This is a genomic window from Desulfobaccales bacterium (genome assembly GCA_041648175.1).
Lineage (GTDB): Bacteria > Desulfobacterota > Desulfobaccia > Desulfobaccales > 0-14-0-80-60-11 > 0-14-0-80-60-11.
In genome coordinates this window covers 113,695-228,793 of sequence record JBAZPO010000001.1, presented here as the reverse complement: position 1 = coordinate 228,793, position 115,099 = coordinate 113,695, and the positions used below count along the sequence as shown (strand labels likewise).

At 55.6% G+C, this 115,099-nt stretch carries 110 protein-coding genes, 2 tRNA genes, 1 pseudogene and 2 riboswitches (2 of these 115 running past the window's edge); of the genes and pseudogenes, 56 read left to right on the top strand and 57 right to left on the bottom strand.

Features of this window, described 5'->3' with window-relative positions:
• Positions 1 to 668 carry the 5' portion of a glucoamylase family protein gene (locus WC600_01105; protein MFA4901320.1) on the bottom strand. It extends 8,059 nt beyond the left edge of the window, so only the first 668 of its 8,727 coding nucleotides appear in the window; its start codon is at positions 666 to 668; its stop codon lies off the left edge, out of view.
• Between the two features lie 272 nt (positions 669 to 940).
• Positions 941 to 1,321, bottom strand: coding sequence for a hypothetical protein (locus WC600_01100; GenBank protein ID MFA4901319.1), 381 nt, complete (start codon positions 1,319 to 1,321; stop codon positions 941 to 943).
• Positions 1,322 to 2,744: 1,423 nt separating this feature from the next.
• Between WC600_01100 and WC600_01095 the strand changes: the two genes are divergently transcribed.
• The 13 genes from WC600_01095 to WC600_01035 all read left to right on the top strand — a co-directional run bounded on the left by WC600_01095 (position 2,745) and on the right by WC600_01035 (position 15,119).
• On the top strand, positions 2,745 to 3,110 hold the full coding sequence (locus WC600_01095) for a hypothetical protein (protein MFA4901318.1): 366 nt from the start codon (positions 2,745 to 2,747) through the stop codon (positions 3,108 to 3,110).
• Between the two features lie 195 nt (positions 3,111 to 3,305).
• Positions 3,306 to 3,617 (top strand): hypothetical protein, encoded by a 312-nt coding sequence (locus tag WC600_01090; protein ID MFA4901317.1) that lies wholly within the window; start codon positions 3,306 to 3,308, stop codon positions 3,615 to 3,617.
• A gap of 849 nt (positions 3,618 to 4,466) precedes the next feature.
• Positions 4,467 to 4,925, top strand: coding sequence for a hypothetical protein (locus WC600_01085; GenBank protein MFA4901316.1), 459 nt, complete (start codon positions 4,467 to 4,469; stop codon positions 4,923 to 4,925).
• Between the two features lie 504 nt (positions 4,926 to 5,429).
• A complete protein-coding gene (locus WC600_01080; GenBank protein ID MFA4901315.1) occupies positions 5,430 to 5,564 on the top strand; it encodes a hypothetical protein in 135 nt (44 codons plus the stop codon).
• Positions 5,561 to 5,905, top strand: coding sequence for a type I restriction endonuclease (locus WC600_01075; protein ID MFA4901314.1), 345 nt, complete (start codon positions 5,561 to 5,563; stop codon positions 5,903 to 5,905). Before WC600_01080 ends, WC600_01075 begins: the two co-directional genes overlap by 4 nt.
• Positions 5,847 to 8,645, top strand: a complete 2,799-nt coding sequence (locus tag WC600_01070) for an HsdR family type I site-specific deoxyribonuclease (protein ID MFA4901313.1) — start codon at positions 5,847 to 5,849, stop codon at positions 8,643 to 8,645. The genes WC600_01075 and WC600_01070 overlap by 59 nt, the downstream gene beginning before the upstream one ends.
• Positions 8,635 to 9,363: a SprT family zinc-dependent metalloprotease gene (locus WC600_01065; GenBank protein ID MFA4901312.1), complete on the top strand. Its 729-nt coding sequence runs from the start codon at positions 8,635 to 8,637 to the stop codon at positions 9,361 to 9,363. The genes WC600_01070 and WC600_01065 overlap by 11 nt, the downstream gene beginning before the upstream one ends.
• 406 nt (positions 9,364 to 9,769) lie before the next feature.
• Positions 9,770 to 9,940 carry a hypothetical protein gene (locus WC600_01060; protein ID MFA4901311.1) on the top strand — a complete coding sequence of 57 codons (171 nt, stop codon included), beginning with the start codon at positions 9,770 to 9,772 and terminating at the stop codon, positions 9,938 to 9,940.
• A gap of 1,113 nt (positions 9,941 to 11,053) precedes the next feature.
• On the top strand, positions 11,054 to 12,037 hold the full coding sequence (locus tag WC600_01055) for a hypothetical protein (GenBank protein ID MFA4901310.1): 984 nt from the start codon (positions 11,054 to 11,056) through the stop codon (positions 12,035 to 12,037).
• 322 nt (positions 12,038 to 12,359) lie between these two features.
• Positions 12,360 to 13,355: a hypothetical protein gene (locus WC600_01050; GenBank protein MFA4901309.1), complete on the top strand. Its 996-nt coding sequence runs from the start codon at positions 12,360 to 12,362 to the stop codon at positions 13,353 to 13,355.
• 314 nt (positions 13,356 to 13,669) lie between these two features.
• Positions 13,670 to 13,870 carry a helix-turn-helix domain-containing protein gene (locus tag WC600_01045; GenBank protein ID MFA4901308.1) on the top strand — a complete coding sequence of 67 codons (201 nt, stop codon included), beginning with the start codon at positions 13,670 to 13,672 and terminating at the stop codon, positions 13,868 to 13,870.
• A gap of 130 nt (positions 13,871 to 14,000) precedes the next feature.
• Positions 14,001 to 14,174, top strand: coding sequence for a hypothetical protein (locus WC600_01040; GenBank protein ID MFA4901307.1), 174 nt, complete (start codon positions 14,001 to 14,003; stop codon positions 14,172 to 14,174).
• 54 nt (positions 14,175 to 14,228) lie between these two features.
• Positions 14,229 to 15,119, top strand: coding sequence for a site-specific integrase (locus WC600_01035; protein ID MFA4901306.1), 891 nt, complete (start codon positions 14,229 to 14,231; stop codon positions 15,117 to 15,119).
• 65 nt (positions 15,120 to 15,184) lie between these two features.
• On the opposite strand, the gene WC600_01030 is transcribed toward WC600_01035, so the two are convergent.
• The 6 genes and pseudogenes from WC600_01030 to crcB form a co-directional block, all read right to left on the bottom strand.
• Positions 15,185 to 15,260: transfer RNA gene (locus WC600_01030), tRNA-Asn, on the bottom strand.
• Positions 15,261 to 15,289: 29 nt separating this feature from the next.
• Positions 15,290 to 15,363 (bottom strand) — tRNA-Gln (locus WC600_01025).
• A 108-nt stretch (positions 15,364 to 15,471) separates the two neighbouring features.
• The gene (locus tag WC600_01020) at positions 15,472 to 15,636 is read right to left on the bottom strand and encodes a CBS domain-containing protein (GenBank protein ID MFA4901305.1); all 165 of its coding nucleotides are present in this window, start codon (positions 15,634 to 15,636) and stop codon (positions 15,472 to 15,474) included.
• 114 nt (positions 15,637 to 15,750) lie between these two features.
• Positions 15,751 to 16,071, bottom strand: a pseudogene (locus tag WC600_01015) (CBS domain-containing protein).
• Between the two features lie 15 nt (positions 16,072 to 16,086).
• Complete coding sequence (locus WC600_01010; GenBank protein MFA4901304.1) at positions 16,087 to 16,737, bottom strand: DUF190 domain-containing protein; 651 nt, start codon at positions 16,735 to 16,737, stop codon at positions 16,087 to 16,089.
• 13 nt (positions 16,738 to 16,750) lie between these two features.
• Positions 16,751 to 17,125 carry a fluoride efflux transporter CrcB gene (gene crcB / locus WC600_01005; GenBank protein MFA4901303.1) on the bottom strand — a complete coding sequence of 125 codons (375 nt, stop codon included), beginning with the start codon at positions 17,123 to 17,125 and terminating at the stop codon, positions 16,751 to 16,753.
• Between the two features lie 172 nt (positions 17,126 to 17,297).
• A riboswitch (Fluoride riboswitch) is annotated at positions 17,298 to 17,371 on the bottom strand.
• Positions 17,372 to 17,554: 183 nt separating this feature from the next.
• Between crcB and WC600_01000 the strand changes: the two genes are divergently transcribed.
• The 3 genes from WC600_01000 to WC600_00990 all read left to right on the top strand — a co-directional run bounded on the left by WC600_01000 (position 17,555) and on the right by WC600_00990 (position 19,379).
• The gene (locus WC600_01000; protein MFA4901302.1) at positions 17,555 to 17,839 is read left to right on the top strand and encodes a hypothetical protein; all 285 of its coding nucleotides are present in this window, start codon (positions 17,555 to 17,557) and stop codon (positions 17,837 to 17,839) included.
• Positions 17,840 to 17,978: 139 nt separating this feature from the next.
• Positions 17,979 to 18,614: a histidine phosphatase family protein gene (locus WC600_00995; protein MFA4901301.1), complete on the top strand. Its 636-nt coding sequence runs from the start codon at positions 17,979 to 17,981 to the stop codon at positions 18,612 to 18,614.
• A 246-nt stretch (positions 18,615 to 18,860) separates the two neighbouring features.
• On the top strand, positions 18,861 to 19,379 hold the full coding sequence (locus WC600_00990; GenBank protein ID MFA4901300.1) for a BCAM0308 family protein: 519 nt from the start codon (positions 18,861 to 18,863) through the stop codon (positions 19,377 to 19,379).
• Between the two features lie 201 nt (positions 19,380 to 19,580).
• Here WC600_00990 and bioA read toward each other — a convergent pair whose 3' ends face one another.
• The 11 genes from bioA to WC600_00935 all read right to left on the bottom strand — a co-directional run bounded on the left by bioA (position 19,581) and on the right by WC600_00935 (position 32,676).
• Positions 19,581 to 20,930 carry an adenosylmethionine--8-amino-7-oxononanoate transaminase gene (gene bioA, locus WC600_00985; protein MFA4901299.1) on the bottom strand — a complete coding sequence of 450 codons (1,350 nt, stop codon included), beginning with the start codon at positions 20,928 to 20,930 and terminating at the stop codon, positions 19,581 to 19,583.
• Positions 20,931 to 21,175: 245 nt separating this feature from the next.
• Complete coding sequence (locus WC600_00980; GenBank protein ID MFA4901298.1) at positions 21,176 to 22,585, bottom strand: sigma-54 dependent transcriptional regulator; 1,410 nt, start codon at positions 22,583 to 22,585, stop codon at positions 21,176 to 21,178.
• Positions 22,575 to 24,599, bottom strand: coding sequence for a response regulator (locus WC600_00975; GenBank protein MFA4901297.1), 2,025 nt, complete (start codon positions 24,597 to 24,599; stop codon positions 22,575 to 22,577). The genes WC600_00980 and WC600_00975 overlap by 11 nt, the downstream gene beginning before the upstream one ends.
• Positions 24,600 to 24,767: 168 nt before the next feature.
• Positions 24,768 to 25,844 carry a dTDP-glucose 4,6-dehydratase gene (gene rfbB / locus WC600_00970; GenBank protein ID MFA4901296.1) on the bottom strand — a complete coding sequence of 359 codons (1,077 nt, stop codon included), beginning with the start codon at positions 25,842 to 25,844 and terminating at the stop codon, positions 24,768 to 24,770.
• Positions 25,841 to 26,716, bottom strand: a complete 876-nt coding sequence (gene rfbD, locus WC600_00965) for a dTDP-4-dehydrorhamnose reductase (GenBank protein ID MFA4901295.1) — start codon at positions 26,714 to 26,716, stop codon at positions 25,841 to 25,843. Before rfbD ends, rfbB begins: the two co-directional genes overlap by 4 nt.
• Positions 26,717 to 26,731: 15 nt before the next feature.
• Positions 26,732 to 27,220 carry a dTDP-4-dehydrorhamnose 3,5-epimerase family protein gene (locus WC600_00960; GenBank protein ID MFA4901294.1) on the bottom strand — a complete coding sequence of 163 codons (489 nt, stop codon included), beginning with the start codon at positions 27,218 to 27,220 and terminating at the stop codon, positions 26,732 to 26,734.
• 546 nt (positions 27,221 to 27,766) lie between these two features.
• The gene (locus tag WC600_00955) at positions 27,767 to 28,417 is read right to left on the bottom strand and encodes a site-2 protease family protein (GenBank protein MFA4901293.1); all 651 of its coding nucleotides are present in this window, start codon (positions 28,415 to 28,417) and stop codon (positions 27,767 to 27,769) included.
• 101 nt (positions 28,418 to 28,518) lie between these two features.
• Positions 28,519 to 29,802: an MFS transporter gene (locus WC600_00950; protein ID MFA4901292.1), complete on the bottom strand. Its 1,284-nt coding sequence runs from the start codon at positions 29,800 to 29,802 to the stop codon at positions 28,519 to 28,521.
• Between the two features lie 479 nt (positions 29,803 to 30,281).
• A complete protein-coding gene (hemL, locus tag WC600_00945) occupies positions 30,282 to 31,565 on the bottom strand; it encodes a glutamate-1-semialdehyde 2,1-aminomutase (GenBank protein ID MFA4901291.1) in 1,284 nt (427 codons plus the stop codon).
• Positions 31,566 to 31,615: 50 nt separating this feature from the next.
• A complete protein-coding gene (locus tag WC600_00940) occupies positions 31,616 to 32,107 on the bottom strand; it encodes an Lrp/AsnC family transcriptional regulator (GenBank protein ID MFA4901290.1) in 492 nt (163 codons plus the stop codon).
• A 101-nt stretch (positions 32,108 to 32,208) separates the two neighbouring features.
• Complete coding sequence (locus WC600_00935) at positions 32,209 to 32,676, bottom strand: DUF192 domain-containing protein (GenBank protein MFA4901289.1); 468 nt, start codon at positions 32,674 to 32,676, stop codon at positions 32,209 to 32,211.
• A 271-nt stretch (positions 32,677 to 32,947) separates the two neighbouring features.
• Here WC600_00935 and WC600_00930 point away from each other — a divergent pair, with 271 nt between their 5' ends.
• Entirely contained in the window at positions 32,948 to 33,505 is a 558-nt protein-coding gene (locus WC600_00930) for a flavodoxin family protein (GenBank protein ID MFA4901288.1), read from the top strand.
• Between the two features lie 7 nt (positions 33,506 to 33,512).
• On the opposite strand, the gene WC600_00925 is transcribed toward WC600_00930, so the two are convergent.
• The 4 genes from WC600_00925 to WC600_00910 form a co-directional block, all read right to left on the bottom strand.
• A complete protein-coding gene (locus WC600_00925) occupies positions 33,513 to 34,904 on the bottom strand; it encodes a hypothetical protein (GenBank protein ID MFA4901287.1) in 1,392 nt (463 codons plus the stop codon).
• A 158-nt stretch (positions 34,905 to 35,062) separates the two neighbouring features.
• A complete protein-coding gene (locus tag WC600_00920) occupies positions 35,063 to 36,097 on the bottom strand; it encodes a glycosyl hydrolase family 17 protein (protein ID MFA4901286.1) in 1,035 nt (344 codons plus the stop codon).
• Positions 36,098 to 36,332: 235 nt separating this feature from the next.
• Complete coding sequence (locus WC600_00915; protein ID MFA4901285.1) at positions 36,333 to 36,740, bottom strand: hypothetical protein; 408 nt, start codon at positions 36,738 to 36,740, stop codon at positions 36,333 to 36,335.
• 386 nt (positions 36,741 to 37,126) lie between these two features.
• A complete protein-coding gene (locus WC600_00910) occupies positions 37,127 to 37,735 on the bottom strand; it encodes a peptidylprolyl isomerase (GenBank protein ID MFA4901284.1) in 609 nt (202 codons plus the stop codon).
• Positions 37,736 to 37,983: 248 nt separating this feature from the next.
• On the opposite strand from WC600_00910, the gene WC600_00905 reads away from it, so the two are divergent.
• Entirely contained in the window at positions 37,984 to 38,334 is a 351-nt protein-coding gene (locus WC600_00905; protein ID MFA4901283.1) for a PilZ domain-containing protein, read from the top strand.
• 192 nt (positions 38,335 to 38,526) lie between these two features.
• Here the strand turns inward: WC600_00905 and WC600_00900 are convergent, their stop codons facing one another.
• The 9 genes from WC600_00900 to WC600_00860 form a co-directional block, all read right to left on the bottom strand.
• Positions 38,527 to 41,124, bottom strand: a complete 2,598-nt coding sequence (locus WC600_00900; protein MFA4901282.1) for a PEP/pyruvate-binding domain-containing protein — start codon at positions 41,122 to 41,124, stop codon at positions 38,527 to 38,529.
• A gap of 104 nt (positions 41,125 to 41,228) precedes the next feature.
• Entirely contained in the window at positions 41,229 to 41,639 is a 411-nt protein-coding gene (locus tag WC600_00895) for a response regulator (GenBank protein MFA4901281.1), read from the bottom strand.
• A 254-nt stretch (positions 41,640 to 41,893) separates the two neighbouring features.
• Positions 41,894 to 43,333: a sigma-54 dependent transcriptional regulator gene (locus WC600_00890; GenBank protein ID MFA4901280.1), complete on the bottom strand. Its 1,440-nt coding sequence runs from the start codon at positions 43,331 to 43,333 to the stop codon at positions 41,894 to 41,896.
• A gap of 63 nt (positions 43,334 to 43,396) precedes the next feature.
• The gene (locus tag WC600_00885) at positions 43,397 to 44,884 is read right to left on the bottom strand and encodes an ATP-binding protein (GenBank protein ID MFA4901279.1); all 1,488 of its coding nucleotides are present in this window, start codon (positions 44,882 to 44,884) and stop codon (positions 43,397 to 43,399) included.
• A 225-nt stretch (positions 44,885 to 45,109) separates the two neighbouring features.
• Positions 45,110 to 45,889, bottom strand: a complete 780-nt coding sequence (locus WC600_00880; GenBank protein MFA4901278.1) for a hypothetical protein — start codon at positions 45,887 to 45,889, stop codon at positions 45,110 to 45,112.
• Between the two features lie 148 nt (positions 45,890 to 46,037).
• Entirely contained in the window at positions 46,038 to 46,637 is a 600-nt protein-coding gene (locus WC600_00875) for a DUF4881 domain-containing protein (GenBank protein MFA4901277.1), read from the bottom strand.
• 27 nt (positions 46,638 to 46,664) lie between these two features.
• On the bottom strand, positions 46,665 to 47,741 hold the full coding sequence (locus WC600_00870) for a sulfite exporter TauE/SafE family protein (protein ID MFA4901276.1): 1,077 nt from the start codon (positions 47,739 to 47,741) through the stop codon (positions 46,665 to 46,667).
• A gap of 36 nt (positions 47,742 to 47,777) precedes the next feature.
• Positions 47,778 to 48,074 carry a DVU0150 family protein gene (locus WC600_00865; protein MFA4901275.1) on the bottom strand — a complete coding sequence of 99 codons (297 nt, stop codon included), beginning with the start codon at positions 48,072 to 48,074 and terminating at the stop codon, positions 47,778 to 47,780.
• A gap of 27 nt (positions 48,075 to 48,101) precedes the next feature.
• The gene (locus WC600_00860) at positions 48,102 to 48,515 is read right to left on the bottom strand and encodes a universal stress protein (protein MFA4901274.1); all 414 of its coding nucleotides are present in this window, start codon (positions 48,513 to 48,515) and stop codon (positions 48,102 to 48,104) included.
• Positions 48,516 to 49,026: 511 nt separating this feature from the next.
• Between WC600_00860 and WC600_00855 the strand changes: the two genes are divergently transcribed.
• The 3 genes from WC600_00855 (at position 49,027) to WC600_00845 (ending at position 53,573) form a co-directional block, all read left to right on the top strand.
• The gene (locus WC600_00855) at positions 49,027 to 51,669 is read left to right on the top strand and encodes a PEP/pyruvate-binding domain-containing protein (GenBank protein MFA4901273.1); all 2,643 of its coding nucleotides are present in this window, start codon (positions 49,027 to 49,029) and stop codon (positions 51,667 to 51,669) included.
• Between the two features lie 53 nt (positions 51,670 to 51,722).
• Positions 51,723 to 51,920 carry a hypothetical protein gene (locus WC600_00850; protein ID MFA4901272.1) on the top strand — a complete coding sequence of 66 codons (198 nt, stop codon included), beginning with the start codon at positions 51,723 to 51,725 and terminating at the stop codon, positions 51,918 to 51,920.
• Between the two features lie 426 nt (positions 51,921 to 52,346).
• The gene (locus WC600_00845) at positions 52,347 to 53,573 is read left to right on the top strand and encodes an MFS transporter (protein ID MFA4901271.1); all 1,227 of its coding nucleotides are present in this window, start codon (positions 52,347 to 52,349) and stop codon (positions 53,571 to 53,573) included.
• 63 nt (positions 53,574 to 53,636) lie between these two features.
• Here the strand turns inward: WC600_00845 and WC600_00840 are convergent, their stop codons facing one another.
• From WC600_00840 to WC600_00825, 4 genes are all read right to left on the bottom strand, one after another.
• Positions 53,637 to 54,056 (bottom strand): response regulator, encoded by a 420-nt coding sequence (locus WC600_00840; GenBank protein MFA4901270.1) that lies wholly within the window; start codon positions 54,054 to 54,056, stop codon positions 53,637 to 53,639.
• Entirely contained in the window at positions 54,049 to 54,819 is a 771-nt protein-coding gene (locus WC600_00835) for an ATP-binding protein (GenBank protein ID MFA4901269.1), read from the bottom strand. Before WC600_00835 ends, WC600_00840 begins: the two co-directional genes overlap by 8 nt.
• Positions 54,820 to 54,913: 94 nt before the next feature.
• Complete coding sequence (locus tag WC600_00830) at positions 54,914 to 55,303, bottom strand: response regulator (protein MFA4901268.1); 390 nt, start codon at positions 55,301 to 55,303, stop codon at positions 54,914 to 54,916.
• A 16-nt stretch (positions 55,304 to 55,319) separates the two neighbouring features.
• Entirely contained in the window at positions 55,320 to 56,975 is a 1,656-nt protein-coding gene (locus WC600_00825; protein ID MFA4901267.1) for an ATP-binding protein, read from the bottom strand.
• 521 nt (positions 56,976 to 57,496) lie between these two features.
• On the opposite strand from WC600_00825, the gene WC600_00820 reads away from it, so the two are divergent.
• The 9 genes from WC600_00820 to WC600_00780 all read left to right on the top strand — a co-directional run bounded on the left by WC600_00820 (position 57,497) and on the right by WC600_00780 (position 67,165).
• The gene (locus WC600_00820) at positions 57,497 to 58,954 is read left to right on the top strand and encodes a hypothetical protein (GenBank protein MFA4901266.1); all 1,458 of its coding nucleotides are present in this window, start codon (positions 57,497 to 57,499) and stop codon (positions 58,952 to 58,954) included.
• A 5-nt stretch (positions 58,955 to 58,959) separates the two neighbouring features.
• On the top strand, positions 58,960 to 60,426 hold the full coding sequence (locus WC600_00815; protein MFA4901265.1) for an ATP-binding protein: 1,467 nt from the start codon (positions 58,960 to 58,962) through the stop codon (positions 60,424 to 60,426).
• Positions 60,427 to 60,574: 148 nt separating this feature from the next.
• Positions 60,575 to 61,945 (top strand): sigma-54 dependent transcriptional regulator, encoded by a 1,371-nt coding sequence (locus WC600_00810; protein MFA4901264.1) that lies wholly within the window; start codon positions 60,575 to 60,577, stop codon positions 61,943 to 61,945.
• 205 nt (positions 61,946 to 62,150) lie between these two features.
• The gene (locus WC600_00805; protein ID MFA4901263.1) at positions 62,151 to 62,846 is read left to right on the top strand and encodes an Abi-alpha family protein; all 696 of its coding nucleotides are present in this window, start codon (positions 62,151 to 62,153) and stop codon (positions 62,844 to 62,846) included.
• A gap of 53 nt (positions 62,847 to 62,899) precedes the next feature.
• On the top strand, positions 62,900 to 64,366 hold the full coding sequence (thrC, locus tag WC600_00800; protein ID MFA4901262.1) for a threonine synthase: 1,467 nt from the start codon (positions 62,900 to 62,902) through the stop codon (positions 64,364 to 64,366).
• 101 nt (positions 64,367 to 64,467) lie between these two features.
• Positions 64,468 to 64,845 (top strand): rhodanese-related (seleno)protein, encoded by a 378-nt coding sequence (locus WC600_00795; protein ID MFA4901261.1) that lies wholly within the window; start codon positions 64,468 to 64,470, stop codon positions 64,843 to 64,845.
• A gap of 331 nt (positions 64,846 to 65,176) precedes the next feature.
• Entirely contained in the window at positions 65,177 to 65,593 is a 417-nt protein-coding gene (locus WC600_00790) for a PaaI family thioesterase (protein ID MFA4901260.1), read from the top strand.
• A 21-nt stretch (positions 65,594 to 65,614) separates the two neighbouring features.
• The gene (locus WC600_00785) at positions 65,615 to 66,085 is read left to right on the top strand and encodes a 23S rRNA (pseudouridine(1915)-N(3))-methyltransferase RlmH (protein MFA4901259.1); all 471 of its coding nucleotides are present in this window, start codon (positions 65,615 to 65,617) and stop codon (positions 66,083 to 66,085) included.
• 132 nt (positions 66,086 to 66,217) lie between these two features.
• Positions 66,218 to 67,165 carry a hypothetical protein gene (locus WC600_00780; GenBank protein ID MFA4901258.1) on the top strand — a complete coding sequence of 316 codons (948 nt, stop codon included), beginning with the start codon at positions 66,218 to 66,220 and terminating at the stop codon, positions 67,163 to 67,165.
• Between the two features lie 101 nt (positions 67,166 to 67,266).
• Here the strand turns inward: WC600_00780 and rpoZ are convergent, their stop codons facing one another.
• From rpoZ to WC600_00745, 7 genes are all read right to left on the bottom strand, one after another.
• Positions 67,267 to 67,485, bottom strand: a complete 219-nt coding sequence (gene rpoZ, locus WC600_00775) for a DNA-directed RNA polymerase subunit omega (GenBank protein ID MFA4901257.1) — start codon at positions 67,483 to 67,485, stop codon at positions 67,267 to 67,269.
• A 377-nt stretch (positions 67,486 to 67,862) separates the two neighbouring features.
• On the bottom strand, positions 67,863 to 68,135 hold the full coding sequence (locus WC600_00770) for a hypothetical protein (protein MFA4901256.1): 273 nt from the start codon (positions 68,133 to 68,135) through the stop codon (positions 67,863 to 67,865).
• A gap of 119 nt (positions 68,136 to 68,254) precedes the next feature.
• Complete coding sequence (locus tag WC600_00765) at positions 68,255 to 68,533, bottom strand: MoaD/ThiS family protein (protein ID MFA4901255.1); 279 nt, start codon at positions 68,531 to 68,533, stop codon at positions 68,255 to 68,257.
• Positions 68,534 to 68,719: 186 nt separating this feature from the next.
• The gene (locus WC600_00760) at positions 68,720 to 69,331 is read right to left on the bottom strand and encodes a hypothetical protein (GenBank protein ID MFA4901254.1); all 612 of its coding nucleotides are present in this window, start codon (positions 69,329 to 69,331) and stop codon (positions 68,720 to 68,722) included.
• A 179-nt stretch (positions 69,332 to 69,510) separates the two neighbouring features.
• The gene (locus tag WC600_00755; GenBank protein ID MFA4901253.1) at positions 69,511 to 69,900 is read right to left on the bottom strand and encodes a thioesterase family protein; all 390 of its coding nucleotides are present in this window, start codon (positions 69,898 to 69,900) and stop codon (positions 69,511 to 69,513) included.
• 42 nt (positions 69,901 to 69,942) lie between these two features.
• Positions 69,943 to 71,013: a TIR domain-containing protein gene (locus tag WC600_00750; protein ID MFA4901252.1), complete on the bottom strand. Its 1,071-nt coding sequence runs from the start codon at positions 71,011 to 71,013 to the stop codon at positions 69,943 to 69,945.
• Between the two features lie 288 nt (positions 71,014 to 71,301).
• The gene (locus tag WC600_00745) at positions 71,302 to 71,907 is read right to left on the bottom strand and encodes a flavodoxin family protein (protein ID MFA4901251.1); all 606 of its coding nucleotides are present in this window, start codon (positions 71,905 to 71,907) and stop codon (positions 71,302 to 71,304) included.
• A 174-nt stretch (positions 71,908 to 72,081) separates the two neighbouring features.
• Between WC600_00745 and WC600_00740 the strand changes: the two genes are divergently transcribed.
• The 4 genes from WC600_00740 to WC600_00725 all read left to right on the top strand — a co-directional run bounded on the left by WC600_00740 (position 72,082) and on the right by WC600_00725 (position 77,032).
• Positions 72,082 to 73,662 carry a U32 family peptidase gene (locus tag WC600_00740; protein ID MFA4901250.1) on the top strand — a complete coding sequence of 527 codons (1,581 nt, stop codon included), beginning with the start codon at positions 72,082 to 72,084 and terminating at the stop codon, positions 73,660 to 73,662.
• Positions 73,663 to 73,741: 79 nt separating this feature from the next.
• Positions 73,742 to 74,245, top strand: coding sequence for a TlpA disulfide reductase family protein (locus WC600_00735; protein MFA4901249.1), 504 nt, complete (start codon positions 73,742 to 73,744; stop codon positions 74,243 to 74,245).
• 148 nt (positions 74,246 to 74,393) lie between these two features.
• Entirely contained in the window at positions 74,394 to 76,142 is a 1,749-nt protein-coding gene (locus tag WC600_00730) for an ATP-binding protein (protein ID MFA4901248.1), read from the top strand.
• Positions 76,143 to 76,279: 137 nt separating this feature from the next.
• The gene (locus WC600_00725) at positions 76,280 to 77,032 is read left to right on the top strand and encodes a hypothetical protein (protein ID MFA4901247.1); all 753 of its coding nucleotides are present in this window, start codon (positions 76,280 to 76,282) and stop codon (positions 77,030 to 77,032) included.
• A gap of 144 nt (positions 77,033 to 77,176) precedes the next feature.
• Here WC600_00725 and WC600_00720 read toward each other — a convergent pair whose 3' ends face one another.
• From WC600_00720 to WC600_00710, 3 genes are all read right to left on the bottom strand, one after another.
• Positions 77,177 to 77,626 carry a response regulator transcription factor gene (locus WC600_00720; protein ID MFA4901246.1) on the bottom strand — a complete coding sequence of 150 codons (450 nt, stop codon included), beginning with the start codon at positions 77,624 to 77,626 and terminating at the stop codon, positions 77,177 to 77,179.
• A gap of 204 nt (positions 77,627 to 77,830) precedes the next feature.
• A complete protein-coding gene (locus WC600_00715; GenBank protein MFA4901245.1) occupies positions 77,831 to 78,481 on the bottom strand; it encodes a response regulator transcription factor in 651 nt (216 codons plus the stop codon).
• Complete coding sequence (locus WC600_00710) at positions 78,478 to 81,171, bottom strand: PAS domain S-box protein (GenBank protein ID MFA4901244.1); 2,694 nt, start codon at positions 81,169 to 81,171, stop codon at positions 78,478 to 78,480. The genes WC600_00715 and WC600_00710 overlap by 4 nt, the downstream gene beginning before the upstream one ends.
• A 1,021-nt stretch (positions 81,172 to 82,192) precedes the next feature.
• Here WC600_00710 and WC600_00705 point away from each other — a divergent pair.
• Positions 82,193 to 83,185, top strand: coding sequence for a hypothetical protein (locus WC600_00705; GenBank protein ID MFA4901243.1), 993 nt, complete (start codon positions 82,193 to 82,195; stop codon positions 83,183 to 83,185).
• Positions 83,121 to 84,257, top strand: a complete 1,137-nt coding sequence (locus WC600_00700) for an enolase C-terminal domain-like protein (GenBank protein MFA4901242.1) — start codon at positions 83,121 to 83,123, stop codon at positions 84,255 to 84,257. Before WC600_00705 ends, WC600_00700 begins: the two co-directional genes overlap by 65 nt.
• Before the next feature lie 61 nt (positions 84,258 to 84,318).
• On the opposite strand, the gene WC600_00695 is transcribed toward WC600_00700, so the two are convergent.
• Complete coding sequence (locus tag WC600_00695) at positions 84,319 to 85,551, bottom strand: outer membrane protein transport protein (protein ID MFA4901241.1); 1,233 nt, start codon at positions 85,549 to 85,551, stop codon at positions 84,319 to 84,321.
• Between the two features lie 636 nt (positions 85,552 to 86,187).
• Between WC600_00695 and WC600_00690 the strand changes: the two genes are divergently transcribed.
• Together WC600_00690 and WC600_00685 are read left to right on the top strand one after the other, a co-directional pair.
• A complete protein-coding gene (locus WC600_00690; GenBank protein MFA4901240.1) occupies positions 86,188 to 86,664 on the top strand; it encodes a hypothetical protein in 477 nt (158 codons plus the stop codon).
• Positions 86,665 to 86,748: 84 nt separating this feature from the next.
• Positions 86,749 to 87,246, top strand: coding sequence for a hydrogenase maturation protease (locus WC600_00685; GenBank protein ID MFA4901239.1), 498 nt, complete (start codon positions 86,749 to 86,751; stop codon positions 87,244 to 87,246).
• Positions 87,247 to 87,306: 60 nt separating this feature from the next.
• Here WC600_00685 and WC600_00680 read toward each other — a convergent pair whose 3' ends face one another.
• Positions 87,307 to 87,681: a hydrogenase maturation nickel metallochaperone HypA gene (locus WC600_00680; protein MFA4901238.1), complete on the bottom strand. Its 375-nt coding sequence runs from the start codon at positions 87,679 to 87,681 to the stop codon at positions 87,307 to 87,309.
• Positions 87,682 to 87,918: 237 nt separating this feature from the next.
• On the opposite strand from WC600_00680, the gene WC600_00675 reads away from it, so the two are divergent.
• On the top strand, positions 87,919 to 88,227 hold the full coding sequence (locus WC600_00675) for a DUF4389 domain-containing protein (protein ID MFA4901237.1): 309 nt from the start codon (positions 87,919 to 87,921) through the stop codon (positions 88,225 to 88,227).
• 140 nt (positions 88,228 to 88,367) lie between these two features.
• Positions 88,368 to 88,913 carry a hypothetical protein gene (locus tag WC600_00670; GenBank protein MFA4901236.1) on the top strand — a complete coding sequence of 182 codons (546 nt, stop codon included), beginning with the start codon at positions 88,368 to 88,370 and terminating at the stop codon, positions 88,911 to 88,913.
• A gap of 63 nt (positions 88,914 to 88,976) precedes the next feature.
• On the opposite strand, the gene WC600_00665 is transcribed toward WC600_00670, so the two are convergent.
• Both WC600_00665 and WC600_00660 read right to left on the bottom strand, forming a co-directional pair.
• Complete coding sequence (locus tag WC600_00665; protein MFA4901235.1) at positions 88,977 to 89,297, bottom strand: hypothetical protein; 321 nt, start codon at positions 89,295 to 89,297, stop codon at positions 88,977 to 88,979.
• Between the two features lie 219 nt (positions 89,298 to 89,516).
• Positions 89,517 to 89,741: a hypothetical protein gene (locus WC600_00660; protein ID MFA4901234.1), complete on the bottom strand. Its 225-nt coding sequence runs from the start codon at positions 89,739 to 89,741 to the stop codon at positions 89,517 to 89,519.
• Positions 89,742 to 89,961: 220 nt separating this feature from the next.
• Here WC600_00660 and lepA point away from each other — a divergent pair, with 220 nt between their 5' ends.
• The 13 genes from lepA (at position 89,962) to WC600_00595 (ending at position 103,313) form a co-directional block, all read left to right on the top strand.
• Entirely contained in the window at positions 89,962 to 91,758 is a 1,797-nt protein-coding gene (gene lepA / locus WC600_00655) for a translation elongation factor 4 (protein MFA4901233.1), read from the top strand.
• Positions 91,759 to 91,995: 237 nt separating this feature from the next.
• Positions 91,996 to 92,553: a hypothetical protein gene (locus WC600_00650; GenBank protein MFA4901232.1), complete on the top strand. Its 558-nt coding sequence runs from the start codon at positions 91,996 to 91,998 to the stop codon at positions 92,551 to 92,553.
• Positions 92,554 to 92,806: 253 nt separating this feature from the next.
• Positions 92,807 to 93,922, top strand: coding sequence for a radical SAM family heme chaperone HemW (gene hemW, locus WC600_00645; protein ID MFA4901231.1), 1,116 nt, complete (start codon positions 92,807 to 92,809; stop codon positions 93,920 to 93,922).
• A 369-nt stretch (positions 93,923 to 94,291) separates the two neighbouring features.
• Positions 94,292 to 94,759, top strand: a complete 468-nt coding sequence (nrfH, locus tag WC600_00640) for a cytochrome c nitrite reductase small subunit (protein ID MFA4901230.1) — start codon at positions 94,292 to 94,294, stop codon at positions 94,757 to 94,759.
• A 16-nt stretch (positions 94,760 to 94,775) separates the two neighbouring features.
• Entirely contained in the window at positions 94,776 to 96,275 is a 1,500-nt protein-coding gene (locus WC600_00635) for an ammonia-forming cytochrome c nitrite reductase subunit c552 (protein ID MFA4901229.1), read from the top strand.
• Positions 96,272 to 96,646 carry a cytochrome c gene (locus WC600_00630; protein ID MFA4901228.1) on the top strand — a complete coding sequence of 125 codons (375 nt, stop codon included), beginning with the start codon at positions 96,272 to 96,274 and terminating at the stop codon, positions 96,644 to 96,646. Before WC600_00635 ends, WC600_00630 begins: the two co-directional genes overlap by 4 nt.
• A gap of 134 nt (positions 96,647 to 96,780) precedes the next feature.
• Entirely contained in the window at positions 96,781 to 97,293 is a 513-nt protein-coding gene (locus WC600_00625) for an LEA type 2 family protein (protein ID MFA4901227.1), read from the top strand.
• Positions 97,294 to 97,548: 255 nt separating this feature from the next.
• Positions 97,549 to 98,808, top strand: coding sequence for an amino acid ABC transporter substrate-binding protein (locus WC600_00620; GenBank protein ID MFA4901226.1), 1,260 nt, complete (start codon positions 97,549 to 97,551; stop codon positions 98,806 to 98,808).
• A 94-nt stretch (positions 98,809 to 98,902) separates the two neighbouring features.
• The gene (locus tag WC600_00615) at positions 98,903 to 99,760 is read left to right on the top strand and encodes a branched-chain amino acid ABC transporter permease (protein MFA4901225.1); all 858 of its coding nucleotides are present in this window, start codon (positions 98,903 to 98,905) and stop codon (positions 99,758 to 99,760) included.
• The gene (locus WC600_00610) at positions 99,761 to 100,729 is read left to right on the top strand and encodes a branched-chain amino acid ABC transporter permease (GenBank protein ID MFA4901224.1); all 969 of its coding nucleotides are present in this window, start codon (positions 99,761 to 99,763) and stop codon (positions 100,727 to 100,729) included.
• On the top strand, positions 100,726 to 101,469 hold the full coding sequence (locus tag WC600_00605) for an ABC transporter ATP-binding protein (GenBank protein MFA4901223.1): 744 nt from the start codon (positions 100,726 to 100,728) through the stop codon (positions 101,467 to 101,469). Before WC600_00610 ends, WC600_00605 begins: the two co-directional genes overlap by 4 nt.
• 5 nt (positions 101,470 to 101,474) lie before the next feature.
• Positions 101,475 to 102,185, top strand: a complete 711-nt coding sequence (locus WC600_00600; protein MFA4901222.1) for an ABC transporter ATP-binding protein — start codon at positions 101,475 to 101,477, stop codon at positions 102,183 to 102,185.
• 471 nt (positions 102,186 to 102,656) lie between these two features.
• Positions 102,657 to 103,313: a CBS and ACT domain-containing protein gene (locus tag WC600_00595; protein MFA4901221.1), complete on the top strand. Its 657-nt coding sequence runs from the start codon at positions 102,657 to 102,659 to the stop codon at positions 103,311 to 103,313.
• A 300-nt stretch (positions 103,314 to 103,613) separates the two neighbouring features.
• Here the strand turns inward: WC600_00595 and WC600_00590 are convergent, their stop codons facing one another.
• The 3 genes from WC600_00590 to WC600_00580 form a co-directional block, all read right to left on the bottom strand.
• Positions 103,614 to 104,666, bottom strand: coding sequence for a GAF domain-containing protein (locus WC600_00590; GenBank protein ID MFA4901220.1), 1,053 nt, complete (start codon positions 104,664 to 104,666; stop codon positions 103,614 to 103,616).
• A gap of 62 nt (positions 104,667 to 104,728) precedes the next feature.
• Positions 104,729 to 105,805 carry a class III poly(R)-hydroxyalkanoic acid synthase subunit PhaC gene (gene phaC, locus WC600_00585; GenBank protein MFA4901219.1) on the bottom strand — a complete coding sequence of 359 codons (1,077 nt, stop codon included), beginning with the start codon at positions 105,803 to 105,805 and terminating at the stop codon, positions 104,729 to 104,731.
• Complete coding sequence (locus tag WC600_00580) at positions 105,805 to 106,701, bottom strand: poly(R)-hydroxyalkanoic acid synthase subunit PhaE (GenBank protein ID MFA4901218.1); 897 nt, start codon at positions 106,699 to 106,701, stop codon at positions 105,805 to 105,807. Before WC600_00580 ends, phaC begins: the two co-directional genes overlap by 1 nt.
• 428 nt (positions 106,702 to 107,129) lie before the next feature.
• Between WC600_00580 and WC600_00575 the strand changes: the two genes are divergently transcribed.
• Complete coding sequence (locus tag WC600_00575; protein ID MFA4901217.1) at positions 107,130 to 107,867, top strand: UPF0280 family protein; 738 nt, start codon at positions 107,130 to 107,132, stop codon at positions 107,865 to 107,867.
• A 328-nt stretch (positions 107,868 to 108,195) separates the two neighbouring features.
• A complete protein-coding gene (locus tag WC600_00570; GenBank protein MFA4901216.1) occupies positions 108,196 to 108,858 on the top strand; it encodes a protein-L-isoaspartate(D-aspartate) O-methyltransferase in 663 nt (220 codons plus the stop codon).
• 242 nt (positions 108,859 to 109,100) lie between these two features.
• On the opposite strand, the gene WC600_00565 is transcribed toward WC600_00570, so the two are convergent.
• Positions 109,101 to 109,832 carry a hypothetical protein gene (locus WC600_00565; protein ID MFA4901215.1) on the bottom strand — a complete coding sequence of 244 codons (732 nt, stop codon included), beginning with the start codon at positions 109,830 to 109,832 and terminating at the stop codon, positions 109,101 to 109,103.
• A 73-nt stretch (positions 109,833 to 109,905) separates the two neighbouring features.
• Positions 109,906 to 109,989: riboswitch (cyclic di-GMP riboswitch) on the bottom strand.
• A gap of 313 nt (positions 109,990 to 110,302) precedes the next feature.
• Between WC600_00565 and WC600_00560 the strand changes: the two genes are divergently transcribed.
• On the top strand, positions 110,303 to 112,162 hold the full coding sequence (locus tag WC600_00560) for a diguanylate cyclase (protein MFA4901214.1): 1,860 nt from the start codon (positions 110,303 to 110,305) through the stop codon (positions 112,160 to 112,162).
• 215 nt (positions 112,163 to 112,377) lie between these two features.
• Here WC600_00560 and mrdA read toward each other — a convergent pair whose 3' ends face one another.
• From mrdA to mreC, 3 genes are all read right to left on the bottom strand, one after another.
• A complete protein-coding gene (mrdA, locus tag WC600_00555; protein MFA4901213.1) occupies positions 112,378 to 114,261 on the bottom strand; it encodes a penicillin-binding protein 2 in 1,884 nt (627 codons plus the stop codon).
• Positions 114,262 to 114,331: 70 nt separating this feature from the next.
• On the bottom strand, positions 114,332 to 114,862 hold the full coding sequence (gene mreD, locus WC600_00550) for a rod shape-determining protein MreD (GenBank protein ID MFA4901212.1): 531 nt from the start codon (positions 114,860 to 114,862) through the stop codon (positions 114,332 to 114,334).
• A protein-coding gene (gene mreC / locus WC600_00545) for a rod shape-determining protein MreC (protein ID MFA4901211.1) crosses the window boundary here: on the bottom strand, positions 114,859 to 115,099 show its 3' end. It continues 593 nt past the right edge of the window; only the last 241 of its 834 coding nucleotides appear in the window; its start codon lies off the right edge, out of view — the gene reads right to left on this strand; it ends in the stop codon at positions 114,859 to 114,861. The genes mreD and mreC overlap by 4 nt, the downstream gene beginning before the upstream one ends.

Genomic DNA, 115,099 nt, shown 5'->3' with positions numbered 1-115,099 from the left:
GCGATCTCCGTCATCTGGTCCGCCCAATAGTCAGCGAGGTTTCGGTCGATCCTGTCGGTGGCAATCCGGGCCGCAACGCGTCGGAGATTCTCGATCAGAGCGATGCGGAGCATGATAGGGATGGCCCATAATTCACCCAACTTCAGGGCTGTGATGGTCTGGTAGGCGGCAATGAAACTGTTGAGACCTTCCGGATCCACCCGGCCATCGCCGTGGGAGATCGTCTCCAACGCCAGGTCATACACCCGCGGGAGCCCAGCCGATGGGCCGCTCAGCAAGCGCGGTAGCTCTCGGCTGTAACCTTTGGGCAAATGCCTCTTGGCTGTGCGAATCTGCTCTTCGATTAGATAAAAGTTGTCGAGCAGCCATTCCCCCGCCGGGGTAATCCGGCGGTTTGCCTTGACCGCCTCAATCAGCAGGTTGCGAACTTCAATGAGGACGGCCTTATTCTCAGCCAGTCGCTTCAGCAGCCGGCCCTGAGGACGTCCCGGGCTCAACTGGTGCGAGACCGCCAATGTCTTGCCATGCTGTTCCATCCGATCGGCGCTGAATAACTCCGATCGCAGTGGGGGCTCGTCAACGGCGTATCTTCGCCCCCAGCCGCCTCCCGGTAGATAGGACCTCAGGCGAAGCAAGGGCTCACGAATGGTCTTGCTGCTCACCGCCATCCTTGAGATCTCCTTTTTATCTGAGCTATTCGGCCGACTAAACCGAAATATGACGAAAGACTTTTGATTTGTGTTGAAAAGCGGTAAATAGGAATCCCTAAGACTAGGCCAGGGATACTTCTTTGGTTGATCGGGCGGGTCGCTAAAAAAGGCTGACGTCCGGATCTATGAGGAGATGGGGTTAGCTTCCCCCCTGCTGCTCGGTTACGGAGCTTGGTTGCACACCTCTTCCATCTACCACTACCCGGTTGAGATCCCAGACGGCAATTCTATTATTGGGGTCTAAGTGGCTGGGCCAACAGCTTAACTAGGTTAAACGCCTCTAAAGCCAATGCCATCATAGCCAGACCGTACGGGGATGTTTCGTCTACCTTCAACTTATGACACGCCTGTTTCGCCAGAGGTTCCCCATCCTGAGGGAAGTTGGGGCCTTGCTCCAGGAGGAGGAGAACCTGGGCTAGGTTGAGAGCCTCCATAGCTAAGCCTTTCAGAGCTACGCCGTGCCGGGAGATCTCGTCCACCTCTAGCCTCCGGCAGGCCTCGCGCGCCAGCTGCCTCGCCATAGGGCCGCTCCAATCCGGGTAGCGTTCGAAGGCCCCGGAGTTCATCACCGTGGTCACTAGTTGGTCGGAATAACCCTTGATCGTAGTCATAATCCAGCCTCCCCTGATGAGAAATGTTTCTCTCAAGGTTGTAAGCAATCTTTGCTTCTCAGGAGAAATAATGATGTCACCGCAATGGGCGGCAGCAGTTTAAAGCTTTAAGGTGAGGATTAATGAAGGAGTAAACTTATTATCGCCCTCTCGCCTAATAATTTATAACATAAATATTAAATGATGTAAATTTATTATCTATATAGTTATATTATACACATTATTTGTGACAGGAGGATATTATTATTCGTATGTTCGGTTGAACCTTAAAAGCATCTGATGTCCTCAACTTGCTTGGCCATCAGGGACGGGTGAACCGTAGCTATCGTTATGGGCAAGCTTTTAGTGGCATCATTATTGACCAGAGCGCTCTGAGGCTGCCGATAGTGCTGATCGTCCCGGCAGTGCTGAATGGGTTGCTGGTGCCATTTTGAAATAGGTTGATTTTGCGCCAATCAATGATGAAGGTTTGGTGGGATGGGCCTCAAGGCTGTTTATGATGGTGCACCGATTGTTTTTATTAAAGCCTCGCGGGGTTGCTTTGCCCAAAGCCTACAGCAGGGTAGGTCTGAAAGGTGGCTACCAATGATAAAGGTTTTCGCAGAGGGTACGGCTCAAGCTATCTAAATAGCAAAGTTCTGCTCAATATCAACGCCGTCAAAATCTGTAGAGGTGATTTGATATCCAGATCATATCCTCTGTTCAACCAAGCTAACCGGGCGAGATTTTCTGACTATTAAAGGCTCTGAAACGAGCTGAAAATTCTTCGGGAACTGCCGCCCCGACCAAGACCATTAGTCTGGGTGCGATCACTGAAATCTGACCCCAAAAACCGTTCTGATGTTGGTCATTTTAACCGCACCAAGGTTGACCAATCGCTACTGAAGACCATCCTACCCTTATACACCCCAAACTTGAAATAAATTTCCAGGGCCGAAAATCCCAAACCCGTTTCCTGAGTACCCCTCCGTAACAACAGCCCTCTATCCACTGAAAGTAAAACCCCTTGCTTGGGCTCCAGGTAGTGATGGGACCTAAATAGGGGACCCATTCATCGAGATGCGAGCCCCCCACTCATCCTTTTGACAAGTTAAAGTGGAAGCCTGGATGCTCCCCCGCATGGGACCAGGCGCCCTGAATGCGCAGGCACTTTGCCTACGAGCAGCGATGCAGGGTCAAGAATGCGGCCAAGTCCGTGAGGTTAATCGGGTGCAGGTGCAGAGAACTGCTGTCCAATGAATTCTCTGCCGTCCGGGCCGTAGTTTACGGTCGCCAGACGTTAAAATCCAGGGTTGATTGCTGCGTGTTGCAGGTGAAGAATATAGACAGCCGCCGTTCTGATGACGAGGCCTCTATCCTACTGAAGGCTTGTAGCGGCTTAATTCAAAAAACAAAGGTGGTGATACAGTTGGAGATTAAAGAAATGATCGCTAAGGTCCAGTCCGCAGTGATGTGGGTTGGTTCCAAGATCAAGGCCGCTTTCACCTACGTGGTAGAGCATAAGGCCGAGATCAAGGAAGCCGCCGAGAAGGTGATCGCCAAGGTCCGTGAGATGGCTCTGTCTATACACCGGGGTCTTATGGCTGCTTTCTACCGGAGCCAGTTGACCGCTTACTACATGGACGATGCTTGTCTGTGTGGTGGCGCCAACCTGGCGACGGCTTTCCGGCATGCCCTGAACGTGGTGAAAGGCATGAGCAACGCTGAGGTTGCGTACGTGATTTACGTGGTTCGTCAGAACCTGCAGGTCGAGTCCGCGCCCCAGGCCGAATTGGCTCTGGCAGTGTAATCCGTGGCAGTTATGGGAATAGGCCGGGTCTACAGGTAGGGTAGATCCGGCCGTTCTGTGTGTGACTATCTCAGGTCGTTGACCTGGTGTGAATATGAACGAGGTTGGAGAATGATTCGGGCGATCTCGAGCGTCGGAGATCGAACCTATGCTGTGCATTGGGTCCATGCTGAAAACTACCTAAGAGGAGGACTTATGTCCTTGAAAGAGAAAGCCCAGTCTGTCTGGGCCTGGCTTGCCAAGCAGGTCAAGGCAGCCTATGCAGCTGTGAAAGATATGATCGACCACACTCTGACTGACCGGGAGTTCGAGGTCATTAAGAGAATGCCGCCCGCCATTGCTGCTTCTGCTATTACTGTGGTGGCCATTAACATGGCTAATACGGGTGTGGTTATGTCCATTGGTCTGGTGGCGGTCCTTGGTGCATTGTTTGTGGTATCGTTGCTGTGGAGCACAAACGAAAAGGTCGTGGTACCGGCAATCAAAGAGACTGTTATTTCTGAGTGATAATAACCATAATCCGGCCGCTCGAGATCATCTGCTCAGATTAAAGTAGCGCTTGGAGAAACGAAACGCTGGCCCAAGACCTTTCCGGTCCTGGGCCTTTTGTTTTGGACTTTACCTCTGGGGCGGTATCCATGCCGCAGGCATCAGATCCAGCCACTTCTATTACCGCTGTTGTCCCTGTCAACTCCGCCAAAAGATCAATGCCCCGGCGCTACTTGGCCAGGTTCGTTTTGGCGATATGGGTTGGTCTTGCGAAGATGAACTCCCCCAGCCCTTGTTTGCGAAGGTCTGGTCGTAGGGATGTCCATACGGCTCCTCATGACTTGGTTGAGAAGTAATTGGCTTGGCAGTCCAACCCTGCTGGGACTTCTGAATCCAGTACCTCTTCACCTCCAGAAAAACTCCGCTCCTGAGAAGGAGCCGAACCCTTGCGCCGGCTGCAGACGCCAATGCTCCACCGGGACTGACACCATAAGTGCTTGGGGAGCGACCATCCTGCTCTGATGGAGCTGTAACCCCGAGTGAGGCGTCGCGGCCTCAGTCTTGATCTCTTCTAAATATCTTACCGAAGGTAATCGGTTCGCCTTCTAATATGGCGCCCCGATTACCGGTAGTCCGTCACTGACCAGAGCAGTTTCTTAACTTGTCCGGGGGAGGGGGGGAGGGCAACAACGTCCGAACCCAAGAGCATTGTGCTCCCCTTTAATTTCCTGTCAAGCCATGTGTCTTGGCAAGAACCTCCGGGATGGTTCTGGTAAATCCTGCCCGCTACCAAATGACTGTCAATTCAAGCCGATCGGCTGCGAAGAGATCAAACATATTATGATCGGTTACTGGTAATCAAACCTAATGTTCAATGACATCCTGCATTGTTCAGCCACGATAACTCCGTCGGATTGCCGGATTACGACATTGGGCTTTTCCAAGAAGGTGAAGGCAAAAATCAATCCTGGAGGAAGCGTCATGTTCAACACCTGCATTCTAAGCGGTCTGGTATTAACAGAACCAAAGTTCAAGATTCATGAAGGTTTCGCTCAAGCTATGTTTGGCCTTGGCATCATGTTTGGTCCGTATAAAGCAGGCTGCATAAAAGTCTGTTGCCCCAAAGACTTGGCAGCAGTCGCTACAAGCTCCATCCATCGGGGGGATCGAGTGGCCGTTGTAGGTGCGATTGGTCATTACGAATACGAACCCTGGGAGAAAAAGAGGCCGCTCGAACTGGTGTTTGTGGCCACAGACTTAGAGCTGGTCAGGAAAGACAGCCCAGGCCAAGAGCTACTGGCTATGGACAAAAATCCGGAATCTTAAACAGCGTTATGGAATTGCCAGGTCCGTCAAGGGAAAATGGCGGGCCTGGCCCAAAACCAGAAGTATCAAAGTTGAATCTCAAGGAGTATTTCTATGGCACATCACAAAATGAGATGTAATCCAAACAGAAGGACATTGCGGCTGCGGCTAAACCGGCGACTGAATCTGAACAACCGACAATCCCATCCCGGCTACCACCAATCCTGGCCGGGATACCAGCAAACCAGTAAGGGGCGATCCAAAAGCTGAACCTGAGTGATGGCCTGCACATTGAGGAAAAGAAGAACCTTGGCGTGCAGGTCTAACCCGCTACCAGAATACTGGATTAACCCTTTTCAAACCATGACGTGTTTTTAAGAGCCGGCAAAATTAATGCCGCCTTTTTTGTCGGGTACGCCCCGATGAGTTCAGGGCGCCTTTGATGCCGAAGGAGTTGCTCCCTATGGGCTTTGCCATGATTCCAAATTCTCAAAGAGAGGTGATTGAAGTGACTAAATTTCGTTTGTGTCGGCTGGAGTTCGTCGTCACTGGTACATGGACGCCGAACTGGCCGCGCTGGAACAACGGCGAAACAAGACCCGCGACCTCAAGCAGGGCATGATGCAGGAGTTGCTCACCGGGAGGATCAGGCTGGTATGAGCACCGTTGGCCAAAGAGAGAAAGAGACCCAAGAGCGCGTAGTTAGGCTGTTTTGCGAGACGCTCAAGTATGACTACTTGGGCGACTGGACCGACCGCCCGGACAACCGCAATATCGAAGCGGACCTGCTGCGCACCTTCCTAAAAAAACAAGGCCACGACGAGGCGCTGATCAGCCGGACGCTGTACATCCTGGACAAGGCAGCCGGTGACCAGAGCAAAAGCCTCTATGACCGCAACAAGGCGGTGTACGAGCTCCTGCGCTATGGCGTGAAGGTGAAGCCTGAGGGGCGAGCAGACCCAGACCGTCTGGCTGATCGACTGGAAGGAGCCGGAGAATAATCACTTCGCCATCGCCGAGGAAGTCACCGTCCTGGCTGCGGACCCCAAAGCCTTCACCAAGCGCCCGGATGTGGTGCTATACGTCAACGGCTTGGCCCTGGGGGTGCTGGAGCTGAAGCGCTCCATCGTGTCGGTGGCCCAAGGCATCCGCCAGAACCTGGACAACCAGAAGCAGGTCTTCATCGAACCTTTCTTCTCCACCATGCAGCTGATCATGGCGGGCAACGACACCGAGGGGCTGCGCTACGGCAGCATCCAGACGCCGGAGAAGTATTACCTGGCCTGGAAGGAAGACAGCCCGATTGAGAATCTGCTGGACCGGCAACTGACGCAAATGTGCAGCAAGTCACGCCTGCTTGAGCTGATCCACGGTTTCATCGTGTTCGACGCGGGAATCAAAAAGCTCTGCCGCCACAACCAGTATTTCGGGGTGCAGGCCGCGCAGGAAGCCGTGCGCCGCCGGGAAGGCGGCATCATCTGGCATACCCAGGGCAGCGGCAAAAGCCTGATTATGATCTGGCTGGCCAAGTGGATCAGGGAGAACGCACAGGATTCCCGGGTGCTGATCATCACCGACCGCACGGAGTTGGATGAGCAGATCGAAAAGGTCTTCCTTGGCGTCGATGAAGGCATCTACCGCACCCAAAGCGGCGCTGACCTGATTGACACCCTTAATAAAAACGAGAAATGGCTGGTGGGCTCGCTGATCCACAAGTTTGGCCGCTTTGAAGCAGGCGAAGAGGTGGGTGACGTTGCCGGATACATCCAGGAGCTGAAAAAGTCCTTGCCCCCTGATTTCAGGGCCAAGGGCGACCTCTATGTATTTGTGGACGAGTGCCACCGGACCCAATCCGGCGACCTGCACCAGGCCATGAAGGCCATTCTGCCCAGTGCGCTGTTCATCGGCTTCACCGGCACGCCGCTCTTGAAGGCCGACAAACAGAAGAGCATTGAGATATTCGGCCCCTACATCCACACCTACAAGTTCGATGAGGCGGTGAAGGACGGGGTGGTGGTGGATTTGCGCTATGAGGCGCGGGACATCGACCAGAGCATCACCTCGCAGAAGAAAATCGACCAGTGGTTCGAGTCCAAGACCAAGGGCCTGACCGATCTGGCCAAGGCGCAACTTAAAGAACGCTGGGGCACCATGCAGAAAGTGCTCTCCAGCCAGTCGCGCCTGGAGAAGATCGTGGCCGACATTTTGCTGGATATGGAAACCCGGGACCGGCTCAAGAGCGGGCGCGGCAATGCCTTACTGGTGTCGGGCAGCATCTATCAGGCGTGCAAGTTCTACGAGTTGTTCGACAAGACCGAGCTGGCCGGTAAGTGCGCCATCGTCACCAGCTACCGGCCCAACCCCGCTGACCTCAAAGGGGAGGAATCGGGCGAGGGGCTGACGGAGAAATTGCGGCAGTATGGTATCTACCAGAAGATGCTGGCCGACTGGTTCCATGACGCCCCGGAAAAGGCCGTCAACCGGGTCGAGGAATTTGAGAAGGTGGTAAAGAAGAAGTTCGTCGAAGAGCCGGGGCAGATGAAGCTCCTGATCGTGGTGGACAAGCTGCTCACCGGCTTCGACGCACCTTCGGCCACCTATCTTTACATCGACAAGCAGATGCGGGACCATGGCCTGTTCCAGGCTATCTGCCGGGTGAACCGGCTGGATGGCGACGACAAAGAATACGGCTATGTCATCGACTACAAAGACCTGTTCAAAAGTCTGGAGGGCGCAGTGCAGGATTACACCGGCGGCGCCCTGGACGGCTACGATAAGAACGACGTGGCGGGGTTGCTGGAGAACCGGCTCACCAAGGCCAAGGAGCACCTGGAAGAGGCCCGCGAAGCCATCAAGGCGCTCTGCGAGCCGGTGGAAGCCCCCAAGGACACGACAGCCTACCTGCGCTATTTTTGCGCCCAGGATTCTGGCAATGCCGAACAGCTCAAGGACAACGAACCTAAGCGGGCGACGCTTTATAAACTCACTGCGGCCTTCGTCCGCGCCTACGCCAATCTGGCCAACGAGCTGGAAGAGGCTGGTTACAGCGCCGCCGAGATTGAAAAACTCAAGGCGGAGGTTGACCACTACGAGAAGGCCCGTACTGAGGTGAAGCTGGCCAGCGGTGACTACATCGACCTGAAAATGTATGAGCCAGCCATGCGTCACCTGATCGACACCTATATCCGGGCCGAAGAAAGCGAAAAGATTTCGGCGTTTGACGATATGTCGCTGATCCAGCTCATCGTGGAACGCGGTGCCGACGCGGTAGAGGATTTACCCAAGGGCATCCGTAAAAACCAGGAAGCGGTGGCGGAAACGATTGAAAACAACGTCCGGAAGTTGATCATCGACGAGCAGCCAATCAACCCCAAGTACTATGAGAAGATGTCTGAGTTACTGGATGCCCTGATCGAGCAGCGCAAGCAGGAGGCGCTGGATTACCAGAAATACTTGGAAAAGATCGTCGAACTGGCCAAAAAGGTGAAAAACCCCGCCGGAGAGGAATATCCAAAGGCGCTGAACACACCAGCCAAGCGGGCGCTTTATGACAACCTGGGCAAGGATGAGGCGCTGGCGTTAAATGTAGATAGTGCGGTACGAAAGAGCCGGCAAGATGATTGGCGCGGTAACGCCGTCAAGGTCAGAAGGGTACGGATTGCCATTAAAGCAGTGCTTCAGGATGACGAAGCCCTCACCGAGCAAATTCTGGAATTGGTGAAAAACCAGAATGAATACTGAGACTCACCATATCACCGTCAGCGGCATCGCTGTGGAAGTGGTACGCAAGGCTATCAAGAACCTGCACCTGGGCGTGTACCCACCCCACGGCAGGGTCCGGGTGGCGGCGCCATTGGCGGTTAGCGATGAGGCAGTGCGGCTGGCGGTGATTGGCAAGCTGGCGTGGATTAAGAGGCAGCAGGCGAGGTTTGAAGCCCAGCCGCGCCAGTCCAGACGTGAGATGGTTAGCGGCGAGAGCCACTATTTTATGGGGCAGCGCTACCGCCTCCGCGTCATCGAATACGCAGGGGTCATGGGAGTGGTATTGCGCAATAAGTCCTTCATGGATCTTTATGTGCGGCCGGAGACCAACGCCGAGCAACGCGAACTGGTTTTGTATCGGTGGTATCGGAAACAGCTAAAGGCGCTGGTGCCGTCCCTTCTGGAAAAATGGCAGGCAGTTCTGGGCGTGCAGGCGGCCGACTGGGGAATCAAAAAGATGAAAACCAAGTGGGGCGGCTGTACCATCAAGGCCAGGCGAATCTGGATTAACCTCGAACTGGCTAAACAACCGATACAGTGCCTGGAATACATAATCGTCCATGAACTGGTACACCTGCTGGAGCGCCACCATAATGATCAATTTCGCAAATTGATGGATGAATTCATGCCGCAATGGCGGCTGCATCGGGAAGAGCTGAACCGGGCGCCATTGGGTTATGAGAACTGGGATTATTAATGAGGCGGACAACGCTGGCAGGGCCGGAGGTCCGATGATTGGCCAAGTACCTGCGAGATCTTCTCCGGGAACCTGGCGGACTATTCAGGCATTGCTGTAGGTCCTGGCAATGTGGCATCAGCGGTCCGCCGCGGCCTCTATTTTAGGCGGCCAGCCAAGACCGAGATTAGCCAAAACTGCAAATCAGCATTGCCGGGCCGTTAACAACCTGTCACCCACTACGCAGAACCATGTACCGGAATCGGAATTTTCCAGCTTCATCGGTCTGTTGCGGAAACATTAAAAAAAATGCACCGGTAGTGAAAATAATTTGCCAATTTAAAATGTTCAACGGTTGAACACTGCAACTCATTCTCAATAAGATCGGAGAAACTTTGGCACTATCATGCAGAGGGGGCATGGTGAGATGAGCGGATATGACCGATCAGGGAATGAAATCTCTATAAGCCCTGAAGATACCATCCAAGTTTCTTTCGATACCGGAGAAGACCCCATTTTTGAGTTGTTGCCGCCATCAGCAGACGAGCTGGCCAAAAAGTTTCCCGACACCAAGCTTTCCGGCTATTTCCAACGCTAAAGCGCTGGAAAGTTTCTGGGCCATGCGGGCAGAACTGCATCGGCTTAATGCGCTGTCACTAAAAATGCACCGGCGGTGAAAATAATTTGCCAATCTCAAGTGACCCAAGTTGGGTCACTGCAATTCATTCTCAATAAGATCGGAGAAACGATGGCGCTCATTGATCCCCCGGCAAGGTGGGGACATATGATATAGAAGCGGACATCTGGTGAATTTCCGCATGGACGATGAGTCAGTATCCCGTTTTCCCGAAAACATAAATACTTCCCATTGACGGCGGCCGTCTTACCCCAAGCCCAAGCCCAGGGCACCCTTCTTTATAGCACGCTCCGCACAGCGCCCCTCCCTGGTAAATCCTGCATGACCCCAAAGTATTCTTGACCGGGCTTCCCAACAGTTGCTTTTCATGCCTAAAGATATCTGGCACAAGTCCATAACCTCGCAGATTCCACCTCCGAATCAGCGGGGTTCTGCCGCTTCAAAGTGGCGGCAAGCCCGCCATTTAACTGGCGATCTCCGCTTCCGGTGTGATGCAGCTAGTCAGGTAGATTGACAGTCTGAATAGTCATGTTGGAATAGTGCAAGATCACAACTCAAGAAGAAGGAGGCAATCGCAATGGCGATCAAACAATTCAGTTTTGATTTTACCTGTCGCATAAGCACTCTGATCTACATGACCTATTCCGTTCTGCGGGGCAGAAGGTCTGTTAGGCCATTGGAACTGGGAAACAACCGGGAGCTTCACTTGTTCCGAACCCAAAGCCCCTGATGAGCAAAGAAAAGGGGCTGATGCAAGGAGCCGTAAACATCGAAGGCCGGGCCATGGCGCGTTGGAACCCTGCCTGCCGGGGTCAGTAATACCGAGTTGCGGTCATACAGGTAATTTTAGATCATAGGGGCGGACCTGTGTGTCCGCCCTCAAGGTGGTCGCACCTGCAAGTGCCCCCCTACAAAACCCAAGCTATTTTTACTTCTCTGAGCGCAACTTGGTATAAGCGGTAGGCAGAGAAGATGAGGACAAATGATGACCAGATTACTTTACAAAAACATGGAGGTTTATAACAAATTATGAATGGTTACAGCGGGAAACCGCCAGTACTTCCAGTAGATCTAATGAAAATCCCTGGAGTTCTGACGCTGCGGCGTCAATGGGTCTGTTGGAAGCTGAAGTTTGAAGACGGCAAATGGAAGAAAGTGCCGGTGGATCCAAAGACCGGCAGGTTTGCATCGCCCACTGACCCTTCTACCTGGGGAACTTTCGGCCAGGCCTGTAAGTATTATGAACGGCGGAAGAATAAAGGCATCATGGGGTTGGGCTTTGTTTTTACCAAAGACGACCCATTCACGGGCATCGACCTGGACAAGTGCCGCGATCCAGAAACCGGCGTGATTGAACCCTGGGCTTTAGAGATTGTGGAGCAGTTGAGCTCCTACACCGAGATCTCTCCGTCCGGAAGCGGCCTGCACATTATCGTTTTTGGGGTCTTGCCGCCGGGCAAGAGAAAGGAGGGTGACGTGGAGATGTATGATTCCCGCCACTACTTCACCATAACCGGTAATCTCCTGGCCAATGGTGCAGGTAACGCCATCGAGAACCGCCCAAAAGAGCTCAAGCTTGTTTACGCTCGTTTCCTAGAAAATGGCCGGGATAGTTCATTGCCGCTCCGCAATGACCCATCGGCACATGGACGGAAGCCCAGGATTGACGTCGGAGTCCTTGATACACTGCTGGAGCATTTTCAAACTGCGGTGTTGACGCCGCCGGACCTGGAGATCATCCGGGAGCTGAAGGCGGGGCGTCAAGGTGAAATGTACAGATATTTGTTTATCGGGGACTGGAAAGGTGCAGGCCGGTTGCGGAAACATGGTCCTTACCGCACCCAGTCAGAGGCAGACCAAGCGCTGGCCAACCGGCTGGCCCGGCTCACTAACGGTAATGCTGTACGGGTCTATGCCCTTTTCAAGGAGTCAAAGCTGTTCATGCGTGACAAGAACAAAATCAACTCCGCTTACCTGGCCCGGACTATCCAAAAGGCCATTACTGACATGGGCTGGCAGCCGCCCCAGGGCTCAACAGGCGGGAGGGACCGCCGATGATGTCGACCATCGACCACGAAGCCGGTTTTGCCGGACCTTACACTCAACCGCTATACTGCCAGGCGGACGACGGGGTATGCACCCACCCTGGCTCCTCTGGGGTGGTGCATACCCCCCCACCTGTGGACCATCTTTAGAAGGTCAAGAAGAAAGGCATAACCCACGAGCCATCCCTGGGTCAGGGCCCCAGGGTGGCTTGTGGGGTGAGGGCTCCTTTCGGGATCCTCTAAGAATAAATTATCTATATAAGGAGAATGCCATTTCACCACGCATTTCACCATCAAGCGAGGCATCAGCCTCGGCCAAAACCCAGGAAATCAGCATGGCTGCTCGTATTCATAAAATTGTCCAAGCTGCCAGTGGAACATTTACCGTTGATGAAATCGCCAGAGAAGTGGTGAAATCACCATCTATTTCACCACCCCCCACTACCCCGGAGGAATGGGAGTCCTTAAGAAAGCTGGTCTCCAACAGGCTGGGCCGGTTGGAGAAGAAAGGGCTGCTGGAGCGGGTCAACGGAAAGAAGGGCAATTATTGCCGAGCCGGTGACAAACCCGGGCAAACTCAGACCTCCCCTCCAGAGGACCAAAGTGACACTGGCAGACTCAGGATACTCCGGACAATTCCCAAGCCATTGTCAATGCGGCTCCCCTTGGGCCTGGAGCAATATGTTCTGATCTACCCGGGAGACCTCATTGTCGTGGCTGGCGCCACCAACGCCGGCAAAACCGGCTTCTTCCTGAACCTGGTCCAACTCAACTGGGACATATTACCAGTCAAGTACTTGACCTCGGAGTTGTCGGACGTGCGGCTAAGCATTCGGCTCCACGATTTCTGTGAGGTGCATGGCACATCTCTGGATGATTGGGAGAGGTATGTAGATTTCAGGGTTCATGATAGCAACTTCGCTCCGGCCATGAATCCTACCGGACTCAACGTGATCGATTACCTGGAGATTTATCAGGACTTCCATGAGGTCGGCATACCCATCAGGGACATTTTCAAACAACAACAGGGCCAGTCAGGCGTCACTTTCATGGGCCTCCAGATGAAACATGGCAACATGCTTGGCCGGGGGGGCGCCTTAACCATGGAAAAACCCTTCCTCTACCTGACTCTGGACTACTTCAAAGAGCGAGACCTGAACCGCTTGGTCATCGAGAAGGCCAAGGATCCTGCCAGAGACGATGTTAACCCGAACGGCATGGATTTCTGGTTCCGCATTGAGAAAGGCTGCAGATTTATCCCTGTAGAAAAGCCCAAGGACGCCGACAAGTTGGTGGCCACGGCAAGGAAGCAGGCCAACGGCGGAAAATAAATTCTACCGGCACCATAAAATGGCATTCGGTATGGATCCATCCACCGCCTAAGGTTTTGACCAATTAGCATTACCGGCCTGGGCTCCATAAAAATAGACGGGCGCGTCAGCTCCCGAACGATGAACAGCGGCAACATAAACGGCACAGTGAGTACCGGTTGCGCTGGCAATTACACTGCACGTAAGAACGAAAATCTGGCCCAGGCTTAAACGATTACACCAAACCCGGGGATAACTATGCACCCTGGCCCGAATCAAAGTTTTTAAGTCACATTACGTTTTCCACCACGATCTACCAGGAGGATTTAATCGCATTGAACAGAACTGTAGCCGTTGAAAGACGCATGCTGGACATCCAGGATCTCTCAGATTACGTGGGGCTCAGCCGCCAGACCATTTACAACAAGCTGGCGGCTGGTACCTTCCCAATCAAAACCAAGCGTATCGGGCGCCGGTTAAAGTGGGACCGGAAGGACGTCGACCGCTTCCTGGACCAGCTCCCCACAATCAACTAAACCCTCTACCACCAATTCATTGACAGCCGGGGCGGGAACTGGCATATCTTCAGGGGAAAGGAGGTGATGTTTTCCCTTAGCCAGTAACCCCGTCTCTGCTGTCTCCTTGAACTTATAAGGAGTGGCAACCATGAGCATTTACCAAAAATATCGTGATTCCCAGGGCCGTAAGACCGGGCCCTGGTTCATCAAGTACCCCATCGGCCGGGACCCTCGGACCGGCAAGATCAAGTACCGGATCGAAAAGGTGGGGTTCCAGAAAAAGCTAGCCGAGCGGGCCTACCAAAAGAAAATGGTTTTGTGAACCGAACGGAAATATCTGGACATCAAGGAAGAGTCGAACCTGACCTTCAGCCAATTGGTCCTGTGGTTCCTGGAACTGCCGGTGGTGCGGCAAAACAAGACTTTCAAACATATTGAAAGGGCTTGCCATGTTTTGGCGGAATACTTCGGCGACATCCTAGTCCAGAAGATCAAACCCGCCATGGTAGAAAAATACCAGCGACAGCGGTTGCAGGGAATTACCCAACTCGGCCGACCCAGGAGCAGTGCCAGCGTGAACCGGGAAATCACCGTGTTGAAGCGAATGTTTAATTTGGCCATTCGCGATGAACTGGCAGAGAGAAATCCCTGCTGGAAGATCAAGATGCTGCCGGAGAACAATGTCAGGGACCGCATCCTGTCGGCCGAGGAGTTGGAACTGTTAATATCCCATCTTCCTCTGCACGCCGCCCTGATAGTCAGATTTGCTTACTGGACCGGGATGAGGGCCGGGGAAATCTTCAATCTCACCTGGGACAAGGTAAGTCTAAAAGAGAAGGCTATCAAACTTAAGGGTGTGGACACCAAGACCTTGGAACCCAGGGTGATTTTTCTAAACCAAGAGCTTCTGGCAATTCTGGACAAGGCAGGGCAGGTCAGGTCCATCGAACATACCCGGGTCTTTACGTATAAGGGGCGGCCTATAGCCTCCATCAAGACCTGCCTCGGGCGGGCCTGCCGAAAGGCCGGGATTGACAACTTCAGGTTCCACGACTTGCGCCACACCTTCAACACCAATATGCGCAAAGCGGGAGTCGCTCCATCGGTGATCATGAAGATGACCGGCCACAAGACTGCAGCCATGTTTAATCGCTACAACACGGTGGATTTTGGGGACGCCCAGGAGGCTTACCGGAAGCTCCAGGAGTTCCTGGGTCAGGAAGAGCAGTTGGGAAACTCCGGTAAATCAAGGGCCGGAACAAAATAGTGCTCCCATAGTGCTCCCGGGAAAAAAATGGGGTAGCCGTAGCTACCCCAAACATTGATCAATTCTGGCTCCCCGGGACGGACTCGAACCGCCGACAAGGTGGTTAACAGCCACCCGCTCTACCAGCTGAGCTACCGGGGAATATGTAAAAACCTGCTGGTTGTCTGAGTTGGCTGGGGGACAAGGATTCGAACCTTGATAGGCAACTCCAGAGGCTGCAGTCCTGCCGTTAGACGATCCCCCAACTGCATCTATTTTTATACGCAGGCGCAGGAAGTTTGTCAAGGGGGTTGCCTGTTCCAACTGCGGTTGTTGAACTCATAATGAATGCGTTTCACGCCAGTTTGGCTGCTCAGGAAGCAAAACCGGCGCGCAACAGGGCGTCACGGCTGACCAGGCCTTTAAATTTCCCCTGGGAATCGACCACCGGTAAGCGCTTGATCGCCTTATCGAGCATCAGTCGGATGGCTTCATTGATCGGGGCATCTTCGGCAACCGTGACGATATTGGGGTTCATAACCTCCCCTGCGGTTTTGCCGCTCAAGTCCTCCCGAAGCTGGGCATGTTCGGCAAAGGGCATCTTGCTGACCAGGTAATTAAAGAAACCCGGGTGGCGGTCGGAAAACGCGGTCAGGAGGTCTTTATCCGAGATCAACCCGAGAAAATGCCCTTCTTGGTCTACGACGCACACCCGCTGAATGTCATTGCAGTCGATAAGGCGAATCACTTCCTCCACCGGGGTATCAGGAAAAACCGTCGAGGTGTCCCGGCGCATAATGTCGGAGACGAATCGCAAATTGTCCACGGCAATCTGCTGCTTCTGGAAGGCTTGCCAATTCGGACACTCCCGCAAAATGGCATGAAACACATCCACGCGCGAGAGGACGCCCACAAGTTTGCCCTCGGCATCGACGACCGGGAGGCGCTTCACCTGCTTGTTAAGCATGAGATTTACCGCGTCCGTGGCCTACTTATCCTGCTCAATGGTCATGGCGGGGCGGGTCATGACCTCTTTAGCCTGGCGCGGCGTCAGGGCTGCAATGACGGTGCTCACTTTTTCTTGATCGGAGGCCGCCAGCAAACCGAGTCGCATGGGCAAACCGGCCCTGTAGATCAAATCCCCCTGAGAGATTACCCCGACCGGCCGGTTCTGTTCGTCAACCACCGGCAGCGCGGTGAAAGTGGAAGAGAGCAACAGGCGGGCCACTTCGGCCAGCGAGGTGTCCAGATTGACCTTTTGAGGGGACGGAGTCATGAGGTCTCGAACCCTGGTATGCTTCGGGATGAACGGGCCGCGGGTTTTATGGGAAATGACTGCTACATCCTGAACCGTCACGATCCCGTCGGCGACCATTTCCTCGGCCCTGGCTAAGAGCAGCTCGGACTCGACGGCCGGCGCCACAATGGTAATCCGCACGGGCAGGTTGTAGGAGAGGACCTCAAGCCTGCCGGTGGCGATCTCTCCGTTTTCATAAGAGCCTTCAATGCCCTTGGTCACCAGGCACCGCGCCGCGATTTTCAGGTCGTGAACCAACTGGACGATGGCAGCATGGAGAGGCTCCCCGTGCCAACGGGCCTCTTCACTGGTGAATATCTCAATTATTTTATACTGCCGCATAATTGGCCCTTCCTTACCGTAGGCGGCCCACCACCATGCCTAAAAAAACCAAGGCTGTGCCGATGACATTGTTGGAAAGAACGTTGGCCACCGTGACCAGATGGCTGCCCTCACGCATGGCGTTCATCGTCTCCAGGCCGAAGGAGGAAAAAGTCGTCAGACCCCCAAGAAACCCCGTCATGAAAAACAGGCGCATGGAAGGATTCATGATACTGAGGCCCCGTTCGCCCAAGGCAAAGGCCAGGCCGATGAGAAAGCAGCCTGAAAGATTGACGGTGAGAGTTCCCCAAGGGAATCTGGTTCCAAAAAGCTTTGCGGCCCACAATGACACGGCATAGCGGGACAGCGCCCCGAGGCTGCCGCCGACCATCACCAAGAGTATCTTCATGATCCAACCATCATTTCTTATCAGCTGCCGAAGCCAGCTTAAGGTGAGGAGTTCTCGCGTTTTTTGGGAGAGCTTCACGGAATGCCCTTTTAAGAAGGTTCGTTTTCGCAGAAAGGCATCAACGTTACCCAGATTACATCTTCCGGCAAAAAAAAACTTCTACCGGAGTTTTCTGCCAGTAGAAGTCATCAGTCTCGGACCTTATGACCCAGACGGTTATTGGCGGACTTCATCACCTTTTAAAATATAGCATCATCAACCCTGCAGCTTCAATATTTTTATGGCGGCTTGACAAATTATTTCCGGCATTGCCCTGATTGAGGCATTATTTGGAAATATGTGTGAAAAAAATAACTTAAACTTGACACTGCCTGGAACACGCTTATCCTTTAACTATACTCTTATCATCACTCATATAAGGAGGCGGCCATGAAAGAGTATGACCAGATCATCAAGGAAAAGGGACTGCCCAATCCGGGGCAGACGGTGCGCAACAAGAAATACGGCACGATGTGGCGCGTCCTGGAAAAAAAGGAAATCTGGCAAAATATCGAACCTGATCCCAAGACCGGGGAGCCTCGGATGGTCCCGGCAATTTATCTCTCCTATTGGAAGGTGCAGGAGGGCGCCCGACCTGGCGTTGGCAAGATGATGGGATTTGAGTACACCCTCTACGACAACACCTTTGCCCTCAACTGGGATATCGTGAAATGAAAAACTAATCTCCTCTTTCCATTTACGGCGTTTGGCAATATAGTGGGGACCAGAGTGGATGCTTCTGGTCCCTGGTTATTTGAGGCCGGTCAACGACCACCGGGGACCGCGGCTCGCCAGCCGTTGAGGGAGGAGAGTAATGACTAAAATTATTCTGGTGCGCCACGGCCAAACCCCTTGGAATAAAGACAAGATTTTTCGGGGCTCCCGGGACATCCCCTTGAATGACACTGGCCGGGAGGAGGCCCGCCTGGCGGGTGACTGGCTCAAGACCGAAACCATCCACGCCGCTTACTGCTCGCCTTTATCCCGGGCTCGAGAAACGGGCGAAGCCATCGCCCGGCATCACGGCCTCCAGGTTCTGGACCTGGCGGGGCTCACCGACCTGTGGTACGGCGATTGGGAGGGCATGCCCTTAATTGAGGTCAAGGTGAAGGACGCCGACCTTTACCGGCAATGGGAAACCGCGCCCCATACCGTCCGCTTTCCCAAGGGTGAAACCCTGGACGAAGTCAAAGACCGGGCCATAGACGCCGTGGAAGAGGTGGTGCTGCGCCACCCCGGTCAAACAGTCCTGTTGGCGGCCCACCGGGCAGTTAACAAGGTGCTCATCGCGGCCTTTCTGAGCCTGGACAACTCCCACTTCTGGCGCCTCGGCCAGGACACTACGGCCATTAACCGCTTCAATCGAACGGCCGACACCTGGCACATCATGGGCCTCAACGATACCTGCCATCTGAAGGGGCTCAAGCGGGGGGCCTACGTAGATTTTTAGCGCGCCTTAAGCTACCCAAGTTACAGAGATGCGATTCCAGCCTACTGGCCGGCTGACTCCACCAGTCGCTGATATTTTGTCGGGTCCTCTTGCAACCCACCGGATTAGTCCTAACTTAACTACGTAGACAAGTTTCCCAAAAAGGTTACCGCTGCAGCGCCGGGTGAACCGAGATGTCCATCTTTCCCCTGGCGGGCACGCGGGTCCTTCCAGGTATCTGGGCTATTCTCAAGCGAGAGGGAGTTTATGGAAAAATACAAAGAGCAGAAATGGAGCGGGGAGAAGGGCAAGAAGTTTGGCCACGTGGGACGGCAGGAGGACCCCTATCTGCCCGAGGCCGGCCAGGAAGCTGCGGCCTGCACCCAATGCCACGCCCTCTACCAGAGCAAGCGCTGGTTTTTCGACGAAAAGCTCTATGAGCGATTGTCCGGCGCCAACCAGGTGCGGGAGGTGGTGTGCCCCACCTGCCGCAAGATCAAGGACCACTATCCCGAAGGGATTCTCACCCTCAGCGGCGAATTTCTGGCCCAGCACAAAGAGGAGATCGTTGGGATCCTGAAAAAGGAATCCAACAGGGTGTCCAAGCGCAATGTCCAGGACCGCGTCATCCAAATGGCCCCGGATGGGGATCAGTTCGTGGTGGAGACCACCACGGAGAAGCTGGCCCAACACCTGGGGCGCACCATTTATAAGGCCTACAAGGGTGATCTGAACTTCCGCTGGTCGGAGATGGACAAGTTTGTGCGGGTGTATTGGAGCAGGTAAGAGAGAGGCGGTTTTCGGTTTTCGAGGGAAATCGATAAGATAAGTGATTATTATTCTAAAGGAAACGCCGCGGAGTGATGAATCGCAGGCCCTCAGGGGTGGGTTTAACCCGCCTCTGAGGGGAGCGCGGCAGGCCCAGAGATTCAACGTGTAATCTTTCCGATTTTATAATTCCTTATATCAAGGGTTCGGTCTCTCCGGCTACATCTCTTTGGTCCCCTGGACGATAGCCTCCCGGGTGATATCGCACAGGGTGTCCAGTTCTGCCGCGGTGATGCAGAGCGGCGGCAAAAGCACGATGACATCCCCCAGGGGCCGGAGTATTGCCCCGAGCTTGCGGGCTGCCAGGATCACCTGGTGCCCGACGCGCCGTTTAAGGGGGAAGGGTTCCCGGGTGGATTTGTCCGCCACCAGTTCGATGCCCACCATCAGGCCCCGCTGCCGGATATCGCCGACGTGGGGATGCTCCGCCATCCTCTCTAGCCGCCCGGCCAATTGCGACGTTTTGACCGGCAGACCGGCAAGAACGCGGTCTTTTGCGAAGATATCCAGGCTGGCCAGCCCCACCGCGGCTCCCAGGGGATTGCCCGTGTAGGTGTGCCCGTGGAAAAACGTCTTAAATTCCTCGAAGGCTCCCAGGAAGGCCTGATAGACCTCGTCCGTGGCCAGGGTCGCGGCCAAGGGCAGGTAACCGCCGGTGATGCCTTTGGCCAGGCAGAGCAGATCGGGGCTCACACCCTCGTGCTCACAGGCGAACATGACGCCGGTGCGCCCGAAGCCCACGGCCACTTCATCGGCAATGAGGAGCACGTTATGCTGGCGGGTGACTTCCCTGACCTTCGCCAGATAACCGGGAGGCTGGGCGATCATCCCCGCGGCGCCCTGCATCACCGGCTCCACGATCACCGCGGCCAACTCCTGGTGGTGCTCGGCCACCAATTCTTCCAGCCGGGTAAGGCATTGCTGCCCGCAATCGTCCTGGTGGGAACAGCGGTAGCAGTAAGGCGCCGGGGCTTCCAAGGTGTCGAACAGCAGTGGCCGGTAAATCTCATGGAATATGGGGATGCCGCCTACGGACACCGCGCCTATGGTGTCACCGTGGTAGGCGCCGCTGAGTTTTAAGAAGCGTTGTTTTTGGCTTTGGCCGCGGTTGCGCCAGAATTGGAAGGCAACCTTCAGGGCCACCTCCACGGCGGTGGAGCCATTGTCCGAGTAAAACACCTTGCTCAAGCCCGGCGGGGCCAATTCCACCAGGCGGCGGGCCAGGAGGATGGCCGGGGGATGGGCGATCCCCAACAGGGTGCTGTGGGCCACCTGATTAAGCTGCTCCATCAAGGCAAGGTCCAACTCGGGGCGCCGGTGCCCATGGAGGTTGGCCCATAGGGACGAAACGCCGTCCAGATAGCGGTTGCCCTGGATATCATAGAGGTAAATCCCTTCTCCGTGGCTGATGATCAGGGGGTCTTCCTCCCGGAAGCCCTGCATTTGGGTGAAGGGATGCCAGACAAACTCCCGGTCCCATTGCTTTAAGGTCTCAGGGTCGTAACCCATAGCATGCCTCGCTTCAGGTGGCGGCCACGCAGCCAGCCCGCGGTGCGGCCAGCCTTATGGCCTTTTTGTCGATTACCAAAAGTTTTTAGCCCTCACCTTAATCCTTTCCCCTTAAAGGGGAGAGGAAAATTGAGGCAAGAACTTTTTGGCAATTACTATATGCAAAAAGACGCTCAGAAGGAAGAGGAGGCGCGACCCTTGTCCTGGCCAGGGACGTGGGCCGGGGCCTGGCTGCCTGATGGGGACTAGGAAGCAGCGGATTCGGTGGAGTTATCCGGTGATGATCGCCGGGGGTCCACCAATTGAAACCGCCGCATCTTGTTGAACAGGGTGGTGCGGCTGATCCCCAGGGTGCGAGCGCTGAGCTGGCGGTTCCAGCTAAAAGATTCCAGGGTCTCCAGGAGAATTTGCTTTTCGGACCGGTCCATAGCTTCTTCCAGGGTCAGGTTTTTGAAGGATTCCTTGGACAGGGTCGGCTTGCTTTCCGTAATTTTTGGAGGCAGGGACTCGGGAACGATAAACTCCCCGGGACTTAAGATTACGGCGCGTTCCACGACATTCTCCAACTCCCGGACATTCCCCGGCCAGGGGTATTGGAGGCAGTATTGCAGGGCGCTCTTGGTGATGCCCTTGATGTCTTTATGGTGAATCTGGTTGAACCGGCTGACAAAATGGGTTGCCAACGGTTCAATATCGCTCAACCGGTCCCGCAGAGGCGGGATGGTAAACGTGACCACGTTGATCCGGTAGTAGAGGTCTTCCCGGAAGTTTTGTTGGGCCACTTCATCTTCCAACAAAGTGTTGGTGGCTGTGATAATCCGTACATCCGTCTGAATGGGGATGTTGGCTCCCACCCGCTCGATGACCTTTTCCTGCAGGACGCGCAGGAGCTTAATCTGGAGTTGGGGAGAGGCTAAGTTGATGTCGTCCAGAAAGATGGTGCCCCCGTGGGCTTCCTCGAATTTGCCCTTTTTATCCCGGATCGCCCCCGTGAAGGAGCCCCGCATATGTCCAAAGAGTTCGCTTTCCAGCAAGGTCTCGGACAGCGAACCGCAGCTAATCTTGCCGAAGGGCCCGTCTTTGCGGTGGGAGTGCTTGTGAATATACTGGGCCAGCATGGATTTCCCGGTCCCCGATTCCCCGGTGATCAGCACCGTCGCCATGGTGTCGGCAATGGTGTGGACCATTTCCAGAAGCTGGGCCATTTTGGGATCACCGAAAACCAAGGTATCATCCAAGGTCCAGGGCTTGAGGCGCTGTTTCAGGGAATCGTAAGAAGCCTGTAGTTTTTTCTTCTCCAGGGCATGGCGGATCGTGAGTTTGAGACGCAGGTCATCAATGGGTTTGGTTATGTAGTCATAAGCTCCCAGTTTGATGGCCTCGACCGCCCCGGCAATGTGACCGTGGCCGGTAATGAAAATGACCGTCGTATCGGGAAGCCGGCCCCTCAACTCCTTCAAGAGCTCGATGCCGTCGAGCCCAGGCATCTGGATATCAGAGAGGATCACTTGGTATTGTTGGTTTTTGATTTTAGCCAGGGCATCCTGTCCACCCATAACCGCATCCACACTGAACCCTTCCAGGAGGAGCATCTCTTTGAGTGATTCACACACCAGGGTATCGTCATCAACGATCAAAAGGTCTTTATTTGCCATGCAAGGCTCCCGGGTCGGTATAGGGCAGGACCAAACGAATTTTTGTGCCCCGCCCTGGCTGGCTTTCCACCACTAAGCGGCCATCATACCGCTCCAGGATCTTTTGACAAATGGGTAAACCCAATCCCAATCCTTGGGTTCCCTCTTTGGTGGAATAAAACGGTTGAAAGATCTGGTCCATCTCCTGGGACGATAACCCAGGTCCGGTGTCCTGGAAGGAAATCTCCATGTGGCGCTCGTTCAAAATGCCGTTCACCGCCAGGCGGCCACCTTGCGGCATGGCCTGGAGGGCATTTTTAATGACATTGATAAACACATAATAAAGGTCAGACTCAGAGACGATCTTTTCGAACTCCGGAGGCGGACTGAAGTCTATTTGCACCCGCTGATCGCTGGCCTGAAACATCATGATTTTAATGGCGTCCTGGAGCAGATTGTGCAATGTGTCACTGGCCCGAGGAGGCGATTTAAAAGGATTGGCAGAGAACATCAGGCTCTTGATGCTCATGGACATCTTCTGGAGACCTTTCTGGGCCTCGGTGAGGTAGCGGTCCACGCTTTGGGCATCATCTTTTTTGAGGACGGCCAGGGACAGGTAACGCCGGATGCCGTCCAGGGGATTGTTTAGTTCATGGGCCACGCAAAGAGTGAGCTTGCCCATGATGGCCAGATGCTCATAGAGTTGCAGCCGTTGTTTGAGTTGCTCGGCTTCGGTGACATCCTCCACCAAAACCAAGCCCCGGAAAGAATTCCGTTCGTCCGGGACCGGTAATATCTTAATCCCCAAATAACGGACCGAGTTATCTTTGGCCGTGGACTTCAAGGAAGTCAATTCTTGAGGTTCCTGACTGGCCAGGACCTGTTGGAAGGCCGGTTCCAGATTACCGCAGTCGGTATGGCTGAAGCCCAGGCAGGAGAAAAGGTTCTGGCCCACCAGGTTAGCTTTGGTTAGACTCACCATCCGCTCCAGGGCCGGATTAGCTTGAACCACAGTCAGATTCTGGTCCAGGATGGCCATCCCCATGGGGATTTCCTTGGTAATCCAGGAGGTCAAAGAAGGGATTGACGCCTCTTCCGGCGCTTCCCTGGCTTCTAGAATTTCCACCAGCAAGCGGCCCATCAGCCAACCCAGGAAGAGGTCCCGGGACCCGAAAGGCTTTTTGTCCTTCCGATCCGTGAGGTTGATCACCCCCCAAAATTTATATCCTGTGAGGGGGATGATCATGAAACTGGCCGTTTGATACGTGGTGCGTCGGGGCATCAAGGAAAAATGCGGGTCCCGGCCCAGATCGGAGACCAGCAAAGGACGCTGGTGGGCGGCCACATACCCCATGATCCCTTCGGACGCCATCAGGACATCGATCTTGACCTCGGCATGAGGACCCATGGCCGCCAGCCCGGCAAACTGGCTCCGCACGGCGTCATAGAGAAAAATGGAGCTATTCGTCACCTTAAGCAAGGTCTGGGCTGCTTCCAAGAAGGTTAGCCCCACCGCCTTGAGATCGTCCTGTTGCCAGGCACGCTCCCGTAGTTCTCCCAGGATTACGGCTTCAGGAGTATCCGAAACCAACTCCAGGGCCTGCCACCCCAGGGCCTCGGCACCCTGGAACACCGTCTCCAATTCTCGTTGAGATCGCGAGAGACGTTGATATTCCAAGGCGCGCTCGATGGCGTGGCGCAGAATTTCGGGCTGCACGGGCTTAGGCAAGTAATCAAACGCGCCGATTTTCACGGCGTGCACGGCGTCCTGAAAATTCGCATAGCCGGTGAACACAATCACCAAAGTCTCGGGATGATTCAGGCGCAGGTATTGGACTAATTCCATGCCCCCCATCTGAGGCATAATCATATCGGTGATGACCAGATCATAGGGGTGAGCCTGGAGCGCGGCCACCGCTTCCTTGCCGTTGGCCGCGGTGTTCACCAGGTAGCCGGCTGGACGCAAGATATCCTTGACCAGCCCCAGAATGGCAGGTTCATCATCTACTACCAGAATAATCGGTTGCCTTTGCATACCCAGCCCTTATACTTGACCCTGGACGTTAATACCACTGGCGGTGCACTCTTGGTCCTGATCGGGCATTTTTCAAAAAACCATTAATTGAATTTGCAAAAAATATCCCCTTCGCAGGCCTGGAATAACCAGGGATACTGATCCGCCTCTTTGTCGACGGTTGCGCCGTTAGCCATCCACGCCTAACACCCCGGCCCCATACTGTTTCGTGAGGAAAGCCCGGTAGGCCTGGGATTGCACGCGCCCCAGCCAGTCCTGATGGTTAAGATACCAGGCTACGGTGCGCCTGAGCCCCTCCTCCAAACCCACTTGGGGATGCCACCCCAACTGGCTTTCAATTTTGCTGATGTCCAGGGCATATCGCCAGTCATGGCCGGGCCGGTCCGCCACAAAAGTAATCAGCCGGTCCAGGTCTCCCAAATCAGGCCGCATTTGGCCCAGCAAGCGGAGCAACAGGCGCACCAGTTCCAGATTGGGCACTTCCTGGCGGCCGCCGATGTTATAGGTCTCTCCCACCCGGCCCTGCTCCAGTACGGCAAGCAGCGCCCGGCAATGGTCCTCCACAAAGAGCCAGTCCCGGACATTGGTTCCCTGGCCATAAATGGGAATGGACTTGCCTGCCAAGGCCTGGCTGAGGCTAAAGGGGATCAGCTTCTCCGGGAATTGGTAAGGGCCGTAATTGTTGGAACAGTTGGTAATGAGCACCGGAAGCTGATAAGTGTGGAAATAGGAGCGCACCAGAAAGTCGGCGCTGGCCTTGGACGCGGCATACGGGCTGCGGGGGGCATACGGCGACGCCTCGGTGGTGGGAAGATCTTCGGGTCCCAACGAGCCGTAAACTTCATCCGTACTGACGTGCAAAAAGCGCGGCGTCTCCCCCCCGGCCCGGTTTTGCCAGGCCTGGCGAGCCGCTTCCAACAGGGTAAAGGTTCCCACGACATTGGTGCATACGAAGATGCCCGGGTCCAGAATCGACCGGTCCACATGGGATTCAGCGGCAAAGTGGACCACCCGGGTGATGGGATAGCGGGCAAAAAGGTCTTGCGCTAATTCCCGGTCGGCCACGTCTCCATGGACGAGGGTATAGAGGGGATCGCCTTGCAACCCGTTGAGATTTTCGGGGTTGCCGGCGTAAGTCAAGAGGTCCAGGTTGAGGATGTGCCAGTCCGGCCGCTCGCGCCGCAGAAAGTAGACGAAATTGGAGCCGATAAACCCGGCTCCCCCGGTTACCAAAACACAACTCATAGGCGATCCCCGTAAGCTTCCCAGAATTGCTGGAAGGCTGCCTGCCAGGAAGGCATGAGGTCCAGTCCGGTTACCTGCAAGAGCCGGTTATCCAGGACCGAGTTGGCCGGCCGGGGAGCAGGACGGGGAAATTCCTCGGTTGTACAAGGAGTTATCCCCACCTCAATACCGGCCGTCTGAAGAATCAGTTGGGCAAACCCATACCAGGTGGTGCCACCCTGACAGGTGGCGTGATAGGTGCCGAAGGCCTCGGTTTGGGCCAGCGCCAGGAGCTGGGGCGCCAGTGTCAGCGCGCTGGTGGGGGTCCCGTGCTGATCCGCCACCACCTTTAGCACGCCAGCCGGCCCCAGGCTGCGACCCCGGGCCAAAATAGCCAGGATGAAATTGGGGCCGGGAAGCCCATAGAGCCAGGCTGTACGCACGATAAAGTGATCGGGGCACTGTTGCCGCACCCACTCTTCTCCCAGGAGCTTGCTGCGGCCGTAAACCGAGAGGGGCCGCGTCGCGTCCCACTCCACATAAGGCCCGGATTTGGTCCCATCAAAGACATAATCGGTGGATAGGTGGATTAACTTGAGGCCCAGGCGCCGGCAAGCCACGGCCAGGTTCCGGGGCCCCAGGCCGTTGACTCTGAGCGCCCCATCCGGGTCCGACTCCAGTGCGTCCACCTGGGTAGCCCCAGCGGCATTGATCACCACTTGCGGACGCAGCCGGGCCAGCTCTCGCCATACCGACTGGGAATCGGTAATATCCAGGTCATGGACATCGGTGGGAATTACCTCCCAACCCTGCCCGCCGGCAGACTGAACCAGGGCCTGACCCAACTGCCCGCGTGCTCCGGTAATCAGGAGCTTACCGGAAACCGGGATCACCCTCTGATCCTCATCTTATTCCAGCCGAAAAGGCGAAAAGGGGTCATTCTCAAACCGAATCTCGTCTACGGCTTCGGAGCGTCCGTGGCCGCGGTACAGACGGTTGGCGAAGTTGCAGACAAAGCCGGGATAGTCACTCATGTTCTTATAGCCGTGCACCACCCCCGGCGGGATAATAAGTATTGCGGGATTGGATTCCCCCAGAAGAAAATCCTGTTGGACCCCGAAAGTGGGGCTGTCATTCCGGTTATCCCAAAGGGACACCCGGAAATCTCCAGGCCCGTAAAAACAGAAGAGATCGGTCTGATGCTGGTGGGCATGGGGCCCCCGCCCCAACCCCGGGTTGGTGACCGAGACATACGCCATCATCGGAACATGATCCGGAGCCAGCTCATCCTGGCGGAAAATCTCGGCCAGCCAACCTCGTTGATCGGCATACTTTGACAAGGGTGAACAAATCACTCCGGAAATATTAATCTCCAAAAAATGGCCCTCCGGTGTCATAAACTTTAAATAGTTCAATCTTTAAACAATATATATTTGATAAAATATTCCGCTAACATCCTTCAAGACGTACTAATTGTACCATAATCATAACGTTGCCAGCAAAATTAAACAGAATAAATGTTCAGAATCTTGAACTGTTCACAGGACGTTACGTTGGCCCTTGTGGATGCCGAGGGAGGAATGCTTATACTATCCAACATATCGCAATTACAGGAAGTTTAGGGTTTATGGTTTTAATAACCCGGACCCTGACGCAGGCCCGTTATTATCTTAGACCTTGCAAAAAGACTGCCATCTTTCCTATCTCCCTTAATTCCCGAGAGCATCAAAAAATTACCCGTTGATACTCATTTTATCTTATTCAACTCTCAAACTCTCTCACAAGAGGGCAGGGGAATAAAAGGAAGAACTTTTGGCAAGCGCTATAAATCCGTGGAAAAAAACGCCCCCTAGCGCAAGGCGGGATAAGATTCGATTCATCTGGAGCAAGGCGAAAGGCAAGTCGGCTTTGCTAAATCTGTTGATTTTTAAAGCGGAGTGAGGTTAAGCGCCCCTAAAAAAGGCGAATACCGTTTTGACCAAGGGATCAAGATAGGGGCTGAAGATGCCCTGGGGAGTGATGCGCGAAAGCAGGGCCAAGGCGAGGACGAGGAAGGGTCCGACCTGGACCAGGATGGCTTTGGCACGATCCTCCGGCAATAATTCGGAGACCAGAGAGCCTAAGGCCAGAGGCGGAATGGGAATCAGATTGTAGACGGCCGTGGTGACGTTGACCCCAACCACCATAAGAAAAACCATAGGGTCCCATTCAAAGGACTTCATTAAAGATACAACACTGGCGGCGATCCCTGCCAACAGGAGGTTGGCCACCGGCCCGGCCAGGCGGGTGATAGCCGTATAGAGACGGGGATGGGCAAATTTACTGCGGTCTATCTCCATGGTTCGGGGCCACCCGAAGCCCCCCACCAAATAACAGATGGAGCCCAAAATATTCAGATGGAGAAAGACGTTGAAATTGAACCGGTCTTTGGCCCCCACCCGGGAATCCCCCAAAAAGGTGCTGGCAAAGGCCTGGGCCTCGGCGTTGACCATACATGCCAGGAGCACTGATACTACAAAGGCAGTCACGGCATCAATGGCGAGGTTATGGGGACCGAGAATAAATGGCACCGGCCACGCAATACTGGTTGTCATGGTTTAAGTCACACCCTCTTTGAACGTGAAGAAGGCAGGGAAGCATCCCTGCCTTCTCAGTTTACCAGATTAGGGGTTGGAAACTACCCCCCATTAATGGATTATCTTACTTCTCCGGATGCAATGTGCATGGGCCGCTTGGTAACCCAGGAAACGACAACCGCGACTATGAGTACCAAGGCGGAAAGGTAGAAGGCATAATCCAGGCTGCCGGTGATGTCTTTAATGGTGCCGGCCAGCCGGGTCATGAAGAAGCCCAGACCCCAACCGATGAACACCAGACCGTAGTTCATGCCCAGGTTCTTGGGGCCAAAGAAGTCGGCCGTGTAAGCCGGCATCAGCGCCAGGCCACCGCCGTACTGCCAGTAAGCAATACCCACGGCCAGGAACATCAGGAAAACGCTGTTGCTGCCGAGAATGCTGGGCAGCAGGAACAGGCACGCGGCCGATACCAGGCAGTTCAGGGCATAGGCGTTGCCGCGGCCGATCTTATCGGAATACATACCGGTGCCTACCCGGCCCAGGGCGTTAATCAGGCCGCCCCAGGATACCAGCAGCCAGGCGCTGGCACCCAGGATTTTGGTCCCGATGGGCGCTGCGTTAGCGATGACCAACAGCCCCGACTGGGTGGTGCCGATAAACATAAACACCAGGGCATAAAACTGCCAGGCCTTAAAGATTTCCGACGGCGCCCAATCCACCAGGGTGCCAGCGGCCTTAGCCGGAGCCGCGCCCGCCTTGAGCACCAGCGCCGGAGCCACATAGCCCGGAGGCGCCTTGGCCAGCTGGGACCCGGCAATGATGACGACTGCGGCGAATAAGATACCCAAGATCACGAAACTGGAAGCAACGCCGTAGGCGCCGATCAGATAAGTCGCCAAAGGAGCGATGTACAAGGCCGCTCCGCCGTATCCACCCACGACCAGACCGGCGATGAGACCACGTTTATGCGGGCCGAACCAGGACAAAGCCGCCGGTGTGGGCGCGGCGTAACCGATACCCATGCCGATGCCGCCGAAGATGCCGAAACCAATGATTAAGCCGGTATAGCTTTTGGATAACCCGGCAATGATGCAGCCAATCGCCAGGAAGAGACCGCCGGTGATGGCGCCCACTTTGGGGCCCGCTTTATCCTGAATACGGCCGCCCGGAATCATTAAAAGGGCGAAGATAAGGACGCAAAGGGAAAACGGATTGGCGGCCTGGGCATTGGTCAGATAAGTCCAGCCTACCCCAGGGCCGGCGGTGATGAGCTGACCAGCCTTTTCTACACTGATCAGCTGCTTAGTCCAAACGCTCCAGGCGTAAAGGATCCCCAAACAGAGGTTAACCGCGGTGCCGCAAAATACCACTACCCATGCTTTTCCTGGAACTTTATCTACCATGAGATCCCTCCCTAAGATTAAAGAATGATAATAACGTGCGGGTTTATGGGGTAAATAATTGCCCTGGGCCTTTTCTCAATACGCCAGCCCCACCTCCTTTTGAGATCAAATTTAAGATCATGCTAACTAGTGCAAGGTACCTGCCAACGCCATGTTAAGCATGAAAAATTATCTGAGTCAATTGAAATAGCTAAAATCACTGGGTTTATGAAACTTTTCACAAACTCTGGCTTACACTCCAAATTGGGTGCTTAGGCCGATTTTTGGGACATTCTTCCCACCCCGGGGGGTGCTTCACCCCATAGGAAAGCAAGCTGTCAGCTTTCAGCGGTCAGCTTTCAGCAAAGACGCCGAGGTAGCATTGGGGGGAGAGAAGGTTAGGAAATAGCGGACGGTCTCCGCCCTTCAGGTCGGAGAATCGTGCCAATTAGGTGTATTCGCTGAAAGCTGACCGCTGAAAGCTTTTTTCGCAGTAAAGGCTACCGGGACCAAACACGTTCGGCCGCGGCCACGGTATCTGCCAGGTCCCGGCGCGTATGGGCGGAGGAGACGAAAAAGGCTTCGAATTGGGAGGGCGGGAGAGCGATCCCCGCCTCGAGCAGGCCCTGAAAGAATTTGCGGAATTGCCTCAGGTCGGCTTGCTTGGCTTCCTCCAGGGTGCTCACCGGGCCGGCGGTAAAAAACAGGGTGAGCATGGACCCCACCCGATTGACGGTCACCGGCAGGCCCTGACGACCCGCGGCCTCGGCCAGTTCCCGGGCCAGCCAGGCCGCCTTCCACTCCAGGTCCGCGTAGAAGCCGGGTTCATGCAGGGCCGCCAGGGTCGCGAGCCCAGCGGCCACCGCCACAGGATTCCCCGACAGGGTGCCGGCCTGGTAGATGGGGCCGACCGGGGCCATCTGGCTCATCAAGTCCCGGCGGCCACCGTAAGCGCCCACCGGCAGGCCGCCGCCGATGATTTTGCCCAGGCAGGTGAGGTCGGGCCGGATGCCGTACAATTCCTGGGCGCCTCCCCGGGCTACCCGAAAACCGGTAATAACCTCATCAAAGATCAAAAGGATCTCTTCGGCGTCACAGATCTGGCGCAAACCCTCCAGAAATCCGGGCATCGGGGGCACCACCCCCATGTTCCCTGCCACGGGTTCCACGATAAGGGCCGCGATCTCGCCGGGGTACTGACGCACCGCCTGGCGCACCGCCCCAAGGTTGTTGTAGGGCAGGGAGATAGTCAAATTCGCAATCTCCTCAGGTACCCCAGGGCTGCCCGGAATGGCGTGGGTGAGGACACCGCTGCCCGCGGCCACCAGAAAAGAGTCGGCGTGCCCGTGGTAACAACCGTCGAATTTGATCACGCGGGGACGACCTGTGGCGCCCCGAGCCAGCCTTAAGGCACTCATGGTGGCTTCCGTGCCGGAATTGACCAGGCGCACCATCTCAAGCGACGGCACTGCGGCGCACAAAACCCGGGCCAGTTCGAGTTCTCCCGGGGTGGGGGCGCCGAAACTGGTGCCCCGGGCCGCGGCCTCGGCAATTGCGGAGACCACCGCGGGCGCGGCATGACCCAGGATTAAGGGTCCCCAGGAGGCCACATAATCCAGGTAGGAGTTGCCGTCCACGTCAAAAACTCGGGCTTCCGCCCCCCGGGCGATGATCCGGGGAGTCAGGCCCACGGCCTGCCAGGCCCGCACGGGGCTGTTCACACCACCAGGCATCAGCTCACAGCCCGCTTTAAAGAGTTCGTCGGATTTCTGGTTTATTGACATGACGGGTCCTCAAGGGACGGAAACGAGTGTCCGCCCGCATCTAGCGCCTTTTAGGTCTGTGGAACAGGCTCACCTTCTTTGAAATAGCGCATGGTGGTCTTCTTCAGTTCGATCTCGCTGAACAGCATCTCGTAGTCGTCAATCCCGGTTTCCGCCGCCATGCGGGCGGCAATCTCGACGCATTCCTCCCGGGTGTGGCCGTGAATCATGGTATAAAGGTTATACGGCCAGGTGGGGGCCGGCCGGCGGGCATAGCAGTGGGTGACGGCCCGCTGCCCGGCCAGGTGCTTGCCGATGCGTTGCACGTCAGCCTCCGGCACCGCCCAGGCCACCAAGGCGTTGGCTTCATACCCCGACTGCTGGTGGCGCAGGGTGGCCCCGAACCGCCGGATGTAGCCCCGCTCCATCAAGCTCTGGATGATGGCCAGCAATTCCCCTTCCGGGATCGCCAAATACTCCGCGATCTCCAGAAACGGCTGGGGGCAGATTTCCAGGTCCCGTTGCAGGGCCAGGATCACCTTTTTGTCCAAATCCGACAGCATCAACGACTTCCTCAATCTTTCAGGGAATATAGATTAATCCGCCGGGCTTGGCAAGGGCGAGGAAGTGGGTAGGGCCGGGTTTAAAACCCGCCCCTCCAGATCTACTTCCATCTCACCCGGTCTCCCACCTTAATGTCGTATTTGTCGGCAAAGCCGCCAGTGACTTCCAGGACATAGTTCACCGGCGTCGGCGAGGGTAAGTTTCCGGGAAAGGTGGGGGGTACGTTGGGCGTGATGCCCGCCACCTTGCCGGCGACGATCCAGATGAGGTCCAGGGGAAATTGCATCCCCCGCATGCAGAAGGTCTGGACCTCAATTGCCGGCATGAAGAAGAGCATCCCCTGGCCCTCGGGCAGTTCCCGGCGATAGCTGAGACCCAAATGGAGCCGTTCCGGGGTGTGCACCGCTTCAGCCTTCACCTTGACCTTGCCGATGGTCACCCAGAGCCAGGGGTTGCTGGGTGCGGAGACGTCCTGTCCTGGGACCGGCCCGGCGAGCCCCAGGAGGACGGCCAGGACCACCCCCAATATAGCCTGGATCTTCATGATGCGGCTGGCTGTCAGCTTCACTTTTTTGGATACTCCCAGTCCATATCTTACTTCATATCGCGATAACCAAAAAGTACTTATAGCTTTTGCCAACCATTTATGCCGAACAACTCCCCTCTTTGGAAAAGGAGGGTTGGAGGGAATTTTGGTTTTTGAAGTATTCCCATTCCGGAAAGAACTTTTGACCGCTTTATAGCAATGGCCAGCGGTCCGTTGAAAAAGCCCTGGAGCCGGCTGAACCCTGTGTTATATTCGCGGTGAAACCTAATTTATGGAATCAGGAGATTTTGCCATGAAGATTGTCGCCGTGCTGGGTTCTCCCCGGCCCCAGGGCAACAGCAATACGTTGGCCCGGGCCTTCCTTGAGGCTGCCAAAGGGCGGGGGGCCGAGACCCAGGAGTTTCTCTTGAACCAGATGGACTTTAAGGGTTGCCAGGCCTGCATGGCCTGTAAGACCAAGAGCGAAACCTGCATCCTGGAGGACGACTTGGCGAAGGTTTTGGAGGCTCTCAGGGAGGCCGACGTCCTGGTGCTGGCCTCGCCGGTATACTTCGGAGACCTGAGCAGCCAGTTGAAAGCCTTTTTCGACCGCACTTATTCCTGCATCAACCCGGATTTTTCCTGTCGGCTCGCCGCGGGGAAAAAGGCCGTGATGATCCTGACCCAGGCCAATCCCGACCCGGCGCAATTTGAAGACATCTTTCCCCGCTACGAACGTTGGCTGAAGCTGTACGGCTGCGACCCCATCCGCCTGCTCCGGGCTGTCGGCGTCTGGGAAGCCGGCGAAGTCGCGCAGCAAACGGATCTGATGGCCCAGGCCGCGGCTCTCGCTCAGGAGTTGGTTGGCTAAATTCTTTTTATTCAGGCCGCGTCCGTGCCATAAATCCCGTGAAGACCCGGCCGCACCCCAGCAAGCCCATAAGGCCGGAGCCCAGGAGGACGGCAGAGGCAGGAACGGGGACCGCTTGCGGGGTAGTGTCGATGTTGCCGGTATAGAAGTATTGATCTTTAAGAACAATTGACGCCAAGCCGGCATTGAAAATGTCAATCTCATTATCGAGGGATAGGAAGTTCACGGGGATGCTAAACTGCGTCTCCGTGGCCTTGGGATCGAGCTTGCCCAGGAGATGACCGTTTAAGCTTACCAGGGCATTCATGAGACCATCGTCGGGATTGTCATAGCCTATGGTCAAGATCGGGGAGTCAGGATTGAGGCCCCCCGGATCCAGTTGCTCAAGTTGCATACCGATCAATTCGCCCTGGGTTAAAGTAAAGGTCTCCACCACGTGGTTCCCGGGGAGGACCGGGGCGCTGGTCGATTTGACATCCGTGAGCACTCCACCGTGATTGCTGGCGAAAAAGAAGAAGTCCGCATCGGCTCCCAGGTTCTGGGCAATATTTGCCATGGTGGTCTTAAGGTTGGCGATGGTGCCTCCCTTGGTGGATACCTGGCCTTGATTCCAGGAGGCGGGCAGGGCCACAGTGTCATACTGGCCCTTGGTGGTTTCATGGAGGCCGTCGCCATACAAGATTTTTATTTGATAATTGGTGCCCTGCCAGACATTTTGCAGGGTCTGCCGGAGGGTGTCGATATCGGTGAAATGGCGCAAGTGATCGGCATAGCCGGCCCAAAGGATGGCGTAATGGGAGTTCACCTGTGCGTCATTGAGTAGGAGATTTTCCCCGCCATTGGCCGCGATGGACTGGCCATTCTCAAAGCGCCCGATGACCCCCTTAACCCCGATCTTGTCATTGTCCCTGGCATTGTTGATGCTCTGCAACAGCGTCTGGGACATTCCCAACTGGGGGACCAACGCTTTGGTCCAGTAGTCTTGGGGCGGATTGGCTACATATATGCTATCCACGCCGGTTTCCTTGGCTTTCTCCAGAGTAGAAATTTGGCCCCCCGACGTCTGATCGTACCGGGAGGCGGAACCGCCGACCCAACTGAGAGTCGTGCCGAAAGCCGCTTTCAGGTCGTCCAGCATGCCGCCGCCGTAGCATTCCTGGAAGAGGAACTGGGCATCCTTGACGAAGCTGGCGCCCCCCTTGATCAGGTTGTCGTGCATCAATTGAGCGAACTCATCATCCCGAATATAGTTGAGACTTGCGTCAGGGAGAGTTGAATGCTTATCGGCAGGCTGAAGAGCCAACTGGGCCCAGGCCAGATTTGGCAGGCCGATGGCCGCGACAAAGGCAAGCAGGCCAGCAATGAGGAGTAAACCGGGGAGATGGCGAACCTTGTTCATAATAATCTCCAGCGTGGTTGGACAGTTCTCCCCTGCGGTATGGCCGGGACAGTGGTGGAAAGCACACCAGGCGCATTCCTAGGAGGATGCGCCTGGTGTGCTGGTCCATTCATCCTGGCAGGGTTTTCCTCTTGCAGGTTGACCTGATCAATCCCTATTTAGACCTGGCGGGAAGAGCGCAATCTCCCCAATGCGTATCGGAAAGGCACCAGACCCAACAATCCGGAGCCCAGCAGGAGCAGGCTGCCGGGGATGGGCACGGAGTTGGTTGGAGGAGCTCCGATATTGAACTTGGCGATGCCGTTCTGATCCCACAGGCCCCAATGCTGTTCCCAACTATTGTCGGTCTTCCAGAGCTCGTCAAAGGCTTCGAAGAGATATATTCCCGCATAGGGCAGGTCGGCTCCGAGCACGTCCGAAGTGAACTTCTGTTCGTTGGGTACGCTGGGTATGGCTGCTCCATTTTGAGCGCCGGCGCTGGGCCAGCCGGTTTCACCTACCCAGACCGGTTTGCCGTGACCACTAAACAATCCATAGGCGTTTGTCAGATTGGCCAGGGCGCCGTCAATGGCCACCTGCCCATAAAAGGGATAGATATTGACCATGACGTTATCAATAACCGGGAGCAATGAACTTAAGGGACCGTTAAGATCCAATCCCGCCTGATACGTGAGATCGGTAGTTACCGTTACTCCAGGCAGGGCCGCTTTTACCGTGTTCAAGTCCGCGATCAAAGTGCTGACCGGCACCGGGTTTGGGGTGCTGGACCACCCGGGGCCGGCGATGCATTCATTGCCGACCACCACCATGTTGACAATGCCGGCGTATAGCGGGTTCTGGGCAATGGCAATGGCCGCAGCGATTTGCGCATTCGTGCCATCAGGGGCATCTCGATTGGCACTGGACTCGAAAATCCCCACCGCGACTTTGAGAGGGATGCTATTGGCTTGGATCAAAGGCACGATTCTGGCCAGGACCGGGTCAGATCCATAGGTTTTGACGTAGCCAAATTTTGTGGCAATTGTCCGCAGGTCGCTAATAAACTGGGCATCCGGGATATTAAAGCCGGGAGCCTGTCCGGGCTTATGATAGGGTCCGTAATCCACCCCGATGGTCTGCGCCAAAGCCTGGCCCACTGCCAACCCCAGGGCCAGAGCGATTACCATGATAACGACTGCCGCTCGTCTCTGCATATTTGCCTCCTCATAAAATATATAAATATATATTAAAATAATCTTAAGCTAAAGATTGTCAAGAGATAGATTATAAACTATAACCTATCAAAATAACAAACACTTATGTCTTTATAAAAATAGCTTAAAAATTTTTCTTATACTATAAAACGTAGGACCTATTAGGCATTTCCAAAGAAAAAGCCCGGATAACAAATCCGGGCTGGCTGATCTGATCTGGGCTGGGTGGGGACGGCTAGTTCCCCCGGTATCGGTAGTCCGGTTGCGGGGGAAAATAAGGGTTCGGGTTCAAAGGGGTTTGGACTGCCGGGTTTGGGTTTGCGGGCAGAGTTCCTTGATACCCGAAGTCCTGTCGGGGATAATACGGGTTTTGGGTCATGGGTGTTGGGTTCAAGGGGGTTGGAACAGCCCGCGGTCCTGGCAGGCTGCTGCTGTAAGGGTTGAATTGCCCGGTATAGGGATTAACTTTGCCCGGGGTAGAATACTGATCCTTTCTGAGATCGTCCGGGGTCTGCCAATGCCCTTCCACCTTGGTGCCGTCTTTGTCCGTATAAGGCTCAACCCATTTCTGTCCCCAGGCGGTAATCGGCGTCAATATGAACCCACAAAGCAACACGATCATGAGCTTTTTCATTTTTTTCATAAAGTGCTCCTTGGTGGCGGCCAGCCGATCCGGGAAACGAACCCCGGTTTTAGTGAATGCGCCCTACCTAAGCATCGCTGCCGCCTTGCCTATCTTGAGCTGCAAAATGGGTGCCGAGATGAGTCAATATAATAGATAAAATATAGGCATGAACCCCGGATATGTCAATCCGGCTTGCCCTGGCCGCGTATTGGGCTGGAACCAGTTGAGGTCCGCAACGTGAACCCACACCGGCCTGGCACGGGAGATTATCGCAAAGAATAATTTGATTTTAGAGAGAAATAAGGCTGGGATCAGAACTGCGGGTTGCAGGCGTTAGCAGCACTGGCAATGCCTCACTTCCGGGCAGGTACAGGTCCCGGAAGTGAGGCGGCCAGGCTCTCGGGCTATTCCTGGACTACGGTGGCCTTGGTGATGGTCACCGGTGTCGAAGGCACATCTTCGTACATGCCTTGGGTGGTGGTGGGTACGGCTTTAATTTTGTCAACGATATCCTGGCCCTTGATCACCTTGCCGAACACCGCGTAGCCCCAACCCCGGGGGGTTGGCCCGGTGTGATTGAGTGAAGTGTTGTTGGCCACGTTGATGAAAAACTGGGCCGTGGCCGAATCAGGGTCGCCGGTCCGGGCCATGGCGATGGTGTAGGCGTCATTGGTCAGGCCATTATTGGCTTCGTTTTTGATGGCCGCCCGGGTGGCCTTCTTATTCATCTGGGCATCCAACCCGCCGCCCTGGATCATAAAGCCGCTGATGACCCGGTGGAAAATGGTGCCGTTGTAAAATCCCGCCTTAACGTACTCCAGGAAATTGGCCACGGTAGCCGGGGCTTTGTCCGGATACAACTCCAGGGTAATGCCCCCCATACTCGTTTCCAGTTTGACCATCGGATGACTCCTTTCTGCCCGGCAGCTTTGCCCGGCTCCCAAGATTAACCCCACTGTGAGGCAGACGGCCAGGATCAGTGTGCCGAACCTGTAACCCCCAATGATATTCATGCTGCACCCTCCATCTCGCCTGAGATCCATGAACGATTGTAGCAGAATGGCAACTTGCGCCAGTTTAACAAATAGCCCGTCAATGGGGAAAAGAAAACGCGGGAGGCCTTAGGCATAATTTACATTGATTTTTAAAAATGTCCGTGCTATCAAGATGTTATAGTGAAGTTCTTTTGACCAAAGAACTCATAGAGACCCAAGTTCAGAGGTATGACGCTGCCGGCCAACCTCAGCTAAAGTTGCGATGCATGGAAAAGCGCAAACACAAGAGGGTACCCAAGTGCATTGCCATGAAATACAAGGCCACTGGGTCAGAATCGAAAGAACCGGAACCACCGGCGATCTTGTCAAATATGAGTTCGGGAGGGATTTATTTCCGCTGTAAGGAAGAGCCGGAGTTTGAGCCGGGGCAAGTAATAGACTTCACTATGGACATTTCCACCGACACCACCCTGACTGAAAAGCCGGCCTTCTGCTATTTTAAAGGGCGCGGCAAGGTGATTCGGATCGATCCTCCGCAAGAGTACCACACCTTTTTCGGTGTGGCAGTGGAATTCCTGACTCCTTTGGGCGCGTCCAAGGGGGAAAAAAGAGGCTAATTGGTTCCCAGCGAAAACGTTTAAAGATGCAAACGGCCTTCAAAGTTCCCCTTTGGAAAAGGGGGATTTAGGGGGATTTTCGGGCAGTTATAAATCGCCTAGCCTCCCTTTGGTAAGGGGGGAAATTTTAAAGACGTTTCCGGATGAAAACTAATGGAGGCCGGAAGCTCTCGCGTCTCGGCCGATCTCGCCTCAAGCCGGCGTGCCGATGACGGCCAGCTTTTCCAGGTCTTGGGTGAATTTTTCAGCATAATAATGGACATCCGTGTCATTGAGCATGATCATGTCCAGTTGCCGGGTGTGGATGGTGAGGTAGCCCAGGACGCGCAGCCGGGAGAGCATGTAATCTTTGGCTTCGGCTTCAAGGCGCGCGAACAGGGCGTCCTCCGTCACATCCACCTTGAAGTGGTACCCCTCCAGGATCTCAGCCACGAATTTGGTCCGCCTGATCCGCCGGGGGTAGTCCGCAGCCCCGCCCTTGAAGGCGAAGCGGATATAATTTTCAAAGGCCTGGTCCCCCACCAGGGCCTCCACCGTGGAAAAATGGAACCCCAGGCGGGAAGTCAGGTTGCAGAAGTCCCGGGCGATCATGAAGTAGTTCTGATTGCCGAAGATGGTGCCGCCCGCGTTAGCCAGGTTGGGGTCCGTGGCCGCGCCCATGACGATGGACATGAAGCCCCGGGTGTCCACCGGCGGCGGGCCTTCCCAGGGCACTGCGGTGATGCCCTTCCACAGGGCCAGCATGGGGACGGAGGCAATATTGCTCAGGTCCACCGTATTGCCCGCCACCTCTTCTTTGAAGCCGTCTTCCAGGTTTAACACCCACCACTCCAGGGCCACCGGCGTCACCAGGCGCTTGATGAAATAGCGGGAGAAGGCCTGTTTTTTGTCAAAGGCAAACATCTCCTTGACGGCAATTTCGTGGGCGAAGCGAGTAATGTCATGAAGGGTGCGGCAGCCTCGGGGTGTGAAGTCCGGGGCCTCGGGGTTGGTGAGATGCAAAGGGGTGATATAGGTCATGACCTCTTTGAGGGTTGCGCCCACGGGAGTACCGGCCATGAATCCCTCTTTGGAACCGGCCAGGGCCAGGAGTTCCTCCACCCGGCCCTGGTACACGGCCAGGCCTTCGGCGTCCACCGTCACCACCTGGCCGGGGACCAGTTGGGTGGTGGCGTCGGTGGTGTTGAACAGGGCCGGGAGGCCGAACTCCCGGGCGACGTTGGCCAAGTGCCCGGTGATGCCCCCCCGGTCGGTGATGAGGGCCGCGGCCCGGCTCAAAAGCGGGGCCCAACCGGGATGAGGGAAGGCGGTGACCAAGACCGCGCCCTCGGGAAATTGCAGGAGATCCAGGTTATTCTGCACCAGGTAAACAACTCCCGCGGCCACGCCCGAACTGGCCGGCTCCCCGCCCCGGAGCAGCACCGGATATGCCCCCGCCAGGGCAGGGGCGGTGTCCCGGGGCGCGGCCATCTGCTTCAAAGGCCGGCTTTGGAGGATCCAGATGCGGCCGTCTTTGTCGATACACCATTCAATATCCTGGGGGCCTTGAAAATGTGACTCCAAGGCCAGGGCAATCCGGGCCAGGTGCAGCGCCTGGTCGTCAGTGAGGGCGGGATCCAGACTTTGAGCATCACTTTCCAGGCGCACCCCTTCCTCCGGTAAACACACGACTTTTTGGCCTTTGTCGTGGACCTCTCGCTTCAGGATCATCAGGGGCTCATCCCGGGAAATGACCCACAGGTCCGGCGTCACCGTCCCGTCCACCACGGATTTGGCCAACCCATGAACGGCATTGAGAAAAATGGTATCGCGCCGAATGTCAGTGGGGTCCCGGGAGTACATCACCCCGCCGCAGGCCGAGTCCACCATGGCCATACAGCCCACGCACATGGCCACGTCTTCATCCCGGAGCCCCTTGTGCAGCCGGTAGCTCAAGGCGGTCAAGGCATATTTGCTGGCCAGGACCTCTTTATAGGCGATCTGGAGGTGATCGGTGCTGACGTTTAGTTCCGAGTGATACTGCCCGGCAAAGGAGGTGTCCGCGGCATCTTCGCCAATGGCGCTGGAGCGCAGGGCCACCTTAACGTCAGGACCGGCGGCGACTTGCAGTTCCGCATAGGCTTGAGAAATGGCCTCGGCCAGTTCAGGGGGCATCTCGCCCCCGATGATAAGCCTCTGGATTTCCGAACTCTTCCGGTAGAGATCAGCGATCTCCTCTTCGGCCATGGCTTGCAGGAGCCGGTTGATTTCGTCGGTCAACTGATTGTGAGACATAAACAGATCGTAGGCCGCCGTGGTGATGGCAAACCCTGGGGGCACCGCCAGCTCCGGCAACCGGCCGGTGATCTCCCCCAGGTTGGCCATTTTGCTCCCAACTCCGTCAGCCATCTCCCGGCCCACGGCGGTAAGGGGCAGCACCAACTCAGAGATCGGGGGCGCCTGCCGCCGCGAGAGGGTGGCGTCAATCTGTTTTTCAATACCGCTAAAGATGTTCACCAGCGCCTGGTAGCGGTTTTCGGTTAATTCGTTTAAGTTCCTGATAATATTAAAGACATTGACGCACACCGCCGTGGCGTGCGACCGGATAAAGGTCATGCCAAAGCTGTGTTTGCCCCGGAGGGCCGCCTCCATGTCGGTCATGAGCTGCAGCGCGGTGTTATTGGCGGCGAGCAGAAGTTTGAAGGCGTGATATCGAGCCCTAAAGGCCGCCCGGAGTTCTTCCATGGACAGGGCCGGTTCGGGCTCCGCCCCGGAAAAGATGTTTCTTAAACGTTGGAATAGGTTGGCCATAAAAAGTTCAAAGTTCAAGGTTCCAACCTTCGCGTCTGTCGGCGAGCACGGAGGCCGGCTTTTTTCTTTTTTTGAGAGAGCCGCAAGCTCATGAGCTCCTGCCTTCATCTGACTCCTGCGTGTTCCCGGGCCGGGATGCCCTTAGGGTAATACTTGCCGATAACGTCGGCCACCACCGCTTTTAAAAGATCAGTTTCACCTTTTTTTTCCAAAAAGGCCGCGGCGAGGGGCAACGTCAGGTTGGTGGGATAGTGGGGCAGAAGGGTGTGGATCACCACCGGCAGGGGCGGCTGGCATTCCTTCAACCGGTCCCACAACCCCGGTTCATCCAGGTAAGGAATTTCCAGGTCCAAAATAAGGAGCTGGGGTGGGTCATCGCCGTTGATCCGGCTCAAGATCTCCCGGCCATCGGCGGCCATCTCCACCTGATATCCTTCCGCGGTCAACTCCCGCCGCAGGAAATCCCGCACATGCCGGTTGCGATCCGTTATTAATATTTTACACCTATCGGCCACAGGGGTTCCCTCGGGTATAAACTGAGCAACCGCCGTGCCAAGGCAGAAACAAAACTATAAATTAGTAACTATCTGGTTTTATAGGAATTATCTGGAATGAATACAATAATTAAATTAATCCTGGCAGGATAAGCTGTCGTTATTTTTTACAGTTTGTAAAAGGCAAGGCAGGTTGTGGCAGACCTTCCGATTAATCATTGACTCCCAGCTTTTACTGACACCTGACACCTGAAACCTGACACCTGGCCCCTGCCTCAAGGCCCCTCCAGCTTGACGGAAGTCTGCACTTTGAGCCGGTACTTATCGATCTTGGACAAAAGCGTCGGCCGGGAAATGCCCAGAAGTTTGGCAGCCCGGCTGCGATTGCCGCTGGTCAGGTCCAAGGCTTCACTGATGAGAAGACTGGCAAAATGGTCCATGCATACCTCAAAGACGTCCTTGCCGTCCCCGGAGACCAGGCTTTGCCGCACCCACTGCCGGACAATCTCATCGGCCTGCACCCCTCGGGCTTCCTGGCTCAGACTTTGACCGCCGATAGCCCTGGAGACGTCCTCCGGGTGAATGGGATAGCCCCGGCTGAAAATCAGGGCCTTTTGCATGGCGTTGGCCAATTCCCGGACATTACCGGGCCACTGGTAGTTTTGGAGGATCAGCTTGGCCTCGGCGGCCGCGCCCGGATTGCTTACGTCCATTTCCTTGGCAAACCGGGAGAGGAAATAGTCGGCCAGGAGGCTAATATCCTGGGACCGTTCCCTGAGCGGCGGCAGGGTAAGGGTCACCACTTTGAGGCGGTAATACAGGTCCTCCCGGAAGCGCCCCTGGGCCAGGGCCGTTTCCAGGTCCCGGTTGGTGGCGGCGATGATGCGCACATCCACAGGGATAGGTTCCCGGCCGCCCAATCGTTCGATGCTCTTTTCCTGAAGCAGGCGCAGGATTTTGGCTTGAATGGAAAAGGGCATGTCCCCGATTTCATCCAGGAACACGGTGCCCCCGTGCGCCTGTTCGAACTTGCCCACCCGGCGGTTGACCGCGCCGGTAAAGGCGCCTTTTTCGTAGCCGAAGAGTTCGGACTCAAGCAGGGTCTCGGGAATTGCCACGCAGTTGATGACCAGGAAAGGTTTGGCCGAACGTAAGCTGTGCTGATAGATGGCCCGGGCTACTAGTTCCTTGCCGGTGCCCGATTCGCCCCGGATGAGCACCGTGGCGTCGGTGGGAGCCACCCGGCCGATGGCCTTATAAACCTCCTGCATGGGTTTACTCTTGCCGATGAGGGCATCTGCCGCAGCGGTATCCGGGGCAACGTCCAACTCGACCCGGGAGCGCATGAACCGCCCCGCCTCCAGGGCCTGGCCGATGAGCGCCAGGATGTCCTGAATATTTTCGAAGGGCTTGAGGACGTATTCGAAGGCGCCCAGCTTGGTGGCCTCGATGGCCGTCTCGGTGGTGCCGAACGCGGTCATGATGATCACCGGCAGCTTGGGCTCGATTTCGTGCATAACCCGAAAGGCCTCCAGGCCGTTCATGCCCGGCATGCGCACATCCATAATTACCAGGTCTGGGACCGCGGCCTGGACCATGGCAATCGCCGCCTCGCCGCTGGAGGCAGTTTTTACCGCGTGGCCTTCCGCGGTCAAGATTTTCTCAAAGCTCTGTCGGAGCTGCGCATCGTCGTCCACGATCAAGATGTTGCCCATGATGCCTCATTCCTTTTTCGTACGGTTCCGCGGATGGTATCTTTTCGCCAAAATCATTAAGCGTTAAATGGTTAAGCAGGGACCATATTCAATTTTAAGGGGCAGGGTGATGATAAAGGTCGCCCCCTCATTCTTTTTAGATTTCAATTCCAGCCGGCCGCCATGGTCTTCGATAATACGGGTGGCAATGCTCAGGCCCAGGCCGGTGCCTTCTTCCTTGGTGCTGAAAAACGGTTGAAAAACTTTGTCCTGGACGGACTGGGGGATACCGGGGCCAGTGTCGCTCAACCGCAGGACAACCACCGGCCCCAAGGGAGAGTCCCCCCTTATTTCTTCCCGGATGGTGATGGCGCCGCCACCCACCATTACCTCGCAGGCGTTGAGCACCAGGTTGACCAGGACCTCTTTCAATTGGTCCGGGTCGGCCCAAATCTCGGGGAGCCGTTCGGTCCGGACGAGTTTTACATCGACCTCGTAAGATTCCAGCCGGTGGCGCAACAAAACCAGGGCATTGTCGACCACGTCGGAGGGGCTGATCCACTGCATTTTCAACTTAGGAGGCCGGGAAAATTCCAGAAAATTGCGCACAATCGAGTCAATATGCCGGATTTCCTCGGCAATGACTTGAAAGTCTTCCTGCTGGGAGTCAGACATGGCCAGGGAGCGCTTTAAAGAGAAGAGCCGCATATTCACCGAAGTCAATGGGTTGCGGATACTGTGGGCCACCCCCGCCGCCAGTTTTCCGACCATGGCCCATTTTCCCGACTGCACCAGGTGTTCCTGGCTGCGCGTAAGCTCCGTCTGGGCCTGGTCCACGTCCTCGATGAGACTGTGCACCCGGCTGCTCAGGGCCTTTACTTCATCCGGACCTTGGGGCTCCGGATTCGCCGGTGCGGTCTCCAGGGCCAGTTGGCGAATAGGCCCCAAAATCTGCTTGATAAGAATATAGGCCAGCAAAATCCCCAGGATCGCCACGGTAGGCACGGCCACCAGGGCAAAGGCCTTAATGAAGCGGGCCCGGGCCTGGCTTTCGGTGCGGACCCGAGAGATGGCGTAATCATGGACCAGTTTATAGCGGTGACAGAGATTAAGAATGTCGACATACTGTTGCCGCACCCGCCAGTGCAGTTGGGCTCCCGCCACCCGATTCCCTTCCCGGTATAAACTGATTACTTGGTCCCGAACGACAAGATATTTTTGGTATTCGGCATCAATCTGGCTGATGATCTCTCGCATGGGCTCAGTGTAGGCCGATTTCCGGGCCTTTACCAGCCATCCTTCAAAGACCTGGTTATGCCGCTGCATCTCTTCGAGCCACTGGGTTTTGCCGTCCAGAAAGTAATACGTCAGGAAACCCTTCTGTTGCAGCAGAGCGGTCTCCAGTTCCTCAGCGGCTTGATATGAAGCCACATTTTTATCGATCAGGGAGGTGAGCAGGGAGTCCATGGACTCGTTGTGCCACAGGGTGACCAGGCCCCCCCCGATGGTGGTGAGCACCAGCGCGACCAGGAGCACTAAGATGCGGGTCCTCAGGCTGAGGTTTTTCCACATGGGTTTAAATACCGGTTTTCAGTTTTCAGTTTTGGCGGTAAGTCGTATTTTTGGTAGTGCACCGTTAATAAAAATATAAAATATCCATAATTATCAATTAGATATAATTATTACAGAACTTTCTTTTTTATCAATAAGCTTTAAATTTCCATATGAGGTTCTTACAAAAAGCCTGTTTGTCATCCTGAGCGATCTCTACCGAAAACTGAAAACCGGAAACCGTCTTTATTTCCGGGACACCAGATATCCCGCTTTAATCTCCTGCTCGCACGTGACCTGGGCCACGGAATTTTTCTGGTTGGAGGCCTCCACGGCGCCGCTTCCTACTTGCCGGCCCGCGTCATCATGAATCAAGATTTTAGCACCGGGAACCATGCCGTTGGAGGCGCCCAGGGCAAAGCGGATTTCGTAGCCGTCCTCCGTCGGGGTGACCCGGTAAATCTCCGCCTTGCCAGCAGCCGCCAGCAAAGCGTCTTTTTTACCGGCCAGGAGAAAGACCGCGCCGAAGGCCAGCAAAATTCCTGGCAGGCAGCCTGCCGCCACCATAAAGGCCGAGATCCCGAACCAGCGGCGGATCAGTGAGGTAGAACTTTTTTGGAGATTGAGCGCGTCGGGAAAGACCATGATGCGGAAAGCCGGCGCCTTCCGGGGGGAAACGGTCCGCTTGGGAATAACCGACAGGCTATATTCTCCCGGGGAAATTTGCGCCCCGACCAGGAGCCGCCCCCGCCACATATCCCCTCCCAGGAAGTAGCCTTTATGGATGGCCTCAAAAGTCACCTGAAGCTGATCCGAATTGGTCGTAAAGGTCAAATCCTCAATCCCGTGGGCCTCATCGGTCAATTCCCCGTTTACTTCGACATTCATCCCCGGCAGCACCTTGACGAGGTTGGCCGGTTCCCGAAAATGCACCAGCAAACCATCCACCAGGGCCAACAAAGCAATGACGCAGAAGGCCGCCGCGATCTTGCTGGCCAGGTCCCGCCACTTATTCACTTTCTCCAAATCCATCATCCGCCACCAAGGTCAAAGGATCGCCACCGCCAACTCACATGGCGCAACATGTTTAGATTACCACAAAATAAGAGAATCGCCCCGGGTTTAGTTTAGGTGCCCCCGGGGCGATTCTCAGTATGCACGCCAGAAGGATAACTTACTTCTTAAAGATATCCGTCTTGGTTATGTTCATAAACCTGGCGGCCTTGCCCGGCTCCTTATAATAGATCCGGACTTCGTCTCCCGCCTCCCAGGTATTATCCGGCAGCGCCATGTACTCCTCGGGCACCGAGAACGTCACCAGCAATTTCTGCCGGCCGGAATATACCGTGATGGCTTTCTTCTCTTTGTCCACGATCGGGAACTTCTTGTCAGCCACCAGGGGACTGTTTTTGGCCACTTTTTCTTTCTGGTCGATGAGCGTGTAAGTAATATTCTTCATGCTCTTCGTGGCCGGATCGTAAATCACGATCTCCTTGGTATTGGTGTCCAGCTTCATCCGCATCCCGACTTTGGGGTCCTCTCCCCGCTCCATGGGGTCCTTGGGGAGCGCGAAGCTAAGGGGCGCCCCGCTGTAATCGGGATTGGCGGTATCGTGCTTGGTATCCACAATTAAGGTAACGGTCTCTTTGGCTTTGTCAAAGCCGATAACTCTACCCTGTTCCACCTTGCCTTGTTCGCCGCAGCCGAAACCGCCAAGCAATAGGGCTGCCGTTAGGCTGGCCACGAGAGCCCACCAGTTAAGTCTTTTCGCCATAATAGATCTCCTCTTGAAAAGTCCGGATCAGCTTCCCGCCACCGAGACCTGAGCTTTGGCCTTCTTGGCGGCAACCTCGGCCTTGGCCCCTTGCACCATCTTCACGAAAATATAGAGAGACATGGCGGCCACCAAGCCCAGGATCAGGACTGTGGCTGCACCGTCGAAGATATCTTTCCCCGCCGGGATCACCCTATGGGCCAGCTTCAGGATGATGGAGAGGGCGCAACCCATGACGGCCAGGCCGAAGGCAATCCGGATGCCGTAGCCCTTGATATATTTAGTGGCCACGGTGCCGATCTGGGCCCCCACCGCGGCGCCCATCAGCATGATGATGGCAGCCACCAACTCGGTGCGGCCCTTGTAGGTATAAGTGCCGGTGCCGTACAGGCCGGAGATCATCACCTCAAAGAGGTCGGTGCCTACCGCCACGTGGGTGGGGCAGCCGATGAAGTAAATCAAGGCCGGCATACGGATCAACCCGCCGCCGATCCCCAGGATGCCCGCCAGCCAGCCGGTGGCGAAGCTGATAAAGATAGGCAGCCAGGCGGTGCAGGTGAGTTGGGCCGTCTTGAAATGAATCATCGGCGGGATCTTGATCTTGTGCAGGGTCTTGTGCCATTCAATGCCGGTGGACAGCTTGTCCACTTCTTTGCCAGCCGCCACCGCCTCCCGGTCTTTCCGTTTTTTCTTGGCCACGTCGGCAAAGACCATCCAGGCGATGAGGGACAACAGCACCAGGTACAGCAGGCGGACATACAGTTCCACCAACCCGATGCGTTCCAGCCACATGACCATCTGGGCCCCCACTTCGAAGCCCACCACCGTGCCCACCAGCATAATGAGGCCCAGTTTATAATCCACGTTGCCGAACTTGCCGTGCCGCATGGTGGAGATCAGGGATTTGCCCGCCATGTGGGCGATGTCGGTGCCGATGGCGAAGGCCATGGGAAAACCCAGAATGTTCAATCCGGGGGTCACCATCCAGGCGCCGCCCATGCCGAAGAAGCCACCGATAATTCCCACCCCTATACCCAAAATGATCAGCCCGGGCCAGAAAATCTGGATTCCCGCAATGGGCATCACAACATATAGCCACTCCATAGTATTTTCCTCCTACCTCGTCGTTCTCAAGAAGCCTTAATGCTCTGCCAGGTCCCGGTGCTTCAGGTCTATGCCGATACGGCTCATGACCAGGTCCGCCAGGACACCAAAAATTAGGCCGATAATGGGAATAAGGACTACTGTCAGGAGAGCGAAATAAAGGTGACTCTCATTGTAGAGATTGGTCCACCAGGCTTCCCATCCGGTAAATTTCCGGGTATCGGCTACCATTACCAGGGGGGCTGCCTTCGGCCCGGCAGCCAGGACCAGCTCAGGCAGCAGCAGGCTGACCATGACAACCAACCCCGTGAGTTTTGTCCACCATTTACGCATCGTGCTGACCTCCTTTAAGAATCTTGGTTATCTGACCACCGTAACTTCGCAGGGGGCATGGGCCACCACCTTGGAGGCGGTTGAGCCCATGATGATCCTTTCCAGGGCGTTCATACCGGTGCTGCCGATGATGATGCGGTCAAACTTGCCCTCTTGGGCTTTCTGGATGATCAAGTTGGCCGGCACCAGGCCCGCTTGCAGCACCGTTTCCACCGGAATGTTCTTCGCCTCGAACATGGCCTTGGCCTTTTTCAGGGCCGCCTTGGCTTCGTCTTCCAGTTTGTCCTGGATGTTGGGCGGCATGCCTTCCAGATAATCCGCATGGTAATAAGCCACCGACATCAAGGTCACCTGGGCTTTTTGGGTTTCTGCCAGTTCCAAAGCTCGTTGTACGGCCTTCATGGAATGCTCCGAGCCGTCAGTAGGCACCAATACTTTCATACGAGACCTCCTGAAAATGACTTTAGATGCTTCACGGTTAAAGTGATCTGAGATTGTAAGGGGAATGGAAGTGAGTGATTATCTGGCTTCATGATTGCGTCATTCCATTGTTCATAATTTTCATAAAGTGCCATGAATCCACCTGCCTCTGGTCATGCACCTGGTGATAAAGCAATGGCCGTGCCAGGTGCAAGGCTGCGTGACAACATGTTTAACTAATTGAAAATTGAGATAATTTTTGCAAGATTGTTTAATGTTGGAAATCCCGGGCGCCGCGGTTCTGTCAGTAATTTTTACAGACTGTAAAGGGGATGCCAGGCGAAACCATTGCGGCGCACCCGTTTATTGCGGACCTCGCCTCCATATGATTTATAGGCAGTCTTTCCAGGATAATTGTGCCCTGGGCGCACGCTGTTTCTTCGAGCAGAGGTCTTAGCTGATGGCTGAAAGCTGAACGCTGACAGCTTTTTTTCTGGTATGATTCTTGATAGATGAAGGGTTGGGTAACGAGATGGAAACGCTCAACTTATTTCGAGAGATTTACCGCAAATTCAAAGGCCGCCGGGCCGGACCTGCCCGGGATGAACTGGCTGCGGCCTTCCGTTTCCGGTATGCCTGCTTTAAGGATTTGCTGGACTCAAATACACAACTATTAAATATTATTGCTGATATTGAAGAGAAACTCCAAGGGCGGCAGGTCTTCGGCATGTCGTATGTGCGGTCCCAGACGGCCCGGGCCGCGTTCCACGCCTTCCGCATGATTAAGAGTCTGGATGTCCTCTCCGGCCATAAGTATCCGGTGCTCTATGGCGTGCTGGATCGGATCAACTCCGGGATTAAAGAGCACTTGGGCGAGAAGAAGGAACTCCTCCTCACCGATCTGGTCCTGCCCCTGTCCCAGGTGGACCAAGGCATGGTGGATTGGGTGGGGGGCAAAAACGCCCACCTGGGCGAGGCCTTAAAGATCGGGTTGCCTATCCCCGCGGGGTTTGCCATCACTACCCGGGCCCATGCGGACTTTCTGGCCTTTAATGACCTGGTGGACGAAATCAACAAGAGAAAGATGGATATCGATCCCCAGTCCCCCTTAACGGTCCAGCAAGTCAGCGCTGACATCCAGCAGTTGATCATCGGGGCTGAGGTTCCTCCTGCACTAAAGGACGCCATCCTCGAGGCGTATGCCCGGATGCAGGCGCCTCAACCGGGGGAGGCGCCGGTGCGGGTGTCCATGCGTTCCAGCGCCATCGGCGAAGACAGCGAGCTATCCTTCGCGGGACAATATCTGACTGTCTTGAATGTGCCGGGTGACCAGCTCTTGCCGGCCTATAAGGATATCCTGGCCAGTCTCTATACGCCCCGCGCCATCTCCTATCGCCTCAACAAGGGTATAAGGGACGAAGACATCGCCATGAGCGTGGTCTGCCTTCAAATGGTCGATGCCGTGGCCAGCGGGGTGATGTATTCCCACCACCCTTTCAATATAAGAGACGACAACCTGCTCATCAGCGCGGTCTGGGGCCTGGGACCTTATGCGGTGGATGGGGTCATTACTCCGGACACTTATCGCGTCGCCAAGACCGGTTTGGCCATCCTGGATCAGAAAATCTCCCACAAGCCCGTGCAATTGGTGGCCAATCCCGATGTGGGTCTGAAGGAGATTCCGGTGCCGCCGGAGGCGCAGGGCCAGCCCTGCCTGTCCCCGGATCAAATCAAAGCCCTGGCGGGGTATGGCGTCAAACTGGAAGAGCATTATCACGGTCCCCAGGACGTGGAATGGGCCCTGGACCGGCAGGGGCGTCTTTTGGTGCTCCAGAGCCGGCCGCTGCGCCTCCAGGCCCCGACCGGCGAGGGCTTATCAGACGTTCCGGCGGTAGCGGGTTATCCGGTGTTGGTGGAAGGCGGCGCCGTGGCCTTCCCCGGCGTGGGGTGCGGACCGGCCTTTCTGGTGCACGCGGACGAGGACCTGTTGGATTTCCCCGAGGGTGCGGTGTTGGTGGCCAGGCATTCTTCGCCCAAGTTCGTCATGGTGATGCCCAAGGCCCAGGCCATTGTCTCTGATTCTGGCAGTATTTCCGGACACATGGCGTCTTTGTCCCGGGAATTTTCCATCCCCACGCTTTTAGACACCGGGACGGCGACACAGACCATTCTCCCAGGGCAGATCATTACGGTGGACGCCTACGCCTGCCGCATCTACGCAGGCCTTGTGCCTGAACTGCTGGAACTCCGGCAGGTCCGGGAATCCTACCTGAAGGATACGCCCGTCTATGCAACCTTGAAGCAGGTTGCCGAATTCATTCTGCCCCTGCGCCTGGTGGACCCGAAATCCCCGGAGTTTGCCCCGGATTTTTGCCGGTCGTTGCATGACCTGGGGAGGTTGGTGCACGAACTGTCCTACACCGAGATGTTCAAGATCAGCGACCTGGTCTCGGCCAAGGAAGGCTACGCCATGAAGTTGGACGCCCCCATCCCTCTGGACCTCTATCTCATCGACCTGGGCGGCGGGCTGACCGGCAGCGGCCAGAGCCAAAAGGTAACCGTGGGCCAGGTGACTTCCGCGCCCCTGCAAGCTTTGCTGAAGGGGATGCTGCACCAGGAGGTGCGGGGCCGGGAACCCCGCCCCGTTCAACTTTCGGGGCTCTTGTCGGTAATGCGGGAACAGATGCTGGCGTCCCCCAACGGGGAAGAACGCTTCGGCGACCGCAGTTACGCCATCATTTCCGACAAGTATCTCAACTTCTCGTCCCGGGTGGGCTATCACTACAGCGTGCTGGACGCCTACTGCGGGCAGACGGTCAACAAGAACTATATTACCTTCTCCTTCAAAGGCGGCGCAGCCGACGATACGCGCCGCAGCCGCCGGGTCCGGGCCATCGCCATCGTGCTCATGGGCCTGGATTTTTCCGTGGAGGTAAAAGGCGACCGGGTGGATGCCCGCCTGCAAAAATACGACCGCGCCATCATCGCCGACAAACTCGACCTCATCGGACGCCTGCTCATCTTCACCCGCCAGTTGGATATGCTCATGACCAGCGAGTCTAGCGTCGAGGCGGTAGCCAATAATTTCCTGCAGGGCAATTATGGTCTGGATGTGGAGGCCATGGCAAGGGGCGAAAATGGGGAAGGCGCAGCCCCGCTTCATGGAAAGTTTTGACAGATGACTTAGCATAATTTAATCTAGGCACAAGAAGTGATAAGGATACTTATATGATTCTCGAAGAAGCCAAAGCGGAAGTCTTTTGGCTGGCCTTTAAGGGCTTGCCCAAGAAAGAGCAGCACCTCATCGTGGAGAAGTTGCTGCAAGATCGTGAATTTGTCGAGGATTTGCTGGATATTGCCATTATTGAACAACGGCGGTCCGAGCCCTCCAGACCCTTAGAAGAGTATCTGGCTGAGCAAAAGTAAGGGCCTTTCATGCCTTATGTCGTCCATCTGAAAAGGTCGGTGGAAAAAGAACTGGCAGGTTTGCCCCGAGAAGTGCATCGCAAGATTATCAAACGGCTGTTGGGCCTAAAAGATAATCCCCGACCTCCCGGACCAAGAAGCTTGGTGGAGGCGAAAGATATCGGATCAGAGTGGGCGATTACCGGATATTGTACACCATCGATGATGCTCCGCAGGAGATAGAAGTAATCGGCGTAGGCCACCGGCGGGAGGTGTATCGACAGGATTGAGAAAAGGGGGCTGGCAGCGCCTTCTCTGCGATTACCGAGTCTCAAGCAAAGCGCGCGGCGGTGACCCCTGCCCTGGTTGACGGGAAATGAAGCATGCGAGTCGTTCTGCACATTCCTTGAAACCTACACCCTTCATGACATTCAGAACCAACAACCTTTGAATAATTGTTCCTCCCCTTTTAACGGCCTCTGCGCCGTGGGCTTCCTGGCCCGCACTTCTTATGCCTTGGCCCGGACCCCGGTATTGGCCCTCTTTGCAGCTTCTCTGGGCGCTGGTCCCGAGGCCATCGGCTTTTGCGTGGCCATCTCCACAATCACCGGGATATTTTTCAAAATGCCGGCTGGGGTAGTGGCAGATGTCCTGGGCAAGACCAAAACCCTCTTTGTGGGTTTGGCCTGCTTTGCCCTTGTCCCCTTTGCCTATCTGCTGGTCTCCACCTATCAGGCCCTGGTAATCGTTAGGTTTTTTCACGGCTTCGCCACCGCCATTTACGGCCCTGTCGCGATGGCCGTGGTCGTTCAAATAGCCGGTAACCGCCGCGGCGAAATGTTGTCCTGGTTCTCGTCCGTCACCATCCTGGGCAATCTCTTGGGTGCGCCCCTGGGAGGATTTCTGCTGACCCGGTTATCTGCCGGGGCCACGCCGGGATTAACCACCTTTCATATTATTTACGGCGTAGTGGCGGTCTGCGGCTTGGCGTCATTTCTCCTCGCTCTCTGGGTGCTGCGCCGCCAAACCGAGCCAGCGGCAGCACCTCACGGACGGAGCCTGGCTGCGGTTCTGGCCCAGTTTAAAACCGGGGTGAGGGAGATCCTCATGGACCGGCGGGTCTTTCTCACCAGTAACATGGAGGGAGTGCAAAACCTGTCCCTGGGAGCCTTAGAGGCTTTCCTGCCCATTTATGCCGTGACGCTTGCACAGCTTTCGGCCTTTCAGGCGGGTTTGCTGTGGGGGGTGCAGATGGTGGCCACCATTGCCTCCAAACCCATCATGGGGCGCTTCTCCGACCGTTATGGCCGCCAACCCCTGCTCTTTTGGGGCATGTGGGTCTGTGCCCTGCCCTTTGCCCTGATTCCCTGGTTCCAAGATTTTACCGTGCTCTTGCTCCTGGCGGCCATGTTCGGTCTTGGTGAGGCCGTGGTAACTTCATCCGCTGCGGCGCTAGTGGCCGACTATTGCCGGGAGGACCATTTGGGCTCGGCCATGGGGACCTTTGGCACCGTCTTCGATATCGGCCACGCCGCCGGACCTCTCCTGGCGGGCGCCCTGATCGGGCTCTGGGGTGGACTGGATTATCGGGGCCCGTTTGCCATTATTGCGGGCCTCTTAATCATTGCCGCGTTAGTTTTTAGGCTCTGGGGGACGGGGGAGAAAATAGCCTGAAAATCTTCGGGTGGAGGACAGGGACCTTGATTCCGATTATCGCGGGAAAACCTGCATGGGACCTTATTGATTCGGCTCGGGGCTCGGCACCTGGCGCAACCTGGTTTCCCGTTCCACCTTCTTCTCAAAGGCCGCGTCGATCTTGAGGAGGATTTCCTCCAGGGGGCAGGGCTTCATGAGGTAATCGTAGCCCCCCAGGCGGTTGATTTCCATGGCGGCGTCCATGGAGGCGTGGCCGCTCAAAATGATCACCTCAGCAAAGGGGGCGATCTTTTTGATTTCCGCCAGAGTGGCAAGGCCGTCCATCCCCGGCATGCGGATATCCAGGAGCACCACGTCATAGGGCTGGAGTTTGAGTTCCGTAAGGGCTGCATTCCCGCTGTCCATGGCCGTCACGGTCAAGCCTTGGGCCTTAAGCATCTTCTGCAGGTTGTCCCTGAAGCGCTCTTCATCGTCCACCAGCAATATCCGGGGCTTAGTCATGGGAAAACAGATCCCCCTCCCGGCTCAAAGGCAGGGTGATGGTGAATGTGGTGCCCTGGCCCACCCGGCTTTCCACGGCAATCTGCCCGCCCAGCCGCAGAATAATCCCATGACAGATGGACAACCCCAGCCCGGTGCCCTTACCCGGCGGCTTGGTGGTGAAAAACGGGTCGAAGATCTTGCCCAGATTTTCCTCGGGGATACCGCAGCCCGTATCGCTGAAGATCAGGTCCACGGCATCTTTGCCGCGCCTGCGCGTGGTGATGGTGACGACCCCGCTGGCCGCGATGGCCTGTGTGGCATTGGTGAGAAAATTGAGGATTACCTGGCGCAATTGGGGAGCGTCACTAAAGATGTGCGGCAATTCCTGGCCATAGTCGCGCACGATAGTGATATTGTTATGCCTGGCTTCTTTCTCCACCAGCATGGTCATGTCTTCGATGATCCGGTTGACGTCCACGGCCTGAATCACGGGGTCGCGCTTGCGGGCAAAATCCAGTAAATTCCGGGTGATTTCCGTGCAGCGGTCCACCTGCTGGACAATCTGGCGCACCGAACCGTTCAGTTCGGTGATTTCCTCGATGTCCCGGCCTTCGAGCTTCTTCAGAAGCAGGTGCATCCACTCGGCCTCCTGGCGGATGATGGCCAGGGGATTATTGATTTCGTGGGCAATGCCGGCGGACAGCTCACCGATGGCTGCCAGTTTTTGCGATTGCAGCAGGCGCTCATCCAGCAGCCAATCTCTTTTCTCAGGCGCATCCATGGTTTCACCCATACCCTAACAAGTCGCACCAAGAGCCTGGAAAACCTTTCAAGGCGTTCTCAGAGCTTGCGGTAGGAAGCCGTAGGGTATTCGCTCAGGTCTTGCCTTCCTGGATCAGCTTGCGTTCATAGGCCTGGCGCACCTTCTCCAAAAGCTCGTCTAAAGCCACCGGCTTCATGACATAATCGAAGGCCCCCAGTTGCATGCCCTGGATGCCTGATTCCACTGAGGCATGGCCGGTGAGCATGATGACTTCCGCCAGGGGTTTCTTCTTTTTGATCTCCCGCAAGGTTTCAATGCCGTCCATCCCGGGCATCTTGACATCCAGGATGATGACATCGGGATTCCGGCTCTCCAGGACTTCCAGCGCCTTATAACCGCTGTCCACTCCGGTGACTTCAATTTTTCTGGCCTGCAGCCGCTTGAGAATCGTCTCCAGAAAATCGGCCTCATCATCCACAATAAGAATCTTAAATTTCTCCATTCCTCGCCTCCTCAGGTCATCTCACCGGTAAATAAATGGTAAAAGTGGTCCCTTGACCTTCCGCGCTAGCCACCATGATCCGACCGCCTAATTTCTCTATTATACTAAAAGATATGGACAACCCCAGGCCGGTGCCTTTGCCCACCTCCTTGGTGGTGAAAAAGGGGTCGAAGATTTTTGGTATGATTTCTTTGGGCATGCCCGGGCCGGTATCGTGAATCTCTATGCAGAGTTCATGATTCTTGGCGAGATGCCGAGTATTAATGAGAATTTGACCATCTTTGCCGATGGCATCGATGCCATTGTTGATGATGTTCAGGAAGACCTGCTGTAACTGGGATTGGTCTGTGGTAATCAACGGCAGATCCGGGGCGTAATTCGACTGAATTTCGATATTGCGGTAGCGAGCCTCGTTTTTCAAAAATTCAATACTTTCATCCAGGACCTCATTGATATTGATCTTTTCGACCATGGGCTCCATACGCCGGGCAAAGCCTAGTAAGCGATGGGTCACCGTTTTTGCCCGCACCACATGATACTCGATCTTGTTGACTGCATCGGCCAGTTCCTGGAAGTTCTCACACTTTTCCACATCCTCCATGCCCAGCAGGTCCTTGATCCACCCCGCCTTCTCGCCTATCACCGCCAACGGGTTGTTAATCTCATGGGCGATGCCCGCGGCCATCTTGCCCAAGGCCGCCATCTTGCTTGACTGCATCGCCATCTCGTCGCTGGCCGCCTTGTCCCGCTCCATCCGCACCAGTTGCCCCATCATGGCCCGGGTGGTAAAGAAAGTGCCGATGATGATGAGGAGCACCCCGCCTAATCCGATAATTATTGCGAGAAAACGTGCTTGCAGAAGCGGGGTCAATTGCTCCGTGGGGTTTTCCTGGATGACCATCACCCACTTCTTCAGTTTGATGATGCCCGTGGCATACAAGAGGTTATTGCCATGAAAGACCGCCTCCTCCACCATGCCCCTGGTCGCTGCGGAGAAATTCGGGGCATCGGGGTGTTCCATGACTTTGCCGTCAAAGCGAGAGGCAGTTTGTAAGATGTTTTCGCGGTTGATAATAAAGGCATCTCCGTACTTGCCTTCCCAGGCCAGCTGCACGATGTTCTCCAGGATGTCCGAATCAATGGTGGCCCTGAGAATCCAGCTCTGGTTTCTTTCCCGGACCTTGACCGCGATGATGAAGTGCGGGATTTTTCTGAAGCCCAGAAACACATCACTCACATAAACCCCGGTGGACATAACCTCATGGAACCAGTCGGCATCTTTGTAATTTACTTTTTTCAAGGCAGCATAATATGGCCCCACGTAGGCCAGGTGATTGCCGTCCTCGTCGATTATCCCTAAGTCCAAGAATGACTTGGAGCGGGATTGGATGATGTTGAAAACCTTACTTAAATAGTCTTCGTTTTTTAATTGTTCCAATGTTTGCGTATTGGCTAGACTGGTGAGCTGAGCGATGCGCTCATTTAAGAACAGGTCGATGGAATTGCAGCGGTTCTCGGCCCGAGTTTTCATGTTCTCCATGATCTTGGCGGTATAAGAAACACTGAACTGGTGATAGATCGCCCCGCCCAAAAAGAACAGTGGGATCACGGAAAAACCCAGGGTCGCCAGGATGATGCTCCACCATAATTTCTTGTAGTGTTGCGATTGCATCAGCGTTCCTTTGCGTCCAAGGTTTAAAAAACCAGTTGCGCCAGTTACTCTGAGCACAAGAGCACCCGAGGGGGGTGTCCGACAGATTTATAAAGCAATGGTCGTTCCAAAACGGGCTGCCAGTCAATTTTGATTAAGCGGTTGATATAATAAATAAAAATATATTAATCTAATCAAGAAACTAACATATTTGCGCTGAGATCTGTCAATAATTTTTACAGGTTGTAAAGGGGCGGCCAAACCGGTCACCCTTTGGGTTATAATAAAGGTAGCTTTAGCCGCAATGCTGTTCACTTAAGCATTGGCGATATCTATTCGGATGTAGGGGCGGGGTTTCCCCGCCCAGCCCGTGTCAATTTTGAACCAGGGCGGGGAGACCCGACCCTACAAGTGCCTAAGTGAACAGCATTGGCTTTAGCCGGGCGTAAAGACGGACAAGTGGCGTGGGCCGGCGGCAGCTCGCAGCGATTCCCCTTGAATCTCCCGGCTCTCTGGGCTAAAATTTTAAGATGAAATTACATTTGGAACCAGGTTTCAGCAACCGTCCCCCGAAAGTCGAGATACCCAAGCGCTACCTGGACCCCAAGTGGGTTCAGAGCATGACACTAAGCCTCGACCACAATTATGCCATGGCAGATTTCCTGGGAGCCAGCGGCCTGAAAGACACCGACTTAAGCGACTTGACCCCGCGCCTTGCGGCTATTGATCAAGACCTGGCCGCAGGCCGGCAAAGCGGCCAGGCGGGGTTCATGGAGCTGCCCTACCAGACCGATATTATCAAAGAGATCCGTCAGGTGGCCAAGCCGCTGTTGGAGTGGTGCTGGGATGTAGTGGTGCTGGGCACTGGTGGAGCCGCGTTGGGGCCCCGGGCCTTGCATCAGGCCCTGCGCCCACCCCAACACAATAAGGTTCCTATGGCCCGCCGCAATCATAAACTGGGGCTCTGGGTGGCTGACAATATTGATCCCGACCACTTTTGGGGCTTGCTGGACGGCCTGGATATGCGCCGCACCAGCTTCAACGTCATCAGCACATCCGGTGATACCGCAGAAACCCTGGCCCAATTCCTGTGGGTCTACCAATTGTTGAAGGGCCGGTTGGGAGAGGCCAAGGCCCGAGAACGGATCATCGTCACCACCGCCCCAGGCCAGGGTGCCCTCCGGAGTCTGGTCGCCCGGGAACATTTACCCTCTCTGGCCGTACCCGCCCAGGTGGGAAGCCGCTTTTCAGTGCTCTCGGCGGTAGGGCTTTTGCCCGCGTTCTTGACCGGCATCGACGTGGAAGAACTCCTGGCCGGAGCCAGGGCTATGGATCAGCACCTGAAAGATGCGTCTATCGATAACAATCCGGCCTATCGCCTGGCGGCCCTGTTCTATCTCTTCGCCACGGCCCAAAAGCGGCCTATCCTGGTATTCATGCCGTATGCCAACGCCCTGTCGGGCCTGGCGGAGTGGTTCAGTCAGCTTTGGGCTGCAAGTCTGGGCAAACAGATTAACGGCAGCACCCCGGTAACCGCCCTGGGAGCCACCGGCCAATATTCCCAATTACAGCTTTTTATGGAAGGGCCGGACGACAAGCTGGTTACCTTCCTGACCGTGGACAAGTGTAAGAATAATATAGATATTCCAGGAAGTTATCCAGATAACCCCGCCTTCGGCCACCTGGGAGGCCACTCATTTAAGGAGCTGCTTGAGGCTGAACAGCAAGCCGCGGCCTTTAATCTGATGAAAGCCGGCCGGCCCAATCTGACGCTGCACCTGCCGGAGATCAATCCTTTTACTATCGGCCAACTGATCTATCTCTTAGAGGTGGTGACGGTGGCGGCGGCCGGTCTCTTCGGGGTCAAGGCTGACGCGCAGCCGGGAGTGGAAGGGGGCAAGCAGACTGCCTCTGGCCTGATGGGCCGCCCGGGGTTCGAAAGCTTTTGCCAGGAAGGCGCGGCCGCCCCGCCGCCCCTGGATAAGTACCGGATTACTTGAGGATTATGAAGCAGCTCAAACTCACTACTTCCTGGTGGCGTCCGGGGAAAGACCTGGACACCTTTGGGTTGGTAAAATTTTTCTCCCTGCCCGGTTTTGTGGTCATTCTGGTGTTCACCGTTATTTTGACGGTGTTCCTGACCCTCCGGACCCAACAGATGGCCCTGAAAAAGAATGAAGACTATCTGATCCTGCTCGCCTCCAACCTGAACCACCAGATTTATCAGCAGTTCGTCCTGCCCACGGCCTTTGAAAAGGGTGGGCGCATCACCCTGTCTGACCCGGAGCAATCCAAGCGGCTGGATGTGGTTGTCCGTACCACCATCCACGGCTTTCATGTGGAGCAATTGAACCAGTACGATCAGGAGGGAGTCTTCTCCTATAGCACCGCCTCAGACCTGCCCCTGGGGAAAAAAAGTGACGACGTCCTGGGAGTGAGAAAGGCCCTGGCCGGGGAAGACTACTTCGAGTTACCCGGCTATAGCCCCTTCTGGAGCATCTTTTGGCCGAACCGCTATCGGCACCAATACCTCAAGGCCTATATCCCTTTCCGGCTGGAAGACAAAGCCGTGCCCCAAACCGGTCCGGTCGTGGGCGTCATTGAGATTACCCAGAATATCTCCGAGGATCTGGCAGAGATCGCCAATTTCCGGCTCATCATTCTGGCCACCCTGGTCGTGTTCATGGGGCTGTTATTTATCGTTCTACGGCAAATCGTCAAGCAGGCCGGGTTTATCCTGGAGCGCCGCCAGGAAGAGCAGCGCCGCCTGGAGGGACAACTTCACCAGTCCGAGCGCCTGGCCGCCCTGGGGGAGATGACCGCCGGGGTCGCCCACGAGGTCCGCAACCCGCTGGGGATCATCAGTTCCACGGCCGAGCTGCTGCGCGACCGGCTGGCTCGCTATGAACCCCAGAACCGCCTGGCCCAGATTATTGTGGAAGAGTCCAACCGCCTCAATGAAAAGGTCACGGAATTCCTGGATTTCGCCCGGCCCCGCATCCCTAACTTGCGTCCCTGCGACCTGGAGGGCATGCTCGACCGGAGCCTGGAAATGCTGCAACCCGAGATTGACCGCCTGGGCATAAAGATCAGCCGGGAATATCGGCTGAATGGCCGGCCCCTGATGGTTGATCAGGATCTCTTGCACCAGGCTTTCTTGAATATTTTCTTGAATGCTATCCAGGCCTTGCCCCGAGGTGGTCACTTGACCGTGTCTACCCTGCCCGGAGCCCACGGTCACGGGGGAGAAATTTGGGTTCAGGATAATGGGGACGGCATCGAGCTCGAAACCCTAAAAAAAATTCTCAATCCGTTTTTCACCACCAAGGAAAAGGGCAGCGGCCTGGGGCTGCCTATTGTGAAAAGCATCATCGAGGCTCACCAGGGGAGCTTGAAGATTAACAGCACCGTCGGAGCGGGCACCACGATTATCATGGTCCTTCCCGATCTGGCAGCACAGAAAGCGAGTTAACTCAATCGAGCTGAAACTTAGTGGCCATGATAAACGCCCGTGGCCGAAGCAATTGGCTACCGCTCCAAAAATGACAGGTCCTGTAGGGGCGGGTTTTAAATCCTCCCCTACGGCTGGATTTCCATGATAAAACCGAGCCCGGAGTACTATGGATACGATCCTAGTCGTTGACGACGAAGTCAATTATCTCACCGTTATGGAGGCCCTCCTGAGCGAGGCGGGCTATGAAGTCCTTACGGCCGGGAGCGCCATTGAGGCTGTCAAGATTGCCGGGGCCTCGGATTTGGATCTCGTCCTCACCGACATGAAGATGCCCAAGATGACCGGCATCGAGCTGTTAGACGAATTGCAGCGCCTCTATCCGGACCTGCCGGTAATCTTTATGACCGCTTACGGCACCGTGGAAAAAGCGGTCATGGCCATGAAAAAAGGCGCCTTCGATTACGTCCTGAAACCCTTTAAGAATGAAGAGATCCTGGTCACCATCGCCAAGGCCCTGGAGCACCGTCATCTTATCCTGAAAAATCGCCTGCTGAACCAGGAATTGGACAAGAAGTACGGTTTCCCGAATATTGTGGGAGAATCCCGGGTCATGCAGGACATCCTGGCCCTGGTCAAAAGAGTGGCCCAGTCCCGGGCCACGGTGCTGATCACCGGCGAGAGCGGCACTGGCAAGGAACTCATCGCCCGGGCCATTCACCAGTGCAGCAACCGGGTCTCCAAAAGCTTTATCTCCGTCAACTGCGGCGCCTTAACCGAAACCTTGCTGGAGAGCGAACTCTTCGGGCATGAGCGGGGCGCCTTCACCCACGCCGTGGCCATGCGCAAAGGGCGCTTCGAACTGGCCGACACCGGCACCCTCTTTATGGACGAAGTGGCGGAGATGTCCCAGTCCCTCCAGGTCAAGCTCCTCAGGGTCCTGCAAGAGATGGAGTTCGAACGGGTGGGGGGCACTCGGACCATCAAGGTGGATGTCCGGGTGGTGGCGGCCTCCAACCGGGACTTGAAAGAGGAAGTGGAAGCCGGGCGCTTCCGGGAAGACCTGTTCTATCGCCTCAACGTGGTCCGTCTCCACCTGCCGCCCCTGCGCGAGCGCCAGGAAGACACACCGCTTTTGGCGACCCACTTTATCAGCAAATATGTGAAGGAAAATCTGCGGGACAAGACCCGCATCACTCCGGATGCCCTGAAGGTGCTGGTCCAGTATGCCTGGCCGGGGAACGTGCGGGAGTTGGAAAACGTCATGGAGCGGGCGGTCATCCTGTGCAGCAACAACACCATCACTCCCCATGACCTGCCCGGGGAGCTGGCGCCCGCCCCAGCCGAGTCTAAACTGGAGATCGACCGCTTCATCCCGCTCCATACCCCATTGCCCGAGGCCCTGGACACCATCGAAGAGCAGATGATCCGCCGGGCCCTGGAAAAAAGCGGCCAGATCCAGGTCCGCGCCGCCGAGATTCTTGGCATCACCAAGAGTTTGCTCCAGTATAAGTTGAAGAAGTATCATCTGACCACGTAAACCGGTGGCACAGGCGTCTCGCCTGTGCAAAAATATTGGCGGCGGGAGTCCCCGCCCGCCTTCACTTAGGCGGCCAGGGACGGCCGCTCCACCACAATGAAATTTATAGGGCGTGCCGCGCACGCCGATTTACGGCGGCCATAACCCGCCCCATATTGGTGGCACAGGCGTCTCGCCTGTGCTTTGAATAAAGAATGGGGTACTAATGTCAGAAGCAGAAGAATACGCAAAGGCGGTACAAAGTGTTGCCGATCTAGGTACAAAGGCTTTAGATGTTTCAGAAAAGCTTGGTGGGTTCTTTGCCAAGGTTTTCAAAGAGCCTGTTCAAGAAGTTTCCGGAATGATAACGGATAAATTAAGGTTTGTAAGATGGCGTAGGCTTATTCAAATGGATGATGAAGTTAATCAGATTTTATTAGACAGAGGCATTAGAGAGACACGGGGTGTTCCACCAAAATTAGCGTTACCAATTTTTGAGGAAAGCAGCTTGGAAGATGATCCGTCCCTTCAATATCTTTGGAACCATTTATTGGTAAATGCTATGGATCCAAAATTCAATGGCGAACTTAGATATGGATTTATTGATATGATTAAAAATATAACAGGGGTTGAAGCATTGATCTTAAATAAATTTTACGAAATACTCAGGAGAAATGATAAATTAATTGATATTACCAAAATTACTAACTTTACTTTAACAAAAGAGCAAATCATGGAAATGGTTGGGATAGATGGGGAAACTTACCAAGTGAGCATTTATAATTTGATGCGAACGCAATGCATTGGACCTGCGTTTTTGATCAAGGCTTTTTTAGATGAAGCTGTTGCTACTTATGAAGAGGCCGATGCTTTTGTTTTGACGCCTCTTGGTGTAAGATTTGTGGAAGCATGCATGAGATGAAATCAAAACCAATTATCTTTTGCAGGATTAAGCCTGCACCACCGGGGGTATAGGTGAAACCAGAACAATTCCCCGAAGACATCCGCCCACACCTGATCCCTTCCCCCGAAGGCGAGATGGTCTACCGTTGCCTGGAGTGCGGTGCTGAATTCGATATCACCCAGCTCCTCTATACCTGCCCCCATTGCCGGGGCCTGTTCATGTTGGAAGGCAAAAACGAATCCCGTCTGACGAAACACCCCGGGGCCTTTTGGCGGCGGCTGTTTGATTACCGGAAGATGCTCAATCTCCCGGCCCTGAGCGGCATTTTCCGGTTTTACGAACTCATTGCTCCGGTGATTCCGCTCAAGGACATCATCTACCTGGGCGAAGGCGACACCCCCCAGGTGGCGGGCAATGCCGATCTCCAGGCAGAAGTGGGCTCCCCGTTCTATTTCAAGAATGACGGCCAGAACCCCAGCGCGTCGTTTAAAGACCGGGGCATGGCCGCAGCCTTAAGTTACCTCAACTTCCTGGCCAACCAGCCGGGAGCCGGGAAGCTCTTAGCCATCTGCGCCTCCACCGGCGACACCTCCGCGGCCGCGGCCCTTTACTCGGCTTATCTGGGCGAGAAAGTGGCCTCCGCGGTGCTGCTGCCCCACGGCAAGGTCACGCCTCAGCAACTGGCCCAGCCCCTGGGCAGTGGCGCCCGGGTCTTGGAAGTCCCCGGCGTCTTCGACGACTGCATGAAGGTGGTGGAGGCCCTGGCCGACAACTACCAGGTGGCCCTGCTCAATTCCAAGAACTCCTGGCGCATCCGGGGCCAGGAGTCCTATGCGTATGAAATCGCCCAGTGGTTTGACTACGACTTGACCGCCAAAACCGTGGTGATGCCCATCGGCAACGCCGGCAACATCACCGCGATCATGCAGGGTTTTCTGCGCCTTTATGATTTGAAGATCATCGAAACCCTGCCCCAGATCATCGGAGTCCAGTCCCGCCACGCCGACCCGGTGTTCCGCTACTACCTGGAGCCGGATGCCGCCAAGCGGGTCTTTGTGCCGGTAACGGTTAAGCCCTCCGTGGCCCAGGCCGCCATGATCGGCAACCCGGTGTCCATGCCCCGGGTGATCCGTTTGGTTGCGGAATATCACCGCCGCGCCGGCACCGGCAGCGTCGCAGTGGTCCAGGTGAGCGAACAGGAGATTATGGACTCCATGCTGCAGGCCAACCGCCACGGCCATATCGCCTGCACCCAGGGCGGGGAATCCTTCGCGGGCTTTAAGGCGGCCATCCAGGCGGGCTTGCTGGCCAAGAACGCCACCGCGGTGCTGGATGCCACGGCGCATCACCTGAAATTCATCGGTTTCCAGCAGATGTATTTCGAAGATTCCTTCCCGCCGGAGTTCGAAGTTAGCCCCAAGCCGGAGTACCAAAACCGGCCCCAACTCCTGACGCCCAAAACCGATAAACCCGAGGAGAAAACCGCGGACCTGGCCGGACAAATCGCCCGGTTGTTGGAGTTGACCCCGAAAGGCTAGCAGGGTTGCCTTATCGCTGCCGGAACCTTATCTTTCCTTAAAACCGGGATAATCCCGAAAAGGAGGGAAGGATGCAAAGGGCAAAGATATGGGCATTGGTAATGGCGCTCGGTCTGCTGTTGACGATCCCCTGGTCATGCGCCTCCGGCAAGGATGCGCCGCGAGTCGATCAGGAGACTTTGAAAAGCTGGCTTGCCGATCCGCAGGTGGTCGTATTGGACGTCAGAGCCGCTAATGATTGGGAAGGCAGCGATAAAAAAATCAAAGGTGCGGTGCGCCAGGACCCGAAGGATGTGAAAACCTGGGCCGCCACCCTGCCCAAAGACAAAAAAATTGTCCTCTATTGCGCCTGAAAGAACGAAGGCACGAGCGCCCGGGTGGCGCAGCAATTGCTGGACATGGGCTTTACTCAGGTCTGGGCTTTGAAAGGCGGCTGGAAGGAATGGGAAAAGTTGGGTTACCCCACGGAGCCTAAATAAATCAGCTGATGGTGGTCAGTGGCCAGGGATCAGGGCTTAGTTAGTTCTCATCCAAAAACGCTTAAAGATGCACCCGGCCTTCAAAGTCCCCCTTTGGAAAAGGGGGATTTAGGGGGATTTTCGGGAAGTTATAAATCCCCCCAACCCCCCTTTGGTAAAGGGGGAGTCTCGGCCTCGGCGGCCACTGGTAACCGACCACTCATAGCTAAAATAGTGGCACAGGCGTCTCGCCTGTGCTATTACTTTATTCAAGCTGTTTGCCCAAGATATCCACTAGTTAAAATTCTGACGCAAGATGACTTCCAAAGAACAAAGCCCTTCAAAAGTCCCTATGCCGACTCCCCTGGCCGACAATTATTGCTTCGTTTGCGGTAAAGACAACCCCAAGGGCTTTAAAATCCAGGTGCGTTACCTTGAAGACGAGATGGCCGCGGAAACCGAGCTGTCCTTGCCCAGAGAGTTCCAGGGCTGGGCCGATGTTATCCACGGCGGCATCCTGGCCACCATGCTGGATGAATTGATGGCCCACGCGGTGTGGCATTTTGCCGGCCCCGGCGTTACCCTGAGTATGGAAGTGCGCTTCCATCAGCCCCTCAAACCCGATGAACCGATCCTGGTCCGGGGCGTGCTCCATACCCAAAATGGCAGCCGCCGCCAGGCCGAAGGGGAGGTCATCCGTCTGGCCGACGGCAGCCGCATCGCCTCCGGCAAGAGTCGCTTCCTCCTCCTCAATGACAAACCCTCCTGATGCTGCCCTCCTGTTAAGGCCATGCTCCACGTAACTATCCTCATGGTGGGTAAGACCCGGGAAGCCTTTATTCGGGAGGGCCTGGCCTTTTATCAGAAGCGCTTACGGCCGTTTATGAACCTCACCCTGACCAGCGTGCGGGAAGAGAAAGAGGCCGCGGGCCTGACTGCGGAAGCCCTCAAAAACCGGGAAGGCGAGCGCCTCCGGGCTCAAATTCCGCCACGGGCCTGGGTTGCCGCCCTCACCCCCCAAGGCCGGGAATTCACCTCGGAGGAATTCGCAATCTGGCTTACCCAACGGGAACTAGCGGCCCGGCCCCTGGCGTTGCTCATCGGCGGCCACTGGGGCCTGGATGCCGCGACCCTGGCTGCGGCCGCAGAACACCTGGCGCTGTCGCGCCTGACCCTGACCCATGAACTCTCCCGCCTCGTTATCCTGGAGCAGCTCTATCGGGCCATGACCATCAAGGCCGGCCACCCCTACCATGTTTAGTCGCACAAGCTGGTTTCATTTCACTACCTCTTGTATCCGCAAGGCTCCTGAGATATGTATAAAAGACCTCACAAGGGATAATATCGCAGGCTGTTTGCAGTTTGCGGTTTTGTGAAAGATATGGAGGCGTTTATGGGATCGGATTGGAACATCGTGGCGTTTCCGGTGATTCTGCCGTGGCGGGACGAATTTTGGACTTTGCCGCTCTACTTTCCTGACCTCAAGGTGGGAGTCACCCCGGGGTGGCCCGGTCAACTGCCCTACCAGGGGATGCCGTTGCCCAAGGAGGCCGAGGTCCATCCCCGGGAGTTGGAGCACTATAAGCCTGGAGATTTACGGCAGTGGCAGGCCTTTGAAAATTATCAGAGGGGGCAGGGGGAGGGCGACCTAATCCAGGCCCTGCGCGGCTATGGGAAACCTGCCGCACCGCCCCCACCGGCGCCTTCCCCCAATGCCTGGTCCCTGGCCTGGCAGCTTGAGAAAATGCAGGCCGACCAGGACGCCCAACTTCTCCTGGTTGACAAGGGGCAGGACTGGCTGCAGGACGTGCTCAAGCCGGAACGTTGGGAGGAGCAGCCCTCTTTCGGGCCGGTAGACGGGGTCCAAGAGACGGTGGACCCGGAGCTGGCCCAACTGCGCTATCGTCTCTGGCGCCGGGTCATGGGGCCTTTTCTGCAAGACCATTCGGCTCCCTTGCTTTTGGGCCGCACCTCCCGGGCTCTATTCCAGACCTTGAAAGGTTGGCCGGAATGGACCGAGCTGCGCACGGTACGTCTCGGTTTGCCCGGCTGCCGCAACGACGCCGAATGGCAGGCGGTTGCAGGCGACGGCAAGCCGCCCTGGCAGGATAAGTTCACGGCGCGGTTGTCCGCCCTGCTCACCGCCGCGGCCGACCATGAGGACCTGGACGCAGCCTCTCAGGAACTTCAGGAATTCGTGGAAGCGGTGATCCTGGCCAATTGGCCCTTCCCCGTCGTGTGGAATTGGGATTTGGAGATCTGGGCGCCGGATGGGGCACCGGAAGAACCGCAGCCGATCTTATGTTGGAGCGGCGCCGGTAACGGGATTCTGCCAGGCTAAACCCTCAAGGCAAACCCTGCGGCAGGGGCGTTTTGACCAGGCTCGCGCCCCTAAACCGATTTCGGGCAGGAAGTGGAGAGTCCAGGTGCGAGGATGAACGCTTATTCTTCTTCGGGTTCCGGAAAGAATTTCAAGGGGGTAGTGGGCACGATTTTCGCCGCAGCAATCTCTCGCAGGGCCATGACGATTTCTTTGTTATCCCCTTTAACCAGAACAGGGGCGCCGCGGTAGAGTTGGCGCACCCGCTTGGCCGCCAGGTGAATCAGGCCGAAGCGAGTCGGCACTTGCTCCAGGCAGTCTTCAATGGTAACCCGGGCCATAAATGGTCTCCGCTTTAAGTTTAATCGCAGGCGATGACCAACACCTGGCTCACCGCAATTCCCCGCGTAACATGTATATTTACCTTTTTTTTACGGTCCTGTCAAAGGGGGGCGGCGAGTCTGTTCCTGACCTTATGGCGATTGCCAAAAGAGTCTTTCAAAAACCGTTGGTCATCCTGAGCGAAGCGAAGGATCTCGTATTTTCGACTACTTATGAGATTCTTCGGTCGCTTCGCTCTCTCAGAATGACTAGTTTGGAGATATTTGCGAGAGGCTCAAAAGTTCCTCCCTTATTTCCCTCTCCCCTTGTAGGGAAGGTAATGGTGAGGGCTGGATAGGAAAACTTTTGGCAATGAGTTTTCATTTTTCTAGGCGGCTCAGCCCGGCTTCCGCGGCGTAATCAAATCTTCCAGTTCGGCGATCAATTGAGTCACCTGCACTGCCAGGTTGAGGCATTGCTTGCCCGCCAGGCATTCGTCCGCGTCTTTTTGGTCCAGGTAAGACCCCACGGCTTCTCCGGACTTGCTGAGTTTGAGGGCATAACGTTTGCCGGCCTCGTCCCAGGAGACGCTTAAGTCGATGTTGTTCCGGTCAATTTCAGGATGAAATTCGCGTATCTTGGCTATAACGCTGTTAGTTGGCTGGTTCATGGCGATGAGCGGCCTCCTTTACTAAACTAAAAAGTAAGGCCTCAACGGGACATTTCAAGGGGAAAAGTACAGGCTAGGGCCGCAGGGGCTTTTGCCGCCTCTGATCAGGGCAGGACGGATTAGATGGCGTCCCGGCCCTTTTCCCCGGCCAGGCGCACGAACTCCAGTTGGTCACCTTCCTGCAGGATATACGAGGCCGCCACGTCCCGGCCGTTCACCAGGGCCAGGGCGCGGGGATCGATATTCAAAGGTTCTTTTAAGGCCTGGCGCACCTCGCTGACGGATTTTCCGGCGATGGCGGCATCCAGGTTATGGACTCCGTAGCTTATCTTGACCTGACCGGAAGGGGCCTGGCCCAGTTGTTTCTGGCGGGTTAAATCTTTCAGTTGGGCGCTCATGAGACTCCGTTACCGGCCGGAAAGGCCTGTGGTTTACTCTTTCCGGCTAACCGAATTTGCCGGACCAGTTCTTTGACTTCCTCGGCGGAATAGATGCGGCCGCATCCCGGGCAGCAGATTTCCACCCCGCTTCACGTAGGACGCAGAGTGATGCTGGCCTTATGGCAATGAACACATTTCATCCGGCTAAAAATAGGCGGACAATTTCGGTAACGAATCATCCACCTGACGACACTCCCGCAAAAGCCCATTGATATAAAGCCAGGCAAAGCTCAGGAGGAATTCCGGCGCGTACTTCCGGGCTCCAACGCTGTCAAAGGCCATCTCGGACCCCTGGGGGCCGTAGCGGAACCGGAAGGACATATCCCCCAAAACAGGCCAAATCACCTCCCAGAAGTCTTCGGCCTGGGCAAAACCGCCGCAATCCATCCGGCGGATGGCCACCTCCACCACCTCGGGGGCCACCTTCTCCAAGATTTCTTCCCGGACTCCCAGAGAGACTTCCTGCATAGGGCCGGTCCCTTCCGGGGCGAAGTCCGCAAACGGCAGCCACTCCCGGCCGGGACCGTTATTCTTAAGGGAAAACTTGCCCCGGCCATAGCGGGCCAGCAGGGCCACGTAATCCCAGGCAAAGACGTAGGCGTCCTCGGTGGGGACAACCAGGCTCTTGCGGGCATAAAAGACCCGCAGGTCCGTGCCGAACTCGGACTCCTGGTCGAAGAGCAGGAAAATTTCCAGGGGCCGGAAAGGAGCTACCCGCAGCACCCACTGAATGGTGGCGTAGGGACGGCCCGGCACCAGCTCCCCCCGGAAGAGTCCGGCTAAAGCCTGGGGGTCGATGGCTGCCAGCCCCGCCAGGTCGTCGCGGTACTTTTTGCGGACATACTGGCGGATTTGGGCCTCCCAGCCGCCGCCGGCCTCGAAATGGCCCAGCGATACCAGATCGTAAGGAAAATCCAGAGAGGATGCGCCCGTGTTCAGCTTTTTTTGGCCTCCAACTTCTGATTGAATTTCTCTGCGTTGATTATAAAGCGTTCGTGCACGGCCTCGCCAATCTTTTCCTTCTCGTCGAAGGCTTCCAGCTTAAAGGTGATCTTGCGCCCTTCCACCAGGGTGATTTCGGTGACGGCCCGCACTTCCATCCCCAAAGGGGTGGGCGCGGTGTGCTTTAAGTTCATGGACATGCCCACCGAAGTTTCACCTTCCGCCAGATGGGAGGCCATCAGGTCGGCGCTGACCCCTTCGAAGAGGCCTCCCAGGAAGGGGGTGCCGAAGACGTTGGGAACCTTGGGGTAGAATTTCTGGGCGGAGTGCTCCGGCCCGGTCTTGAGCCGCATTTCATGGGTCATACCCACAGCCAGTGCCATAAGACCTCCTTGGGGTGGTAGTCAGTAGTCTGTTGCCATGATCTACATGGCGATTTCATATATATATCGTATTAATCGACGAAACGAGCGGTTAAAGGCCTTCAAATCTTGCCAATTGGAGAAATCATGAATAAGATTCTCACGAATCTCGCGTGCCAAGTCTTTTCCAATATCCGAATCAAAGAGCTTCCATGCTTTGACAGAGTCCATTTCTACAAGACGAATTGGCAGCAATTTGTTAATGTTTTCCTTGATGCCTACATCCATTGCCCAGCGTATCTCTGTTTTGACCCACTCACTTGACATACTGTTATTCGAGAGAACAAGGAGAAGTTTATCGTGCAATCTGATTGAACGTTCAAGCTGATCATGGATTATGCCGTCTCCCAGATCTTCGGCTGCTAACCATACCTTCAGCTTTCTCTTTTTCATTCGCAAATATAGTTTTTTTGCAAAGGCCTCATCCTTGTGACTGTAGCTAATGAAGCATGATAATTCGATCCGACGTGCGCGGTTGATGATTCGCATTGCTGACACAAGCTGATCTATGTTTATCCTACCTTCTCTTAATGCCCGCTCGATATAGGTATTGCAAGTTGGACAAAAAAAATTATCGGATTTCAGTGACCTATAAATATCGATAGGTTCTTCACAAAAGTCGAAAAGGCATCCCTTCGTTTCATCATGAAATTGGAGGCCGGCATATTCAGAAATAAGGCTGGTTCCAATCATGAAAAGCAAGTATAATTGAAGACTCCCGTTCTCTTTGGAATCTTTCCACAAATAAGTGCTGATTATTGAGACATTTGTCTCTAAAGCGCCTAAGAAATAGAACGCCTCCTCTTCTGATCCACGCGCAGGTGCTCCATAAGGTTCTGATGTAAGTACAATGAGCGGACGCTCATAATACTTTGGAAGTACGTGTTGCTCCGTAGCTGTATCAAGGTCATAACTCTTATTTGGTAACCGATAAGGAGACAGATCAACTTTGAGGTCTTGCACTTCATCGAAATAATACGTAGGCTGACATAAGTTAGCTACACCTAATATATTATTAACTTCATCGGTCTGGAGTTTTCCAAATTGGACTACTTTTACCCTAATTGGTTCCATCCGTTTAATCACCCTAATGTAAGATTCAATGGCGTATAAGATTTAATACCGCAAGTTTCCCCTATTCCTACTTCCCAGTTATTTTGTAAAGGAATTGCTTGAAAAAGCCCCTACAAGAGATAGTCAAATGTATTCAACATAATAGCAGCCATGACCCGGGAAATCATTTTTTGCTCATTTCGTCCTCCTTGTTTATCGATAGATAGTTCTATTTGGGATGGCAACCTTGGCACCGCAGTTCAAAAATGGTTTAGAGTTTAACTGTCTACCGTATACTTACTATCATTACTAAACCGCCAACGGGTCCATCTTGATGGGGCCCAGCATCTCACCCCGACCCACCTTACGGCCCAGGTTCCGGGCCTGCTCTAAGACTTCGGGCCGGTCATTGATGGCGCCTTTTTCATCCACGCCCCGCACCAGGAGTTCGGCGGCGTACCGCACATTGATGGCGTCAAAAAAATATTTGGCCACCAGGCGGGAGCCCACGAACAAGAGACGCCCCTTGGTGGCGCCGGTGCACAACAGGACTCCCTGACGGTTGCCGCCGGGGAAGTCCTGTTTGAGCGCATAACGCCGGGCCCACAGGGCCTGGGTGCGGTCGATCATGGCCTTGGCTTGGGCGCTGACGCTATAAAAGAAAACCGGTGAAGCCAGGGCCACCACGTCCGCCTCGATGAGCTTGTCATAAAGTTCCCGCATTTCGTCTTTAATGGGACAGGTGCCATCTTTAAAACAATGATATATTTCCAGGCAGGGGGAAATCTTTTTTTCGCGCAGGAAGATTTCTTCCACCGCGGCGCCGGCCTCGGCCGCGCCCTGAAGGAAAGCCTTCATAAGGGTGTCGGAGTTCCCTTGCCGGCGGGGACTGCCGAATATGCCCAGGACTTTCATGGTAATCTCCTTGAGGTGATTGAGTAACAATAGGGAATACCATGGGGTGATGTCAAGGAGAGACGGTTTTTAGTGTATAGTTTTTTCGTTTGATTTTATTATTCGGAGCAAGAAAGAGATTGCCCCCCCTCACCCTCTCCTCCAAAGGGGAGAGGGAACTAGATGGAATAACGAATGGAATTAGTGGTGCACATTTTGAACCAGGAATCTTTGGCCGTCGCGTGCGAGCAGGGTGCGGGGGCAGTTGCGGTTCCCCTCCCCCGGGACCCTGAGGCCCGAGTCTGGTCCGAACTCGCGGACTGGCAGGCCGCGGCCCGAGAGCGGGGCCTCAAATTTTATCTCGTTTGGGATGAATTGCTTACGGAAGCTGAGTTGCCAAAGGTGGCAGATAAGCTCGAGAAAGTGGCCCGGCTTAATCCCGACGGCTTGCAGCTCCGGGACCTGGGCCTGGTTAAGGAGGCCCGCTGGCGTTATCCCCACCTGCCGTTGGTCGCCGCGGGGAACTGGGGCGCCCATAACTCCCCGGGAATGCGGCTGGCAGAGACCCTGGGGTTTACCCGGGTGGTGGTGGAAGGGCCGGTGAGTTTAAAAGACCTGGCGTTGATGCGGCGTCAAACTGCCATGCCCCTGGCCGTTGCCTTGCTGACCGGCTGTCATGGGTATGCCAGTCTGTGCCTGATGGCAGAGTATTTGGGGGTGAGCTGCGCAACCTGCTGCCTGGCCCGGCCGGAAAACGCCGGGACACTGATGGCAGCCCTGGAAACCTTTTCCGGCTTGTGTCAGCTCGGTATCGAGGCGGTCCAGATCAGGGGAGAACTCTTTGCTCCCGCGTCCCTAACCCGGGTGATCGGGCTCTTTCAAGCCGTGGCGACGGCCTCCCCGATGGAGCGTCCCAAAGTCCTGGCCGCGGCCCGGCAGGTGGTGGAAGCCTTTGGGGAGAGCCTTCGGATGGCCGCCCCGCCCACAGGAACTTGTCAAGGTCCCCCTGTGTACCCGCTGCCGCCCTCGCAGCAAAGCGCGGCAAGCGCTTCCCGGCCGAATTTACTGGCCCGGGGCCGGATCTGGCTGGAGGCCCGGGATTACGCCGAGGCCGAGGAGCTGTCCCGGGAATGGCGGGACCCCCTGGTGCTGACGTTGACTTCGGATAATTATGCCGCTTTCTTGCCGGAGCATCGCCACTGGGGTCCGCGGCGGCTCATCTGGCGACTGCCCCCCGCCATCCCGGAGTCGTCCCTGGCGTTCTACCAAAAAGCCCTGGAAACCCTCGGACAGGGCGGTTATAGCCGCTTTGTGGCCGGCGATTGGGGGGCGGTAGCCCTGGCCGGGGCCGTCGATGGCCAGGTTTACGGGGATCAAACCCTGGGGGTGCGTAATTCCTGGTCCGTGAAAGCCTTCCGGGAGTTCAAGGTGTCTAGAGTCTGCCTGCCCCCGGGGCATCAGGCCGAGCACTGGCAGGATATCCTCGCGGCTGCGCCTTCGGGCAGGTTCTGGAGTTACCTCTACCACTGTGCGGTCCTGGCTGTCTGCCCTCAAGAAGCCGCCGCACTGACCCCGCCTGCCAACCTGCGCTGGATGGCCGAAGATGGCAAAGCCTTCCTTTGCCTCAAAGCTCCCCAGAATCTCCTGGATATGGAACCTTGGTTCAAACAGCAGACCATCTTCCCGCTCATGGTGGCCCTGCCGCATAGCCCGCGGCCTCGGGGCCAAATCCCGGCCTGGCTGGTGGCCCGCCCCCAGGATCGCCCCCGCCGGTAAATAAATTGCGGGCCTGAGGCCTTTTTGATATATTCGTGAAAAATATAAGGCACCTTATCTCAGAGTAAGGAGACCAATAATGCCTCAGAAGTCATGTCGCCTTTCCTGGATCATGGCTCGGATGCTGATGGTGGCCATTTGCATCCTGGCCCTGACGTCCCCAAGTTGGGCTGATAAACCCGCCCCCGACTTCACCCTGAAAGACGTCCTTACGGGAAAGGATTACACCCTCAGCCAGTTCAAGGGCAAGGTAGTCGTGATCAACTTCTTCACCTTCTTTTGCGGTCCGTGCCGGGACGAGATGCCGGATTTGAACAAAATCAACAATGAGCTCAAAGGCAAGGGCTTGCAGATGTTTGGTATTGCCCTGAGTTCCGACCCCACGCAAATCCGTTTCCTGGTAAAACAACTGGGCCTGCAGTACCCGGTGCTCGTCGGCAATGATAAGGTGAGCGATGCCTATGGGAGTATCGCGGTGGTGCCCACCACGGTCATTATCGACAAGCAAGGCAACATCAAGCAGCGGATCGAGGGCACCCGAAAAAAGGAAGCTTTCCAAAAGTTGATCGAGCCCTTGCTGTAACAGGGCTTCATAGCTCGCCACTCGATAAACATCCATATGGATAATGAACGGCAAACCATGTTCTGAAATAAATTAAGGGGAGGCCGCGTGGCTTAGCCTTCACTCCCATATCCTCCCCCGCCTCACACCCTTCCAGCAGCGAGGCAGAATGATGGGCCCCTGGCAAAACCTACCGGAATGGGCCCAGGAATTGGAGGAGCACCTCAAAGAGGGAGAATCGGCCCTCTTTATCCTCCATGGGCAAGTTTTCGATTACATCCGGGTAAACGGCGATTACCTGCCGTTTCGCCATTTTCTGGGCCATTGGCTTGCCCAGGAGCGTCATGCGGTCTTCTATAACCTCGGTCTGGGCCTGGAGTTCTGGGACGACCCCTGCGAAAACGCCTTCCGTCTGGCTTTGGAACCACCTCTGCCGGATACGGGCGCAGAAGAAGATGTGTCCCGGGTCCGGGCCAGGGCCTTAAAGGCCCTGGGTCAACAACCCACTCCCAAACCCCTGCCCCAAAGCCCCCGGGAAGTGCTGCAACTGGCGGAGCGGGTGATGACCGCCACCTGCCAGGTAAGCGGCCTGACCAAACCCCTGGCCCTGATCCTGGAGTATGCCGAAACCATCGTGCCCGCGGTGGACCTGGGGTCCATGGGAGAGCCGGACCGGGCCTCTCTGGTGACCTTGTTGCGTTGGGCCCGGCAACTGGAGTTGGTGGAACAGGGCCATGTGATTGTCCTGACTACCGGCAACCTGGCGGAGTTAAACGCCAATCTGCTCTTAAGCCGCCACGGCGCCCAGATTATCGAGGTGCCGCCACCGGATCAAGCCGCCCGCCAACATTTTATCGAACACCTCCTGGCCGTAAGCCCCTGTCGCCTGGAGCTTCCTGCCCAGAGCCTGGCCAACCTGGGGGCGGGCTTAAGCCTCCGGCTGCTTCGGTCACTTCTGCGCCAATCCCGGCGGACGCCTTTGACCATGGAGATGGTTCGCAGAAAAAAGAAGGACCTGCTGCGCCAGGAATTGGTGGGGCTCATTGAGGTCATCGAACCCCGTTTCGGCCTGGAAGAGATCGGGGGGATGGAACCCATTAAGGCTTACTTCGGCCAGATTGTGCGGGCCATCCACGCCGGCGACGATAAACTGGTGCCCCGGGGCATCACCATGATGGGGCCGCCGGGGGTGGGCAAGACCGCATTGGCGGAAGGCCTGGCCCGGGACACGGGTTTTAATTTCGTTAAGCTGCTCAACCCTCGCACCAAGTGGGTGGGAGAAAGTGAACGCAATTTTTTCAAGTCCCTGCACACCCTCCGCAGCCTTACTCCTGTGGTGGTAGTGGAGGACGAGGCGGACCAGAGCGAGCATGGCCGGGATGAATACTCCGGCGACACCGGGGTGGGCAACCGCCTCAGGCAGATGCGCTTTGACTTCATGGGTGATCCGGCTATCCAGGGCAAGGTCCTGTGGATCAGGATTACCAACCGCCCGGACCGGCTGGATAAAGCGGATTTGCGCTCGGGCCGTTCCAGTGAACGGATTCCCTTTTTCATGCCGGACACCTCCGAGAAGTCCCACATCTTTGCAGTGGTGGCGCGGCGCAGCCAGATTAGCTGCGACTTCCCGGACTTCGACGACATCACCCGCTACCTGGAAGCCCGGCACCCGGACATAATCACCGGCGGGGATATCGAGGAACTGGTCTATCGGGCCTACCGCGCCGCACGCCTGGCGGGCCGGGAAGAGGTCTGCCGGGACGACTTTAAGCAGGTGATCGACGACTTTCTGCCGCCACACCAGATGGAGGTGCTGCGCCACATGGAACGCCTGGCCCTGAACCAGTGCTCCTCCCGGCGCTTTGTGCCGGAGCGGGTCTGGGGCTGGGCCGGAGGGAGCGAGGAAGCCGGGGATTAGGCGAAGTGTTTCAGCCATATTTCCTTAAAAAAATGTAGAACAGCCGCCCCCGGCTGTTCCTAAACGGGCGAAAACGCCTGTCCTATACTGGAGAACATTCGATAAATAAAGACAAGATCATCGTTAGTGGACCTGAGATGATTCTCCAGGAGGACGCGGGAGCAGGGGAGGGGCGGGTGGCCCGCCGGGCGCCTCTGGACGCAGTGCTGCGCTACGTGGCCCGGGTCATGCCGCCGCGTTTGCCGATCTTACCCCCGGGGACCCGCTGGCTCTGCCAGAGGAAAGATCTCCTCTACCTGGTGGTGGAGCATCCCCCCCAATGCCGCACCGTGCGGGTCAGCAGCGGCAAAAAAGGGACGGACGACTACCAGCCCTTTCGTCTGGCCTTCCCTTATATCCTCTATGTCCTGACCTTCTACCGGGACGGTTTCGAAGAAATGAAGATGTTCTTCCGGAACCATACCCTGAGTGCCTTAGACGACACCTTGTATCATACCAACCTGCCCAACGTCCGCGGGGAACCGGGGCACTACGGCAGCCAGAGGGTCTGCCTGCGCTACCGCCCGGAGATGCTGGAAGGGGTGCCCCTGGCCGAAGCGGTGCCGGCCCTCATCGAGTTTTTCTGGAGCACCGGGTTCAATCAGGATATCGTGGGCAGCGCCTTCGAACGGGCCCAGATTCTGGACCAGCGCTTTGCCGACCTCAAAGCCTGGGAGGCGGCCAGCCGGGACAATCCCCTCTTTCCCTTGGAAGTGCAGTGGGAGGCGGCCGGCCGGGATTTGCCGGGCCTGTGGGCCGAGTGCCTGAAGCTGCACGGCGAAACGGATCAGCCGGTGGGCTCGGCCGAGGAACTGGCCGATATCCTGTACCGGCTGCCGGTGGGCTACTGAAGCGAGGGCTGAGGCAACGACGCGACCTGCCGATATACCGCGCTGCCGCGGGAGAGGGGAAAAATAGCCTGATTATTACAGGGAGGGGCTGAGGCGACTAAAATCCGGATAAGGGCTCGGCCCCGGCCCCTGGTCCGCACGCAGTCATTTGTCATTATTGTTAACGGTGATGCGGCTGGCCAAATCTTTGACCAGCATGCTGGACAGATTGGCGCTGAGATAGATTTTCTTGGTCAAGACGGTACGGATGGCCTTGACCAGTTCTTCCAGAGCGCAATCTTTCAGCAAGTAGCCCGAGGCGCCGGCATTGAGCATATTAATGACAAAGAGACTGTCGGAGTGCATGGACAAAGCAATCACTTTGATGTCAGGGAATTGAGACACAATGCGGCGGGTCGCGTCCATGCCGTTGGCGTCGGGCAGGCAAATATCCAAAATCACTATCTGGGGAGAGAATTCCTGAATGAGCCTGATGGTGGTAGCGCAATCTTCCGCTTCCCCCACGACGCACACGTCGGGTTCCCCGGCCAGGAGGTGGGCGAGACCCTGACGAATAATCCGGTGGTTGTCCGCCAAGATGATCTTGATGGTCATACCGTCTCCCGGACAAGCCACGGGCTTGTCAAAAGGGGTTTTGGAAAATCAGGGAATCCCCATCCATGGGCCTGAACGAAGTTCAACCTCATGAGCTATGGTGAAAATATTAGGGTTTTCCCTTAAAAGCACTTAGGGAATCCCTAATTTTGGGTTCCGAAAACCCTTATATTGGATTTTTAAGGGGAGGGGGATATGGGGAGATCAAGCCTCTAAAGAGGTCAGACCCTGGCGGATAGCGTATTTGGTGAGTTCGGCCACACTGTGAATATCCAACTTATTCATCAATTGTTTGCGGTGGGCTTCCACGGTCTTCACGCTGACGCAAAGGTTTTCGGCGATTTGGTTGGTATTCCGGCCTTCGGCCATCAATTGGAGGACCTCTCGTTCCCTGGTGGTTAAGATGGAATAGGCGGAGGAATCCGGGGGAGACCAGCCGATGACAAAGTCCTTGATCACGATATCGGAAATACCGGGGCTGAGATAGATCTTCCGGCTTAACACCGTGCGCACCGCCTTGACCAATTCCTCCAGGGCGCAATCTTTCAAGAGGTAGCCTGAGGCCCCGGCCTTGAACATATTCAAGACAAAGAGGCTGTCGGAATGCATCGACAGGGCGATAATTTTGACCCCAGGGCTATCGGCGACGATCTGCCGGGTAGCTTCGATGCCGTTCAAATCAGGCATGGAAATGTCCATGATCACCACCTGGGGTGATTTTTCCTGGACCAACCGGACCACTGCCCGGCCATTGTCGGCTTCACCCACGACTTCCATATCGGGTTCCGACGACAACAAGCTACGGAGTCCATGACGCACAATCTGGTGGTCATCCGCCAATATGATCTTGATCATTGCGCTATCCCCACTTGAGCCTTCCGGATATGTTGGCGGGGAACTATGAGGGTTATCTTAGTGCCCCGGCCTTGCTCCGATTCCACCTGCACCTGGCCTCCCAGGTAATGCAAGCGTTCCCTAATACTGAAGAGGCCAAAACCGCTGTCACTTTTTAACCTTGAATCCCGCGGGACGTTTTTAATGCCCACACCGTCGTCTTCCACTGCGATGTTGATGCCGTCGTTCTCTCTTCGGATGGTGACCCGGGCATTGTGCGCCTGGGCGTGCTTGACAATATTGATCATCAACTCCCGCACCGACCGGAACAGCAGGACCTTGATTTCATCATCCATGGGGATGGGCGCCATGTCCTGTTGCACTTCCACATTGATACCGTGCTGGGACCGGACATGCCTGGCGAACCATTCCACTGCCGCTTCAAATCCAAGTTCGTAAAGGACCGGCGTGCTCAGTTCAAAGGTCAGGGAGCGGGTGTCCTGGATCATCTGTTCGATGAGTTCCCGCACCTCACCCAGAGGTTTGGCTTGGTCCGGGGCAGTCACAGACCTCTGCAGCACCCCCAGCTTGATCTTAGAGACGGCCAGGGCTTGGCCGATATGATCGTGCAGGTCGGTGGCCAGACGGTGCCGTTCGCGCTCTTCGGTGAGGGACAGCTCGGAAGCCAGAGATTGGAGTTGCTCCTGGTAGGTGCGAATATCTTCCTCGGCTTTTTTCCGGTGGGTAATATCCGCGACCATGGCAACGGCATACTGCGGGGCGCCGCCGCTGCTGCGAAGTAGTGACACGGTTACCTGCCCCCAGACCACCCGGTTATCTTTATGCCGGTAGCGAGTCTCCCGGGAGTAGGAGTCCCGTTTACCGTCGCATAGTTCATTAAACAGCCGGCCATTTCTCATGGCATCCTCCTGGAAAAGGAGGGCCTTGAAAGATTTTCCGACCAGGTCATTCTTATTAAATCCCAGCATCTTCAGAAGAGCCGGGTTGACATCCTGGATGTGGCCTTCCATATCCACGAGCGACATCCCATGGGCAGCTTCTTCGAAGATTTTTCGGAAGCGCTTTTCTGTTTCCCGCAAGGCCGTGATATCACTGATCATGGCAAAAGCGCCGGTGAAAACGCCATCTTCAAACATGGGGACCGAACTCATAATAACCGAGGCCAGACCCCGGTTCTGGCAAGTGATGTCCAATTCCTGCTGGGCCACCCGGTTCATCCGGTTTTGAGCCATGACATCTTCTAACAGGTTGTGATTTTCTTGATCCACCAGATCGTAGATGCTTCTGCCTTCCAGGGCCTCCTGGCCGGTAATCTCCCCCATTCTGCGGTTGACAAATTTAATGAGACCTTGCTCATCGATAATCCAGATGCCATCGTGAGCATTTTCCACCAGCTCACGGTATTTCCGTTCGGATACGGCTATCTTGCGGTAGAGAATGGCATTTTCCAGGGCGATGGCGATCTGGTTGGCAAAACTGACAATAAAGTCCCGGTCGCTATCGCTGATCAACGCGTCCTCGTGAACTCGATCGGCCATGAGCACGCCGATGACCTTGCCCCGCACCGTGAGGGGAACCAGAATGAAGGCCTTGGGTTTGAAGAATTGGATCAGGGGGTTGTTCATGTTCAGTTTACTGCGGGTCACATCTTGAATCACCACCGGAATACCAGTCATGGCGACCCGGGCAATGATGTTATCTACTTTGCTGATGGGAATTTGGTAATTTCTGACCTGCTCAAAAAGTTCAGGGGCGATTCCCTCCGCGCAGGTGAGTTCCAAGGACTCGCCTTTTTCGTCCAGGAGCAGAATCCCGGCACGATCCAGCTTGGCGGAGTTGATAAGCAGTCGCAACGTGACCTGGAGCAGCTTCTCGAGATGGAGGACGGAGAGCGCGGCGGTGCTGGTTTCCTGCAGACAGATGAGTTGATCGATTTTCTCCTTGAGTTGGATATTCAAGCGATGAATCTCATCAAACTTTTTCTTCAGGAGTTCTTTATCCCGCTCAAGTTCTTCAATCGTATAGTTGAGCGCCCGCCAGGGAACCAGAAGCCTTAGCAGTCCTTCTCTTAAAGAAAAATTTCTTTGCCATTTAAAGTGGTACTCACAATATTCATCACCCCGAAAATAGCATTTGGTTTCATGCAGGGTGGCGGGAGGAAGACCCCAAATGGTAGGGATCCCAGAGTAAATCCCTTTATTAAATAAACAATAGTCAACGCTGGCGGGAATTTCTTTAAACCAGTGCAGGCGAATAACTGCAGCATCTCCTCTAATTTTCACAATTTCTATGCGCTTATTTTTATTAAACTTATCGTTAATGGATTGAACTTTTCTGAGGGTGCGGCGGGGATTTTTATAAGCGAACATGATAATCCGCTGAACATAGCCCAACTTTTTCCTGGCGGCGGATTCAAACCCCATCTTAAAGGCGACTTCATCTTCTTGGGTAATAACTCTGGCATTCTCAAACATTTTGGTGACCACATCACTGGACACCCAATTATTGACCTCCATTAAGAATTCTTGCGGGTTGCTAAGGCCTTCAATTTCGGGGCCCAGCCCGGCCATGAGCCTATCCACCTCATTCGGCCGATTTTCTTGGAAATATTCGATTATAGCCCGGGTATTCAGGCAACTATGGTGCTTCTCCATGGCCATACCCGACTCCACCATCACTTTTGGACTCACCGCGCGCCAGTCACCACGCTTAACTATTATTTATTATAACAGATTATTGGTCTAGAGGTTGCATCAGAAAAACTTATCCAGAGAACCCCCCCAGGTGTTTCGTTGACATCGCCGCCCTGGAAGAAACTAAGCGGAAGCCGGTAATCCATACCTAACTATCAAAAATCTATTTGAGTTTAGCTTTAAGCCTAAGACCCACGGGCATCATAAAGAACTACCGGCAAAAGTCAACCCGCATTTATTTTTCAAGGGGTTCAGTTGGTTCCCTGCCTCATGCCAAGTTTTTCCCCGGCCTGAGACGTATTATTCGAGTCCGATAGACCTGCCCCTTTGCGACGGTCCTGACGTAGCGGCACCGCTTGCGAGACCTGCTCATCATCCGAGCCAATCAAGCAAAAACGCGAATATTCCGAATTCTAATTTAGTTATCGACATGCGGCGAAATTACTTGAATTGGCCAGGATTCTCGCCTCAGTCCTTTGCCGCTAAGGCGGGAGACCGGGATGGGGAACCTAGAGAACACCTTCAGGACAGATACCCAAAGGTCTTGCAAACTGCGCCCAACCCGGAAAACCGGCAGGCGTGACTTTAGAAAAGATAATACTTTCAAGAAGTTGAGTTAATAAATTGGGTTGAAGGCGATAGGTAATGAGATAGATTGCAAGGCCTTACTTGTAGGGCCTCATAAGCATAATAAGCCAATAAACAAAGAACTACATAATAACATAATTATACATAATAATATAATTAAAACAAAATTACAATTTTATTAAAAAATGTGTGATTATAATAAAACAATCTCCAATGGTCAATACTAACCTATTCATATTGAAGGTTGTTTTCATGCAGGCTACGCCTGGGTTTTGTCAGGCCCTCCTTTTCCCCCCCAAAAATAAGGTATTTCGCAGCAGAAAATCAGGGAAACCCTCCTGTCAAAATCAGGGAAACCCTGATTTCTTTCAACGAATAAGGCTAATATTTTAAAGGATTTACAATATTTTATATAAAAGGAGAAAGGAATATGTTTTTAAAAATGCTTCGATTCCCCAAACTCTCCCTGAGCAAGTTCTTGCAAATGAAATTTAATAGCTGGGTGTTCCGTTTTTTACCGTTCTCGGTTTCTCGAGGCTATATCATGCTCCTGGGAAAGCTTTACTATCTCCTGAATTGGTCTGAAAAAGTCCTGATTCGCAATACCTTCCGATATGTTTTTCGCAGAAAATATGCCTCCACCGACCTCAACCAGAAAATCAAAGGGGCCTTCCGGGGAATTTTCGACCATTATCATGAGAAGCTGTTCGTCGGCTATTCTCATTTCCCCCGACTGTGTAAATTCTTGAAAACTAAGATAAAGTTTGCAGGCACCGAGAATCTTCAGGCAGCCTTGGAAGGGGGCAAGGGAATTCTGCTGGTCACCGGCCATTTCGGGGCAGTGGAATTTTTGCCCGGCGCTTTAGCCTTGAACGGTTATCCTACGTCCATGATCTGCCGCTTCCAAACCACGCGCCTGCGGGAATCCATGGGGGCGAGGGCCACTGCGGTGGGCCTGGAACTTATCGACGCGGATGAAGGCAACATTATTTTGGCGGCCATGAAGGCGCTCAAGCAAGGCCGGATTCTCATCACCGAGTGCGATGAATTTGATGAATGGCGGCCTGATCCTCGCCGTCATAGTTCATTTCTCAACTGCCGGCTCCCTTCGGATCGGACCCTGGAGCTGTTGCAGAAACGTTCGGGGGCCCAGGTCGTCACGGCCCTGGTGCAACGGGACGGCAAGAAAGACTATACCTGCAACCTTACCGCGGTGGGAAATGGGGCCTTCCCTGGGCACCTGTCTTTGAGCGAGCGTTGCCTGAGTGTGCTGGAAGACACCGTGGAAGCTCTCCCGGAGCAATGGTACCAGTGGAAGAAGTTTGGTAAACTGATCAAATCTCACGTTGAGGTCGAGCATGATAATCAAGAAAATGGATATTTGGCACCTGAAATTGGGCTTTCAATCGCCGATCAAGCATAATCTGGCAACTCACGTGGGCTCTGACAACCTGGTTCTCAGGGTGACCACGGCGGACACCGTCACAGGATATGGCGAGGGCGTGCCCCGGACCTTTGTCACCGGCGAGGTGCTGAATGACAGCCTCGCCTTTCTCCAAGAGGTTCTGGCGCCGGAACTCTTGGCCAGGAAGTTTCATTCCCCCGAGGCGTTAATCATAGCCATGGAGGACCTCTATAGGGAGACGCAGGCCTGGCGCCACCCGGCGGCCTTCTGTGCCTTGGAAACGGCCTTGCTGGATGCCGCCGGCCGAAGCTGGATGCTGCCAATGAGCGAGCTGATCGGGACCAAACTGAGACAGAGTCTGGTTTATAGCGCGGTCATCCCCATGATGTCGCCTGAACAGATGAAGCAGATATTCAACCTGGTCAAGTTCAATCACATGCGGTTTGTCAAACTCAAGGTGGGGACTGATGCAGACCTTTCGACCCTGAGGATGGCCCGGGATCACCTGGGCTTCGAGGTTGATATCCGGGTGGACGCCAACTCGGCCTGGAGTCCCTCCGAGGCTATTGCCCGCCTCAAGGAGATGGAGCCCTACCGGATCAGCGCGGTGGAACAGCCGGTGGCCAAGGCCGACTTTACCGGCCTCAAGCAGGTGCAGGACGCGGTGCAGATCCCGGTGATCGCGGATGAGTCTCTCTGCACCGAAGAGGATGCCCGCCGTTTGATCGACCTTAAGGCTTGCCAGGTCTTTAATATCCGTCTGTCCAAGTGCGGCGGTTTGGGAGCTTCCACCCGGATCAGGCGAATGGCCGAGAGGGCCGGCATTTTATGCCAGTTGGGTTGTCATGTGGGAGAAACCAGCATCCTGTCGGCTGCGGGTCGTCATTTCGCCTTGACCGTTCCCCATCTGTCTTATGTGGAGGGATCATTCTCCAACTACTTGTTGCTCAAAGACGTAGTAGCCCAGCCGGTGGTCTTTCAAGACGGCGGCCTGGCCCATGAGCTTCCCGGCTTCGGCCTGGGAATTGAAGTCTTGGATGAAGTGCTGTCGGATTTGGCCGTGTCTCATCGCCAGGAGACAGTCCAGTAAATATGGGGGGAGCAAGCCCATGGATAGGGCTTGTTCTCCCCACCCCTCTTGTTCGGACCCACTAAAATTGGAAGGTGCAGCTGAGTCCCAGTGAGTGGACGTCGCTGCTATAGTTGCCGTTGGCTTGCAAGGGGGCCGGAACGCCATTGACGGGAATCGCGTTGTTTTTCGTGCGGCTCTCGGACAAGATGTAATTGTAGGCGATTCCCAGGGTGAATCTCGTCAAGACCTTGATATCTCCGCCCACCGTAAAGATATGACGGTTGGCGTCGGGCACCTGAGGTTCAAAGCTGGAATCGGGTACCGGAGTGAGATCGTAGATATATCCGGCCCGGATCTTCATACCTTCCCGGATTTCATAATTGGCCCCGAAGCGGAAAGCCCAGGCATCATGCCAGTTTTTTGGGGTGGTGCTGGTATTGTTTAAAACGCCGTTTACCGCAATTGGCTGATCAAAGTTCGTTTTAAATTTGGAATAGGAAGACCAGCCCGTCCAGGTAGTGTCAAACTCAAAGGTGAAGGGCGCCAACCGGCTGTAGGAAAGACCGGTGGTCAGTGACGCGGGAAAAGTGAGGTTGGCAGAACCAAAGACGGGGAAGGCGGACGGGAGAGGCGCCGGCAGGACAGTAGCGATTTCGCCCTCGTGCTTCACCGAGATTTTACTCCGGTAGGAAACTCCCAGTTTCACTCCTGACAGGGGTTCGTACAAGAGACCGAGGTTGTAGCCGATGCCACTACCGTCGCCCGTCAGGTTGATCTCGGCATCAGGCAAGGTATTCCCCCGGAAAACCACTGGGGTCTTACGTTTGAGCTGTACCCTGGACCAGAGAAAATCAGCCCCGACCGCAATGGAAAGGTTGTCCAGAGCTTTGACGGAGATGACCGGGTTGAGGGTGTAGGTTTTCATATCGGATAAGGTGGTTAGATAGCGCCCGGCCCAAGTCGATGGCCAGGCTGTCCCCATGCCGAAAGGGGAAAAGAAGCCGAGGCCCAGGGCCACCCGGTTATGGACGGGGATGGCGATATAGGTCGTCAAGCTCGTGTAAATGTTTTGATCAGTATGAAAGTTCTGGCCGCCACCGCTAAACTCGCGGGTCGGGTAATTAAGAAACGATCCCACATAAACTTGGGCTCGCTTCAGTTGGTTGAGGCCGGCAGGATTATAAAAGATGGCTGAGGGGTCACTGGCGTCGGCCACAAAGGCGTTGCCTTGCGCCATGGCCGCGGTCCCCTGCTGGAGTAGGGCAAATCCGGCTCCATGGGCCAGGGAAGTCCACCAGCACAAAATCGGCATTACCAACACTATGATCAAAAGTACATAGTTTCTTGAGCATAATAGTTTGAAGAGACCAGCGGTTATCAGGGTTCGAGAGCATAAAAGCATATTGGCCTCATTAAAAGTTCTTGGAATAAAAATCATCACATTTTTTTTAATTACTTATGCTACTATCAGGCGTTGTTTGTAATGGACGTTAGTTTAGTTTCAACAAATCCATATAATTGTCTTCTACTATTAAAAGGAAAAGATCATTTAGTCAAATATTTTTTGCACAGGGTCTTTTAGCCGGGGCGGGAGGGCTGCTTCAGGTTCATCGCCGCAAGAAGGCAGAAAGAAGCATGGGTTCGGGAAAGCCCGGGGCCTTATGGGCAGGAGGACCTTCGGGCAGGAGGGTCCCAAGGGCGGCGCTGGTTTTGGGTTGATGTTCTGCGCTGTGGGCATTTATAAAAAGAATTAACTTGTAATTAATTTAGTTACCATTAAAAAAACTTTACTTGCCAATTGAATTAGGATAATTATAATTACGACCTAGTGGGGAAATGCCGGCTTGGGAAACCGGCAATTGGCCCCTTGGAATCCTAAGATTGGGGGAGGATGGCCAGGGGCTTGTTCCTGAAAATCGCTCAGGACAATTATAGGGGGGAGGCCGTTATGATTAATTGGGCGCGAAGGAAAAATGTCATTGTTCCGGTTCTGGTGGCCGTCGGCCTGGTGGTCACCGGGTGTACCGCAGTCAATCTGAAATCACCGTCCGCAGAGGTTAAGACGTTTTTTGTGGCCGGCCACGAAGCCGATTTTTTGGGGACCCAATGTGACACGGCCGGTTATGTTGACCTGTCGGCCTATTCTCATTTGGCCGGCGTCAAATATCCGCCCACCTATAAGGTGGATGTCCTGAACCAGCCACCTTCCAAGCCTTATAAATCCTTTGCGGTGCTGGAATATGAGCCGTCTGTCACCGCCTCTGGAGGGTCGCTGGAGGGTTTGACGGGCAAGGCCCGGGAGATCGGCGCGGATGCCATCATTATCTGCCAACCGGGGCGGTGCCAGGGACTTCCCGGATTACCTCCTTCGAGCAAGATGCAAGCCGTGGCCATCAAGTATAAGTTGACAGGAGGTTCGAGTTAGGCGAATACTCTCCTAGTCGCCGCAAAATTCGGTGCCACTATGATGGTCCCATTTTGGGGCTTATACTAGGAGTGTGTTCAATTCATGATATCGGAATTATTTAAGAAATCGGTCTTGATCTTCGGCTGTGGCAATATTTTATGGGGGGATGACGGGTTCGGGCCCGCGGTCATTGCCAGACTCAAAGAACATTATCAGCTTCCCGACGACGTCCTGGCTATGGATGTGGGCACCAGCATCCGGGATATCCTTTTTGACCTGGTTTTGAGCGACAAAAAGCCCAAGAAGATTTTTATCATCGATGCGGTGGAATACCCTGATCGGAAGCCGGGAGAAGTCTTTGAAATTCCGGTGGAAGGCATTCCGGATAAGAAGACCTCCGACTTCTCTCTGCACCAATTTCCCACGGTCAACATGCTCCAGGAGCTTAAGGAACATAGCCCGATAGAGGTGAAGATCATCGTGGCGCAGGTCGAATTTATGCCGGAAGAAGTAACCCCGGGATTGTCAGCGGTTATGGTTGAGGCGGTGGAGACCACCTGTCAGCGTCTTATGGCGGAGCTTGAAGGCAGGGCGGGGTGATCGGCCTCTAATTTCGTTCTATTTTAACGAAAAACCAAAAACCAAAAACCAAAAACGGTTTCACTCCCACCTAAGTTCGATGGACTCCACCCCCCGGCCTCCCTGCACTGGGATCACGGCGCCGCAACGGGGGCACTCCATCAAGGGGGATTGGTCGTGGGGATCAACCGCACCCTCCGGCAGGGGTTCTTTATAGCCGCATTGCCCACAGGCCAGGGTGATCGGTTCAATGGTCAGTCGAAGCCGGGAATTCTCGAGCGGCGTCCCTTTGACCAAAACCTCATAGGCCTGGCGGGTGGCGGCCTCGGAGTGCACCGCCAGTGCCCCAACGTTGAGAACCACCTCCAGCGAACCCTCAGGAGGGGGTCCCTCCTGCTTTTTGAGTTCCGCCAGGATGTGGGCGACCACCTGCTCCATTAATGAATATTCATGCAAGGCTCCTTAACCTCCACTTTTTCCTTGAAGTTTCCAAACGCCCCAAACAGCGGCGATCTGCCAGATCAGGCATACCATATTTGCTCACGGGAAGCCAAGAATTTCACCTGCCGGGACCCAGTGGCTGGCAGCGGAATCCCAACTTGCCAAAACCCGGCCCCACTATTATAGTAAAGATAACCCTGACGGAATACGGCGGTTAACCGTCAACGAAGTGTCACCACAGCCGGAGGAACCATGAACGACGAATCACCAGGTGCGGTCTCCCGCAAACAGGTCGCCATCCGTTTGCTCTACACGCTTCTGTATGTGGCCATCTTCGAGGTGGTCAAAACCATTGTGCTGCTCATCACCGTGTTCGAATACTTTTTTTTGTTGGTTACCCTGCGGCACAATGAGCCTGCCCGGACCTTCGCCAACAAGGTTGCGACTTACGGCTACCGGTTAATGCGTTATGTTACCCTGAACGAAAACCAGCGCCCCTTCCCTTTCTCCGAGTTCCCCAAGGAAATCGAACTTCCCGACGAAGAGGTCAGGTTCGAGTAAAAGGCGGACCTTTGGAGGCGGGATGGCCTGGATCACCGGAGTTCAGCCCTGTCGCAAGAACGGTAATATCCCCTAACCCCTGCTTGTAAGGATGATATGATGGTGGCGGGCGGGGACGCCCGCCCTACCGGTCTTGACCCATGCCTGTGCGGATCAAATCTCTCCTCGTGCTCCTGATTGTCGGCCTGATCTCCGGGATCCCTCCGAGCCGGGCGGAAGAAGCCTCTATGCCGGCCAAACAGTTTCCCGCCAGCTATTTTTACCAGTATCAGAAGATTCCCCTTGCAGAAAAAGCGAAGATTCTGGCCAAGATCGACGCCACCTTGCAGAAGATCAATCGAGAGGGCAGTGGGCTCATTGCGAAGGGTGCGGTCATCGACAAGCTCAACCCCGAGACCCGGACTTATGACAAGCTGACCATCCTGGATGAAAGCGGCCTGATCATCATTGCCCACCGGGTTCCCAACCTTTACTACCAATACCCCGGCACCGCGGGGATCAACCCCAATATTTATCTCATCATCAAAAAGGCCCGGGTGAATTTCCCGGAGAGTTACATCAGGTATGGCTATGTGGTGGAAGGTGACTATGTGGCCTACGCCAACAAGTTTGTGAACGCCATCATGGAAGGCCTGGAACGGGGCGTAAATAGCGGGGGCCGGCAGCCAATGCCCAAGCCCCGCTGATGCGGTATCTGGTTTCTTGATGACCGGGCCTTATGGTTGAAGAAGGGAGCCGGGAGGCCGGCCTCATACCAAGGCGGCGACCACGCCCTCCAGAATAACGTCGGCCATCCCTTCTTCCACGGCTATCTCCCCAGCGGCCGCAGCCGACTCTTCAAATCCGGTGGCCACTATAGCGCCGAGCACGGGGGTGGGTTTTTTCTCATCGTCTGCGGCCAGGGATTTCAGTTCGTCCACCAGGTCGAAATAGCCGTGGAGCAAGGCTTTCGCCAAAGGCCGGGCAGCCCTGGCCACCACCGGCAACACGATGGGGGCCAGGATCACCACCCCAATCCCCAACAGGAATCCAGCCCCCGGCCTTTTCAGCAGGTCCTTTAACATACTCATCCCCTTCGCCTTAAGGCGGGGTAACCTTTTTTATTTCTTTATACTCGGGGGCGGCGGTGGTGTCAATGTGTGGGGAGGGAGACGTTACTGCCGGAGAGTCTTGCTTAATCATGGCCCCTTTACTGACACCTGACACCTGGAACCTGGCACCTAATAAAAAAGGCCCGCGCCAGTAAAGGACGCGAGCCTTGGGGGGAGATAGATCACGAAGGTATTAGGTTAGACGCAGCAGTGCGGGACGGTTTCCATGATGGCAGGTTCATAAAAAGCCACGTCGCCGTCCTTCCAACTGAATCTGTATACGTGACCCTTGTAGCAGATACACTGGTTCACCATCATGATGATCCGCTCTACCAGCCGCCCATGCCAGGGGTCGGCCAGCACTGCCACCAGGGGTTTTCTCGGTTCAGGGGTCCAATCAAAATCAACGCCGTATTCATCCATCGGTTAGTCCTCACTTTAAATCAAGCTTTAATATGTACATTATAATGGTTAGATCATTTTTAGGCTATATATATTAAGTGAAATATCTAAAAATTTTTTAAGCCGCGTCCGGAATTCCCCAAAAATCAAAGGGTGCACTCTCGGGAGATAAAAGGTAAAATAATATATTGCAGTTGATTCGATATTCTCAAGGAAACAGCGCTTCTCTTAGTGTAAAAATATGTCTAATATCCGCAACTTCAGCATCATCGCCCATATTGACCACGGCAAGTCCACCCTGGCGGACCGCCTTATCCAGTGGACCGGCATGGTGGAGGACCGCCAGTTTCGCGACCAGATCCTGGATACCATGGACCTGGAACGCGAGCGGGGCATCACCATCAAGAGCAACACCATTTCGCTGCCCTATACCGCCGCCGACGGCCTGGAATACGAGCTTAACCTCATCGACACCCCGGGCCACGTGGATTTCTCCTACGAGGTCTCCCGGGCTTTGGCCTCCTGCGAGGGGGTGCTGCTGCTGGTGGACGCCTCCCAAGGCGTGGAGGCCCAGACCGTGGCCAACCTCTACCTGGCCATGGAGCACGACCTCACCATCATCCCGGTGATCAACAAGATCGACCTCCCCGCCGCGGACGTGGACGGGGTCAAAGACCAGATCGAGCGGGAGCTGGGTCTGGACCCGGACCACGCCATTTTATGCTCGGCCAAGGAGGGCATTGGCATCGAGGACGTCCTGGAGGCCATTGTAGCCCGGATTCCGCCGCCGAAGGGAACCGCGGAGGCGCCTTTGCGGGCCTTGATTTTTGATGCCCACTATGACTCCTTCCGGGGAACCGTGGTCTCCTGCCGGGTCGTCGACGGCAAGGTCAAACCGGGAGACCTCATCCGCCTCATGTACCACAACACCATCCACAAGGTGGAGGAAACGGGTATCTTCCGGCTGACCCGCGAACCCCGCAAAGAGCTGTCCGCGGGCATGGTGGGCTATCTCATCGCCGGCATCAAGACGGTGGCCGACACCCGCATCGGCGACACCGTCACTCTGGAGGCCCGCCCCGCGGCTACGCCCCTGCCCGGCTTTAAGGAAGTCAAGCCCGTGGTCTTCGCTTCCATCTACCCGGTCTCCAACGACGATTACCAGGATTTGGCCGACTCTCTGGAGAAATACAAGCTCAACGACGCCTCCCTGGTCTACCAGCGGGATTCCTCCGCGGCCCTGGGCCAGGGCTTCCGCTGCGGCTTTTTGGGGCTGCTGCACCTGGAGATCGTCCAGGAGCGGCTGGAGCGGGAGTACAACCAGTCCATCATCATGACCGTGCCCGGGGTCCAGTACCGCTTTACCCTGGTTGACGGCAAAACTCTCACCGTGGACAACCCTTTATTCTATCCCGACCCCAGCAGCATCCAGACCGAGGAAGAGCCCTTCATCAGGGCTAACATCCTCATCCCGGAACGCTTCGTGGGCGCGGTGATGAAGCTCTGCCTGGAACGCCGGGGCTCCAACTCCCGGTTCAACTACCCGTCCCCGGGCCGGGTGGAGATCATCTTCGATATGCCCCTGGCCGAGGTGATCATCGACTTCTACGACCGCCTCAAGACCATCACTCAGGGCTACGGCTCCTTTGACTACGAAATCCTGGATTACCGGGTAACCAGCCTGGTGAAACTGGATATCCTGGTGAACGGCGAGAAGCTCGACGCCCTCTCCATGATCGTCCACAAGGACCGGGTCCGGGAGTGGGGTGTGCGGGTGTGCGACCGCCTGAGGGACGAAATCCCCCGGCAGCAGTTCAAGATCGCCATCCAGGGTGCGGTGGGCGGCCAGATCATCTCCCGCTCCACCATCTCGGCCTTTAGGAAGGACGTCACCGCCAAGTGCTACGGCGGCGACATCAGCCGGAAACGGAAGCTCCTGGAAAAACAGCGGGCCGGCAAAAAGCGCATGAAAATGGTGGGCGCGGTCCAAATCCCCCAAAGCGCCTTCGTGGCGGTGTTGAAAACGGAAAATGAGTAGATCGTGATCAGTGGCCAGGGAAAATTGTCATTCTGAGCGTAGCGAAGCATCTCGTTTTTTCGGTAGGCCGCGCTTCCTCAAACCTCGTTCTCCACAACCTCGTTCCCAAGCTGTGCTTGGGAATGCCCTTGGAGGCCAAGCTGAGCTTGGCGTCCGCTTCCGTTCCCAAGTTCACCTTGGGAACGAGTTAATGATGCGATCAATGCCGGAGCCGCCGGTCACTGCTGCCGAGAAGCTGTGAAAGATTTGCTGAAAATCCTCCTTGGGTTTTTACCCTGGATCTTGTTCGGCATCCTGGCCGGGCCTTCCCTATTCAGGCTGGATATGGCTTTGGCGGTTTCTTTGCTGTCTGGGCTGGTCCTGGGATTCAAGCAACTGCGGAAGGGGTTTTTCCTGACCTGGGGCAGCCTGATGTTTTTTTTACTCAGTTTCATCCTGGTGGCTTTTCTGAAAAACCTGTGGGTTATTGAGCATATGGACTTGCTGGCCCGGGGGACCCTGGCGGCCATAGCCTGGGGCTCCATCATCGCTGGTCAGCCGTTTACTTTGCAGTACGCCAGGGAAAGCGTACCGGAAGCCTACTGGCATACCCCTGAGTTCATCCACGCCGGTTATTTTATATCCATGGTCTGGGGCATTATCTTTCTCATAGCCCTGGGGGCCAGCATATTCAGACCATATCTGGACCAGATGGCCGGTTGGCTCTATCCCGTCCTCGCTACCGGGACCATGTTCTTGGGAATCATCTTTACCCAGTGGTATGTTCACCGGGTGAGAAAGGCCCGGCAAACCTGAAGAATCATGAGCAGGGGCCGCAAACTCCTGGGTAAGCAACGGCCGGTAAAAAGCACATGAAAATGGTCGGCGCCGTCCCAATCCCCCAAAGCGCCTTCGTCGCGGTCCTCAAGGCGGGAAATGAGCAGATCGTGATCAGGGGCCAGGGAAAATTGTCATTCTGAGCGCAGCGAAGAATCTCGTTTTTTCGGTAGGCTGCGCACAACCTCGTTCTCAAGCTGTGCTTGGCAATGGCCCGCCCTATAAGAACATCATGACCCCTTCCCCCGGTCTCTACATCCACATCCCTTTCTGCAAAACCAAGTGCCCCTACTGTGACTTCTACTCCATCGCCGACAGTAGCCTGGTTTCGTCATATCTCGCGGCCCTGGACGCCGAAGCCCGCCTCTACCGCGACCAATTCCCCGCGTTCGACACCCTTTTCCTGGGTGGCGGCACGCCTTCATGGCTGGGCGAGGCGCACCTTGCTGAATTGATGCACAACCTGCGGCGGCAGTTCATTTTTGCCCCGGAGAGCGAGATCACCATAGAGGCCAATCCTGACGATATTACGGCAGAAAAATTGCGGCTGTTCCTGGAGTTGGGCATCAACCGCCTGAGTCTGGGGTGCCAGTCGTTTGATGAAACCGAATTGCGCTTTCTGGGCCGACGCCACACGGCCGGCCAGACCAAAGCCGCCATCGACCTCATCCGGGCCGCGGGGTTTACCAACCTGGGACTCGACCTCATCTACGGCCTGCCGGGGCAGACGGCGGAGGCCTGGCTCAACACCCTGGAAACGGCCTTAAGGTTTGATCCCGAGCACCTCTCTTGCTACCAGCTCACCTTGGCTGAGGACACCCCTATGGGCCGGAACGCGGCGGAGGGAAAACTGGTCCCCCTTAATGAGGAGTTTCAACGGGAATTATTCCTCCTGACCGCAAGTTTCTTGAAGGCAAGGGGCTATCTCCATTACGAGGTCGCCAATTTCGCCCGGGGAGAAGGGTTCACCTGCCGCCACAATCACAAGTACTGGACCCGCATGCCCTGCCTGGGGCTGGGTCCCGGGGCTCATTCCTTTAATGGCACTCAGCGTCGGTGGAATTGTGCGTCGGTGGAGCAGTATTGCGCCTCCCTGAACGAAGGGAGGGCCCCGGTGGCGGGACAGGAAATTCTCACCCCGGAGCAAGTTCGCCTGGAAATCCTGTACCTGGGCTTCCGCACCCAAGAAGGCGTTCCCCTTGCTACTCTCCGGGAACACCCCCGGGGTGAGGCCACCCTGGCGGAGCTTGAAGAGTCCGGCCTGGTTCGGGTGGACCGCGACCGGGTTAAGGCCACGGCTGAGGGCCTGGTGGTGGCCGATAGCCTGCCCCTCCGGTTTGTGGATTAGCGCCCAGGATCAACCGCGGTCGCGTTCAGTCGCGCCTGAACCTTGGCTCTCTCAAAACCATGAAAAATCGGTGGGGCGGGCGTCCCCGCCCGCCACAGTTGGTAGCACAGGCTTTCCAGCCTGTGCGGGTAGGCCGTGCCACCCTAATGCTCCCTAAGGTTTTTTCTAAACCAATGGCCACTGACCACTGGCAACATTTCGCTAAAGATTATATTTAAAAATTGCCTCATTTCCTCATCCTCCCAGCCCTTCCAACATTTTTTCTACAAATGAGTCGACATTTTTGAAGAAGAATCATTGCATTTGAGCGTTTGAAGCATTATCTTACCTCCACCTGGGGCTTCTTCAAAACGACAGGCGTGAGGCAGCATGAGCCCTGCCAAGAAATCCATCCTGCTTTATGTGTTGCTTGCCGCGGTTATTGTCGCGGGTTTGGGGATATTTGCGGCTTTTGGCCCCCCAGGCCTCTATGCCAAATCCGAGAGCCCGGAGTTCTGCGGCAGTTGTCACGTGCTCCAACCTGAATACGAAGCCTGGTTCCATTCCGGGGCGCATAAGACCATCAAGTGCGTGGATTGCCACCTCCCCAATAATAACCTGCCCAACCACCTGTTCTGGAAGACCGTGGACGGCGTCAAAGATAGTCTGGCGTTTCACACGGGCTTCGTTTCCGAAACCATTCACATCTCCGAGCGGGGCGCCACGGTGGTGGAAGCTAATTGCCGCCGCTGCCATGCCGACCTCGTTTCCCAGATCAAAGAAGATCGTCGGTGCTGGGATTGCCACCGCCGCATATCGCACAAACGTACCGGGACCATAGCGACCTGGACCCCTTAATCATGAGGATACGTCTATGAAACGGAGCAGAGCGAGCTTATTCACCTGGGCGGTGGTATTGGCAGGAGTGATCGGGCTTATGGGCGCGTGTTCGCCGCCGAAGGAGGAGCCGGTCAAGACGGTGACTATCCCTGATGGCGAGTACGACCCCGCGGTGTGGGGCCAGGCTTATCCCTTGGAATACGACTCCTGGCTCAAGAGCAAGGACCCCAATCCGGCGGGCCTGAGCAAATACCGCAAGGGCTGGACCGGCGGTGATAAGTTCGACAAGTTGAGCGAATATCCCTTCATGGCGCTCTTATTCAACGGTTGGGGCTTCGGCGTCGAGTACAACGAGATCCGCGGCCACTACTACATGCTCATCGATCAACTGGAGATCGATCCGTCTCGCCTGAAGGCCGGGGGCGTCTGTCTCTCCTGCAAAACCCCGTATGCTCCCAAGTTAATGCAGGAGATGGGAGCCAACTACTTTAAAGACCCCTATATGGAAGTACAAGCCAAGATTCCGCCCAAGTTCCAGCGCATGGGGGTTATGTGCATCGACTGCCACGATAACAAGACCATGGACCTCAAGTTGAGCCGTTGGACGCTGAATAGTGCTCTCAAAGACATGGGCAAAGACCCGGACACCCTCACCCGCCAGGAGAAGCGGAGCCTGGTGTGCGCCCAATGCCACGTGACCTACATCATTCCTAAAAACCAGGAGATGCAGTCGGTCGGTGTCTTCTTCCCCTGGCAGGGAAGCAAGGAAGGGAACATCTCCATCGAGAACATCATTAAGGTCATCAAGAGTGACCCCGCCAACCTGGAGTGGAAGCAAGGCGTTACGGGCTTCAAGGTCGGATTTTCCCGGCATCCGGAGTATGAGCTTTTCAGCAAAGGCGGCACCCATTATAGCGCCGGCGTCGCCTGCGCCGATTGCCACATGCAGTACACCCGGGTGGGGGTCAACAAGATTTCCAACCACAACGTAGGCAGCCCCCTGTGGCAAGGGATGGTGGCCTGTCAGCAGTGCCACGCCGAGTCCGCCGACTGGCTTAAGGCCCGGGTCCTGTCCATCCAGGAGCGTTTTACCTCCTTGTTGCTCCGGGCGGGCTACTCCACTGCGGTGGCGGCCAAGCTCTTTGAAGCCGCCCATAAGGCCCAGGCCGAAGGGAAAAATATCGACAAAGCTCTGTACGACCAGGCCAAGGACCTGTATCTGGAGGCTTTTTACCGGGTGAATTACATCGGCGCCGAAAACTCCGCCGGCTTCCACAACCCCACGGAGGCCTCTCGTATCTGCGGCGACGCGGTGGCCTTTGCAGAAAAAAGCAGCGGGTTAATGCGGCAGGCCCTGGCCCAGGCCGGGGTGGCGGAGCCGGTGGATATGCAGTTGGACCTGGCCAAGTACCTTCAGAACCGGGGCGTCAAGAAGCTGAACTTCAAGCCGGCGGAGGAATTCAAGGATCCTTTCGGGATTCAGGATAAGCTGACGCCTACGGCTTCTCTGGGGCTGCCCGCGGCGACCAAATGAGGATAAGGCTTTTTCTGGCGGGGCTGATGCTGGTGGCAGGGGGCGCCTGGGCCCAGGAACTCGGTGACCTGGTCAAGCAAGGGCAACAAATTTTTGAGAATAACTGCGCCCAGTGCCACCTGAAGAGTGGCAAAGGTTTGCCCGGCACCTTCCCGGCCTTGGACAAAGATCCCTTTGTCATAGGTGACCCCAAGCCGGTGCTGGCCACAGTGCTCCACGGCCGCAAGGGCACCCTGGGCCAGATGCCCTCCTGGAAGGACAATCTGGATAACCGGCAGGTTGCCGCGGTGGTCACGTTCATCCGCCAGGCCTGGTCTAACCGGGCCCCGGCCGTCACACCGGCAATGGCGGGTGCCGCCCGAGGTAAATGAAAATATCGGCCGCGCCTTCCCCTTTTTGTCAAAACACTTTTTCAGACTGCTTAATCTGATATAATCCTCAGGGAATTCCCGGGGGCATGGCTACAGGCGCATGGCTCTGGTTATCTTGAGGAGTGACCGCACCGGTGAAACCGCGTTTCCGATGTCTAGCCCTGGCGATGCTCGTGCTGATCGCTTTGCCGGCCTGCGGGGTCAGGCAGTTGGCCAAAGGGGAAATTCAGCCCCCGAAGGTGGACTTCCAGGGACTCACCCTGGGCCAACCCACCCCCCGGGGCTGGCCCGTGTCCGTCAGTTTGCTTCTGACCAATCCCAACGACCAGGCCCTTAATTTAAAGGGTTACGACTGCGAGCTGTGGCTGGAGGGCAAAAGCGTGGCTCAGGCTACCGGTGAAGAACCGGTGAACCTGCCGCCCCATGGACAGACAGTGACCCGGGTCCCCATCCTGGTGAAGCTGCCCGTGGTGCTGGGCCTGCTCCCCGTACTTTTGAATCCGCAGCCGCCGCCGCTGCACTACCAGGTCGCGGGCGGCTTCCGCCTGGGCGCGGTGCTGGGCGGCTTGGTGCGAGTGCCTTTTCACTTTCAGGGCCAGACCACTCCCAGGGAAGGCCTGGAATTTCTCCGCCTCTACGTGCGTTGAGCCGGGAGGGCCAATCGTCCCATAAGCGGCAAACCTGCTTTTTCTGCCGCCCCCGGCAACTTATGAGCAGGGATCTGGCAGTCATTAGGCTTGAGCTCCGCCCTCTAACCATAATTTTCGGTAAGTTTCCCTTGATTAGGATTACAATTATGCGTATAAGAAAAGAGTTAAGATTTTTAGTCCGCTAATTGTCTCGAATTTCGGGCACCTGAGTAGACAGAAAAAACCACAAACAAACAAACCAAGGAGGAGAATATGAAGCGCCTGCTGGTATGTGTCACTCTAGTTTTAGCATTAGGTTTAGTGTTGGGAACCATCGCACAGCCCGCCTTTGCCGCAGATAAGACTATCCTCATCGGGTTCACTGCGTCTCAGACCGGGAAATTTAATGTAGAAGCGATTCGTCAGATCAACGGCCTCAACCTGTGGATGGAGCAGGTGAATGCCGCCGGCGGTATCAAGTTGCCCGATGGCACCGCCATGAAAGTGAGCGCCAAGTTCTACGACGACGAAAGCAAGAAAGAGCGGGTTCAGGAACTCTACACCAAACTGATCAGTACGGATAAGGCCGATTTCCTCATCAGCCCTTACAGCAGCCCCTTGACTGACGCCTCTGCGGTTATCGCCCAGCAGTACAATAAAATTATGATCACCACCGGAGCGGCCTCGGACTCTACCTATAAGAAGGGGTATACCCTGGTTTATCAGGCTTATACCCCGGCCTCCCGTTATCTCACCGGTGCGGTGGATGTCTTAGGTAAGCTGGTCCCCCAAGGCAAGAAAATCGCCATCATTCATGAGAAAGACAAGTTTTCCACCGACGTGGTCAACGCCCTCCGGATTTACGCCGAGAAGAAGGGGTACCAGGTTGTCCTCTTTGAGGGCTATGATGCCGGCACCACCGATTTCGCTCCCTTTATCAATAAAATCCCGGCGGGCGTGAATGCCGTCATGGGTGGCGGGCACTTCGCGGATACCACCACCCTGGCCCGTCAGCTCTATGAGAAAAAGATCAACACCCAAATGATCGCCTTGCTGGTGGCGCCGCCGGAGCCGAAGTTTGCGGAACTCGGTGAGGCCTGCATTTCCGTGATCGGTTCCTCCCAGTGGGAACCCGCGGTCAAATACAGCCCGGAAGCGGCCAAAAAAAAGGCGGTGGATTGGTTTGGCCCCAGCGTGGATGAGTTTACCGCAGCTTATAAAGCCAAGTACAACGAATCACCCTCTTATCACAGCGCGGGCGGTTACGTGGCCGGGTTGATCCTGCAACAGGCCATTCAAAAGGCCGGCTCCACGGACACGGCCAAAGTCAAGGCGGCCCTGGATGCCATGAACGCCATGACCTTCTATGGAGATATCAAATTTGCCACAGGTCCCAAGGACCACGGCCTCCAGGAAGGCCACGAGATGGTTTACATCCAGTGGCAGAAGGATAAGCAAGGCAAGCCCGAGAAACAGATCGTCTGGCCCGAAGCTGCGGCCACGGCTTCCCCATCCGTGTGCCCGACCCGCTAAGTTAGGTGCCGGGTTCAGGTGTCAGGTTTCAGAGGCTTCTCTTGGAACCTGACACTTGACTAGAGAATCTAAAACCTGAAAGAGGTGCTCTTCAGTGTTCGATCAATTAATTTCTTCCCTGACGGACGGACTCCTCTTAGGGTTCGTATATGGCGTAGCTGCCATGGGGCTGACCCTGATCTGGGGAGTGATGACGGTCATCAATCTGGCCCACGGACCCGTCATCGCCCTGGGGATGTTCGGCACCTATCTGCTGTTCACCCATTTGGGGCTGAATCCCTATCTGGCCATGATTCCCGTGGCCGGGTGCGGGCTCCTCCTGGGTTTCATAATCTACGCCATCGCCGTCCACCGGGTGATCAACGCCCCCCATCTTTCCAGCCTGCTGGCCACTTTTGCGGTCAACATGATCATTATCGGGGTTTGCACTGCGATCTTCAGCACCTCGCCGCAAAACATCGACTATTCTTTAGGTTCTGTGGAGTTAGGCTTCCTCACCTTCCCGGCCAGCCGACTGGTGGGAGCCTTGGGGGCCGTTTTAGTGACGGCCGGGCTCTACCTCTTTCTTTACTTCACCCGGCCGGGGAAGGCCATCCGGGCCGTGGCCAATAATCGCATGGCCTCTGAACTGATGGGCATTCCCTCCTCCCGGGTGTTGGCCCTGAGTTTCGGTTTGGGCACCATGCTGGCCGCGGTGGCCGGCGGCTTGATCGCCACGTTTTTTCCCTTTACCATCTTGAGTGGCGGCCCCTACGAATTGAAGTCCTTCGTGATTTGCGTCCTGGGAGGACTGGGCAACCCCTTGGGAGCATTGGTGGGCGGCCTCATCCTGGGAGGCCTTGAAGGCCTGGTGCCCGCCTTCATGCCGGTTAGTTGGGTGCCGGTGGTGGAATTCGGACTCTTCGTGCTGGTGTTGCTGGTGCGCCCCAGCGGTCTGTTTGGAGCTAAGTAAATGAAGGCCTGGCAAAAACCCGGCTTCTGGCTCCCCCTGGTCATTGTGCTGGTATGGGGCGGGGCGGTCCTGCTCCTTCATCAGGATACTATGCGGGAATCGGCCTTTGTCCTGCTGATGGCCGTGGGTCTGGCCTCGAGCCTCAATATCCTGCTGGGCTACACCGGCTACGTCAGCTTCGGCCATATCGTCTTTTTCGGTCTGGGAGGTTACACCGGCTTCTATCTGCTCAGCGAGCACGGCTGGCCCCTATTCGCCGCGGCCATTGGCGGGGGGCTGCTCTCGGCCATCATTGCCCTCCTGGTGGGTCTGGCGGTCCTGCGCCTGCGGGGGGCCTACTTTGCCCTGGCCACTATCGGTATCAATGAAGCTGCCCGGGCCTTTGTGAGCAACTTTGAGCCTTATGGCGGCGCCACCGGTCTATTTGTCAACTTCTCGGCTTATGAGAAATACGGCGGACCCGGCCCGGCCCTCTGGACCACCTTCACTTTTCTGTGGATCACCACCATAGTGGTGTTGCTGGTGAGCTACCTGGTGAAAAACTCCCGTTTCGGCCTGGGTTTGCTGGCGATCCGGGAGGACGAAGATGCGGCCATGGTGATGGGCGTTAAGGCCCCCCGGTCTAAAACCATTACCTATGTGATTTCGGCCTTCTTCCCCGGCGTGATCGGCACCCTGTATTTCTTTAAGAACGGCAATATTGAGCCGGGCGATGCCTTTCAACTCCACATGTCCATCGAGATGCTGGTGATGGTGATGCTGGGAGGCATGGGAACCGTTATGGGTCCCCTGGCGGGGGCCGTGGGTTATCAATGGCTACGAGGCTATCTGCTCACCAGCCCGCTCTTTAAAGACCTGCATCTGGCCCTGGCCGGCGTCATCCTTCTGTTAATCGTCCTGTTTGTCCCCGCCGGCGCCGTCGGCTGGGTGCGGGGCCGCTTCCCGCGCCTCAAGAGGTTCTTGGAATGATCCTGCAGGTCAAAGAAGTCTCCAAACGCTTCGGCGGTCTCCAAGCCCTGACGGAAGTTACGTTTGATCTGTCCGAAGGGGAGATCCTGGGTCTCATCGGTCCCAACGGCGCCGGTAAAACCACCCTGTTCAACGTCATCAACGGGGTCTATGCCCCGGAGCACGGCCGGGTGATTTTTCGGGGTGAGGATATCACCGCTCTGCCCTCTTATGAAGTGGCCCGCCGGGGTATGGCCAGGGCCCACCAGGTGGTACGCCCTCTCCACGAGTTGACGGTCCGGGAAAATGTCATGGTGGGGGCCTGTTACGGCCGGGAGCAACACTCCCTCAAAGAGGCCAAACGCCTGGCGGACGGCGCCCTGGAGAAGGTGGAGCTGATCGATCGAGCCGACCAGCCCTCGGGGAGCCTCAACGTGGCCCAGAAGAAGCGCCTGGAACTGGCCCGGTCTCTGGCGGCCCGTCCCTATATCCTGCTGCTGGATGAGGTGCTGGCGGGGCTCAATCCTTCGGAAATCGCCGCCATGATGGAAACGGTGCGGTCCATTCGAGAGGATGGCATATCAATTCTGATGATTGAGCACGTCATGCAGGCGATCATGGCCATCTCCCACCGGATTATAGTCCTGGATTACGGCACCTTAATTGCTGAGGGACTTCCTGAAGAAGTGGCCAATAACCCCCAGGTGATCGAGGCCTATCTGGGCGATCCGAACATGACGGCGCAACTGCTGGCGGAGTAGATGCAATGGCGATCTTAGAAGTGAGCAACCTGGCCTCGGGCTACGAAGGCATCCAGATCCTCTGGGGGGTCAACCTCAAGCTGGAACCGGGCAAGCTCACCACCCTGGTGGGCAGTAACGGCGTGGGCAAGACCACTTTGTTAAAAACCGTCATGGGGCTGATGCGGCCCCTTTCGGGGACGGTATTCTTCCAGGGTCAGGATGTCACCAATATGTCCGCCCATGCCCGGGCTAAGGCCGGCATGGCGCTGGTGCCTGAAGGCCGCCAGTTGTTCACCGAAATGACCATCTATGAAAACCTGGAAATGGGGGCCTTCTCGCCCCGGGGCCGGGCCACGTTTAATCAAAACCTGGAAAAGGTCTACGAACTCTTTCCCCGCCTCAAGGAACGGGCCCGCCAAAAGGCCGGCACCTTGAGCGGCGGCGAACAGCAGATGGTGGCAGTGGGCCGGGGCCTGATGGCCGAACCCGAAGTCCTCATTCTGGACGAACTCTCGCTGGGGCTTTCGCCCCTGTTGGCCCTCACCCTGTTTGAGGCCCTGACGCGCCTCAAGAAAACCGGCCTGACTATGCTCCTGGTGGAGCAAAACGTCAACATGGCCCTGGCCGTCAGTGATTATGCCTATGTCCTGGCCGAAGGCAAGGTGCACCTGGAAGGCCCGGCCCGGGAACTCAGCAAAAACGACGAAGTGCGCCGCACCTATTTAGGAATTTAAGAGCAGGTTTCAGGTGTCAGGTTCCAGAGTTCAGCCTAAAACCTGACACCTGAAACCTGAAAAAGCTTGTGTAGGGTGCGCACCGCGCACCATCTTTGGCTGGCATGCCCGCCTTACAATGCTTTTCATGGTTTTTTGGGTGGGCCAAGGGCTCATGAATTACTGCCTTGAAAAGTTTGGTGGCACAGGTTTTCAACCTGTGCAGAGCAGGCTGAAGCCTGCGGCTACCAGATCATCTTTTCATAATTTGCGGGTGGGCCGAAGGCCCATGAAGAACTGCTAACTGCTAATTGCTAACTGGCCAGGGCAGCCTAAGTCAGATACCACGATTGCCCAAGGTTCCGCTATTATTCCCCGTCTCCCCTTGATGAGAGAGTCGGGATGAGGGGTGAAGCAAAACTTCGCCAAGCAGGCTAAATACCCGTCTTTTACTGATCACTGATCACTGACCACTGACCACTGGAGGTTGACATGCCGGTGCAGGATTGGATGAGCAAAGACTTGGTCACCATCGATGAGGGTACTTCCATCATGAAGGCCTCCAAGGTGATGAAGCAAAATGATATTCAGCACTTGCCGGTTTTGAGCAAGGGGACTCTCGTGGGCATGATTTCCGACCGGGACTTGAAAGAGGCCACGCCCTCCAAGGCCACCACCTTGGATATCCACGAAATGTATTATCTCTTGGATAAAATAGTGGTTAAGAGCCTCATGTCCAAAAGGCTCTTTACCATTACTCCCGGGGATACCGTCGAGAAAGCCGCGGCGATCATGCTCAAGAACCATATCTCGGCGCTGCCGGTGGTGGATGCCAAAGGCGCTTTGGCGGGAATCCTCACCAAAGGCGATGTCTTTCGGGCCTTTGTCTCCATTTCGGGGATTTACCAGGGCCCCCTGGCCATGGGGCTCGAATTGCCCGACCAGCCGGGGTACATAAAGCAGGTCACCGATGTAATCCGGGAACACGGCGGGCGGATCGCCAGTATCATGACGCGCTATGAAGGAGCCCCGGAAGGCTTCAAGCGCGTCTATATCCGAGCCAAAGAGGTCAAAGATGAAAAAGCCCTCCAGAAAGACCTGGAGAGCAAGCACAAGATGCTCTACTACTTCAACGAGAAAGTCGATTAGTCAGCCTGCTTGAAAGTCTGCAAGACTCAAAACGGCCCCCGGGCCGTTTTTTTTCAGAAAGAAATCCAATCTGCCGGCGCTTATACTATTTATACTATTTCGCATTCAAACGGTGGCACAGGCGTCTCGCCTGTGCAGGCGCAGGCTCAAGCCTGCGGCTACCAAACATTGCTCTTTGAATGCAACTCGGTATTTGATGTCAAACATAGAGTATTGGCCTCTGTGCCCGCCTCTTGCCTATGCCAGGAGGCCAATCATTTTTTAAAACCCTATCCTTGACGTTAAATTGCTAGTCCCCCGCTAAAACCAAGACCGGTGGCTCCACAACTCTTCTTTTAAGTCCTTCATATCAGTCTGGCACATCAGATACAGTGAGGCATTCTGGATCGCCAGGCCGCCCAGGTACGCTAGCGCGGTGACCAGCTTGATTTCCTCGGGGGTGAAATGCCGCGCTACCTTGCTGTAAAGACGCAATACCCCGATAACGTGCTCCTTGGTCTTGATGGGCGCCGCCAGAATCGTCACGATCCCTTCTTCCTGGTTCATCAATCGGTACTGCACCCGTTTGTCCGTGGCGGCGTTTAAGATGATGACGGGTTTGTTGCCCTTCAGGGCCTGGGGGATGCTATCCTGAGCCGATATCGGCCCCTTTTGCAGGTACTTCTTGGTTAATCCATAGGAAGCGACCAATTCCAAAGTTTTCCTAGGCTCATCCAAAAGGCGGATGGAAACACCTTTGACACCCAGGGCCTGGGCGAGATCGGTGGTCAGGGAGCGCAGGATCTCTTTTACTTCCAGGCTGCTGCTGAGGTTGACGGCCAGATCGAAAAAGAGCTGGGTCTCCCGGCGCAGGTGGTCGATGAGGCGGGCATGCTCCATAACCCCGCCGGCTTGTTGGGCCAGTAAGGTGACAAACTCTTTTTCCTCCGGGGCAAACTCCCGGGGAGACGCGGTAAACAGGCAAAAAACCCCCTTGTTTTTTCCCTTGACCATCACCGGCACCGCCAGGATGGAGGCGATGCCCTCGGCCTTTTTGGCATCGGGATATTCCAGTTTGGAGTCAGTGGCCGCGTCACGGCAGTAAAAAAAGCCTTGCTTCAATACCAGGGGCACGATCTTCTGGACCAGCATGGATTTCTTGGAGCGGAAGTAACTTTCGGACAAGCCTTTCTGAGCTATGGGAATCAGGCCCTGCTTGCCGATTTCCGTCAGATACAGGCAGGCCGCCTTGCCCTCCAGGATGTCCATGGCGCTGATAAAGATCATCTCCAAGAGTTCCTGGCGGTTACGGGCCGTGCCAAAAGTCTTGCAGAGCTCACACAACTTTTTGAAATAATCGATTCTTACGGGCATTAAAAAATCCTTCCGTGGATTTCAACAAGGTACTTCCTGGTTTTCAGCTTCTCTGGAAGAACTTAACCTTCCCTTTCCCGAAGCCAGGCGGCAATCGTGGGGACGATCTCCTTTTGAAATCGGGCGCTAACATAAATACCGATATGCCCGGTATCCAGACAGATATCCTGGCAATCCCGGCTCCCCACGCTTTTCGTCAAGACTTCGCAGGCCTCCGGCGGCACCAGGTGGTCGTACCGGCCATAGATGTTGAGCAGGGGCATGGTGATCTGACTGAGATCGACCCGGCGCCCCTCCAACTCCATCTGATTGTGCACCAGCCGGTTGTCCTGATACAGGTCCTTGAGCAACTGCCGCACGGTCTCCCCCGGCACGTCCGGGCTGTCGAAGATCCATTTTTCCATGCGGATAAAGTTTTCGACGAACTCTTTGCTATCCATATTTTCAAGAAAGCCAAGATACTTATCCAAAAAGAGCCGGGGCGGATTCATGAGCAGGAAGGCGGTGTTCACCAGGTTGCCGGGCAGGTTGCCGAAGGCATCCACGAGCCGGTCGACGTCGATTTCCTTGAGCCAGATGTGCAACAGCCCCTTGGGTGTATCAAAGTGGGTGGGAGCTGCGGTAGTAATCAAGTTCCTGATCTTCTCCGGATGCAGCGCGGCGTAGATCACCGCAAACGTGCCCCCCAGACACACCCCCATGAGACTCACCTTAGGGACCCCATGGCGGTGGCGGATAAAATCTACGATGTTATCCAGATAGCCGTTGATATGGTCATCCAGGGTGAGAAACTGGTCCCGGCGCGTCGGCGAGCCCCAGTCGACGACATAGACCTCCAGACCCTCTTGGAGGAGCTTTAAGACAATGCTGCGATCAGGTTGCAGATCCAGGAGGGTTTCCCGGTTGAACAGGCCGTGCACCAGCAGTAACGGAGTCTTCAGGCGGGCCGTTTCAGGCCGGTAATATTTCAGCCTGACCCGGTCTTCCTGGTAGACCAGATCATAGGGGGTGGCGCCGATGTCCGTGTCCAGGGGACCGAGCAAAACATCCTTGGCCTTTTCCAGGCGATGCTTGGCTTCTTCAGCGTCCGCAGCCAGGCTGGCCAGGATAAGGTTCACCGGGATCTTGGGCCGGTCCATCAGCACGGCTCCTGGGACGGCTCGGTCCGGTCTAATTTTTTGGAAATCTCTTTCAGGCTTTTCTTCAAAATATACATTTCCCGGTAGAGGTCATCCAGGTCCCGGCGGCTGGGCAGCGACAGGGCTTCCATAGCCTCGGCCATGAGCGCGTCTTTTGCCATGGTGAAATCTTGCAAGGCAGTAAGGGTCTGAACCAGGGTCCGGGCATACTCCGCCGACTGGAACAGCGTCATGTAATGCCCTTCCAGAATTTTCAGCCACCCCTTGTAATACTCCTTAAAATCTTCCGGGGGGTTTTCCTCCCTGCCCATGCCCCCCACTCCCGTCATGGCCCGCAGGGATTTTTTTACCGGCAGGTACAGCATAGAGATGAATTCGCCCATGGCGGCCTGAAATTGGTTGAATTTGTCAGTGGCCTGGTTGAGGCGTTCCTGGGTCAGACCGGTCAGGCGCAGATGGGGCATGTTCAAAAGTCGGCGGAAGTCACTTTCATAGAGATCAGTGCAGATTTTGAAGATTTCCCTTTCCAGCCCTGCAAAATCGTCGGTCTCGCCCGGAGTTCCGTTGCCCGCCCAGCCCTCCAGCCATTGCCGGTGAAGCTGAAAATAGCCTCCCCAACCCGCCTGAGCCATCCTCAAAACAATCTCCGCGGGCGCCCTGATACCTTGAAAAACCGCAGCCACGGTTCCCGGTTCCGTTAACAACGAAAAAAAAGCCTGCCACAGGTGCAAGGACGACAGCCAGGCATCACCCGGGGGGCTGCCGCCATCGGCTTCGGATACTCTATCCAGCCCAGGCCCCATTTGGGCCATGGTATCCCAAAAATCCATGGTCCATTTGATCCAGGCGGCCAGCAAGGGTTCCGACCCTGTTGTTCTGGAAAACTCCTGCGCCATGCTTGCCTCGCTATCCCAACCGGGCAGCACCAAAACTTTTCCCGTTCTTAAACCCGTTGTCAAGAGAAATATTTCACAATGCATTTTAGCATGACTTGGGTTCATTGTGTACGCCTCTGTTGCAATTTCGCGAATTTTCTTCGAATCTCCGGGCCGGGGATTTTATACCAATTCCCATTGGTGGCACAGGCGTCTCGCCTGTGCAGGCGTAGGCCAGAGCCTGCGCCTATTAAAATTTGCCCTTTGAACGCGACTCGGTATTAGAAGGCGCAGTTGCTCTAGAATTTTTTCAGAAACGGCTTTTCAGGTTACGGCAGGCTGAATTTCCTAAAATGTGTTGTATAGTTAAAGCGGAAGCCAAATAAACTTCCCGGTATGATTCTTGGAAGGGAATAGAGCCTTGGCGCCTTGGGCCCTCCCTGAAAATAATGACTACTTTAGGCTACGAACCCCGCACCTATCGCACCCGCATGGCCCGCTCCGGTCTGACGGGCTTTCGCGTGGTGGTGAAAGAGACTGACCTCTGGGTGTTGGCCAGCCGGGACTTTACCCAAGAGGTCCGGGAACTGGTTATCCAGGAACGCCATCAGTTGGAGACCTACATTGCGAGGTACCCCGGTTTTCTCACCAGCCTCGTTCCCTGGCCCCCGGACCCTTTTGCCCCGCCGGTGGCCCGGGAGATGATCGAGGCGGCCGCGGCCGTGCAGGTGGGTCCTATGGCCGCGGTGGCCGGCGCCTTGGCAGCCCGGGTCGGACACCACCTGTCTGCGTTGAGCCCCGAAGTGATCGTGGAAAATGGCGGCGATATTTATCTCTCTATCACCCGGCCCGCTACGGTGGCCCTGTTTGCCGGCAAGTCACCCTTGAGCCGCCGGGTGGGGCTCAACCTTGATCCCGCCCTCAGTCCCTTGGGGGTATGCACTTCCTCCGCCACCGTGGGGCATTCCTTGAGCTTCGGCCGGGCGGATGCCGCCTGTGTCCTGGCCATAAGCCCAGCCCTGGCCGATGCCGCAGCTACCGCGCTGGGCAATCGGGTCCAGGGTCCCGATACCATTGCCTCAGCCCTGGAGTGGATTGCCAGCCAGCCTGAGATCCTGGGAGCGGTGGTGGTCGTAGGTGAGAAGCTGGGGGCCTGGGGCCGGGTGGAACTGGTGCCCTTGACGTAAACTGCCTGGTTTCGTTTTCTTTCAGGTGTCCCAAAAAGTCCCCCTTTGAAAAAGGAGGATTTAGGGGGATTTAAAAATCAGCCAGCGGCATAAATTTATGGCAAACGTTATAAGTGAACTGCATTGGATTTAGGGGGATTGGGATTTTCAGGGAAAGCCTGCGGCTACCAAATTACCTGTTTGAACGCATATCCTTATCGGCTCCTAAAAAATGGCGTCGATAAACTTGGGTGGCATTTAGAATGGACAACCGGAGACAGCGACCCTATCTTGTAAAGAACATCGATCCTGAGGCCACGAACCTGGTATTTCCTTAAGAGGATGACCCATGACCGAAGATAACTTTAACGTCGAGCGCCAGCGGATGGTGGAGAGGCAGATCGCGGCCCGGGGGGTATCCGACCCCAGGGTGCTGGCGGCCATGGGCAAGGTGCCCCGGCACCGCTTCATCCCTTCGCATCTGTGGGACCAGGCCTACCAAGATTATCCCCTGCCTATTGGGGAAGACCAGACCATCTCCCAGCCCTACATTGTGGCCCTGATGACCGAGATGCTGGAGTTAAAGGCAACGGACCGGGTGCTGGAAATCGGCTCCGGCTCGGGCTACCAGGCGGCTATCCTGGCCGAGCTGGCGGCTCAGGTCTTTACCATCGACCGGATGGCCGTGCTGCTCGCCAGGGCAGAGCAGATTCTGACGTCGCTGGGATATACCAATATCAAGACCCGGGTGGGTGACGGCACCCTGGGCTGGCCCGAGGAGATGCCCTTTGACGCCGTCATCGTCACCGCGGGCGCCCCCCAGGTGCCCCGGCCCCTGACCGAGCAACTTGCTCTGGGGGGGCGGCTGGTGATTCCCGTGGGGGACACCTGGTCCCAGACGCTGACCGTCGTCCGCAAAACCACAGAAGGACTGAAATTTGAATACCACGGCGGCTGCCGCTTCGTGAAGCTCATCGGCAAGTACGGCTGGGAAGAGGGCACCTGGACCTGACTGAAGCAGGCCTGGCGCCACCGGCGGGAGTCTCGCAAGCCGGAGTGATGGGTTTGGGGGCGCCGGCCTCCCCTTTAAAACTTGACTTCTTCATCAGACCTGCTATCCAGATCATATCTATATCTATTGCCCCTTTAGCGATAATTATCGAACTGGGCAAGCTAACAGCTACAATTTGAAAACAAAAAAAGGCAGGGCCATAACAGACCCTGCCTGGGTTTGTCGCTGAAAGGAATGGCTGGCTAACCCTTCCTGAATCTCCTTAACCCCGTCAGACCCAGTAGTCCGGAACCCAGGAGGAGCACCGAACCGGGGATGGGGATAGGCGCGGCCGCAGGTTGGAACCGGAAGGTGTCAAAACCGATATTGTCGTCAAGGGGACTTGGATCAAATTCATCAATGATAATTTTGGCTATGTCGTTGCTCGTAGAAACAAACCCCCAAAAATCTGCTTGGCCAACTCCTGAAGCTGATGATGGGATAAAAGCATCAGAAAAAAGTACGTTATCAGAAGGATCACGTATATCGATGGAGACGAACGAGGCGCCATCAGCCACCCGATAAATCAGATCAAATCCAAAAGCATTAACCGGGGTGTTGAAAATCAAGGTCAGATCGTCGTTCTCCTGCGACAGGTCTGTGCCGCCTGGTGATAATAGCTGCAGAGGGGTTGTGGCGAAAAGCTGCCCCCCCATATCAGCCTGATCAACAACGATCAGCGGCACGCTGGGACCTTGAAAGGTGACGCCTTGGATTGTTGCCCCGGTAATATCAGCGTTTTTGGCTATGGTGTCGAAATTAATGGCGATGGGCGGATTTCCGGCAGCAGCATTGAAGCCCGCTAAATTATTAAAAAATGATGTAATGCTAGCGCAGGCTGGATTAATGTCAACCACCTGCACCAATCCCACAACTGCTAACATTGCCAATAAATATCTCAGCTTTGATGAATATTTCATTTTTTTTTGTCTCATTTTCTCACCCTCCAACAAATTTTTATACCTTCCAAAAGATAAAAATCACTAAATAAAAAAGGGTTACCCTTTTTAAGGCAACCCGGCTCTCTTCTCATCCTTGATGAAACCCGTGGCTTATCGTCCCCGCCCTCATGGCGGATTTGCGTTTCATATTAAGGATAATTTTAAATTTTGTCAAGTATTTTTTAAACTATTTAATAAAATAATTATGAGAGGCGGTTTATAAGGGTCGACTCCGTTTTCTCTTCCTGCCTTACCCGGAGCTTATAATCTGCCGAGCCTCGCGTTATCGGTTTATCGAAGGCTTCATAGTCTAAAATCAGGGGCAATTTAATTTCTTCCAGCGTGAAATTTATGCTACCCTGCCTTCCATCAAGGAAAGGACGGCCTTGAAACACTATCATCTCGATGTCAACCACGGGAAACAGGCTTTCAAATAAGACGGCTAAAGCGAGGCAATAGGACTGATGGAATCTTCCGATATCGACCAAACCCGGGAGGCTTTGCAGAAAATGGAGCAGCAATTCAGCATCTTGATGAATAATGTTCCGGCTGTGCTTTTTAAGGGATATCTGGACGGCTCGATTGATCTCTATGATCAAAAAGTTGAGGCCATGACGGGGTTCTCCCAGGAAGATTTCCTGTCCCACCGGTTGAAATGGACCGACCTGATGCTTGAAGAAGATCGAGACCCCACCAAAGCGGTCTTTATTCAAGCCCTGAAGACCAACAAGGCTTACGTCCGGGAGTACAGGATCAGGGGGAAAGCAGGCAACGTCACCTGGGTCCATGAGCGCAGCCATATTGTTTGCGATTCGCACGGGAAAGTGGAATATGTCAGCGGCCTGTTCTTCGACATCACCGAGACCAAGCAACTCGAAGAAAAACTGCGACAGACTGAACGGGATTTCAGTATCGTCATCGACAACATTCCCGCGGTCTTATTTAAAGGATATGTGGACGGCGCTCTGGAAACTTTGGATGGCAAACTCGAAGCCATGACCGGCTACCCCAAGGAAGAGTTTGACACTCGGCGGCTTAAATGGACTGACCTGATTCTTGAGGAAGATCTTAACCACACCATAGAAGAATTTATTCATGCTTTGAAGACTAATAAGTCATATGTCAGGGAATATCGGATCAGATCCCAAAAAGGGAACGTAATCTGGGTCCACGAGCGCAGCCACATTATCTGCACCGCGGATGGCAAAGTGGATTACGTCAGCGGGCTTTTCTTTGACATTACCGAGCGCAAGGAACTGGAGGCCGCAGTGGCAGAACGAAATACTCAATTGCGGGAGGCCAATGCGCGGTTGCAGGGCTGGGCCCAGGAACTGGAACAACGCAATGCTGAAATCAGCCTTCTCGGCCAGATGGGTGAACTGTTGCAAAGCTGTAATACCACCGAGGAAGCCTATCTCGTCATCCGGCAGTCAGTCCAGAAGTTGTTCCCAGCTGACTCCGGGGGTGTGTTTCTGTTCAATGCCTCACGCACTTTGGTGGAGGCCGCCACCCTTTGGGGAGAACTTCCCCCAGCGGAGACGGTGTTCGCCCCCAACGAGTGCTGGGCGCTGCGCCGCGGCCGGGCTCATGGATTGGCCGAAATGCAGTCTGGGTTTAAGTGCCGGCATGTGGAAGCGCAGAAGACGGCCTACCTCTGTGTGCCCTTGGTGGCCCAGGGAGAAGCCATCGGCGTATTCCATGTCCTTCTCGGGTCTTCTGATCCAAAACAGGCAGAAGCCAAACTAAACTTAGCCCTGAGGGTCTCCGACCACTTGGGCTTGGCCCTGGCCAAGCTGAAATTGCAGGAAACTCTGCAAAATCTCTCGGTCCGTGACCCCCTCACCGGCTTGTACAATCGTCGCTATATGGAGGAATCCACGGAACGGGAACTGCGCCGGGCTGAACGCCAGGGGAAGCAAGTTGGGGTCCTCATGGCCGATATTGACCATTTCAAACATTTTAACGACACCTTTGGCCATGACGCGGGAGACGCCTTATTAAAGGAGGTTGCCAAAGTCATGGACCAGCAGGTGAGGGGTAGTGATATCGCCTGCCGCTACGGGGGTGAAGAGTTTACCATTATCATGACGGATGTCTCCCCAGCCATAACGCAGCAACGCGCTGAACAATTGCGGGAAGCAGTCCGAAATCTGAAAATATATTACGGGGACCGCGTCCTGGATTCCGTTACCCTGTCCTTGGGAGTGGCAATCTTCCCGGAGCATGGCAATACAAATAGAGCCCTTCTGCAGGCCGCAGATGTGGCTTTGTACCAGGCCAAGCAGTCCGGGAGAGACCGGGTCTGTCTGGCTGGGAAGCATTAAGCTTTACGAACTCCGATTTATGGCGCTTGCCAAAAGTTCTTTCCGTAATAGGAGATAATTTAACACCCAAAATCCCCCTACCCCCCCTTTAGTAAAGGGGGGAACTATAAGGAATTACTTATAAAGTCCCCCTTTGAAAAAGGGGGATTTAGGGGGATTTAAAAGTCAGCCAGCGGCATAAATTTATGGCAAACGCTAAAAGCTGATAGCTGTTTCTATTTCGTCTGGGCTACCTGGGGTTCGGACAGGCCCGCCTTGATGACCCGGCTGGCCAGGGGGCCGGCCGCAGAGCCGCCGTGGCCGCCGTGCTCTATTAAAACTGCCACGGCCACCTTGGGGTCGTCAGCCGGGGCATAGGCCACGAACCAGGCGTGATCTTGCATGCCCTGGCCTCGCTCGCGCTTGGGATCATCCCGGTCGATAGCCACCACCTGGGCGGTGCCGGTCTTGCCGGCCACCTGGATACTGGCGAGGCGGGCGGATCTGCCCGTGCCTCTGGATTCGCTCACGACTCCGTCCAGACCCCGGCGCACCGCCTCCAGGGTGGCGGGGCTCGCCTCCAGGCGGGATTGGACCTCGGGCCTGGCCTGGTAGAGAATCTCCCCGGCCGGACTTTCCACTTTCTCTACCAAATGGGTCTTATAAATGATGCCGCCATTGGCGATGGCCGCGGTCACCCGGGCCATCTGGATGGGGGTGGCAAGATTGTAGCCCTGGCCGATGGCCACCGAGATGGTGTCGCCGTCGCGCCAACCCTGTTTGAACCGGGCTTTTTTCCAGGTCTGGGAGGCCACCAGCCCCGGTGATTCTTTGTCCAGATTGAGACCGGTGGGCTCGCCCAGGCCGAAACGCCGGCTCCATTTGGCGATGCGGTCGACGCCTAAGCGCAGGCCCACCTCATAGAAATAGACGTCGCAGGACTCGACCAGGGCCTTGTGGAGATTGACGCCGCCGTGGCCGCCCTTGAGCCAGCAATGAAACACATGATTGCCCAAGGGAAGTTTGCCGTTGCAGTAAATGATGGTGCCGGGGCTAATGACGTTTTCTTCCAGGCCCGCCACGGCCATGACGATCTTAAAGGTGGAACCCGGGGGATACTGCCCTTTGATGGTACGGTTTTCCAGGGGATGGGTCTTATCGTGGTTGATCCTGTCCCATTCGGAGACGGAAAGGCCCCGCTCGAAGGCTTCCTGGGAATAGGTGGGAGAAGAGGCCAGGGCCAGGACGTTGCCGGTCCTGGGGTCCAGGGCCACGATGGCTCCCACCTTACCGTCCAGGCAGGCTTCGGCCTCACGTTGCATCCGATTGTCCAGGGTAAGATGGATGTTGGCCCCGGGAGTAGGGAAGACGCTATCCAACTGGCCTAATTCCCGGCCATAGGCGTCCACTTCGATGCGGCGAGAACCCCGCTTGCCTCGGAGGAACTTTTCCCAGGCCAGTTCCACCCCGCATTTGCCCAAGTAATCCCCCATCTTATAAGAGGGATACTTGCCGCTCTTGATCTGAGCGTCGTTGATTTCTCCCAGGTAGCCCAAGGAGTGGCTGGCCATGCCTTGATTACGGTACTCCCGCTTCGGCTGGATCTGGATCATCACTCCGGGGAGTTCCGGTTGAAAGGTCTCCACCTTGGCCATCTCATCAAAGGAGAGATCGGCACGGATGCGCGCCTGATGGAGGCCCGCCTTTTTGGCGTTTTGCAGTTGGGTCGTCAGTTGCTGAGGGTCCAGGCGCAGCAGTTGACCCAGGCGGCTCGACAACAGGGGAATATCTCCCACATCCTCCAGAACCACCACCAGCTCGTAGCTGGGCCGGTTGGCCACCAGCACCTGGCCGTTGTGGTCCAAAATCATACCCCGCCAGGGGGGCAGATCCTGAAGGCGGATGCGGTTATGCTCCGAACGCTGCTGCATCTCTTCGCCCTGAACCAGTTGCAGGAACCAGAGACGCAAGAACAGGACGCCGAAGAGGCACAGGACGATGAGGGCGGTCCGGGAGAAGGTTCGGCGGACGCGGTCCTGTTCTTCCGGGTCCATTATGCCGCCGGAGGTGTTTTCCCGGAGCTTAAAGCCTGAAAGCCTGTCTTTATCCAGGAGCGGCATGGCTTGTTGTGCTCAGTCGATCATCCATAGGGGAACCAGGGTCGGATAATCCCGCGAAATTGTTGATACCTCAGTCCCCAAAGGGCTGATAAGGCATGGGTTCACTGTGGGGGCGCCAGCCCAGGCGGCGCAGGAAGTTTTCTATCCCCTGCACCAACAGATACATCAAGGGTCCCAGGGCCGCAGTGCCCAGGATTTCCATCAGGTGCACGTTGATCAAATCATGGGAAAAAAAGGGCTGATACCCCAATATGAAGGCGCCGGCTTGCAGGCAAACCTCCTGGAGCAACAGCGCCGCCAGACTGACCAGCACTTGAAACCCCAGTTGGCGCAGGAGCAGGCCGCGCCTGGACAACCGGGCCACGGCCACCAGCATCAGGGAGGCCCCCAAATGGAGCCCCAGCGGAGTAGTGGTATAACTATCCTGGAGAAGGCCAAGCACCAGACTCAGACCCAGGGCGAGGGGCAAAGACGGCCGCAGGCTCACGTAAAAGAGCAGCAGGGCCAGCAGGCGCAGGTGCACATAGGGAAAGAACACCAGATTCTGGATATAAAAAATAACCAGGCCCACCAGGCTGAAAGCTATGAGAGGCGCCATCATGGTTCGGACAAGGCCAGATTGGCCACCTTGACAACCAGGACCTCTTCCAGGGTGGAGAGATCGACGTTGGGGGTCACCTCGATCTCCTGGAAGACCCCGGGATTTTTCTTGTTGGCCGCAGTGACTTTTCCAAAGACCAGACCTTTGGGATACAGTCCCACCAATCCCGAGGCCAGCACCAGGTCACCCACCTGCACGTCGGCGTTTTTGGGAACATACTCAAGAGAGCAGCGGTTG

Bases quoted from the DNA above. Each gene is read 5' to 3' on its own strand.
- WC600_00925 (MFA4901287.1), bottom strand. From the start codon at position 34,904: ATGAACAAGGTTCGCCATCTCCCCGGTTTACTCCTCATTGCTGGCCTG.
- mreD (MFA4901212.1), bottom strand. From the start codon at position 114,862: ATGATGGCGCCTCTCATAGCTTTCAGCCTGGTGGGCCTGGTTATTTTT.
- WC600_00735 (MFA4901249.1), top strand. From the start codon at position 73,742: ATGCCTCAGAAGTCATGTCGCCTTTCCTGGATCATGGCTCGGATGCTG.
- WC600_01095 (MFA4901318.1), top strand. From the start codon at position 2,745: ATGATCGCTAAGGTCCAGTCCGCAGTGATGTGGGTTGGTTCCAAGATC.
- rpoZ (MFA4901257.1), bottom strand. From the start codon at position 67,485: ATGGCCCGGGTTACCATTGAAGACTGCCTGGAGCAAGTGCCGACTCGC.
- WC600_00570 (MFA4901216.1), top strand. From the start codon at position 108,196: ATGACCGAAGATAACTTTAACGTCGAGCGCCAGCGGATGGTGGAGAGG.
- WC600_00825 (MFA4901267.1), bottom strand. From the start codon at position 56,975: ATGCAATCGCAACACTACAAGAAATTATGGTGGAGCATCATCCTGGCG.
- WC600_00990 (MFA4901300.1), top strand. From the start codon at position 18,861: ATGGAAAAATACAAAGAGCAGAAATGGAGCGGGGAGAAGGGCAAGAAG.
- WC600_00995 (MFA4901301.1), top strand. From the start codon at position 17,979: ATGACTAAAATTATTCTGGTGCGCCACGGCCAAACCCCTTGGAATAAA.
- WC600_00635 (MFA4901229.1), top strand. From the start codon at position 94,776: ATGAAACGGAGCAGAGCGAGCTTATTCACCTGGGCGGTGGTATTGGCA.
- WC600_00885 (MFA4901279.1), bottom strand. From the start codon at position 44,884: ATGTGGAAAAACCTCAGCCTGAGGACCCGCATCTTAGTGCTCCTGGTC.
- WC600_01040 (MFA4901307.1), top strand. From the start codon at position 14,001: ATGAGCATTTACCAAAAATATCGTGATTCCCAGGGCCGTAAGACCGGG.
- lepA (MFA4901233.1), top strand. From the start codon at position 89,962: ATGTCTAATATCCGCAACTTCAGCATCATCGCCCATATTGACCACGGC.
- WC600_00740 (MFA4901250.1), top strand. From the start codon at position 72,082: ATGGAATTAGTGGTGCACATTTTGAACCAGGAATCTTTGGCCGTCGCG.
- rfbB (MFA4901296.1), bottom strand. From the start codon at position 25,844: ATGAGTTGTGTTTTGGTAACCGGGGGAGCCGGGTTTATCGGCTCCAAT.
- WC600_00915 (MFA4901285.1), bottom strand. From the start codon at position 36,740: ATGAAAAAAATGAAAAAGCTCATGATCGTGTTGCTTTGTGGGTTCATA.
- WC600_00675 (MFA4901237.1), top strand. From the start codon at position 87,919: ATGAACGACGAATCACCAGGTGCGGTCTCCCGCAAACAGGTCGCCATC.
- nrfH (MFA4901230.1), top strand. From the start codon at position 94,292: ATGAGCCCTGCCAAGAAATCCATCCTGCTTTATGTGTTGCTTGCCGCG.
- WC600_00960 (MFA4901294.1), bottom strand. From the start codon at position 27,220: ATGACACCGGAGGGCCATTTTTTGGAGATTAATATTTCCGGAGTGATT.
- WC600_00580 (MFA4901218.1), bottom strand. From the start codon at position 106,701: ATGGCGCAGGAGTTTTCCAGAACAACAGGGTCGGAACCCTTGCTGGCC.
- WC600_01000 (MFA4901302.1), top strand. From the start codon at position 17,555: ATGAAAGAGTATGACCAGATCATCAAGGAAAAGGGACTGCCCAATCCG.
- WC600_00870 (MFA4901276.1), bottom strand. From the start codon at position 47,741: ATGGAGTGGCTATATGTTGTGATGCCCATTGCGGGAATCCAGATTTTC.
- WC600_00705 (MFA4901243.1), top strand. From the start codon at position 82,193: ATGTTTTTAAAAATGCTTCGATTCCCCAAACTCTCCCTGAGCAAGTTC.
- WC600_00830 (MFA4901268.1), bottom strand. From the start codon at position 55,303: ATGGAGAAATTTAAGATTCTTATTGTGGATGATGAGGCCGATTTTCTG.
- WC600_00865 (MFA4901275.1), bottom strand. From the start codon at position 48,074: ATGCGTAAATGGTGGACAAAACTCACGGGGTTGGTTGTCATGGTCAGC.
- WC600_00910 (MFA4901284.1), bottom strand. From the start codon at position 37,735: ATGAATATCATTGGGGGTTACAGGTTCGGCACACTGATCCTGGCCGTC.
- WC600_00755 (MFA4901253.1), bottom strand. From the start codon at position 69,900: ATGGCACTGGCTGTGGGTATGACCCATGAAATGCGGCTCAAGACCGGG.
- hemL (MFA4901291.1), bottom strand. From the start codon at position 31,565: ATGTCAATAAACCAGAAATCCGACGAACTCTTTAAAGCGGGCTGTGAG.
- WC600_01010 (MFA4901304.1), bottom strand. From the start codon at position 16,737: ATGCGGCAGTATAAAATAATTGAGATATTCACCAGTGAAGAGGCCCGT.
- WC600_01100 (MFA4901319.1), bottom strand. From the start codon at position 1,321: ATGACTACGATCAAGGGTTATTCCGACCAACTAGTGACCACGGTGATG.
- WC600_00955 (MFA4901293.1), bottom strand. From the start codon at position 28,417: ATGACAACCAGTATTGCGTGGCCGGTGCCATTTATTCTCGGTCCCCAT.
- WC600_01020 (MFA4901305.1), bottom strand. From the start codon at position 15,636: ATGAACCCCAATATCGTCACGGTTGCCGAAGATGCCCCGATCAATGAA.
- WC600_00600 (MFA4901222.1), top strand. From the start codon at position 101,475: ATGGCGATCTTAGAAGTGAGCAACCTGGCCTCGGGCTACGAAGGCATC.
- WC600_00950 (MFA4901292.1), bottom strand. From the start codon at position 29,802: ATGGTAGATAAAGTTCCAGGAAAAGCATGGGTAGTGGTATTTTGCGGC.
- WC600_00840 (MFA4901270.1), bottom strand. From the start codon at position 54,056: ATGACTAAGCCCCGGATATTGCTGGTGGACGATGAAGAGCGCTTCAGG.
- WC600_00750 (MFA4901252.1), bottom strand. From the start codon at position 71,013: ATGGAACCAATTAGGGTAAAAGTAGTCCAATTTGGAAAACTCCAGACC.
- WC600_00850 (MFA4901272.1), top strand. From the start codon at position 51,723: ATGATTCTCGAAGAAGCCAAAGCGGAAGTCTTTTGGCTGGCCTTTAAG.
- WC600_00665 (MFA4901235.1), bottom strand. From the start codon at position 89,297: ATGAGTATGTTAAAGGACCTGCTGAAAAGGCCGGGGGCTGGATTCCTG.
- bioA (MFA4901299.1), bottom strand. From the start codon at position 20,930: ATGGGTTACGACCCTGAGACCTTAAAGCAATGGGACCGGGAGTTTGTC.
- WC600_00765 (MFA4901255.1), bottom strand. From the start codon at position 68,533: ATGAGCGCCCAACTGAAAGATTTAACCCGCCAGAAACAACTGGGCCAG.
- WC600_00780 (MFA4901258.1), top strand. From the start codon at position 66,218: ATGGGATCGGATTGGAACATCGTGGCGTTTCCGGTGATTCTGCCGTGG.
- WC600_00685 (MFA4901239.1), top strand. From the start codon at position 86,749: ATGATATCGGAATTATTTAAGAAATCGGTCTTGATCTTCGGCTGTGGC.
- WC600_01065 (MFA4901312.1), top strand. From the start codon at position 8,635: ATGAATACTGAGACTCACCATATCACCGTCAGCGGCATCGCTGTGGAA.
- WC600_00815 (MFA4901265.1), top strand. From the start codon at position 58,960: ATGAAGCAGCTCAAACTCACTACTTCCTGGTGGCGTCCGGGGAAAGAC.
- WC600_00720 (MFA4901246.1), bottom strand. From the start codon at position 77,626: ATGACCATCAAGATCATCTTGGCGGACAACCACCGGATTATTCGTCAG.
- WC600_00860 (MFA4901274.1), bottom strand. From the start codon at position 48,515: ATGAAAGTATTGGTGCCTACTGACGGCTCGGAGCATTCCATGAAGGCC.
- WC600_00890 (MFA4901280.1), bottom strand. From the start codon at position 43,333: ATGGGCAACATCTTGATCGTGGACGACGATGCGCAGCTCCGACAGAGC.
- WC600_00940 (MFA4901290.1), bottom strand. From the start codon at position 32,107: ATGCTGTCGGATTTGGACAAAAAGGTGATCCTGGCCCTGCAACGGGAC.
- WC600_00590 (MFA4901220.1), bottom strand. From the start codon at position 104,666: ATGCCCGTAAGAATCGATTATTTCAAAAAGTTGTGTGAGCTCTGCAAG.
- WC600_00770 (MFA4901256.1), bottom strand. From the start codon at position 68,135: ATGAACCAGCCAACTAACAGCGTTATAGCCAAGATACGCGAATTTCAT.
- WC600_00620 (MFA4901226.1), top strand. From the start codon at position 97,549: ATGAAGCGCCTGCTGGTATGTGTCACTCTAGTTTTAGCATTAGGTTTA.
- WC600_01060 (MFA4901311.1), top strand. From the start codon at position 9,770: ATGAGCGGATATGACCGATCAGGGAATGAAATCTCTATAAGCCCTGAA.
- WC600_00670 (MFA4901236.1), top strand. From the start codon at position 88,368: ATGCCTGTGCGGATCAAATCTCTCCTCGTGCTCCTGATTGTCGGCCTG.
- WC600_00745 (MFA4901251.1), bottom strand. From the start codon at position 71,907: ATGAAAGTCCTGGGCATATTCGGCAGTCCCCGCCGGCAAGGGAACTCC.
- WC600_00905 (MFA4901283.1), top strand. From the start codon at position 37,984: ATGGAAAAGCGCAAACACAAGAGGGTACCCAAGTGCATTGCCATGAAA.
- WC600_00560 (MFA4901214.1), top strand. From the start codon at position 110,303: ATGGAATCTTCCGATATCGACCAAACCCGGGAGGCTTTGCAGAAAATG.
- WC600_01055 (MFA4901310.1), top strand. From the start codon at position 11,054: ATGAAAATCCCTGGAGTTCTGACGCTGCGGCGTCAATGGGTCTGTTGG.
- WC600_00725 (MFA4901247.1), top strand. From the start codon at position 76,280: ATGATTCTCCAGGAGGACGCGGGAGCAGGGGAGGGGCGGGTGGCCCGC.
- WC600_00730 (MFA4901248.1), top strand. From the start codon at position 74,394: ATGATGGGCCCCTGGCAAAACCTACCGGAATGGGCCCAGGAATTGGAG.
- WC600_00980 (MFA4901298.1), bottom strand. From the start codon at position 22,585: ATGGCAAATAAAGACCTTTTGATCGTTGATGACGATACCCTGGTGTGT.
- WC600_01090 (MFA4901317.1), top strand. From the start codon at position 3,306: ATGTCCTTGAAAGAGAAAGCCCAGTCTGTCTGGGCCTGGCTTGCCAAG.
- WC600_00595 (MFA4901221.1), top strand. From the start codon at position 102,657: ATGCCGGTGCAGGATTGGATGAGCAAAGACTTGGTCACCATCGATGAG.
- WC600_01075 (MFA4901314.1), top strand. From the start codon at position 5,561: ATGAGCACCGTTGGCCAAAGAGAGAAAGAGACCCAAGAGCGCGTAGTT.
- WC600_00900 (MFA4901282.1), bottom strand. From the start codon at position 41,124: ATGGCCAACCTATTCCAACGTTTAAGAAACATCTTTTCCGGGGCGGAG.
- WC600_00930 (MFA4901288.1), top strand. From the start codon at position 32,948: ATGAAGATTGTCGCCGTGCTGGGTTCTCCCCGGCCCCAGGGCAACAGC.
- phaC (MFA4901219.1), bottom strand. From the start codon at position 105,805: ATGGACCGGCCCAAGATCCCGGTGAACCTTATCCTGGCCAGCCTGGCT.
- WC600_01050 (MFA4901309.1), top strand. From the start codon at position 12,360: ATGGCTGCTCGTATTCATAAAATTGTCCAAGCTGCCAGTGGAACATTT.
- WC600_00715 (MFA4901245.1), bottom strand. From the start codon at position 78,481: ATGATCAAGATCATATTGGCGGATGACCACCAGATTGTGCGTCATGGA.
- crcB (MFA4901303.1), bottom strand. From the start codon at position 17,125: ATGAAGATACTCTTGGTGATGGTCGGCGGCAGCCTCGGGGCGCTGTCC.
- WC600_00790 (MFA4901260.1), top strand. From the start codon at position 65,177: ATGCCGACTCCCCTGGCCGACAATTATTGCTTCGTTTGCGGTAAAGAC.
- WC600_00565 (MFA4901215.1), bottom strand. From the start codon at position 109,832: ATGAGACAAAAAAAAATGAAATATTCATCAAAGCTGAGATATTTATTG.
- WC600_00700 (MFA4901242.1), top strand. From the start codon at position 83,121: ATGATAATCAAGAAAATGGATATTTGGCACCTGAAATTGGGCTTTCAA.
- WC600_00610 (MFA4901224.1), top strand. From the start codon at position 99,761: ATGAAGGCCTGGCAAAAACCCGGCTTCTGGCTCCCCCTGGTCATTGTG.
- hemW (MFA4901231.1), top strand. From the start codon at position 92,807: ATGACCCCTTCCCCCGGTCTCTACATCCACATCCCTTTCTGCAAAACC.
- WC600_01085 (MFA4901316.1), top strand. From the start codon at position 4,467: ATGTTCAATGACATCCTGCATTGTTCAGCCACGATAACTCCGTCGGAT.
- WC600_00575 (MFA4901217.1), top strand. From the start codon at position 107,130: ATGACTACTTTAGGCTACGAACCCCGCACCTATCGCACCCGCATGGCC.
- WC600_00810 (MFA4901264.1), top strand. From the start codon at position 60,575: ATGGATACGATCCTAGTCGTTGACGACGAAGTCAATTATCTCACCGTT.
- WC600_00875 (MFA4901277.1), bottom strand. From the start codon at position 46,637: ATGGCGAAAAGACTTAACTGGTGGGCTCTCGTGGCCAGCCTAACGGCA.
- WC600_00690 (MFA4901240.1), top strand. From the start codon at position 86,188: ATGATTAATTGGGCGCGAAGGAAAAATGTCATTGTTCCGGTTCTGGTG.
- WC600_00785 (MFA4901259.1), top strand. From the start codon at position 65,615: ATGCTCCACGTAACTATCCTCATGGTGGGTAAGACCCGGGAAGCCTTT.
- WC600_00660 (MFA4901234.1), bottom strand. From the start codon at position 89,741: ATGGATGAATACGGCGTTGATTTTGATTGGACCCCTGAACCGAGAAAA.
- WC600_00835 (MFA4901269.1), bottom strand. From the start codon at position 54,819: ATGGATGCGCCTGAGAAAAGAGATTGGCTGCTGGATGAGCGCCTGCTG.
- WC600_00695 (MFA4901241.1), bottom strand. From the start codon at position 85,551: ATGCCGATTTTGTGCTGGTGGACTTCCCTGGCCCATGGAGCCGGATTT.
- mrdA (MFA4901213.1), bottom strand. From the start codon at position 114,261: ATGCCGCTCCTGGATAAAGACAGGCTTTCAGGCTTTAAGCTCCGGGAA.
- WC600_00805 (MFA4901263.1), top strand. From the start codon at position 62,151: ATGTCAGAAGCAGAAGAATACGCAAAGGCGGTACAAAGTGTTGCCGAT.
- WC600_00630 (MFA4901228.1), top strand. From the start codon at position 96,272: ATGAGGATAAGGCTTTTTCTGGCGGGGCTGATGCTGGTGGCAGGGGGC.
- WC600_00605 (MFA4901223.1), top strand. From the start codon at position 100,726: ATGATCCTGCAGGTCAAAGAAGTCTCCAAACGCTTCGGCGGTCTCCAA.
- WC600_00975 (MFA4901297.1), bottom strand. From the start codon at position 24,599: ATGCAAAGGCAACCGATTATTCTGGTAGTAGATGATGAACCTGCCATT.
- WC600_00855 (MFA4901273.1), top strand. From the start codon at position 49,027: ATGGAAACGCTCAACTTATTTCGAGAGATTTACCGCAAATTCAAAGGC.
- WC600_00920 (MFA4901286.1), bottom strand. From the start codon at position 36,097: ATGCAGAGACGAGCGGCAGTCGTTATCATGGTAATCGCTCTGGCCCTG.